The organism is Pseudonocardia sp. DR1-2 (assembly GCF_023717215.1).
GTDB lineage: Bacteria > Actinomycetota > Actinomycetes > Mycobacteriales > Pseudonocardiaceae > Pseudonocardia > Pseudonocardia alni.
This window is the reverse complement of record NZ_JAMQOF010000005.1, coordinates 110,187-224,075: the sequence shown is the minus strand read 5'-3', so window position 1 is coordinate 224,075 and position 113,889 is coordinate 110,187. Positions and strand designations below refer to the sequence as shown.

Genomic DNA, 113,889 nt, shown 5'->3' with positions numbered 1-113,889 from the left:
CCCAGCACTACGCCGTCGGCGACTACCACCCGCACACCCGGGTCGCCGAGCGTGTCGCGATCGCGGGCGACCGACCCTTCTGAGGCTCGGCCACCCGAGTTCGAGTTGCCGAACACGGGGGCCCCTCGATACTGGGAGGAGGCGGTCCACCAGAGCGGCCGCCACCGCGAACCGGTCGGTCCGGCGTGTCCACACGCAGCAGGATCGGCGCCTCCCACGAGCGTCCGTACGCGCATCCCGCCCCGCCGCCGCCACCCGCGGCGGGGCGTGCGTCGGCATGCTCCGACTCGAAGGAGCACCCCCGTGCCCGCGATCCTGTTCGGCTCCATCTCCACCCTCGTCGACACCTCCGAGCTGCAGCGCGAGGCGTTCAACGAGGCCTTCTCCCAGCACGGCCTCGACTGGCACTGGGACCGCGACGACTACCTCGCCATGCTGGAGTCCAACGGCGGCGCCCAGCGCATCGCCGAGCACGCCGCGTCCACCGGTGAGACCGTCGACGCCGACGCCGTGCACGCCACCAAGTCCGAGGTCTTCCGGACGAAGCTGCGGGAGTCCGGCGCGACCCCGCGCCCCGGTGTCCGCGAGACCATCAAGGCCGCGCACGGCCGCGGGGTCACCGTCGGGCTGGTCACGACGACCTCCCGCGACAACGTCGACGCGGTCCTCGACGCGCTCGGACCGGATGTGACGCGCGCGGACTTCGCGCTGCTCATCGACCGCGCGATCGTGTCCGCACCCAAGCCCGACCCGGCGGCGTACACGCACGCGATCGCCGCGCTCGGCGAGACCGCCGACAGCGTGGTCGCCATCGAGGACAACGTCGGTGGCGTCGCCTCGGCGACCGGTGCGGGTGTGCGCGTCGTCGCCTTCCCGAACGCCAACACCGCGGGTCACGACTTCTCCCAGGCCACCGAACGCGTCGAGTCGCTCGACGACGGTGCGCTGCTCGCCGACGTCACCCGCTGACGCCCGGCCGCACCCCTCCCGCACGGCCCGACGGGCCCGGTCGTACCGACCGGGCCCGGCACGGGCGTGCCCACGAGTCCCATGCCCCGCCCCGGATCGACCTGATCGGAGACAAGAGGACATGAGCAATCCCCAGGCAGCGCAGACCCTGCCGCCGAGCCCGACACTGACCACGACCGACACCGCGTTCCGGGTCGAGAGCTGGGAACGGATCGAGTTCACCCTCTCCTACGTCGACGGCGCCTTCGCCCCGGAGAACACGCACGTCGCGGACCTGTACCGGGACCGGGGCCGCTGCCTGATGGTCGTCGACGAAGCGGTGCACGAGCTCTACGGCGACCGCATCCGCGCCTACTTCGACCACCACGGCATCGCACTGACCACGGTCCCGCTCACGATCGCCGAGACCGCGAAGAGCCTGCGGACCCTGGAGCGGATCGTCGACGCGTTCGCCGAGTTCGGGCTGAACCGCACCGAGCCGCCGCTCGTCGTCGGGGGTGGGCTGACCACCGACGTCGCCGGGTTCGCCTGCGCGTCGTACAAGCGGGGAACGCCCTACATCCGCATCCCCACCACGCTGATCGGCCTGATCGACGCCAGCGTCGCGATGAAGGTCGCGGTCAACCACGGGAAGCACAAGAACCGGCTCGGTGCCTTCCACGCCTCGCACGACGTGCTGCTGGACTTCTCGTTCCTGGCGACGCTGCCCGAGGCGCAGGTCCGCAACGGTGTCGCCGAGATGATCAAGATCGCCACGGTGGCGAACGCCGACCTGTTCGACCTGCTGGAGAAGTACGGCGAGGACCTGCTGGCCACCGGGTTCGGGCACCGGGACGGCACGCCGGAGCTGCGCGAGATCTCCCACCGCGCCACCTACGACGCCGTCCGCACCATGCTCGAGCTGGAGCACCGCAATCTGCACGAGCTCGACCTCGACCGGGTCATCGCCTTCGGCCACACCTGGAGCCCCACCCTGGAGCTGGCGCCGGAGACGCCGATGCTGCACGGGCACGCGATCAGCGTCGACATGGCGTTCTCCGCGACCCTCGCCGAGCGGCGCGGCTACATCTCCACCGGCGAGCGGGACCGCGTCCACCGCCTGTTCAGCGGGCTCGGGCTCACCGTCGACAGCCCGTACCTCACCCCGGAGCTGCTGACCGAGGCCACCGAGTCGATCACCCAGACCCGGGCCGGGCTGCTGCGCGCGGCGGTGCCGAAGCCCATCGGCACCTGCCACTTCGTCAACGACGCCACCCCCGCGGAGCTGACCGCGGCCCTGGCCGCGCACAAGGAGGTCGTCGCCGACCTGCCGACGGCGGCCGGCGGGGTGGACATGTGGTCGCTGAAGTGACCGGCGCACCGACCCGGCCCGCCCGCCCGGTCACACCGACGACGATCCTCGCCGAGCTGCTCGACGACCTCGTCACCCGCGCCGGGGCGGGCGCCGACCCCGACCTCGTCCGGGCCCGGGACCTGGCCGCGGGCCTCGACCCTTACCTCGACGAGCACACCTCGCCGGCGTCGTCGGCGCTGGTCGAGCTGGAGGCGCGCACCCGGTCCGCGGCGTGGACCGGGACCCTGGAGCAGGAGATGCTGTCCGGTCACGTCGAGGGCCGGTTCCTCGCGTTCCTCGTCGCCATGACCGGCGCCCGGCGGGTCCTCGAGGTCGGCATGTTCACCGGCTACTCGGCGCTCGCGATGGCCGAGGCCCTGCCCGACGACGGCGAACTGGTCGCCTGCGAGCTCGACGCCGACGTGGCGGCGTTCGCGCGGGACCGCTTCGCCGCGTCCCCGGCGGGACGCCGGATCCGGGTCGAGGTCGGCCCGGCCGCGGACACCCTGGAACGGCTGCGGGGCACCGCGTTCGACCTGGTGTTCGTCGACGCCGACAAGGCCGGATACGCCGGGTACCTCGACACCGTCCTCGACGGCGGCCTGCTCGCCCCGGGCGGTGTGGTCTGCGTCGACAACACCCTGATGCAGGGCCTGCCCTGGACCGGGGACCGGACGGCGAACGGCGACGCCATCGCCGCGTTCAACCGCCGGGTCACCGACGACCCCCGCGTGGAGCAGGTGCTGGTGCCGCTGCGCGACGGGCTGACCCTGATCCGACGGTCCGCATGAGCCGCACCACCGCCCTGAGGGGCCGGGCCCGTTCGTCGGGCCCGGCCCCGGCGCGGCTCGCCTCGGGCGTCGTCGCGCTCGCCGCCGCCGGGCTCGCCGGACGTGCGCTGGGCACCGGCCGCGACGGCGCCCCGCGCGAGGGCACGGCGGCGACCCGGGTCCGTACCGCGGGCACCCTCGCCCTGCTCACCGCCGCCCTGCCCGCCGACCTGGCGATCACCGGCGTCGCCGCGCTGGCCGGGCTCCTGCGCCGTCGTGAGCGGGCCCGGCCGCACCGGCCGCTGACCGTGCTGCTCAGCGGCGGGAAGATGACCAAGGCGCTGGAGCTGGCACGGGCCTTCCACCGTGCCGGGCACCGGGTCGTGCTCGTCGAGCAGGCCCGCTACCGCTTCACCGGGCACCGGTTCTCCCGGGCGGTCGACGCGTTCCACGTCGTCCCCGCCCCGGACGCGCCGGGCTACGCCCACGCGCTCGCCGACATCGCCCGCCGGGAGGGCGCCGACGTGTACGTGCCGGTGTGCAGCCCCGTCGCGAGCTGGTACGACGCCGACGCCAAGCGGCTGCTCGAACCGTTCTGCGCGGTCGTGCACCCCGACGCCGACGTCGTCGCGATGCTCGACGACAAGCACCGGTTCACCGCGACCGCCGCCGGGTTCGGCCTGACGGTGCCCGCGGCGCGGCGCATCACCGACCCGGCGCAGGTCGTCGACCACGACTTCGCCGCCACCCCGGGGCGCACCTGGATCCTCAAGTCGCTGCGCTACGACCCGGTGCGCCGCCGCGACCTGACCCGGCTTCCGCTCCCGACCCGCGCCGAGACCGCGGCGTTCGTGGCGACCCTGCCGATCTCACCGGACAACCCCTGGATCCTGCAGGAGTTCGTCGAGGGCACGGAGTACTGCACCCACGCCACCGTCCGCGACGGCGACGTCCGCCTGTACTGCTGCTGTCCGTCGTCGAGCTTCCTGCTCAACTACGACCACGTCGACCACCCGGCGATCGAGGACTGGGTGCGGCGGTTCTGCGGCGAGCTGGGGGTGACCGGGCAGCTGTCGTTCGACTTCATCGAGGCACCCGACGGCCGGGTCCTGGCCATCGAGTGCAACCCGCGCACCCACTCCGCGATCACCCTGTTCCACGACCACCCGGGCGTCGCCGCGGCCTACCTCGACGCCGGTGCCGGCACGCTCGTGCCGGCACCGGCCACCCGGCCGACCTACTGGCTGCACCACGAGCTGGGCCGGCTCCTCGGCGACCCCGGGTCGTGGCGGGAGCGGCTGCGGATCGTGCGCGACGGACGGGAGGCACTGCTCGACGTGCACGACCCGTTGCCGTTCCTGCTGGTCCCGCACCTGCAGATCGCCTCGCTGCTGCTGGGCAACCTCCTGCGTGGACGGCCGTGGGTGACCGTCGACGTGAACATCGGCAAGCTCGTCGAACCGGCGGGGGACTGAACCGTGCTGCGTGTCCTGCACCTCGTCGGCTCGGGCGTCGACGAGTTCTTCTGCGACCTGTCCCGGCTCTACGCCGCGGACTGCCTCGCCGCGACCGCCGACCCGGCGCGCTACGAGTTCGTCGTCGCGTACGTGACGCCGCAGGGCTGGCGGTTCCCGGCCGGGCTCGACCCGGAGCAGATCGCCGCCGCACCACTGCGGACCCTCCCCGAGGCGGTCGCCGAGATCGCCCGGGCGGGTGTGGACGTGATGGTGCCGCAGATGTTCTGCCGGCCCGGGATGACCCACCACCGGGCGCTGTTCGAGCTGCTCGGGATCGGCTACGTCGGCAACACCCCCGAGGTCATGGCGCTGGGCGCGGACAAGGCCCTGGCCCGCGCGGTCGTCGCCGAGGGCGGGGTCGCCGTCCCGGCGGGGGAGACGGTGCGCGCCGGGCAGGTGCCGACGGTCCGGCCGCCCGCCGTCGTCAAGCCGGTGGACACCGACAACTCGGTCGGCGTCACCCTCGTCCACGACCCGGACGGGTTCGGGGTGGCCGTGAAGGCCGCCCTGGTCCACGGCGACCGAGCCCTGGTCGAGGAGTTCGTGCCGCTGGGCCGCGAGGTCCGGTGCGCGGTGGTGGAGCGCGACGGCCACCTGGTCGGCCTGCCGCTGGAGGAGTACCGGATGGACGCGGTCGACAAGCCGGTCCGCCTCGCCGACGACAAGCTCGCCCGCACCGGCGACGGCGATCTGCGCCTGGTCGCGAAGGACGCCCGGTCCTGGATCGTCGACGCAGGCGACCCGGTCACCGGGCCGGTGCAGGACGCCGCCCGCGCGGCGTTCCGCGCCCTGGGCTGCCGCGACTACGGGCTGTTCGACTTCCGCATCGACCCCGACGGCCGGCCCTGGTTCCTGGAGGCCGGGCTGTACTGCTCGTTCGCCCGCACCTCGGTGGTCGTCACGATGGCCGAGGCCGCGGGGATCGGCGTCGCCGACCTGTTCGCCGACGCCGTCACCCGCGCCGCCGCCCGCACCACCGCCCCACCCGGCTCCGACCGCTGATCCGGCTCCCGCCGCCGGTGGGGCGCGCCGTCGCACCCCGCAGGTGGCCCGCGCACCCTCCGCGGCGGGTGCGGCGACCGCGTCCGGGGTGCGCGGCGGGAGCTCAGTGGGCGGCGCGGGGCCGGACGTGCTCGCGCACCATGCCGCGGTGCATGACCCGGTCCCCGACGACGCCGGAGTGGTCGGCGCGGTGCAGCACGCAGGCGTTGTCCCAGATCACGACGTCGCCCGGTGCCCACCGGTGGTCCAGCACGTTGTCCGGCCGCGTCGAGTGTTCGATCAGCTCCCGCACGGTCGCCGCGGACTCCTCGGTGTCCATCCCGCCGACCTCGGCGCAGCGGGCCGCGGTCGAGAGGTAGAGCGCGGTCCGGCCGGTGCGGGGGTGCGGGCGGAACACCGGGTGCCAGGCCTCGGTCTCGGTACCGGCGTCGTCGGGGGACAGCCCGGTGACGACGTGGCGGATGCTGCGGCCGTCGAGCCGGGTCCGCAGCGGCTCCGGGAGCGTCTCGTAGGCGCGGTACTGGTTGGAGAACTGCGTCGCGCCGCCCCGGGCGGGGACGGTCACCGCCCGCAGCGCGGTGTAGGCGGGCGGGGCCGCGACGTAGCTGGTGTCGACGTGGAACGAGCTGCGCGGCGGGGTGTCGCGGCCGACGTTGGAGATCACGTTGAGGTCCGGGTGGGTCTCCAGCGGCGTCTCACCGGTGGTGAACGCCAGCGGGCCGAGACCGCGGAGGAACGCGAGGAAGCCGTCGTCGCCGACGTCGTCCTGACCGGGCAGGACGAGGACGCCGTGCTCGGCGAGCAGCGCCCCGAGCGCGCCCGGGTCGAGGTCGGGCAGGGACGTCCCGGTGACGCGGGCGCCGACCGGGTGCAGGGCCTCGATGTCCATCACCCGAGTGTGCGGGCGCCCGCGGTCACCCGCGCGCCGGACGCGGGGGCGGCCCCGGGGCGGACGCGGGGGCCGGACGCCGGGGTCAGGACGCCGTACGGCCCCACCGGCGGCGACGCGGGCGGTCGGCGGGCTCGTCCTCCATCGGGGCGGCGATCGCGAGCCGCCCGACCTGCTCGTTGAGGACCTTGAGGTGCACCCGGACGTCGTCGTGGGTCGGGTCCAGCACCGCCTGCTCGGCGATCTCCGCGGCCTGGTCGACCGACTGCTTCAGCGACGCCTTCGCCTTGTTCAGCCGGGCGGCGATCCGCTTCGCGGGCGGCTCGGTGAGCCGGAACCGTGCCGGCTCGATCGAGTCGCCGACGGCGGCCAGGCGCTGCACCGCCTCCAGCTCGGAGTCCAGCCGCTTGCCGATCTCGGTGAGCCACGTCCGCACCTGCATCGCCGAGATCACCGTGGTGATCCGGTGGAAGCGCTGCACCTGCTCGGTGCACTCGGCCACGTAGGTCCGCCAGTACCGCGAGAGCGGTGCGGGTGACGGCTCGGATCCGGGTCGCAGGAGTGACACGTGCGCAGGCTACCGGTGATCACGACGAGGTCGCCGTGGGTCACGGGATGCGCCCGTCCGTCGCCAGCACCGGCGCGTCGGCGGTCACGGTGTCGGGGTAGATCAGGCCGCTGCCGGTGTTCAGCACGACGACCGTCTCCGACCCGTCGAGCCACCCCGACTCCCGCAGCCGGCCCGCCGCGGCGACGCAGGCCGCGCCCTCCGGGCAGATCCAGGTGCCCTCGTCGCGGGCGAGGGCGTGCTCGGCGGCGAGCAGCTCGTCGTCGGAGACGGCGACGGCGGTCCCGCCGGTGTCGTACACGGCGTCGAGGACGAGGAAGTCGCCCAGCGCCTTGGGCACGGTGATCCCGAACGCGACCGTGTGCGGGTCGGCCGGGGCCGTCGACTCGCGCAGCCCGGCCTCGAACGCGTCGACGATCGGCGCGCAGCCGGTGGCCTGCACCGCGACCAGCCGGGGCAGAGGGCCGGAGATCCAGCCGAGCTCCCGCATCTCCGCCAGGGCCTTGTGGATCGCGATGATCCCGACGCCGCCGCCGGTGGGGTAGAGGATGACGTCCGGGCAGCGCCAGCCGAGCTGCTCGACGATCTCGTAGCCCATCGTCTTCTTGCCCTCGATGCGGTAGGGCTCGCGCAGCGTCGAGGTGTCCTGGTACCCCGCCCCGGCGGAGTTGCGGCGGGCGACGGCGTCGGCCACGAGCCTCCCGGCGTCGCCGATCAGGCCGTCGACCAGGTACAGCTCCCCGCCGGAGACGACCACCTCACGCCGGGTGATCTCCGGGGCGTCGACCGGCATCGCGATCAGCGCACCGAGCCCGGCGCGCGCGGCGTAACAGGCCCAGGCGGCACCGGCGTTGCCGTTGGTGGGCATCGCGACCGCCCGGACTCCGAGCTCGGCGGCCCGGGACACCCCGACGGCGGCGCCGCGCGCCTTGAACGCCCCGGTCGGGACCAGCCCCTCGTCCTTCATCCGCAGGCCGGGCAGCCCGAGGCGGGCACCGGCTCGGGGGAGCGGGAGCAGCGGGGTCATGCCCTCGCCCATCGTCACCACGTGCGCGGGGTCCCGCACGGGCAGCACCTCGTGGTAGCGCCACAGGTCCGGCGGGCGGGCGGCGATCTCGGCCGGGGTCACCAGCGTGCGGGCCCGGTCGAGGTCGTAGCGGGCGAGCAGCGGGGCACCGGAGGCCGAGGTGCCCTGCACCGTGTCGGCGTCGAGGACCTCGCCGGTACGGGAGCACTCCAGGTGGGTCAGCGTCGAGAAGTCGGGCACGGCTCCAGCTGATCTCCCGCCGTGCCGTGGCGCAACCGGAGGGGTGACGGCGGCGCGGGCAGGAGCAGGCCGCCACGACTACGCCGTTGCGACGATCCTGTTAGCCTCGGGAGCGCAAGCGTGAAAGTTCAACAATCGAGAGGAACCCATGCGACCGCTCCCCGCGCCGCTCTCCGACATCGCACTCCTGCTCGTCCGGCTGCTCGTCGGCGTCGTCCTCGTCGCCCACGGCCTGCAGAAGCTCTCGGGTGGCGTCGGCGGGGTCGCGTCGAGCTTCGCCGGCATGGGCATCCCGCTGCCCACGGTCTCCGCGCTGTTCGTCATCGCGGCCGAGCTCGGAGGCGGTCTGCTGCTGATCGCCGGTGCCGCGACGACCGTGGCGGGGCTGGTCGTCGTCGTCGCGATGGCGGGGGCCTACCTCTTCGCGCACGTGGGCCTGAACCCGTTCGTCGACTCGGGCGGCTGGGAGCTGGTCGGCGTGATCGCCGCCGGTGGACTCGCGCTGGCCGCGACCGGACCGGGCCGGTTCTCCGTCGACGCGCTCGTCGCCGGACGCCGTCGCACGCCCGCCCGGCACGCGGTGGGTGTGTCCGCGGGGGAGTAGTACCCGCCCGCACGGGGGATCCCTCCGCATGCCCGAGGGACACACCGTGCACCGGCTCGCGCGGCTGCAGCGCCGCCGCTACGCCGGACGGCCGGTGGCCGTCTCCAGCCCGCAGCGCCGCTTCACCACCGGCGCCGAGATCGTCGACGGGCGGGTGCTGGTCGACGTGCAGGCCCACGGCAAGCACCTGTTCCAGCACTACGGGCCGGACACCACCGTGCACGTCCACCTCGGGCTGTGGGGCCGGTTCCCGAACCGGAGGCTCCCCGAGGAGCCGCCCCGCGGCCAGGTCAGGATGCGGATGGTCGGTGAGACGCACTACGCCGACCTGCGCGGCCCGGCCGCCTGCGAGCTGCTCGACGACGTGGGTGTGAAGGAGCTGCGGGCCCGCCTCGGCGAGGACCCGTTGCGCGACGACGCGGATCCGGCGCGGGTCCGGGAGCGGTTCGCCCGCTCCCGGGTCCCGCTGGCCGCCCTGCTCATGGACCAGTCGGTGATCGCGGGCATCGGCAACGTCTTCCGCGCCGAGACGCTGTTCCGCACCGGACTGGACCCGATGACCCCGGCCCGCGACCTCGACGACCGGTCCTTCGCCCTGCTCTGGGACGACCTGACCGAGATGCTCCGCGACGGCGAGCGGCGCGGCCGGATCGAGACGCTGCGCCCCGAGCACGACCCGGCCCTGCTGGCGCCCCCCGACCGCGGCGCGGTCTGCGCCAGCGTCGTCTACGCCTACCGCCGCACCGGACAGCCCTGCCTGGTCTGCGGCGCCCCGATCGCGCACGCCGAGGTCCGCACGCGGAACCTGTTCTGGTGTCCCGGGTGCCAGGCCGGAGGCACCGCCCGGCCGCTCACCGAACGGTGACGATGGATGTCCGATCTGTCCTGTACCGGGCGGTAGCGGTACCGTTGACGTCATGCTGTCGACCGGTCCCGCTCGTCCGGAAGCGGGGCGTCGGCCGATCGTCCGCTGGGACGCCGCGCTGTCCGGGGCCGCGCTGGCCGTGACCGGCATGCTGGTCGCCCTGGGCGTGTTCGGCGCCGTCTTCCTCGTCGCGTTCCTCGACTACTGCCCGCCGCGGACGTGCAGCTCCTCGGCCGTGCTCGTCTCGGTCGGCGGGTCGCTGGTGGTCGCGGCCGCCGCCGGGATCGCCGGTCTCGCCATGACCGTGCTGCGGGTCGTCGAACGCCGCCCGGCCTGGCCGTTCGCGCTGGCCACCCTCGCCGTGACCGGCTCCGCCGTCGTCTTCGGGGCGGTCCACTACGCGAGTGCGATCGGGTACTGACGCATTCACGGGTCGATTCCCAGAATGCGTGCGCCGAGCCGGATCTCGCGGCCGGAACCGTTGCACGCGCCGCAGTGCCGCCACGATTTCGTGGCCAGTGCGCCGTACTGCCGCGGGGTGCCCTTGCAGCGCCCGCACCGGGTGAAGGGGTGCAGGTAGAGTGAACCGATGTACAGGAACAGGGCCACCGCACCGATGATCACCAGAATCGTCGTGCCGCTCGCCCCGCTCTGTTCCTCGGCTGCGGACAGCAGAAACTCCGTCATTCTCGTCGCCCCCCGATGAATGGAGCGCGACCCCCTGTCGCCGCCCCCGGTCACCGAGGTTACGTCGCCGTTTACGGAATCCTTGACCGGTTAATCACTGTTGACGATCGCCGGTCGGCTCGGCTGCGTCCGCCGCCGCAGCCCGCTGCGCCGTCCGGCGGAAACCGACCGCGATCGCCGCCGACATCAGCATCATCACCGCGACCACCCACATCCCGGCGCGGGAGTCGCCGGTCAGGTCCTTGAGCCACCCCGCGACGAACGGCCCGGCGAACCCGGACAAGTTGCCGAAGGAGTTGATCAACCCGATCCCGGCGGCGGCCCCGGCCCCGGTGAGGAACGCGTTCGGCAGCGCCCAGAACGGCGGGATGGCGGCGAAGACCCCGATCGCGCAGACGGTCACGCATGCCATGACCAGCAGCGGTGAGTCCATGTACAGCGCGCCCGCGATCGCGACCGCCCCGACGACGGCGGGGACGGCCACGTGCAGCCCCCGCTCCCCGCTGCGGTCGGAGTGCCGGGCCCACAGCACCATCGTCACCGACGCGATCGCGTACGGCACCGCGGTGATCAGACCGACCTCGACCAGCGAGTAGTCGGCGCCGAACTGCTGCTCGAAACCCGCGACGATCTGGGGCAGGAAGAACGCCAGTACGTAGAGCCCGAACACGATCCCGAAGTAGACGACCGAGAGGGCCACCACCCGGCCGTCGCGCAGGGCGGCGGCGACGCCGCGGTCCTGCCCGGCCGCCGCAGCGTCCTCGGCGGCGATCCGTTCCTCCAGTGCGACCGCCTGGTCGGCGGGCAGCCACCGGGCCCGGGTCGGGCGGTCCGGCAGCAGCCACAGCACCGCGATCCCCAGCAGCACCGCCGGGATGCCCTCGACGAAGAACATGAAGCGCCAGCCGGCGTCGAAGCCGAGGGCGCCGTCGCCGACCGAGATCAGCCACGTCGACAGCGGCCCGCCGACCACCGAGGACAGCGGCACGGCCAGGAAGAACAACGCGACGATCCGCGCCCGCTCCACCCGCGGGAACCAGTAGGTCAGATACAGGATGATGCCGGGGAAGAAGCCGGCCTCGGCGATACCGAGCAGCACCCGCACGACGTAGAAGCCGATCTCGCCCTGGATGAACGCCGTCGACGACGCGACGATGCCCCAGGTCACCATGATCCGGGCGATCCAGATCCGGGCGCCGACCCGGTGCAGGATCACGTTGGACGGGACCTCGAAGAAGAAGTACCCGATGAAGAACAGCCCGGCGCCCAGGCCGTAGGCGGCCGCGGACAGGCCCAGGTCGGCGTTCATCGTCAGCGACGCGAACCCGACGTTGACCCGGTCGATGTAGTTCAGCAGATAGGCCAGGGCGAGCAGCGGGATGAGCCGCTTCGTCGCCGTCCGTACGGCCGTCGAGACCAGCACGCCTTCCCCCTCCGTTGCGGTGCGCACGCCCGCGCAGTCTCTCCGCCGGAGGGTCAGTCCTTCAACCAGGCGTAGGCGGTGTGCCGGGAGACACCGAGCGCCGCCGCCATCGCGCTGACCTCGCAGCCGGCCTCGCGCCCGGCGCGCAGCAGCGCGCGGCGACGCTCGCGCGGCGCGTCCGCCGCCGCCCGCAGCTCCTCCAGCACGGCCGCGGACTCGGCGGATCCCCGGCGGCGGCCCACCCCGGGCCGGGAGAACGCGCGGACGGCGTCGGCGTCCCAGACCTTGCGGCCGCCCGGGCCGGGGTCGGGCAGCGGGGCCGGCGCCTGGCCGCGGGAGACGTAGGAGTTCCAGGTGCCCACCTGCACGCCCCAGTGGGCGGCGCACTCGTCGCTGGTCCAGGTCGTCACGAGGGTTGAGCCTGTCACGGGGCGCCGGATGCGTCGCCGTCGGACGATGTGCCGATCTCGGTAAGCCGTTGTCGACGAACCGCCGGGGTCATCGCACCTGATGATCAGGTCGTCACCGTCGACGCCGGTCGAGCCGGACGAGGTGTACGGGGCGCGCGCGATTCTGCACGCCCCTACGGTCGCAGTGCGGTGACCACCCAGCGCAGCGACGTCCGGTCGGTGCAGGTGGCGAGCAGCTCGGCCTGCTCGGCGCTCTCGGCGTCGCGGCGACGGGCGTCGAATAGGTCCTCGACCAGGCCGGGCACGTCGCGGTGCTCCCCGGGCAGCGGCTCGTCGCCACCGGGCAGCCCGAGGCGGGCGACGACCAGGCGCAGCGTGCGGTGCCCGATCAGTCGCATACCCGGGGACAGCAGCGCGGAGTTCCGCGGGGGAGTGGTGCCGGCGGCGGGCTCCTGCCCGGGCAGCGGCACCGCACCGGGCGGCGTGCCGGGCAGACTCACCGCGGACACGGCGATCACGCCGCCGTCGAGCAGGGCCCAGGCGTCGATCGCGGGGCGGTGCGTCTCGCGTCCCGACGCGGTGGCCAGCCCCTGGTCGGCCAGCCACCGGCGCAACCGCGGCCGCAGGTCCCACCGCACGTCGAACACGCCCTCGGCCAGGTCGGACGGGGTGAACACCTCGTCCCACCGCGGGCCGCCGGACGCCCCGTTCCCGACACCCGTCTCGGGCTGGATCGCCATCTTCGTCCCCCGACCCGGGGCACGCGCGTTCCCGGGGAACCAGGATAGGACGGTCCGGACGGGCGCACAGGCTGGTGCACACGGCCGTACCCACAGGTGTGATGACACGACCGACGCGGCGGTGAGCGGCGTCCCCGGCACGCCGATCAGCAGGCGATGTCACACTGTGTGAGCGATTATGCCGGTGTCTGCGTGACAGATGACACGATCGAGCGAGTCCGCCGCAGGCGGTAACGAGGCAGGATGAGTCGAGCGATCCACAAGTGACGGCGACGTGGAGGCGACATGGACGGGCAGTTCGACAGGGTTCCGGCGGTGCACCCGGGGATGATCCCCGCGGCACGGCGCTCGGTGGAGAACCTGCCGTCCGGACGAGGTGTGGTCGACGGCGAGCGGGGCCGCGTGCTGGCCCGCTACGCGCGGCTGATGCGGTCCGGCCGGCCGGAGGTCTGCCTGCCCGGGCGGCGCGAGATCGAGGACCGCGAGCGGTTCGGCGCCTCCGCGACCGGCAGCGACGGCAAGGTCATCTACCCGGACCGGGACGCGGCCGAGTGTGCCGCCCGTGAGCTGGAGGCCCTCGGCGGGCGCCCGCAGCGGGCCTATCTGTGCCGGCGGTCCCGCCGCGGGCACTACCACCTGACCACCGACGCCGTCGCCCAGCGCCGTCGCGGCCCGGCGGAGCTCATCCCGCAGCCGCGCCGCGGCGACTGACCCGACCCGACGTCCGACGACCCCCGGTGCCCGCGGCGCCGGGGGTCGTCGCGCGTCCGGGGCCGGTTCCTCACGGATGTCACACCGATGTGATGCGCGGCACACGCTGATCGTCTAGCGTGGGATGTGGCGGCGGTCACGTCACCGCCGAGCCGACGTTCCCACCACCACGCATCGGAGGGCCCCGTGAACCCGCACCTGCTGGAGGAGCGCGTCGCCACCGTCAACGGCGGCCGCGATCTCGCCGACCCCGCCCGTGCCCGCCTGCGCGCCCACAAGGCCACCGCCGACGCCTGCCGTCGGCGCGCCGCCGAGCGCCGTGCCGAGCTGGAGCGCGTCCTCTCCGGAGGCACCACCGGTGACGCCCTGGACCTCATGCTGGAGCTCGACGCGCTGGAGCGGGTGCAGGACCGCATCGACAACCGGCTCTCCGAGCTGTGCGACGCGCTCACCGAGCCGCGCACCCCGCGCTACGGCGACGCCCAGCCCGTGTAGCGGCGCCCCGCGGCCCGTGTGGATCACCCGCGCGCGTGGTTCGATGACCGGCGGACACCGCCGTCGGACCACGAGGGAGAGCACACGTGCGTGCAGTGCAGGTCAGCGAGCTGGACGGGCCGTCCGCGGTCCGCGTCGCCCAGGTCGAGCCGCCGGTCCGCGGTGACGGCGAGGTTCTGATCGACGTCGCCGCGGCCGGGGTGAACTTCCCGGACGTCCTGCTGACCAAGGGGATGTACCAGTACAAGCCGGAGCCGCCGTTCACCCTCGGCTCCGAGTGCGCCGGCACGGTGCGCGAGGCGGGCCCGGACAGCCGGTTCGCCGCCGGGGACCGGGTCGTCGCGTTCACCATGTCCGGGGTGTTCGCCGAGACCGTCTCCGCTCCGGAGCAGCACGTCTTCCCGCTGCCCGACGAGGTGGAGTTCGCGGCGGGCGCCTGCCTGCCGATGAACTACCTGACCGCGCACTTCACCCTCGACACCCGCGGTGGCCTGCGGGCGGGGGAGACGGTGCTCGTCCAGGGCGCGGCCGGGGGCATCGGGACCGCGGTGATCCAGCTGGCGGCCGCGATGGGGGCCACCGTCATCGGCGTCACCTCCACCGAGGCCAAGGCCGAGGTCGCCCGGCGCGCGGGTGCCGCGCACACCGTCGGCGTCGACGGGTTCAAGGACGTCGTGAAGGAGTTGACCGGCGGTGCGGGCGTCGACATGGTCGTCGACCCGGTCGGCGGGGACCGCTTCACCGACTCGGTGCGCTGCCTCGGCCCGCTCGGCCGTCTCATGGTCGTCGGATTCACCGCGGGGGATATCCCGACGGTGAAGGTGAACCGGCTGCTGCTGAACAACGTCGACGTCCGCGGGGTCGGCTGGGGTGCCTACGCGCTGGGACGCCCGGACTTCATCCGCTCGGAGTGGGACGCCCTGCTCCCGCACCTGCGTTCCGGCGCGCTCGACCCGCTGATCAGCGAGCGCTTCGGCCTCGACGACGCCGCGACCGCCCTGTCACGCATCGACGACCGCACCGTCACCGGCAAGGTCGTCCTGCTGACCTGATCCGGGTCAGCCGGCCGGCTCGAGGTTGTGCCGGACCGCGGTGCGCGGCAGCGGCGCCGTGGTCTCGGCGGCCGCCGCGCGGGGCGCCGGGGTGGGGCCGACGTGGCGGTGCGGCGCCGGCACCACCACGGGCTCGGCGACGTGCAACCGGTGGCGGGCGGCGACCGCCCGCCCGGCCGGGCCGGTCGCGGTCAGCGCGTGCAGCGCGAGGGCCCGGTGCGCCGGGACCTCGCAGCGGCGCAGGAAGCGGTCCAGCTCGCGCACGGCGTCCCCGGGGTGGCGGGCGAGCGCCCACGCGGCGAGCTCGGCCTCGGCGACGTCGGCCCGCACCCCGCTCATCCGCACGCACACGTACTCGACGTCCTCGTCGGCTAGCTCTCCCGGCGCGGGCAGGTGCATGCCCTGCTCGGTCAGGTACTCGTGCACCGCCCACAGCCCCATCGGGGTCAGCGCGACGACCGTGGGGTCCGGGTCGTCGCGGTGCGCGACCCGGGACAGCTCGTCGAGCTCGTCGGCATCGAGGGTCTCGGTCAGCTCGATCGCGCCGAGCAGCTCGCAGGCGTCCAGCAGGGCCGTGACGTCGCGGCGCCACAGCCGCTGCTCGACGTCGCCGGCGAGGTCGTCGACCACGCAGCCGGCCTCGTCGTTGACGGCGTCGCGGACCTGGCGGTGGAAGTGCTCGAGCGGGACCTGCCCGCCGCCGGTGGCGTAGAGGCCGACCCACAGCATCGGGAACGCCTGTGACATCGACATCCCGAACAGCGACGGTGCGCCGAACACGTCGGTCCCGCCCAGGCTGTCGCCGAGGCGTCCGACCGACTCGAACACCCGGCGCCACAGCTCGATCGGCCGGTTCAGCAGCGGGCCCGCGCTCTTGACCGGCAGCAGCCGGCCGCGCACCACGCGGACCAGGCGCGCCGAGCGGGCCCAGCGCAGCAGCAGCGACACCTCGGGCAGGTCGTCGCTGGTACGGGCGGTCTCGCGGTAGATGTGGTCGAGCTGCAGGTGCGCGGCGAGGTCGAGCGCGTCGGTGCGGTCGAGGCGGCCGTCGGAGGTGAGCCGGCGACCCGCCCGCACCCACAGGGTCAGCTTGCGGAGCAGCTCGAGGGCCTCGGAGCGCTCCGCGGCGTCGACGAGCGCCGCGGCGCCGGGCATCGGTACCGGCGGCAGCTCGGGGTTCCACTCGGTGCGGGTCGGACGCTGCGCCTCGCGCCGCATGATCTCGGCGAGCGCGTGCCGGTCGACGTCGGTCTGCCCGGCGCCGGCCCGGTCGAGGAACCGCTGCACGGCGGCCGGGTCCGCGGGGTCGACGCCGTGGCGGTGCAGCTGCACGCCCCAGAACTTGCCGAGGTCGTAGTTGCGCTCGTCGGCGAGGCCGTCGTGCAGGGCGGGGGTGGAGTCGAGGACCTGTCGGTGCAGCGCGTCCGCCGGGTGCGACTGCGGGTCGAACCAGTCGTGCTCGTCGACGAAGTCGATGAGTGCGTGGAAGGCGGGGGCGACGTCGTCGGGCTCGAGCACGGTCACCTTGCGCGGGAACCACATGCCCAGCGCGTCGGCGATGTGCGAGCGCGTCCAGCGGCCCAGCCTGCGGTCGCGCGCGTACTTGTAGTCCAGCACGGCGGCGACGAGCGCGGTGTCCACCTCGACGCGACGGCGGCGGGCCCAGAGGGAGAACTGCTCCAGCAGGCGGCTGCGGGCCTCGGCGTACCCCTGGTCGTCCCCCGGGGTGAAGACGAGACGCATCCGGCCCACTGTGTCAGGTCCCTCCCATCCGCTCCGGCTGCGGCGCAGCACTTTCCGATGATCGTCGGTGCGCGCGGGGGCCGCGCACCGGGTGGTCGCAGGAGGTCCAACGAGCGCGGTCGGCCCGGGTCACTCCCGACCGCTCACCGTCGGTGGGCGGTCGGTCACGGGCCGTCCGATCGTCCGGCCGTCCCCGCGACCGTGAGCCCTCGACCCTGCCACGGACGACGACGGCCGGACACCCCGGGAGGGTGTCCGGCCGCCGTCGTGTGCGACGAGAGGTGGTCAGTCGCCGCCGACCGGGCTGTCGCGCCGTTCGGCGGTCGCCCGCGTCGACTCGTCGCCGGTCCGCCCCTCCGGCCCGTCGGACCCGGCCGCGACGGAACCGTGGCCGTTGCCGGAGCTGCCGTTGCCGTCGGCGGGTGCGTTCGGGTCGGTCGAGTCGAACGCACCGACCTTGACGTAGAAGTTCTCGCCGTGGTTGTCGGTGGCCCAGTCGACGGCCTGCTCCAGCACCTGCGCGCCCTTCTCGTCCCGCAGCACGACCTTGTCGCGGCGCAGGTCCTTGAACAGCGCGAAGCACAGCAGCACCATGATCACGACGAACGGCGCCGCGACCAGGATGGTCAGGTTCTGGATGCCGTCCAGGGCGTTCTCGCCGCCGGTGACGAGCATCAGCACGGCGACCGCGCCCATGACCGAGCCCCAGAAGACCACGACCCACTTGCTGGGCTCGATGGTGCCGCGCTGGGACAGCGTGCCCATGACGATCGACGCGGCGTCGGCGCCGGACACGAAGAAGATCGCGACCAGGAGCATGACCAGCAGGCCGGTGAAGGTCGCCCACGGGTAGGCGGCCAGCATCTGGAACAGCTGGACGTTGGAGTCGTCGGAGAACTGCGCACCCTGCTGGGCCTGGGTGATGGCGGTGCCGCCGAAGATGCAGAACCAGACCAGCGAGACCAGGCTCGGCGCGAGGATGACGCCGCCGACGAACTCACGGATGGTGCGCCCGCGCGAGATCCGCGCCAGGAACATGCCGACGAACGGCGTCCACGAGATCCACCACGCCCAGTAGAAGATCGTCCAGCCGGAGAGCCACTCGAGCATCGGCTCGCCGCCGACGGCCTCGGTGCGCCCGACCATCTCGAAGAACTGGGAGAAGTACGCGCCGATCGACGTCGGGATCAGGTCCAGGATGATCACCGTCGGGCCGACGACGAACACGAAGAACGCCAGCACCGCCGCCAGCACCATGTTGGTGTTGGACAGCCACTGGATGCCCTTCTCGACGCCGGAGACGGCGGAGAGGATGAACGCGGCGGTCAGCACGATGATGATCGCGGCGAGCACCCAGGGGCTCACCTGGCCGTCCACCCAGCCGACGGTCTGCATGCCGCCGCCGATCTGGAACGCGCCCAGACCCAGCGAGGCCGCGGAGCCGAACAGCGTCGCGAAGATCGCGAGGATGTCGATGCCCCGGCCGATGGAGCCCTCGGCGGCCTTGCGCCCGATCAGCGGGATGAAGGCCTGGCTGATCAGCTGCCGGCGGCCCTTGCGGAAGGTGGAGTAGGCGATGGCGAGGCCGACGACGGCGTAGATCGCCCACGGGTGCAGCGTCCAGTGGAACAGCGAGGTCGCCATCGAGGTCTGCAGCGCGTCGATGGTGCCGGGCTCGGCGGCGCCGGGCGGCGGCGACTGGAAGAAGGTCAGCGGCTCGTTCACGCCGAAGAACATCAGCCCGATGCCCATCCCGGCGGAGAACATCATCGCGATCCAGGAGACCGTGCGGAACTCGGGCTCCTCGTCGTCGGCGCCGAGCTTGATGCGCCCGAAGCGGCTGAAGGCCAGGAACAGCGCGAAGGCCACGAAGGCGGTCGCGGCGAGGATGAAGCCCCAGCCGCCGCCGCGCATCAGCCCGCCGAGCATCGCCTCGGCGGTGGCGCCGAGGGTGTCGGCGCTGAGCAGCCCCCACAGCACGAACAGCAGCGCGAGCGCGGCGCCGACGCCGAACACGATCCAGTCGGTGCGGGGCCGGTCGTCCCCGGTCGTGTCCGGACGGCCGTCCGGTGGTGATTGGGCCTGTGTCATACGTGGTCACGCCCGTGTGCCGGGCGCATCCCCCCTCCGCTCTCGTTCGTGCAGAAATGGTGCACAAGTCGTTTGTGTGCCGAAAGTGTAGGTACTGGGCCGTCCCGTGTCGCTGTGCAGGCCGAACCGTGATGTCAGGAGGTGGTCCAGCCCTCGTCGGAGACGCCGCCGGGGACCGGTGCGGCCGGGTCGTAGGGGGTGCGGGTGAAGACGAACGTGGCCAGCCACAGGTGGTCGCGGGCGATCCGCAGGGTCTCCCCGGCGAAGTAGCCGTCCAGGCCGACCCAGGTGCCGTCCGGGCCGGGCCGGAACCGCGACGCGCGTCCGGGACGTCCGAGGCCGCCGAGGTGCAGCAGCCCGCCGCCGACCGAGCGCAGCGCGTAGGGGGAGGGACCCCAGAACCACGGTCCGAGCAGCTCGGGGTCGACCGGGCAGGGCTGCGGGGTCCACGGCGCGACGATGCGGGGCTCGGCGACGCGCAGGTCGTTCAGCAGCCCGGCGGCCAGCCCGCTGTCCATCCCGGAGGTGGTGTTGCCCATCGCCAGGGCGCCGGCGCCCTCCTCGCGGTCCACCCAGAGCCCGGCGAGGAATCCGGGCATGGATCCGCCGTGCCCGACCAGCGTCGTCGTGCCGCCGCCCTCGGGCCGCTCGAGCCGCAGGACCTGCACGCCCAGGCCGTAGCCTGCCCAGACCGGCGACGTCGGGTCGACGCCCGCGGGCAGCGTCATCTCCTCGACCGTCGCCGGGGAGAGCACGTCGCCGGTGTCGCCGAGCAGCAGGGCGCCGAGCCGGGCCAGGTCCGCCGCGGTGCACCACAGCTGCCCGGCGGCGGCCATCACCCCGGCGTCGTGCTCGGGCTCGGCCAGCACGAGGTCGGCCCACGGGTGCACCGCCCGTCCCGCCGCGGCGGGCTGCTGCGGTCGGGTGGAGGTACGGGTCATGCCCAGCGGGAGCAGCACCTCGTCGCGGGCGACGTCGGCCCAGGCGCGGCCGCGGAGGCGGGCGACGACCTCACCGAGCAGCCCGAACCCGAGGTTGGAGTAGTGGAAGCGGCGCGCGGCGGGCAGCACCCGGTCGGCGTCGCCGAGGCCCAGCTCCTCGAGGGTGCCGCCGGGGGTGCGCTCCCACCACCGGCCGGGGCTCTCCGAGCCGGCCCCGGCCAGGTGGGACAGCAGCTGGCCCAGGGTGCGGTCGCCGAGCGGGGTGCCGGGGAGGTGCCGGTCCAGCGGGTCGTCGAGGTCGAGCAGTCCCTCGTCGCGCAGCCGCAGGACGGTGACCGCGCAGACGGTCTTGGAGATGGAGCCGATCCGGTACTGGACGTCGTCCTCGGCGGCCCCGTCCGGCAGCGCTCCGCGCCCGGCGTGCCAGACGAGGGCGCCGTCGCGGACCACCCCGGCGACGAGGGAGGGGACGCGGCCGTCGCGCTGGGCGCGGGCGACGCGGGCGAGCAGGGTGCGCTGGGTGCTGGGGAGCAGCTCGGTCACGGGGCGACCCTAGATCCCCGGCGTGCTCACAGTCCGCGGATGTCGGCGAACGAGCGCAGCCGCACGGCCCGCTCCGACAGCGCGGCGGGCACCGGCTCGGGTACCGGCATCCGGTCCGCCGCGGTCAGCGGGCCCAGGTCGAGCCCGGTCAGCTCGCCGATCCGGGCCACCGGCACCTGGAAGGTGCGGTACGGGCCCAGCGGCGGCGGGTCCCCCGGCGCCGGCTCGGCGAGGTCGCCGAGCAGGGGCGTCTGGTCCAGCAGGTACGCGGTGGTGCCGAGCGCGCCGCCGACGACGAAGGCGCCGATCTTCCAGAACAGCCGCGGGATGCGCACGCCGCGGTACTCCGGGTCGTCGTCGGCCAGCACCGGGCCGGTGAACACCACGAGCCGCCGGTCGTTGTCGCCCGCGTTGTCGAGCAGGTAGTCCTCCAGCCCGCCCCAGGTCTGCTTGTCCTGGTTGAACGCGGCGGCCTGCGGGGCGGCGTTGGTGTAGTGGAACGTGTCGGACTCCGCCGTCGCAGCCTCGGCGGCCCCGCCCCACACCGGGTCCTGGCGGCGGACCAGGTGGCCGCGGTCGAGGTCGTTGTCGGCGTAGAGCTCGGCGCCGGCCTGCTGCCCGGCGGGCAGCCGGTCGTCGAGGCGCCAGTCGTCGGAACGTTCGAGCTGCCGCAGGGTCGCCCCGTCGATCGCGACGGCGGTGGCCGCGGCCAGGCGCCGGTCGGGCCGGTGCAGCGTGGCGAAGTGGGTGTAGGGGAGCAGCAGGGTGTCGGTCCCGGGCAGCGTCGGCATCGGCGTCGCGACGCCGAGGAAGTCCGGGTCGAAACCGGGGGCGGCGGGGGCGCTCATCGGCGTGACGGTAGCGGTGCCGGGTGAACGACGGGTGCGCCTGCGCCGCCGTCGGTCAGGCGGTGCAGCAGCGGGGCGGTGCGGAACCCGACCAGCGAGCGCATGACCAGCGACGTCGACGTGCGCTCCACCCCGTCGATCGCGAGGAGGTGGCCGGCGATCCGGTAGAGGTCGTCGGCGTCGCGGGCGACCAGGTGCACCAGCAGGTCCTCCGGTCCGGAGACGCCGTGCACCTCCAGCACCTCCGGTACCCGGTCCAGTGCGTCGGCGACGGTGGCGAGCTCGCGCTGCACCACCCGCACCGTCACGAACGCGGTCAGCGGATAGCCGAGCGCCGCCGGGTCGACCCGGCGCTCGAAGGTGTCCAGTGCGCCGAGCCGGTCCAGCTTGGCCAGCCGGGCCTGCACGGTGTTGCGGGACAGGCCGACCTGTTCGGCGAGGGCGAGCACCGTCGCGCGCGGGTCCTGCGCCAGGGCCAGCAGCAGCCGGGCGTCGTGGCCGTCGAGCGCGGCCCGCCCGTCGCCGGTCGTTCCCGTCACGTGGTGCCCCCTCCTCGTGTCCGCGGGTGCGCATTATGCCGCCCCGGCGGGCGTCCCGCCCGGCCCGGCGCGTGCACTCTGCTCAGTCATGCGGGCTGTGGTTGTGCACTCGTCGATGTGATGGTGGGCTGGCTGGGCAGGCTGCATGAGCGACGAGGCTGGAGTGGTGGGCGATGGGCACGCAGACGGTGACGACGGACACGCTCGTCGAGATCGAGAAGCGGGTGCTGTGGCTGTCCACCGCGATCGTCGACGCGGCCAACCGGCGCGGCGACCCCAGCGGGCTGAAGGTGGGCGGGCACCAGGCGTCGTCGGCGTCGATGACGACGATCATGACCTCGTTGTGGTTCGAGCACCTGCGGGCCGGGGACCGGGTCTCGGTCAAGCCGCACGCCTCGCCGGTGCTGCACGCGATCAACTACCTGCTCGGCGAGCTCGACGAGCGCTACCTGAGCACGCTGCGCGCCTTCGGCGGGCTGCAGTCCTACCCGTCGCGGTCCAAGGACCCCGACCCGGTCGACTACTCGACCGGCTCGGTGGGGATCGGCGCGACCGCCCCGATCTGGGGTGCGCTGGCCCGCCGCTACGTCGACACCCACTTCGGCGGCGCCGGACAGGGCAGGCAGTACTCCCTGGTCGGCGACGCCGAGCTCGACGAGGGCGCCGTCTGGGAGGCCATCCTCGACCCGATGGTCGGTGAGCTGGGCGAGGTCGTGTGGATCGTCGACCTGAACCGGCAGTCCCTGGACCGGGTCGTCCCCGCGATCGGCGCGCCGCGGATCGAGGGCATGTTCTCCGCGGCCGGCTGGCAGGTCCTCACCGTCAAGTACGGCAGGCTGCTGCACGAGCTGTTCGACCGCCCCGGCGGCGACGCGCTGCGCGCCCGGATCGACACCATGCAGAACGCGGAGTACCAGCGGCTGCTGCGCTGCGACGCCGACGAGGTCCGCACCCGGCTCCCCGACGGGCACGCCGGCCTGGAGGAGCTCGTCGCCGGCCTCGACGACGACACCCTGCTCGCCGCGGTGCGCAACCTCGGCGGGCACGACACCGCCGCGCTGCGCGACGCGTTCTCCGCGATCGACGACACCCGGCCCACGGTGGTCCTCGCCTACACGGTCAAGGGCCACGGCCTCGCGACCGCGGGCCACCCGCAGAACCACGGCTCGATCCTGAGCGCCGACCAGGTCCGCGAGCTGGCCGACGCCGTCGGCGCCGACCCCGACGACCCCTGGCGGCGCTTCGACCCGGAGTCCCCGGCGGGCGAGGTGGTGGCCGCCGCGGCGCAGCGGCTGCACCGCGACCCGGTCGACGAGCAGCCGGTCCCGCCGCTGCCGACCGACATCGGACGCACCCCGACCGGGCGGGCCACCACCCAGGCCGCGCTCGGCCGGGCGCTGCTCGACCTCACCCGGGAGGCCCCCGAGGCGGCCGGCCGGGTGGTCACGCTCTGTCCGGACGTGTCGTCGTCGACGAACCTGGGCGGCTGGGTGAACAAGGTCGGCGTCTGGTCCACCGCGGAGCGCAAGGACTGGTTCGACGACGATCCCGAGACGATCCTGCACTGGCGCGAGCGGCCCACCGGCCAGCACCTGGAGCTGGGCATCGCCGAGGGGAACCTCGTCGGGGCGCTCGGGGAGCTGGGGGCGACCTGGTCGCGCTGGGGCCGTCCGGTGCTGCCGATCGGGGTGCTCTACGACCCGTTCGTCGAGCGCGCGCTGGAGCCGTGGTCGTTCGGCATCTACGCGGGTGGACAGTCGATCCTCGTCGGCACGCCCTCCGGGGTGTCGCTGGCCCCCGAGGGCGGTGCCCACCAGTCGGTGACGACACCGTCCGTCGGGCTGGAGCAGCCCGGCTGCGTCACCTACGAGCCGGCGTTCGCCATCGACACCGAGTGGACGCTGCTCGCCTCGCTGGCCCGGCTCGGCCGCCCGGACGGCACGAGTGCCTACCTGCGCCTGTCGACCCGGCCGGTGGACCAGACCCTCGCGGCGGTCCCGGCCGACCCGGCCGCGCGCGAGCGGCGCCGGCGCCAGGTGGTCGCCGGGGCCTACCCGCTCCGCCGCGCCGCGGGTACACCGGCGCTGACCATCGCGGTCGCCGGTGCGCCGACGACCGAGGCACTCGCCGCGGCGGACCGGCTCGCCGAGCTCGGCCACGACGTCGACGTCGTCGTGGTGACCAGCCCGGGGCTGCTGTTCGACGCCCTGCAGGCCCGCGCCGGACGCCCCGCCCGGCCGCAGACCGAGCCGTGGATCCTGGAGTCGGCGTTCCCCGCGCGCCGGGCCGCACCGCTGGTCACCCTGCTCGACGGGCACCCGCACACCCTCGCGTTCCTCGCCGGGGTCAACCGGGTCCCCGCGACGCACCTGGGCGTGCACCGCTTCGGTCAGTCCGGCGACCTCGCCTCGGTCTACGCCCACCACGGGCTCGACGCGGACACGGTCGTGGCGGCCGGACTCGACCTGCTCTAGGCGGAACCGGACATCGGGTGACGTACGTCGCTGGATCGCGCAATCGATAATGACTACGGTTACCGACCATGCTGCTTCTGGGGTTGGCCTCGGTCACCTTCCGTGAGAGGTCCGTTCCGGACGTCGTGCGCCTGGCGGTCGACGCCGGGTCCGAGGTCGTCGAGTGGGCCGGGGACCGGCACGTCCGCCCCGGGGACCGGTCGGCGGCGTCGGCGGCCCGCGGTGCCTGCGCGGGCGCAGGGCTGCGGATCGGCACCTACGGCAGCTACCACAAGGCCGGTGCGTCCGACCCCGGCGAGTTCGACGCCGTCGTCGCGACGGCGGCCGAGCTCGGCGCCCCGCGGGTACGGGTCTGGGCCGGGACGGCGGCCTCGGCCGACGTGTCGCCCGCCGGGCGCGCCGCCACCGTGGACGCGCTGCGGCGCTGCGCCGACGCCGTCGCCGAGCGGGGGATGGGGCTGCTCGTCGAGCACCACGTCGAGTCCCTCACCGACGGCCTCGACACCGCGCTGAGGCTGCGCGCCGAGGTCGGCCACCCCGCCCTGGTCACCCACTGGCAGCCGCGCGAGCTGCCCGACACCGACGTCTGCCTGGCCGAGGTCCGCGCGCTGCGCCCGGCCACCGTGCACGCGTTCTCCTGGGGCGCCGACGGATACACCGAGCGGCTGCCGCTCGGCGACCGCGCCGACCTGTGGGCCCCGGTGCTCGCCGAGCTCACCGCGCAGTCCCGCGACGACGGCACCGACACCGAGGTGCTGCTGGAGTTCGTCCCCGGCGACACCGCCGCCTCGCTGCGCCGCGACGCCGCCGCGCTGCGCGACCTGCGGGCCGGGCGCGACCTGGCCGGTGCGCGATGAGCGCCCGTCGCCTGCCCGCCGATGCCGTCGCCGGCTCCGCCGCCGCCGCCGCTCGCACCGTCGCCGCCGCCCGGTCCCGTGCCCCCCGGATCGCCGCCCTGCTGCCGGTCGCGCTGGTCGCCCTGCTGCTCGCCGGGTGCGGTGGGACGGCCGCGCCCGCGCCGGAGGCGGCCGCCGAGCGGCCCGCCGTCAGCCGGGACGTCGCACCGCTGGAGCCGGCACTCTCGGTCACCGACCCGCGCGGCACCGCCGTCACCGTGCCGGCCCCGCCGACGCGCATCGTCTGCCTGACCGGCCTGTGCGACGACATGGTCGTCGAGCTGGGGCTCACCCCGGCCGGCACCTCCACCCCGGCCCTGCTGAAGAACCCCGTCCTGCTCGGCGAGCGCGCCGCGCAGGTCCCGACCGTCGCCGGCAGCTTCGGCAGCGAGGACGTCGAGTCCATCGCCGCGCTGCGCCCCGACCTGGTGATCGGGCTCGGCGGAGTGCACGAGCCGCTGCGTGCGGCGATCGAGCGGTTCGCCCCGCTGTGGCTGGTGCAGCCGACGACCTGGGAGGAGTCGGTCGGCTACCTGCGGGACCTGGGGTCGCTCACCGGACGCACCGCCGAGGCCACCGCGGGCGAGCGGCGCTTCCGCACGACGCTGGCCGACGGCGTCGAGCGGGCGCGCGCCACCGGCCAGGCCGACCGGAAGGTCCTGCTGATGTACGGCAGCGCCGACACGATCGGCGTCGACACCACCGACACGGTCAACGGGAACCTGCTCGCGACGCTCTACGACTACCCGTTCGTCCCGCGCGGCGCCGACGTCGAGACCGCGAGCACCTACAGCGTCGAGGAGATCCTCGCGCAGGCCCCGGACGTGGTGTTCGCGTTCTCGCTGCTGTTCTCCTCCGCCGACCGCACCCTGACCGACCAGCTCGCCGCGAACCCGGTGTGGGCCCAGGTCCCCGCGGTGCAGCAGGGGAACGTGCACGAGATGGACCCGCGGCTGTGGGGCAGCGGGCGCGGCACGCGCAGCCTGGGCGCGATCGTCACCCAGTCGCTCGCGGTGGTCCCCGGCCGGTGAGACGGGCCCTGCTGCTGCTCGCCGTCGCGGCCGGGGCGGTGCTGCTCGCCGCGCTGGTCCTCGGGACCGGCACCCCGGCCGTCGCGCCGCACCGGCTGCCCGCCGTGCTGGGCGCGGCGGGCGGGATCGAGCACGTCGTCGTCACCGAGCTGCGGGTACCGCGGCTGCTGCTCGGTGTACTCACCGGCGCCGCGCTCGGGCTGGCCGGGTTGCTGCTGCAGGACGGTCTGCGCAACCCGCTCGCCGTCCCCGAGCTGCTCGGGGTGTCCTCCGGTGCGGCGGCCGCGGTGGCGGTCACGGTCGTCACCGGGGCCGCGGTCCCGTTCGCGCCGCTGCTGCCCGCCGTGGTCGGCGCGGTGACCGGGGGAGCGCTCACCCTGCTCGCCGTCCGCGGCGCCGTCGGCCCGGCCGCGGTCCTGCTGATCGGAGCCGGGGTGGGTGCGGCGCTGCAGGCGCTGCTGCTCGCGGCGGTCGCCATGACCGGCTCCTCGGAGCAGGGCGTGCTGGTGCGCTATCTGCTGGGCTCGCTGACCGGCACGACGTGGGCGACGGTGACGCCGGTGCTGCCCGCGCTGGCGGTCGCGTTCGTCGCGGGGGTCGCGGTGCTGCCGCTGCTGGGACCGCTGCGTCTCGGCGACGACGCCGCCTCCGCGCTGGGCCTGCGCACCGGGGCGGCCCGGGCGGCGGTGCTGGGCGTGGCCTGCCTGCTCGTCGCGGCCGTCGTCGGCCCGGCGGGGCCGGTCGCCTGGGTCGGGTTCCTCGCCCCGCAGCTGGTGCGGGTGCTGCTCCCCGCGGCCCGGCCGCTTCCCCGCGCCGCGGCCTGCGCCGGGGCGGGTGCGGCCGTGGTCGTCGTCGCGGACCTGCTGGCCCGCACCGTGCTCTACCCGGTGGAGCTGCCGGTCGGCGGCTTCACCGCGGGGGTCGCGATCGTCGCGGGCGGGCTGCTGCTGGTGTGGCGACGCCCGCGGGCCGCCCGCACGGCCGGTCCCGCCCGCACGGCCGTTCCCGTCCGCACCGACGGTCCCGCCGCGGCGGTGGACCGGTGAACCGCCCGGTGGGCCGGGGCGCGCCGCTCGCGGCCCGGTTCGGGCTGCTCGGACTGTGCGTGGCGGTCGCCGCCCTGGCCGGGCTCCTGGTCGGCACCGCCGTCGGGCCCGGCACCGCGCTCGCGGCGCTGGCCGGGGTCGCGGACCCGTTGTCCACCGACCTCGTCCGGGAGCTGCGGGCACCGCGGGTCCTGGTCGGGCTCGCGGCCGGTGCCTGCCTCGGCGTCGCCGGGACGGTGCTGCAGGCGGTGCTGCGCAACCCGCTCGCCTCCCCGGAGGTGACCGGCGTCGGCTCCGGCGCGGTGCTCGGCGCGGTGCTGGGGACCGTGCTCGGCGGACCGGTCGGCACCCCGCTCGGCGTGCTCGGCGTGGCCCTGCTCGGTGGGACGCTCGGCGGCGGGGTGCTGTGGCTGCTCGCCGGTCGGGCCGCGGGGCCGGGCACCGCGGACCCGCTGCGGCTGGCCGTCGTCGGGGTGCTGGTGTCGGCGGTGCTCGGCGGGACGACGTTGCTGCTGCTCACCGCCCGCCCGCAGCTGGCCGGGTCGATGGTCCGGTGGCTGGTCGGCTCGCTCAACGGGCGTGGCTGGGAGCACTGGGACGCGCTCTGGCCCGTCGCGCTGACCGCGGTGGTCCTCGCGGTGCTGCTCGGCCCGGTGCTCGCCGTACTCGGCGTCGACGACGACCACGCCCGCGGCGTCGGCCTCGCCGTGTCCGGGTGGCGCTCGGCCGCGGTGCTGCTGGCCGTGCTCGCCACCGGCGGGGCGGTCGCGGCGGTCGGGGCGCTCGCGTTCGTCGGGCTGCTCGCCCCGCACCTGGCCCGTGCGGTGCTCGGGCTGCGGGGCGCGGCCGACCCGCGGCTGCTCGTGCCCGCGTCGGCGGCGGCCGGGGCGGGCACGGTCGTCGCGGCCGACGTCGTCGCCCAGGTGCTGACGGCGCTCGCCCCGGCCGGGGACCGGCCGATCGGGGTGCCCGCGGGAGCGGTGACGGCGGTCGCCGGCGCGGTGGTGCTCATCGGGATCGTCCGCCGACGGTCCCGTACGACGGTGGGAGGTGCGCTGTGACGGTGCTCAGGGCCGAGGGGGTGACGGTGCGCTTCGACGGGCGCACCGTGCTCGACGGCGTCGACCTGGCGGTCGACCGCGGGCAGTGGCTGTCGCTGGTGGGACGCAACGGCTGCGGGAAGACCACGCTGCTGCGGGTGCTCGCCGGGCTGCACCGGCCCGACGCGGGCGCGGTGCACCTGACCGACCGGCCGCTGGCAGGGACCCCGCGCCGGGAGGTCGCGAAGCGGGTCGCGGTGCTGCCCCAGGCCCTGCCGCCACTGGGCGGGGTGACCGTGCGGGCGCTCGTCGCACAGGGCCGCTACGCCGTCCGCGGGCCGCTGGGCATGCTCGGCGGCGGCGCCGACGCGGCGGTCTCCGACGCGCTGGCGGCCACCGGCACGCAGGCATGGGCCGACACCCCGGTCGAGCTGCTGTCGGGCGGGGAACGCCAGCGGGTGCGGATCGCGCTCGCCCTGGCCCAGGACGCCCCGGTGCTCCTGCTCGACGAGCCCACCACCTACCTCGACGTCCGCCACCAGCTGGAGGTGCTCGACCTGGTCCGGGAGCTGCAGGAGCAGCGCGGCCTGACCGTCGTCGCGGTGCTGCACGACCTCGCCCAGGCCGCGCGGTGCGCGGACCGGATCGTCGCGCTGCGCGACGGGCGGGTGCACGCCGACGGCGCACCCGGCGACGTCGTCGACGACCGGCTGCTGGCCGAGGTGTTCGGCGTGCGCGGGGTCGTCTCGACCCACGAGGGGCGGCTGACCTGCAGCTACCTCGACGCCGACCCGGTCCGCAGCGTCAGCGCCTGAGCCCGGCGTCGGCGCCCTGGTCCGGAGTCGGCGCGCCGACCCCGGCAGCTGCGTCCGACCCCGGCCGCGGCGCCCGCGTCGCCGGGCGTCGCGTTGTCGTGGTTCCGGCCACCGTGTCGTCACCGCCGGCGGCCGGCCGACGATCGAGATGCACGTTCCGGCCCTCTCCGGGGCGGAAACGTGCATCTCGCGGGACCCGCGACGGGCCCTACCCGCGGGCGGCCCGGCGCAGCGGCGGGGTGAGCCACGCCAGCGCGACCCCGGCGGCCAGCACCGCGGCCCCGGCCGCCAGACCGCCGCGCGGGCCCGCCGGTGTCGTCGCCACGACGCCGGCCAGGGCCGCCCCGGCGGGGGTGCCGAGGCCCCAGGACAGCATCCGTGCGGTCGTCGAGACCCGGGCGCGGGCGTGCTCGGGCGTGACCTGCAGCCGGTAGGTGACGGCGTTGAGCACGACCGTCGAGTACGCCGCCCCGAACGCCGTCGCGGTGAGGAGTGCGGGGACCCAGTGCGTCGCCGACACCACCGCGACCGCGCAGGCCAGCGACACCGGCAGCCCGGCCAGCGCGAGCCGCGCCCCGCCCCAGCGCTCCGACAGCCGCGGGACCAGCCGGGCCGCGGCCAGCCCGCCCACACCCCAGCAGGCGAACAGGAGGCCGAGCCGGGCGTCGCCGTCGGCGCGGATGCCGAGCACCCGGTCCGCCCACGGCACGGTCATCGCGAGCCAGGCACCGCCCGCGACGGCCTGGGTGGTGCCGACCAGCGTCAGCGTGCGGACCACCGGATGGCCCATGAGCAGTGCCAGGCCTTCGCGCACGTCGGCGAGGATCCGGGTCGGCGCGCGGGTGCCGGGCCCGGGGGACAGGCTCCCGGCGACCGACCGGATCAGCAGTGCCGACGCGACCGCGGTGAGCGCGGTGACCGACAGCAGCCCGGCCGGGGCCAGGGTCGCGACGGCCAGCCCGGCGAGCGGCGGCACGACGAGCTCGACGACGGTCGTCGCGCCGTAGAGGGTGGAGAACGCCGCGGTGATCCGGTCGGGCCCGACCAGCGTGGGCAGGGCGCCGAAGTTCGCGGCGTCGAAGAAGACGAAACCGGTCTGCACCGCGACCGCCGTGCCGAGCACCTGCCACGGGGTGAGTACCCCGGCCCACCAGGCGAGCGGGATCCCCGCGAGCACCGCGCCGCACGCCAGGTCGACGCCGACCATGAGCCGCCTGCGGTCGACCCGATCGGCCAGCGCTCCCGCGACCAGCCCGAACAGCAGGTAGGGGAGTGCCTCCGCGGTCGCGATCGCCGCCGTCCACGCGGGCGAGCCGGTCAGCCGGTAGACGAGCACGGGCAGGGCGACCGCGGCGACCAGGGAGCCGGCGACCGAGACGACCCGGGCGGCGAGGTAGCGGCGCAGGTCGGCGCGTTCCTGCTCGGGGGCGGTCGGGGCCGTCTCGCTCACGGGGTCCTTCCGTCGGGGATGCGGGAACCATAGTGTGAAACGACAGTCATCACCAATAGTGGGTAACGAGACGTTGACCACTGTTGAAAATCGATGTCGTTTGTGATCACGATGGAGTGGTCCGGAACCGGACGATGTCACCCACTGGAGGAGAAAACGATGAAGGACATCTTCACCGAGCTCGAGGCCGAGCGCGCCCTGCCGCACAACTCCGCGAGCCACTCCAACGCCCTCGTCGAGAACCCGTTCGCGACCGAGCAGGCCGCCGAGCAGGAGTGACACCCGCCGCGGGCCCGGCACCGGTGACGGTGCCGGGCCCGCGGTCTGCCGTGACCGACCGACGGACCAGGGAGTGCCAGTGGAACGACTGCGACCGGGCGTGAGCGTGTTCGAGGTCCCCGGGCGGGGCTCGGCGCTGCGGGAGGCCTCCGGCCGGTTGCGTGGGGTCGAGCTGCCCCGCGGCACGGTCGAGGCGCTGACCCGCTGGTTCGACGGCGCCGACCCCACACCTCCGCCGGGACTCGACCCGGAGCGCGGCGCGTTCGCCGCGGCCGGGTACCTCGACGACACCCGCCCGGCCCGGACGGCCACCGTGACCGTCGCCGGTGACGGCGCGCTGGCCGACGCCGTCGCCACCGCGCTCGCCGGGCCCACCGTGCGGGTGCTGCGCGGGACGGTCGGAGAGCTCGCGGCCGTCCCGGCCCGCCCGGACCCCACGCGCCCGGCGACCGGCGTCGACGCCACGGGGAGCGCGGATGCGTCCACGACGCCGACCGCGGTCTGCGTCGTCGCCGACGGGCCGGCACCCGCCTCCTGGACCGCGCTGGACCGGCTGCCCGACCGCGGGACGGCCGTGTTCCGGCTCGCCGTCGAGGGCCGGCACGGGATCCTGGAACCTCCCGCCGTACACCCCGGCGACGCCGGGCACGCCGACGTCCGCGCCCGCCGTCTCGCCGCGGCCGGATCCGGGCACCCGCATCTGCTCGCGTACTGGGAGGCCGCCCCGGCCGCCCCGACCGGGCCCGGCGACCACGCCCTGCTGGCCGCGCTGCTCGCCGCCGACGTGCGCGCCTGGGCCGCCGGCCACGACGTCCCGGCGGTCGGTGACCTCGTCCCGTCCGCCCTGCCGGCCCGGCGCCGCCTGCGGGTGGTCGACCTCGACACCGCCGCCATCGCCGACCACCCACTCCTGCCGGTCCCCGACAGCGCGCCGTGACCGACCCCGCCCGGCCCGGCCCGGCAGTCCAGGGCACCGACGACCTCGACCTGACCGCGCCCGACGGGGTGCGGCTCGCCGCCACCCTCGTCCGCCCCGCCGCAGCGACCTGGCCCGCGGTGCTCATCCGCACCCCCTACGGCCGCGGGCGGCTGCTGCCCGAGGCCCGCGGCTGGGCCGCGCACGGGTTCGGCTGCCTCGTCGTCGACGTCCGGGGGCGCGGCGGCTCGACGGGGGAGTTCCGGCCCTACGCCCACGAGACCGGCGACGGCGTCGCCGCGCTCGCCGCGCTGCGCGCGACCCCCGGGTGCGACGGCCGGGTCGTGCTGGCCGGCGCCAGCTACGGGGCGCACTGCGCGGTCGCCGGTGCCCTCGCCGACCCCGGCGTGTGCGGGGTGCTCGCCGCGGTACCGGCACTCGGGCCCGGCGAGACCGCCCGCGAACCCGGCGGCGCCGCCCGGCTGGCCTGCCGGATCGGCTGGTGGTCCGAGCACGGTGCGGGCGCGCGTCCCGCCGCCCCGTCGGCGGCCGCGACCCTGCCGGTCTCCGGTGCCCTGACACCCGCCCCGGACGGGTGGGCCGACCTGTGGGACGCACCCGAGGAGACCCCGTGGCTGTGGTCGGGGATCGCGCGGGCCGCGATGCCGCTGCTCGCCGTCGGGGGCACCGCGGACCCGTTCGCCGCCCGGACCCAGGAGCTCGCCCGGCGCTGGGGCGGGCCGTCGCGGCTCGTCCTGGGGCCGTGGGGGCACGAGCTCGACGCCCCCGCACCCGGCGCGGTCCTGGCCGGACGACGGATCGGCGCGGTCTACGCCGCCTGGGCCCGCGCCGCGGTGCAGGGCCGGCCGCGGGGGCGCGGGGCACTCGTCGCGGTGGGGGAGACGGGGCGCTGGGTGCGGGCCGGGGACGGGCCGGTACTCACGGTCGCCGCGGCGCCGCCGGACGGGTTCCCCGCCGGCTTCGTCGCCGACCCCGAGCGGCCCGTCCGGTCCCGCCCGCCCGGCGCACCCACGCCGGCTCTCGCGCCGACCGACGGCGCCGCTCCCGCCGCTACGCCCCCTGCGGCGATCCCTGCCACCAGCACCGGGACGACCGCCGCAACCACCAGCGCGACCACCGCCGCAACCACCAGCGCGACCACCGCCGCAACCACCAGCGCGACCACCGCCGCAACCACCAGCGCGACCACCGCCGCAACCACCGAGTCGGCCGCCGCGGGCCGTCCTGCCGACCGGGTCGTCGCCCACACTCCGCCCCTGCCGGCCGGGGTGCTCGCCGGGCCCCTGGTCGTCACCGTCACCGGCGACACCGACGCCCCCGACGCCGACTGGGTCGTCCGGGTCGGGCTCCGCGGCCACGACCTCGTCACCGCGGTCCACCGCCGGCGCGGACCGGCGTCGCCGGAGGTCGTCGTCACCACCCCGCCGGTCGGTGCCGCGCTCGCCGAGGGCGACCGGCTGCGCATCGAGATCGCCGGGCACCACTGGCCCGCACACGCCCGCAACCCGCACACCGGACGGGACCCGGCGCACGCGACCGAGCTGCGCGCCGACCGCCGCACCGTCCACGCGCTGCGCCTGGACCTGCCGCACGTCCGACCCGGCCGCGACGAGGTCGCCGCGGCCGCCATCCCCGAGGAGGTCACCCTGTGACGGCACCGACCGTTCCCGTACTGCCGGTGGAGGTGCTGGTCGACCCGCTGGGCGGGATCGTCCGCCGGCTGGTCGACGTCGCCCCCGTGCCGGGGCTGCCCGCCGCCTACACCGCCGTCACCGCGGAGGTGTCCGACGCGCGCCGGCTCGGCGCCTGGCCCGCGGACCGGGTCAGCCTCGGCACCACCTTCGGCGACCGCGACGGCGCCCGCACCGCCGCACTCGGCGAGGCGGTCGAGCGCTACTGCGGCAACCGCGTCCCGCGCGACCTGCCGCTGACCACGGCCGCGGAGCTGCGCGCCGCGGGACACCGGTGCTGGGGACCCGAGGAGCTGCCGCTGCTCGCGCACTGGCAGGACGGCCGTCCCTACCAGCGCTTCACCGAGGACCTGCCGATCCGCTGGATCGCCGGCGTCGAGGCCGACGAGGAGCCGACCTGGCTGCCCGCCTCCTGGGCGCTGCTCAACCACCACAGCGGGGCCCGTCGCGACGAGCCCCGCTTCCACCACCTCAACTACGCCGGCATCGCCACCGGCGACGGCGCCGTCGACGCCCACCGGCGCGGCCTGCTCGAGCTCGTCGAACGCGACGCGCTGGAACGCTGGTGGCACCTCGGGCTGCCCTCGCACGGCATCGACCGGGCGTCGGTCCCCGGCCTCGACGCCGCGCTGGCCGGGGCCGCGTTCGACGTCCATCTCGTCGAGCTGCCCACCGAGTACCCGGCGGCCGTGGTCGGTGCCGTCGTCGTCGACCCGGAGACCGGGATCGTCGCCGGGGGTGGCGCCGCCCGTTTCGACGCCGCCGAGGCCGCCACCAAGGCGGTGCTGGAGGCCGTCCACACCTGGGTGTTCACCCGCGGACTGCTCGACCCCGACGGCTGGGTGTACGCCTCGATCGACGCCGGTGTCCTCGCCCGCGGCCTCTACCTCGACCACCGCACCGACCGCCGTTACCGCGACGACGCCGGCGGGCGCTACGCCGCCGTGCGCGACCTCGGCGCCCAGGTGCAGGTGTGGCTCGACCCGCGCGTGCAGGAGGAGCATCTGCCCCGGTTCACCGCGCCCGCGACCCGCGGCCCGCTGCGCACCGGGCCGGCCGGGGACCTCGCGTCGCTGACCGCCGCGCTGCTCGCCGACGGGCACCGCATCGCCCGCGTGGACCTCACCACGCCCGACGTCGCCGAGACCCCCTGGCGGGTGGTCCGCACCTGCGCCACCGGGCTCGTCCCCAACGCGCCCGCCGCGTTCCGGTACTGGGGGCTGCCCCGCTGGCGCGACACCGCCCGCGCCCACGGGCTCGACCTCGACCCGGCCGCCGGTCCCGACGGGCTCGTGCACTGCCCGCCGCCGTTCCTGTGACGGTGCCGCCCCCGGGCCGGGCCGCACCGCCCCCGGGCCGGGCCGCACCGGGGCCCGGACCGGAGGGGCAGCGGCACCGGACCGGCGGCGCCGAGGAGGCCCGGACCGCCGCGGCGTTCCGGCTCGCCTGGTCCGGCGCCGACCCGGGCCCCACCGACCACACCGCCCGCCCCGCCGAGGCGACCACGGCGGCCCGGCCGGTGCCCCTGCCCCGCGACGGCACGGGGACCGGTGCACTGCTGGCGCTGTCGCTGGCCGCCGACCCGGACCGGGTGGTCGGCGGGGTGCGGCTGCGCCGGGTGCCGTCGGCGGGCGGCCGCTACCCGGTCGACGCCCGCGTCCACGACCCGACCACGGGCGGCCGCGACGGCGGTCGCGTCTACGACCCGCTCGCCCACGCCCTCGACGGCGGGCCCGCCGACCCGGGTCCCGACGACCACGCGGACCTCGTCCTCCACCTCGCACCGGAGCGGACCACGTGGCGCTACGGCCCCCGCTCGCTGCCGGTGCTGCTGCTCGACCTCGGCCACGCGGCCGCCGCCGTCCTCGCCGCCGCGGCGACGCTGCGCCGACCCCGCACGGCCCACCTCGTCCCCGACGGCGACCGCTCCCGTGTCGTGCTCACGACCGGACCTGGCCCCGACGGCGCCGTCCCGCTCGGTGCGAGCGCGGACCCGCACCCGGCGGCCGTGCTCCGCGCACGCCGCTCGGCACCGTTCGCGAGCCTCCGTCCGCTGGTCGCGGACCCCGGGCTCGACCGGGTCGCCCGGACCCGGCTCGGCGCGGGACAGCAGGCGGCCCTGCTCGACGCGGGCCACCCGCTCGCGGCCGCGCTGACCCGGCGGGCCTGCGGCCTGCCCGACCTCACCGGCGTCGGCGGGCTGCTCGTCGTCACCGGGGACGTCGACCCCGGCCCGGACACCGTCGCCCAGCACGTCCGGGCCGGCCTCGCCGTCCACGACGCCTGGCTGACCGCCACCGCGGCCGGGCTCACGGCCCGGCCGGTCGGCTGCTGGGTCGAGGCGGTGCTGCACGGACCCGGCGGCCGGGGCCGGGTGCACCACGCCCTCGCGCTCGGCGCCTGACCCGCCGGGGGAGGACCGGTCAGGTCGCGGGCGGCAGCGGGGGAGCGGGCGGCTCGTGCGGCGGCTCGTCGCCGGACTTCCCGCCCGGCTTGTCGTCGCCACCGCCGGCGAGGAAACGCTCGAACTCCGCGGCCAGCTCGTCGCCGCTGGGCAGCTCGCCGCCCTCCAGGCCGTCCCGCAGGTCACCGGACTCCCGGGCCGCGACGACCTGGTCGTACTGCTCCTCCAGCGCCGAGACGACCTGGCCGACCTCCTCCGACGCCGCCATCTGCTCGGCGATCTCGGACTCGGCCTGTTCGGCGGCACGGGTCAGCGTCTCGGTCGGCAGGTAGAGCCCCGCCGACAGCCCCGCGTGGTCCAGCAGCACCCGCGCGGCCTGCGGGTACGCCGAGCGCGACAGGTAGTGCGGCACGTGCACGGCGTAGCCCACGACGTCCTGCCCGGCCTGCCCGAGGCGGTACTCCAGCAACGCCGCGGCACTGCCCGGGACGTCCGCGGTCGCGAACCACGGGGTGTGACCCTCCACCAGCTCCGGGCGGGTGCCGTGCGCGGTCACCCCGATCGGACGCGTGTGCGGCACGGCCATCGGGATGCCCTGCAACGTGATCACCAGCCGGATCCCGAGCTGCTCGACCAGCAGCCCGACCGCGGCGACGAACCGCTCCCACTGCATGTCCGGCTCCGGACCGGCGAGCAGCAGGTACTGCGTGTCCCCGGTGTCGGTCAGCGCGACGACGTCGAGCTCCGGCGGGTCGTAGTCGGCCCAGCGGTCGGTCTCGAACCGCAGCGGCGGGCGTCGCGACCGATAGTCCACGAGCTGGTCGACGTCGAACCGGGCCACCCGGACCGCCTCGCGTTCGTCGGTCAGCGCGCCGACCGCGAGCGCACCCGCGTTGCCGGCGTCGACGAAACCGTCCAGCACAACGATCAGGACCGGCTCGTCGAGCGCCGGCGCGGCCGGATCGACCTGGTACAGCTGAGCGGGATCGAGCACCGGCGTCCTCCGAGTCGTGGCGTGCACCGCGACCCTATCCGGAGCCCGCTACGGCCTGCCCGGTCGCGGTGTGACCACCGACCCCGTGTGACACGCCCCCGCCGGTACACCCCGCCCGTCCGGGATGGACCAGAATGGTCGTTCGTCATGCACACGTCACGTCGCGCTTACCTCGTCTGGTCCGCCGGTCTGTTCGCCTACGTCGTGGCGGTGCTGCAACGCAGCTCGTTCGGCGTCTCCGGGCTGGAGGCGGCGGAGCGGTTCGGCGCGTCCCCGACCGTGCTCGCCGGGTTCCTCGTCCTGCAGCTGCTGGTCTACGCCGCCCTCCAGGTGCCGGTCGGGCTGCTGCTCGACCGGTTCGGCGCCCGCACCATGGTGCTCGCCGGCGCCGTCACCATGACCGCGGCGCAGGTGCTCGTCGCACTCGCCACCTCGCTGCCGCTGGCCATCGCCGCCCGCGTGCTCGTCGGCGTCGGCGACGCCCTGACCTTCATCTCGGTGCTGTCGGTGCTGGCCACCTGGTTCGCGCCGCGCCGGGTGCCGCTGATGACGCAGATCACGGCGCTGCTCGGCCAGTTCGGCCAGGTGCTCTCCGCGATCCCGCTCGCCACCGTCCTGCACGCCTACGGCTGGACGACCGCGTTCCTGTCCGCCGCCGGGATCGGCGTCGTCGCCACGGTCGCGGTGCTCGCCGTGTTCCGCGACCGCCCGCCCGGCAGCCCGGCCCCGGCCCCGGCGAGCAGCCCCCGCGAGGTCGTCGACGGCCTCAAGGGCGCCTGGGCGCACCCGGGCACCCGCCTCGGGCTCTGGTCGCACGCCGGCACCCAGTTCTCCGGCCTGGTGTTCGCGCTGCTGTGGGGCGTGCCCTACCTCGTCGCCGGGCAGGGGATGACACCCACCGGCGCCTCGGTGATGCTGACCGTGCTCGTCCTCGCCGGCGCCGTCGTCGGCCCGGTGTTCGGCGAGTTCACCGCCCGCCACCCGCTGCGCCGCTCCTGGCTCGTGCTGTCGGTCATCGGCGCGACCGCGCTCGTGTGGACGGTCGTGCTGCTCGTCCCGCCGCCCGCGCCGCTGTGGCTGCTCGTGCTGCTCGTGGTGGTGCTCGCCGCGAACGGCCCCTGCTCCGCCGTCGGCTTCGACTACGCCCGCACCTTCAACCCCGCCCACCGGCGCGGCACCGCCGTCGGGATCGTCAACGTCGGCGGGTTCACCGCCTCGCTCACCACCACACTGCTGGTCGGGCTCGTGCTCAGCGTGTCCGGCGGCTACACCCCCGAGGCGTTCCGGCTGGCCTGGCTCGTGCAGTTCCCGATCTGGGCGCTCACCGCCGTCGCGGTCGTCCTCGCGCGGCGCAAGGCCCGCCGGGTGATGGCCGCCGAGGGCACCGTCGTCCCGCCGCTGCGGGAGGCGCTGCGCCGCAACCGGCGCCGGCGACAGACCCGGTAGACGACGACGGGGGCGGGACCATCGCGGTCCCGCCCCCGTCGCACACGGAGCGGTCTGCCCGTCCGGCGGGCCCCACCCGGTCTCGCCCGCACCTTCGGCGGGCCTCACCCGGTGTCGCCCGCTCGTCCGGCGGGCCTCACCCGGTGTCGCCCGCTCGCTCGGCGGGCCTCACTCGGCCAGCAGCCGGTACAGCGCCTTGCGGGCCTCGGTCAGCGCCTCGGTCGCCGACGCCACCTGCGTCTCGGAGCCGGCCTCGGCGACCTGCCGCGCGGCGGCGGCGAGCCGGCCGAGCTCGGTGACCAGGCCGGTCGCCGGGTCCGACTCGGCGGCCTCGGCGTCCTCGGCGAACGGCGCCCACACCGCGTCGAGTTCGGCGCGGTGCTCCTCGACGTGCCGGGTGCCCTCCTCGGTCAGGTGGACGACCCGACGGCCCTCGGTCTGCTCGGACCGGACCAGGCCCTCGTCCTCCAGCTGGGACAGCATCGGGTACACCGAGCCGGGGCTCGGCTTCCACTGCCCGCCGGAGCGGCCGGTGATCTCCTGGATGATCTCGTAGCCGTGCCGCGGGCCGTCGGCGACGACCGCGAGCACCGCGGTGCGCACGTCGCCGCGGGCACGCTTGCCGCGCCGGCCGCGGGGCCCGCCGGGGCCGAACCCGCCCGGGCCGAAGCCTCCGGGACCGAACCCGCCCGGGCCGAAGCCTCCGGGGCCGAACGGGCCTCCGGGACCGAACGGGCCGCCGGGGCCGAACCCGCGGCCGGGACCGAAGCCCCGCCCGCCGGGCCCGCGTCCGTGGCGGTGGGCGCGACCGCGGCGGTGGCCGGGTCCGCCCTCGTCGCGGGGATCGTCACTGTCGTCGCCGTGGACGTCGGGGGTGTCGTGCATGGCTGCCTCCTCCGGGCCGCAGGGGAACCCGGCGCCGCGGTGGCCCCGGGGGTGTCGGTGGGTGCGGGGCCCGAAGGGGCTCCGGAACATGTCGCGCGTGGTCATGACGCGTGGTCCTCTCGTCGTGAGCCTCCTCGTCGATCGGCTCGTGTGCCATCACGATATATCGCGACTGCTCTACGTTGCAACGGTGACGGTCTGAGAATGTCCTGAGGGTGCGCGGAGCGGCCCGTGGCGGGTTGACTGTCCCGGCGGGCCGGCGGGCGGTCCGCCGGATGTGAGGGGGAGTCGTGGGGCGTCACGACGCAGGAGCCGGCCCGGCCGGCGAGGCACCGGAGGACACGGCCGAGGAGCTCGACCTCAGCGATGTCTCCGCGGCGCAGCTGCGGGACCGGCTCTCCGCGCGGTCCGACGGCCGCGACGACCAGGTCGTCGACGCCGCGCGCGAGCTGCGGGCGAGCCTGGACCGGCTCGGCGCGGGGCTCGCGGCGCGGCGTGCGGCGCTCGTCGGACGGGCGGGGGAGATCGCCCGGGCCGCCGTGCCCTACGTCGGCGGCGCCGTCGTGACCGGGGTGGGGGCGGTGCTGGTGGCGCGCCGGGCCCGCCGTCCGCGCCGCTCCCGGTACCCCGGGGCGGTCTGACCCGGGCCGGTCGGGGTCAGTGGCTCCCGAGCCCGGCGCGCACCCGCATCAGGGCGAAGCCCAGCAGGTTCCGGCCGGGCCAGCGGTCCGGCGCGCCGAGGTCGGGGTCGTCGGCGGCCAGGCCGATGCCCCAGATCCGGTCGACGGGGGAGGCCTCGACGAGCACCGCGTCGCCGGTACCCAGCAGGGCCGCGGTGAGCCGCTCGGCGGAGCGGAACTTGGCCCGGTTGCCCGCGACGACGACCTCGACCCGGTGCGCGGCCCACACCTTCGAGTCGAAGCCCCGGACCTCGCGCCCGGCCCGCTTGGCGGTGTCCGGGTCGTCGTCGGACAGGACGCGGGCGAGCGCGTCGTCGTCGCCGAAGGTGCGGGCCTTGGCCGCCATCATCCAGTGCTCGGCGGTGGCGTAGCGGACCCCGTCGACGACGAACGGCGACGGATGCCACTGGCTCAGCACGTGCACGTCGCCCGGCGCGGGCTCGGAGCCCCAGAACGGGACGAACCGCGGGCGCGCCCCCGCCGCGACGGCGGCCCGCAGGGAGGCGACGTCGGTCGGGGCGTCCTCGCTCACACCCTCCGATCCTAGGGCGTCGGCGGGGCCGCCGCGTCGGCCAGCGCGGACAGCAGCTCGGCCGCACCCACCCGTCGCTCGGGCGGTACCCGGCCCAGCAGGTCGGCGACCGCGGCGCGACGGTGGGCGTCGACCTCGCCGATCAGCTCCCGTCCGGCCGGGGTCAGCTCGACGAGCAGGTGCCGCCGGTCGTCCGGGTCGGGGCGGCGTTCGACCAGGCCGGCCCGCCCGAGGCGCACGAGCACCCGGGTGGCGTTCGACGGGTGGACGTCGAGTTCACGCCCGACCGCGGTGACGTTGGTGCGTCCCGCGTCCGCGATCAGCATGAGGACCCGCAGCTGGGGCACGGTCACGGCGTCCCCGGCCGCCGCCACCGCGCGCACGCTGATGCCGGTGAACGCGCGCGCGAGCGCCAGGCCCGCCTCCACCGTCGCGCCGTCCGGGTGATCCCGATCTCGGCCGTGTGCGTCGGTCATCCCCGTCCACCTCCCTCACCAGCGATCTTTACTCCGCGCTGACCGTTGCGTCGACCAATCTTTGCCATTGCACAACTACTGCGCAAGCGCAACAATAGGGACGTCGAAGGGAGAGTTCCATGAAGGTGTCGGACATCCTGCGGATCAAGGGCGACACGGTGCACACCGTGTTGTCGTGGAACACCATCGCCGAGGCCGCGACCCGGCTCGCCGGTCCGCCGGCGATCGGCGCGCTCGTCGTCTCCGACGACGGCCGTCGCGAACGCGTCGACGGCATCGTCTCCGAACGCGACATCGTGCGCCGGCTCGCCACCGACGGCGCGGGCCTGCTGGATCTCACCGTCGCCGACGTCATGACCCGCCACGTCGTGACCTGTTCGCCGGAGGACTCGCTCACCGAGGCCATGGGTCTGATGAACCGCTGGCGCCACCGCCACCTGCCCGTCGTCGACGACGGACGGCTCGTCGGGATGATCAGCATCGGTGACGTCGTCAAGCAGCGGCTGGCCGAGATGAGCACCGAGGCCGGGGTGCTGCGCGACATCTACCTCGCCTCGCACTGACCCCGCCCCCGGTCGTCCCCGGTGTGACGTGACCGTTTCGCCGGGAACGACCGGGGTGCGCCGTGCGTTGGACCGGACATGACTGCAGCGAGTGCCACCGCAGGTCGCCCCGCCGGCCGCACGGCCGCGTTCGCGACACTGTTCCGTGCCCTCACCCGTCGCGGCCGCCCCGGCGAGCCCGGCCCCGTCGAACGGTTCCGGGCACTGCCCGCCATGGCCGGCGATGCCTGGCGCGGCACCTACCCGCACCTCGGCAAGGGCCGGGTCGCGCTGTTCCTGATGGCCCTGGCCTACCTGGTGTCGCCGGTCGACCTGGTGCCCGAGGCGTTCCTGACCGTGTTCGGCCTCGGCGACGACGCGGTCGTCGCGATGTGGCTGGGCGGAGCCCTGCTGGTCGAGGCCGACCGCTACCTGGGGTGGCGGCGTACCGCACCGGTCGTCGTCGACGGTCAGGTGCAGGTCGACCGCACGTAGTCCCGGATCCGCTGCGACGCGGCCTGGTACTCCGGGTCCGCCCGGTCCTGCGCGATCCCCGGGTCACGGGCGACGGCGAGGGTGTCCCCGCCGTTGGCCTCCAGCAGGGCGAGCTGACGCTCGACGAGCTGGTCCACCCGCTCGAAGTCCGCGCGGATCTCCTGCGGTGCGAGCGAGGTGACCTGCTGGTTCGCCTGCCGGACGTTCGCGGTGACCTCGCCGACGTCGGAGATCGAGCGGCCGATGCCCACCCCGTTGAACGGCTGGGTGGCGGTCCGGCTCGCCTCGACGGCGTCGCAGAAGGGGCTGGAGGGGCGGTTCTGGGTCGTGACGACCGTGCGGGACGACGAACCCGGCTGGGTCGCCAGCGAGCTGCCGCAGCCCCCCACCAGGAGCAGGGCCAGTGCCGCCGGGACGAGCAGTCCTGGCCGCCGTACAGCCGTCATCCCCGATCCTCCGCTCACCGGCGGGGAAGGTGCCCGCGCCGCGAGGAGAAGTCTAGGGCGCGTGGTGTGAGGTGGATGTCGGCGGTGGGTCGGCGGCGCGGACGCGGATCGGGTCAGCCCGCGAGGACCGTCCGCAGCACCGCGGGCCGGTCGGTGATGATCCGGTCCACCCCGGTGTCCGCGATCCGCCGCATGTCGCCGGGGGCGTCGACCGTGTACGTCCCGGTCTGCATCCCGCGCGCCGCGACCTCGGCGACCAGCGCCGCGTCGACGACCTCGAACGACGGGTTGATCTGGGTGACCCCGTGGGCGGCGGCGTCGTCGAGCTGCGCCGCGGTCGGGCGCCCGTCGAACAGCCATCCGGCCGGGACGTCCGGGGCGGCCTCGGCGAAGCTGCGCATCACGTCGTGGTCGAAGGACTGCACGACGACCCCGCGCCGGCCGTCGACCTCGTAGGCGACCTCCTTCTCCACTCCCGGGTACCGCGCCGGGTCCTTCAGCTCGACCAGCAGGTCCGCGCGGCCGCGGAGCCGGTCGGCGAACTCCCCGAGGGTCGGGATGCGTTCCCCGGCGGAGGCGGGGGAGAACCACGACCCGGCGTCGAGACGGCGCAGCTCGGCGAGGGTGAACGCACCGACCGGTGCCAGGGCGCGGGTGGGGAAGACCCGTGCGACGTCGGTGGTGCGGGTCAGCGTGGCGTCGTGGACGAGCACGAGGTGGCCGTCCGCGGTGCGCTGGACGTCGACCTCGACGGCGTCGGCCCGCTGGGCCAGTGCCTCGTCGGCGGCGGCGAGGGTGTTCTCCGGGGCGTCGGCGGAGGCGCCGCGGTGCGCGACGACCTCCGGACCGGACCGGGGACGGTCGGTGTCGGCGAGGCCGGACGTGGCCGTCGCGAGGAGGGCGGCTGGGACGAGGAGGGTGCCGAGCAGGCGTCGCACGAGGTGGGTCCTCAGGATCGGGGGCGGTGCCTGGGAACCATCGTGGCGTGGCCGGTCCGGCCGGTGTCGAGCGGCTGTCCGCCGGGGGACGAGCGGGCGAGGACCTGGTAGTCAGGGGAGGGTGACGGCCGCCTCGAGCGCAGGCAGGTAGCCGTCGCGGTAGCCCTGGGCGGTCGGGTGGTAGACCGCCGGGGCCGACGCGGGCGGGGGAGTGATCCACGGGTCGGCGGAGCAGACCCCGTGCCCGGCGAGGGCGGCGCGGACGTCGACGAACCGGCCCCGGAACCGCCCTGCCGCGTCGGCGAGGGCGGCGTCGAGGGTGTCCGCCGCCCGGTTCAGCGCCTCGCGGCGGACGGCGTTCGGGACGCCGGGGACGTCGCAGTCGGCGCCCGGCTCGAACAGCCGCGGGTAGCCCAGGACCAGGATCGTCGCGCCGGGGGCCTGCAGCCGGACCCCGACGATGGTCGAGATCAGCCCGCCGGGCGCGACCCAGCGGGCGGCACGCTCCCCGCCCCGGACGGCGCGCAGGCAGGTCTCGTCGTCGCGGGCGGTGCTGCAGGCGGCCAGGACCGGACCGAACCCGGTGTCGTTGCCGCCGACGGTGATCGTCACCAGGGTGGTGTCCGCGGAGACGGTGCGCACCTGCCGGGCGATCACCTCGCCGCTGGTGGCGCCGCTGCACGCGACGCTGACGAACGACGCCGGGTCGTGCCGGGCCGCCCACAGTGCCGGGTAGGACGCGGTGCTGCGCCGGCAGTCGCCGGTGGCCGGGTCCGGCCGGGCCCCGACGCCCGCGGCGTAGGAGTCACCGAGCGCGACGTACCGGACGGGGGCGGCGGCCGCGGTGGCCGGTGCCGGGTCGGCGAGGGCCGCCGGCGCCAGGACGACCAGCAACGCGCACGTCAGCAGGGGGACCAGGAGGCGGCGCACCCGTCCAGACAACCCGCGCGACACCGTGACGGCAATCCGGGCACCGGGTGAGCGGGTGCACGCGCCGTCGACGACGAGGTGCGCCGAACGGGTCCCGGGCCGGCCGCCTGCGCGGAGCGCGCGTCGCGGAGCCACCGCGCACGAGTTCTCACCGTGGGTGAGGGCGTGGACCGCGACGCCCCCGGCCACGACCACTCGGCCGTCGCGCGCGGCCGACGGAAAGCCCAGCTCAGGGCCCTGTCCGAGGTGGACCGGCCGGGCCGGCGCCACGGTGAACGGCAGGTGGCCGGGGTGAGTGGCCGGCGGCGTCCGCTCACCGCCCGCAACGTCCCGTCGGTCTCGTGATCACCCGATCGGGTTCTTCCGTCCGTTGCGTCCGGCTAGCGTCGGAGTCAGATCACGGAACGGTCACGAACCGGACGCGGCTCCTCCCCAGGGGGCCGCCCGCTCCCCACGGGTTGTCCGCCGTTCCGGGATCCGGAAGGAAGGGTCGTGGCACGGCATCGCTCCCCCCGGAGCCGTCAGGCGAGCCTCGCGCTCCTGGCCCCGCAGTTCGCGGTGGCCGGGATCGGGGTCCCGGTCGGCTCGTTCCCCGCAGGTCCGCACGTCCGGCGCGCCCGTGACGCCGGGGCCGAGGACGGCTCACGCTGGTCGGCCTCGACCCGGATCACCGCCGCCGTCGTCGCGGTGGGCGGCATCGCCGCCACCGCCCACGCGGGTGTCGGCTCCGGCGACCTGTCCGCGACCGTGACGTCCTGGTTCGACACGGCGGGATCGTCGTCGGTGTCGAGCCAGGACGCCGCGCTCCCCGCCGCCGTGCCCGCCCCGCGGGCCGCCGCGGACGACGCCGCCTCGCCGATCGCGGACCCGGCCACCATCGCCTCGCTGGCCGCCCCGGCCGCCGCCCCGTCGGCGGCCGCGCGCACCGTCGCCGTCGCCGACACCGGCCGCGCCAGGGCCGCCTCCGCGGTCCAGGCCGCCACCGCCTCGGTCGACCAGGTCCGCAAGGCCGCCGAGGAGCGCGCCCGGGCGGCCGAGGCCGCCCGCGCCGCGGGTGCCACCGGCGCGCTGCAGTCCGCCTCCGCGGGCGGTGCGGTGTCGATCGTGACCGGCCGGGTCACCTCGGGCTTCGGTTCCCGCTGGGGCACGAAGCACATGGGCCTCGACATCGCCGCCCCGATCGGTACCCCGATCCACGTACCGATCGCCGGCACCGTCATCAGCTCCGGCCCCGCCAGCGGGTTCGGGATGTGGGTCCGGGTCCGGCACGCCGACGGCACGGTCACCGTCTACGGCCACATCAACCGCTCGCTGGTCTCGGTCGGCCAGAAGGTGGCGGCAGGCCAGCAGATCGCCGAGGTCGGCAACCGCGGCCAGTCCACCGGCCCGCACCTGCACATCGAGGTCGTCGACCCGAGCGGAACCAAGATCAACCCGAAGCCGTGGCTCGACGCGAACGGGTTCCGCTACACCTGAGTCAGGAGTTCTGGACCGACTCCAGCGCACGGATCTTGTTCGTGGCGTCCAGCGCGGCGACCTTGTACGCCTCCGACAGCGTCGGATAGTTCAGGACGGTGTCGACGAGGTAGTCCACCGTCCCGCCACAGCCCATGATGGCCTGCCCGATGTGCACGAGGTCGGTGGCGTTCGTGCCGAACACGTGCACCCCGAGCAGCCGGTGGTCCTCGGGCGACACCAGCAGCTTCAGCATGCCGTAGGAGTCGCCGACGATCGCGCCGCGCGCGAGCTCGCGGTAGCGCGACAGCCCGGTCTCGTACGGGATCGACGCCGCCGTCAGCTCGGCCTCGGTCCGCCCGCAGAACGAGATCTCCGGGATCGTGTAGATGCCGATCGGCTGCAGCTCGTGCAGCTCGCGGACGGGCTCGCCGAACAGGTGGTAGGCGGCGAGCCTGCCCTGGTCCATGCTCGTCGACGCCAGCGCCGGGAACCCGATCACGTCGCCGACCGCCGCGATGTGCTCGACCGAGGTCCGGTACTGCTTGTCGACCTCGATGCGCCCCCGGTCGTCGGCCCGGACACCGGCCGCGTCCAGGCCCAGCTCCTCGGTCATGCCCTGGCGGCCCGCCGAGTACATGACCATGTCGGCCGGGATCTTCTTCCCGCTGGCCAGGCTGGTCACCGTGCCGCGGCCGTTCACCTCGACCGAGGACACCTCCTCGCCGAACCGGAACGTGACCGCCGAGTCGCGCAGGTGGAACTTCAGTGACTCCACGACCTCCGGGTCGCAGAACCCGAGCATCGAGTCCCGCTTCTCCACCACGGTCACCCGCGTGCCGAGCGCGGCGAACATCGAGGCGTACTCGATGCCGATCACCCCCGCGCCGACGACGACCATCGAGCCCGGCACCCGGCCCAGCTGCAGCACCTGGTCGGAGTCGACGACCCGCTCGCCGTCGAACGCGACGGTGTCCGGGCGGGCCGGGCGGGTCCCGGTCGCGACGACGAAGTTCGAGGCGGTGACCTGGTTGTGGTCACCCCGCCCCGTCCCCTCGACGACGACGGTGTGCGGGTCGGTGAAGCGCGCCGTCCCGGTCAGGATGTCGACGTGGTTGCGCAGCAGCTGGCTGCGCACGATCTCGGTCTCGCGGCCGATCACGTGCCGGGTGCGGGCCAGCAGGTCGTCGATGGTGATCTCGGACTTGACCCGGTAGCTGGCGCCGTACATCTCGCGCTGGCTGAACCCGGACAGGTACAGCACCGCCTCGCGCAGCGTCTTCGACGGGATGGTGCCGGTGTTGACGCAGACCCCGCCCATCATGTGGCCGCGGTCGGCGATCGCCACCCGCTTCCCGAGCTTCGCCGCGGCGATCGCGGCCTTCTGCCCCCCGGGACCGGAGCCGATCACCAGCAGGTCGTAGTCGTGGGCGGGTGACTCGTCGGCACTCACCCGCCCAGCGTGGTGGCCGCCGCGCCGCGCGGCAACCACACCGGTGTGAACAGCGTGTCACGCGCGGTAGGAGCGTCTCCGTTCGTCGGCGAGGAAGTGCGCGGTCTCCCGGGTGGCGGTGTAGAGCGAGCGGTAGTGCGGGTGGAAGCGGTCGTAGACCTCGCGGGCCGCCGGGTCCGGCTCGACCGTGCGGGCGACCGGGTTCCAGTCGCGCAGCCGCGGCTCGGCCCCGGTCGCGACGGCGGCCAGCCACGCGTCGCCGAGCGCGGCGCCGACGGTCTGCTCCGGCACGTCCTGCGGGACCCCGGTCACGTCGGTGACGATCCGGGTCCACAGCCCGCCCTGCACCCCGCCGCCGACGGCGACCAGGCGCTTCGTGCCGCCGCCCGCGGACCGCATGACCTCCAGGTTGTGCCGGACGCCGTGCGCGATGCCCTCCAGCGCGGCCCGGTAGACCTCGCCGCGGGTGTGCCCGGTGGTCAGCCCGGCGAGCACGCCGCGGGCGTCCGGGTCGAACAGCGGGGTCCGCTCCCCGGCGAAGTAGGGGAGCAGCAGCAGCCCGCCGCTGCCCGGCGGCACCTCCGCGGCCTCGGCGACGAGCCCGGTGAAGCCCTCCCCGGTGAGGTCGCGCAGCCAGTTCGTGATGGCCCCGGAGGTCGCCATCCCCGCGGCCAGGGTGAACGACCCCGGTACGACGCCGCGGGTCGTCCACATCGCCGGGTGCGGGTGCGGGCGGTCGATGACCTCGATGAGGAACATCGTCGTCCCGTACATGACCATGACCTCCCCGGCGCCGGTGACGCCGGCGCTGGTGGCCTCGGCCCAGGCGTCGACGGTGCCGGCGGTGACCGGCAGCCCCTCCGGCAGCCCGGTCGCGGCGGCCGCCGCCGCGCTCACCCGCCCGGCGACCTCGGTCGGCCACAGCAGCCGGGGCAGCGTGATGCCCGGGGCGGTGCGCTCGGCCCAGTCGGGCGCCCAGTCCGCGGCGGCCAGGTCGTACATCGGGTCGCACTGGCTGGCCGAGTGGTGGTCGAGCACGTACTCGCCGGTGAGCCGGTGCACCAGGTAGGACGAGCACATCAGGAACATCTCGGTGCGGGCGAACACCTCCGGCTCGTGCCGGGCCAGCCACCGCCACTTCGGCCCCACCGCCTGCGAGGACAGCGGTGTCCCGGCCCGGGCCAGGATCGCGTCCTCGCCCAGCTCCGCGTTCAGCTCGTCGATCTCGGTGCCGGCGCGGGTGTCGACGCCGTAGAGGATCGCCGGGCGCAGCGGGCGGCCGTCGCCGTCGGCGGGGAGCAGGGTCGGCCCGATCCCCGACACCCCCAGCCCGGCGAGCTCGGTGCCGTCGTCGAGGGCGGGCAGCAGCTCCCGCACGACCGCGACGAAGTCGCCCCACCAGACGGCCTCGGCGTCGTGCTCCACGTGGCCGGGCAGCGGCTGTGCGGTCTCGTGCGCCCGGTCGGCCCGGGCCAGTACCCGGCCGCGGGCGTCGACGAGGACGCCCTTCGAACCCGACGTACCGATGTCGACGCCCAGATACACGTGCATGGGACGTTCCTACCGTCCCCCGCCCGCGGTGCACACAGAACGGGCGCAGAACATTCGTGCAGGTCGACGCGCGCGGTGGGCCGGGGCGCCGCAGACTTCTCCGGTGCAGCTGCCCACACCCCACCCGGACACCGCGACCGACTGGGTGCGCGAGCACCTCGGTGACCTCTGCCGCGACGAGCCCGTCGCCTCCGGAGCGTTCCGGGGCGGGCAGACCGCGGCCGACGCCGCCGTCGCGGCACTGGACCTGACCGGCTATGCGAAGCGGCGCAACGAGGTGCTGCCGGTGTCGCGGCGCGGTGCGACGGCGCTGTCGCCGTGGATCCGGCACGGGCTGGTCGACCTGCCGACCGCCTGGGACGCCGCCGCCGACGCCCCGCCGCGCGACCGCGCCAAGTTCCGCGACGAGCTGTGCTGGCAGGAGTACGCCCGCCACCTCTACGCCCGGCTCGGCACCCGCACCCGCTCCGCCCTGCGCGCGGCCCCCGCCCGCGCCGAACAGGGATGGGACGAGCCGTGGCCCGCCGAGATGGCCTGCGTCGACGCCTGCCTCACCGAGCTGCACACCGACGGCTGGCTGGTGAACCAGACCCGCATGTGGCTGTCCTCGCAGTGGACCGTGCGCGCCGGGCACGAGTGGGCGGGCGGGGAGAGCGAGTTCTTCGCGCACCTGCTCGACGGCTCCCGCGCGGCGAACCGGCTCGGCTGGCAGTGGACCGTCGGCGCCGGCACCGGCAAGCCCTACGGCTTCTCCCGCTGGCAGGTCCGCAAGCGCGCCCCGCAGCTGTGCGGGAGCTGCGCGCTGTCCGACGCCTGCCCGATCGAGCACTGGCCCGCCGATCCGCCCTCGCGCCCGGCCCCCGAGCACGACCCGCGGCTGCGCTCGGACCCCGACCCGGAGACGACCGGGGGGCCGGCCGCCCCGGTCTCCACCGGCGCCGCGCCGGAGGCGGTGTGGCTGACGGCGGAGTCGCTCGGCGACGCCGACCCCGCCCTCGACGCCCACCCGGACCTGCCCGCGGTGTTCGTGTTCGACGAGCCGCTGCTGCGCCGGCTGCGGCTGTCCGGCAAACGGCTGGTGTTCCTCGCGCAGACCCTCGCCGACCTGGGTGAACGCCGTGCCGTGCTGGTGCACCGCGGCGTCGTCGCCGACGAGCTCGACGGCACGCCCGTCGCGGTCACCCACGCCCCGGTCCCCGGGTTCACCACGCGCTCGGCCGCCGTCCGCCCGGTCGTGGTGCACCCCTGGCCGTGGCTGTACCGCCCGCACGCCGGTCCGGTCACCTCGTTCACCGCGTGGCGCAGGCGACTGCCCCGGCGCGGGGGGAAACCATCCACGACACCCCCTCGGCAAGGGGTGTGAGGCGGGACCGTCCACAGCCGGTCGGGTGACGGCGTTCCGCACGTCCCGGCCCGCGACGACCGTGGCGGCATGACCGCCTGCCCCCAGCCCGACCCCCTCCCCGGCCCCGGCCCCGGCCCGTCGCCGGGGTCGGAGGACCTGCCCGCCACCGGACGGCCCCCCGGCACCGCGTCCGGTCCCGGTCTGCGGCTCGACCGGCCCGCCGAGCTGATCGCCGCGGTCCCGGTGCTGCTCGGCTTCCACCCCCGGGACTCGCTGGTGCTCGTCTCGGTCACCGGGCCGCACCTCCACGACCGGCTGGGGCTCACCGTGCGGGTCGACCTGCCGCGCTCGTCGGCGTCGGCCCGCCGGGTGTGCCGGGAGGCGGTCGGGGTGCTCGCCGGGGAACGGCCCGCCCGGGCACTGGCGCTCGTCGTGCGCGACCCGGGCCCCGCCGGGCCGGGTCCCCGCCGGAGCCGCCGGGACGTGGGGGCCGCCGCGCGGCGGGAGCTGCTCGACGCCGGGATCGAGCCGATCGCGGCACTCTGGGCGACCGGTACCCGGGAGGGGGACCGGTGGGGCTGCTTCGACCTGCCCTGCACCTGCGGCGGGCTGCTTCCCGACGCTGCGTCGACCACGCTCGGGGTCACGGCCGCGGTTCGCGACGGCCGGGCCGTCCTGCCCGACCGCGCCGCGGTGCTCGCCCCGCTCGACTCCGACGCCGGCACCCGTCGCCGCCGGGCCCGGTTGCGCGACACCGGCGCCGCACCGGCCCGGGTAGGTGCCGCGACCGGCACCGCCCTGCTCGACGCCTGCCTGGACGAGGCCGCGGCGAGCCGGCTCGTCGTGGACGACCGGCTGGCGCTGGCCCTGTGCGGCGCCCTCGACGTCGGCGACGTGCGCGACGAGGCGCTGCGCCGCTGCCTGGGCCCCCGCGCGGCGGACGCCGAGCAGATGTGGGCGGTGCTGGTCGCGGCCCTGCCGTCACCGCAGCGGGCGCACCCGCTGGCCCTGCTCGCGGTGTGCGCCCTGCTGCGCGGCGACGGCGCGCTCGCGACCGGGGCGACGGAGCGGGCGCTGGCCGAACGGCCCGACCACGTCCTCGCCGGGGTGGTGGCGGCGAGCCTGCACGGCACCCGCGACCCGCGCTCACCCGCCGCACGGTGGGCGGGCCCGGGCGGGCTGCGGCGGCTGCTCACCGCGATGCTCGACCCGGACGCGCCCGACGACACGGCCGCCCGGTGAGCCGGCCCCGGGCCGCGCAGGTTCAGCGGGACCGGGCGAACTCCCAGGCATCGCCGACGATCTCGGCGATCGCGGTCCGCGACGGCTTCCAGCCCAGATGCTGCGCGGCCTGCTCGCTCGAGGCCACCAGCACCGCGGGGTCACCGGCGCGGCGCGGCGCGACGACGGCCGGGATCGGGTGCCCGGTCACCGCGCGGCAGGCCTCGACCACCTCGAGCACGGAGAACCCGTGACCGCTGCCGAGGTTGTAGATGTCGTGCCGCCCCGCGACGGCGTGGGTCAGCGCGAGCAGGTGGGCCTCGGCGAGGTCGTCGACGTGGATGTAGTCGCGCACGCAGGAGCCGTCGGGGGTGGGCCAGTCGTCGCCGTAGACCGAGATCGACTCGCGGGTGCCCGCGGCGACCTGCAGGACCAGCGGGATCAGGTGGGTCTCGACCGCGTGCCGCTCCCCGAGCGGGGTGTCGCCGGACAGGTGCGCCCCGGCCACGTTGAAGTACCGCAGGCTCGTCGCGGCCAGGCCGTGCGCCGTCGCGTAGGAGGTGATCATGTGGTCGATCGCGAGCTTGCTCGCCCCGTAGGGGTTGGTCGGCCGGGTCGGCGCGGTCTCCGGGATCGGGACCTGCTCCGGCTCGCCGTACGTGGCGGCGGTGGAGGAGAACACCAGCCGCGGTACCGCGTGCTCCCGGACGGCCTCGAGCAGCCGGAACGAGGCCACGACATTGCCGTCCCAGTACTTCTCGGGCTTCTCGACGGACTCCCCGACCAGCGAGCGGGCGGCGTAGTGCAGCACGCCGTCGAACCCGCCGCGGCCCAGGACCTCCCCGGCGCGGGTCCCGAGCTCACCCTCGACGAACTCCGCACCCGCGGGCACGGCGTCGCGGTGGCCGGTGGACAGGTCGTCGAGCACGACGACCTCGTGGCCGGCGTCGAGCAGGTGCGCGGCGCACACGCTGCCCACGTAGCCCGCGCCGCCGGTGACGAGCAGCTTCACGTGTGCGGATCCTCCTCAGACGGCGCGGACGAGCACGGCGTGCGCGACCGGCGGAGCGACGGTCGACTTCTCGTCGTCCGAGCTCACCGGCACCGGGTCGCCGAATCGGGAGATCGGGCCGACGTCGATCGCGTTGCCGGGCACGATCCCCGCGAGCTTCAGCTCGCCCATGAGGTCGGAGTCCAGCTGCACGTGCTCGGCGATCCGCCGGATCTCGACGCGACCGCCACCGCGGCGGGCCAGCTCGTCGAGCCGCTGCAGGCCGACCTCGAGCGTGGGCGGCACCGACGACGACGTCGACGCGTCGTCCCCGCGCTCCAGCTCCTCCAGACCCGGGATCGGGTTGCCGTAGGGCGACACGGTCGGCTTGTCGAGCAGGCGGAGCAGCTTCCGCTCGACGTCCTCGCTCATCACGTGCTCCCAGCGGCACGCCTCGGCGTGGACGAGCTCCCACTCGAGCCCGATCACGTCGATCAGCAGCCGCTCGGCGAGGCGGTGCTTGCGCATGACGGCGACGGCACGGCCGCGGCCCTCGTCGGTCAGCTCGAGGTGGCGGTCCCCGGCCACGACGACGAGTCCGTCGCGTTCCATACGGGCCACCGTCTGGCTGACGGTCGGCCCGCTCTGTCCGAGGCGTTCGGCGATCCGCGCGCGCAGCGGGACGACGCCTTCCTCCTCGAGTTCGTAGATGGTGCGGAGGTACATCTCCGTGGTGTCGATGAGGTCGTTCACGTGGGGCCCCTTCGTTCGACGTCCAGTCTACCCAGCGCGGCTCCCGCGCACGGCGAGCCCGTCCGGGGCAGGATGGGCCGCGTGTCCGGATCCATGATCCCCCCTGCCGAACTCGCCGGCCTGCTGGGACCCGCCCCGGCCGCCGGCACGGTGCGGCCCGTGGTGCTCGACGTCCGGTGGCGTCTGGTCGGCCCGCCCGGACGCGAGGACCACGATGCCCACCGGATCCCCGGTGCGGTGTTCGTCGACCTCGACACCGAGCTGTCCGCGGGCCCCGCGCGCCCCGGCCCCGGCGGGCGCCACCCGCTGCCGGAACCCGCTGCGCTGCAGGAGGTCCTGCGCCGGGCCGGGATCCGGGACGATGCCGGCGACCAGCTCGTCGTCGCCTACGACGACCTCGACGGCTCGGTCGCCGCGCGCGCCTGGTGGCTGCTGCGCTGGGCCGGCGTCGCGCCCGGCCGGGTCCGGGTGCTCGACGGCGGGTTCGCCGGCTGGCAGGCCGCGCGGCTGCCGATCGCCGGCACCGGCCCGGGTGCCGGGGCGCCGGAACCGGAGCCCCTGCCGCCCGGCGATCTGGTGGTCCGGCCGGGCGGGATGCCCGTCGTCGACGCCGACGGGGCCGCCGCGCTGGCCCGCGACGGCGTGCTCCTCGACGCCCGCGCCGCCGCCCGCTTCCGCGGTGAGACCGAGCCGGTCGACCCGCGCGCCGGGCACGTCCCCGGTGCCCGCAGCACCCCGGCCGCGGCGAACACCGGCCCGGACGGGCGCTGGCAGCCCGCCGGCACGCTGGCCGAGCGCTTCCGCGCCGCCGGCGTCGCACCCGGTGTCGCGACCGGCGCCTACTGCGGGTCCGGCGTCAACGCCTGCGCGCTGGTGCTCGCGCTGGAGGAGTCCGGCCTCACCACCCCGGACGCCCCGGCCGCGCTGTACCCCGGGTCGTGGTCGGAGTGGAGCGCCGACCCGGACCGCCCGGCCGAGACCGGGGACCGGCCGTGGGCCGCGCGGGAGTGACCGCGCCCGCCGGCCTGGCATACGGTTCCGGCCCATGAGCGCTCGCACGTCGGTGGTGTGGACTCCGGAGTTCCTGACCTACCAGCTGTCGGACGACCACCCCCTCAACCCGGTGCGGCTGGAGCTGATGATGGAGCTGTCCCGCGGGCTGGGGGTGCTCGACGGCGTCGACCCGGTCGTGCCGGACCCGGCGGGCGAGGTGGATCTGACCCGGGTGCACACCCCCGGTTTCCAGACGGCGGTGAAGTCCGCGCCGGAGGCGCCGTTCGGCGTCGGCCACGGGCTGGGCACCGCCGACAACCCGATCTTCTTCGGCATGCACGAGGCGTCCGCGCTGATCGCGGGCGGCTCGGTCGCCGCCGCCCGGGAGATCGCCGAGGGCCGCGCGGACCGCGCGGTGAACATGGCGGGCGGGCTGCACCACGCGATGCGCGACCGCGCCGCGGGCTTCTGCGTCTACAACGACTGCTCGGTCGCGATCGCCTGGCTGCTGGAGCAGGGCTACGAGCGCATCGCCTACGTCGACGTCGACGTCCACCACGGCGACGGCGTGCAGGACTGCTTCTACGACGACCCCCGGGTGCTGACGATCTCGCTGCACCAGCACCCGCTCACGCTGTGGCCGGGCACCGGCTGGGCGGGGGAGATCGGCCGCGGTGCCGGCGAGGGCTACGCCGTCAACGTCTCGCTGCCCCCCGGCACCGGCGACGCGGGCTGGCTGCGGGCCTTCCACGGCGTCGTCCCGTCGCTGCTGGAGTCGTTCCGTCCGCAGGTGCTGGTCACCGAGTGCGGCGCGGACACCCACTCCGAGGACCCGCTGGCGAACCTGGAGCTGTCCGTCGACGGCCACCGGGCCATCTACCACGCGTTGCGCGAGATGGCCGAGACCACCGCGGGCGGCAAGTGGCTCGTGCTCGGCGGCGGCGGGTACGCGCTCTACCGGGTGGTCCCGCGCTCGTGGACGCACCTGATGGCCGTCGCCCTGGACCGCGACCTGGACCCGGACACCTCCATCCCCGCGGACTGGACCGCGCTCGCGGCGACCCGGACCCGTTCGCCGCTGCCGGTCTCGATGTCCGACGGTGCCGACCCGGCCTTCGAGCGGTGGGGCGGCTCGTTCGGCGAGCGCGTCGACTCCGCGATCCTGGAGACCCGTCGTGCGGTGTTCCCGCTGCACGGCCTCGACCCCGACGACCCGCGGGACTGAGACCGACCATGACCGAGAAGACCGACGAGACCCCGGCCGACGCCCCCGGGCACCCCTACCCGCGGCACTGGGAGGCCGACGTCGTCGCCTCCGACGGCGGGATCGTGCACCTGCGCCCGATCCTGCCCGGCGACGCCGACGCGCTGCTCGCCTTCCACGCCAAGCTGTCCGACCGCACCCGCTACCTGCGCTACTTCGGCCCGTACCCGCGGATCTCGGCGCGGGACCTGGAGCGGTTCACCGTCGTCGACCACCGGACCCGGGTCGCGTTCCTGGCGCTGCTCGGCGACGAGATCATCGCGGTCGGCCGCTACGAGGGGCTGACCCCCGGCGGCGGGGCGGCCGCCCAGGAGGGAGCGGGCACCGACAAGCCGGTCACCTCCGCGGAGGTCGCGTTCGTCGTCCGCGACGACCACCAGTCCCGCGGCCTCGGCTCGATCCTGCTCGAGCACCTCGCCGCCGCGGCCCGGGAGAACGGGCTGTCCCGGTTCGAGGCCGAGGTGCTGGTGGAAAACCACGCCATGGTGCGGGTGTTCCGCGAGGCCGGCTACGGCGTCACGCGGGCCTTCGCCGAGGGCGTCCTGCACCTCGAGTTCGACATCGACCCCACCGAGAAGTCGATCGCGGTCCGCTACGCGCGCGAGCAGGCCGCCGAGGCCCGCAGCGTCGCGAACCTGCTGCACCCGACCTCGGTGGCGGTCATCGGCGCGTCGGCGGACGAGACCAAGATCGGCCACGCCGTCCTGCTGAACCTGCTGCGCGCCGGCTTCACCGGCCCCGTCTACCCGGTCAACCCCGACGCCCGCTCGGTGCGGGGCGTGCGCGCCTACCCGTCGGTGATCGACATCCCGGACGAGGTGGACCTCGCGGTCGTCGCCGTCCCGGCCGCGAACATCGACGAGGTCATGGACTCCTGCCTGGCCAAGGGCGTGAAGGTGCTGGTCGTGATCAGCTCCGGCTTCGCCGACGCCGGCGACGACGGCGGCACCGTCGCCGAGCGCAGGCTGGTCGCCGAGGCGCGGGCGCACGGGATGCGGGTGGTCGGGCCGAACGCACTCGGCGTCGCCAACCCCGACCCGTCGGTGCGGCTCAACGCGACCCTCGCCCCGCGGATGCCCGGGTACGGGCGCACCGGGTTCTTCTGCCAGTCCGGCGCGCTCGGCAGCGCCATCCTCGCCAACGCCCGCACCCGCGGGCTCGGCCTGTCGTCGTTCGTGTCGGCGGGCAACCGCGCCGACGTGTCCGGCAACGACCTGATGCAGTACTGGCAGACCGACCCGAACACCGAGCAGGTGCTGCTCTACCTGGAGACCTTCGGCAACCCGCGCAAGTTCGCCCGGGTCGCCCGCAGGCTGGCCCGCACCAAGCCGGTGATCGCGGTGAAGTCCGGCCGGCACACCGGGACGCTGCCGTCGCTGGCCTCGGTCGGGGCGCCGATCGACGAGTCCAGCGTGCAGGCGCTGTTCGAGCAGTCCGGGGTCATCCGGGTGCAGACACTGCCGCAGATGTTCGACACCGCCCTGCTCATCGCCCACCAGCCGCTGCCGAAGGGCCGCCGGGTCGCGGTCGTCGGCAACTCCACCGCGGTGAACCTGCTGGTCCTCGACGGGCTGCTCGACGAGGGTCTGGAGCTGGCGGGGGACCCGGTCGACGTCGGCACCCAGGCCTCCCCGGAGGCGTTCGCCGGCGCGGTCCGCGCGACCCTCGACGGCGACGCCCGCCCGGACGCGCTCATCGCGGTGTTCGTCCCGCCGGTCGCGGTGGCCGGCCGGGACCACGCGCACGCCCTGCGCGACGCCGCGGGCGGTGCCGGGGTCCCGGTCATCGCGGTGTTCCTCGCCGCCGAGGGCATCCCGGCGGAGCTGTCGGTCGCCGGCGCCGACGGCACGCCCGGCCGCGGGTCGGTGCCGAGCTTCGCCAGCCCCGAGCGGGCCACGTCGGCGCTGGGCCGGGTCAGCCGCTACGCGCAGTGGCGTGACACCCCGGTCGGGGAGTTCGTCGTGCCCGAGGGCATCGACGCCGACCGCGCGCGGGAGCTCGTGGCGTCGTTCGGGCCGGACACCCGGCACCCCCTCACCGACGACGAGGCCGTCGACCTGCTCGCCTGCTACGGCCTGGAGGTGATCACCTTCCGCCGGGCGAAGGGCGCCGACGACGCCGTCGCCGCCGCCGAGCAGCTCGGCTACCCGGTGGTCATCAAGGCGACCGCGGACCAGTGGCGGCACCGCGGCGACTTCGTCGGGGTGCGCCTGGACCTGGTCTCGGAGGAGGCCCTGCGCGTCGCGCACGCGGAGCTGTCGCGGGTGACCGGATCCGACGAGGTCTACGTGCAGCGGATGGCCCCGAAGGGCACGTCGTGCACGGTGGAGGTCGTCGACGACCCGTCGTTCGGGTCGCTGGTCGCGTTCGGGCTGTCCGGGATGGCGACCGAGCTGCTCGACGACCGCGCCTACCGGGTCCTGCCGGTGTCGACCGAGGACGCGGCCCGGCTGGTGCGGGCCCCGCGGGCGGCGCCGCTGCTCACCGGCTACCGCGGCACGGACCCGGTCGACCTCGCCGCGCTGGAGGACGTCGTGCTGCGGATCGGGCGGCTCGTCGAGGACCTGCCGCAGGTCCGCTCGCTCGCCCTCGACCCGGTGTTGGCCTCGCCGCAGGGGGCGTTCGTGGCCGGGGCCCGGATGACGATCGGCCCGGTGCCCGACCGGCGCGACGCGGGCCCCCGCCGCCTGCGCTGACCCGCCCGCCCACCCCCGGGAGGCCCCGGTGCCGTCGCCGGGCACCCGCCGGGTGGCCCCCAGGGGAACCTTCGTGGCTTAGAGCGCTACGAGGGTTCCCCTGGGTGCACGGCGTGCCGTGCACGGGGGCCGCGGGCACACCCCCCGGGGGGGGGCGTCGCAGCGGTCAGGTGCGGAAGGTGACCTGCAGGGTCGGGGCGCTGGTGTCGGCGAAGAAGTCGTTGCCCTTGTCGTCCATCACGACGAACGCCGGGAAGTCCTCGACCTCGATCTTCCAGACCGCCTCCATGCCGAGCTCGGGGTACTCGAGCACGTCGACCTTGCGGATGCAGTCCTGGGCCAGGCGGGCGGCCGGGCCGCCGATGGAGCCCAGGTAGAAGCCGCCGTTCGCGGCGCAGGAGTCCACGACCTGCTTCGACCGGTTCCCCTTCGCCAGCATCACCAGGGACCCGCCGGCCTCCTGGAACTGCTGGACGTAGGAGTCCATCCGGCCGGCCGTCGTCGGACCGAAGGAGCCCGAGGCGTAGCCCTCGGGGGTCTTGGCCGGTCCGGCGTAGTAGACGGCGTGGTCCTTGAGGTACTGCGGCATCGGCTCGCCGGCGTCGAGCCGCTCGGCGATCTTGGCGTGCGCGATGTCGCGGGCGACGACCAGCGGCCCGGTCAGCGACAGCCGGGTCTTCACCGGCAGCTGCGACAGCTGCGCGCGGATCTCGTCCATCGGCCGGTTCAGGTCGACCCGCACGACCTCGTCGGACAGGTCGGCGTCGGTGGCCTCGGGCAGGTACTGGGCCGGGTCGCGCTCCAGCTGCTCCAGGTAGACCCCGGACGGGGTGATCTTCGCCTTGGCCTGGCGGTCCGCCGAGCAGGACACCGCGACGCCGACCGGCAGCGAGGCGCCGTGCCGGGGCAGCCGGATGACGCGCACGTCGTGGCAGAAGTACTTGCCGCCGAACTGGGCGCCGATCCCGAAGTTGCGGGTCAGCTCGAGGACCTGCTGCTCCAGATCGGTGTCGCGGATGGCGTGCCCGAGCGGCGAGCCCTCGGTCGGCAGGTTGTCCAGGTAGCGGGCCGAGGCCAGCTTGGCGACCTTCAGGTTGAACTCCGCCGACATGCCGCCGACGACGATCGCCAGGTGGTACGGCGGGCAGGCCGCGGTACCGAGGCTGCGCAGCTTCTCGTCCAGGAACGCCGCGAGCCGCTTCGGGTTCAGCAGTGCCTTCGTCTCCTGGTAGAGGAAGGTCTTGTTGGCCGAGCCGCCGCCCTTGGCCATGACCAGGAACTCGTAGTACGGGTCCCGGCCCGGCTTGGCGTACAGCTCGACCTGCGCCGGCAGGTTGGTGCCGGTGTTCTTCTCGTCCCAGAAGCTGATCGGCGCCATCTGGCTGTAGCGCAGGTTCAGCTCCTGGTAGGCCTCGAAGACCCCGCGCGACACCGCGGCCTCGTCGTCGCCGCCGGTCAGCACGGTCTCGGTCTTCTTGCCGACGACGATCGCGGTGCCGGTGTCCTGGCACATCGGCAGCACCCCGCCCGCGGACACGCAGGCGTTGCGCAGCAGGTCGGTGGCGACGAACCGGTCGTTGCCGGAGGCCTCGGGGTCGTCGATGATGGCGCGCAGCTGCTTCAGGTGCGAGGGTCGCAGCAGGTGCTGGATGTCGGTGACGGCCGCGCGGACCAGTCCGGTGATCGTCTCCGGAGGGACCTCGAGGAAGGTGCGGCCCGCGGCCTCGGTCACGGTTCCCGCGGGCAGGTCGAGCTCGCGGTACTCGGTGTCGTCCGGGCCGAGCGGGAGCACGTCGGTGTGGTGGAACTCGGGCATGGCGGGGACGCTACCGGCCGTCGCCGGGCGGGCACCGCAGGTGGAGACGCAGACGACGTGTGAGGCGCACTAACCGGACGACCCTCCGGTTAGTGCTGTAGTGTGGACCACATGCCTGGCTCGATCCTGGGAACCTCCGTCCGCCGCGTCGAGGACGCCGACCTGATCACCGGTGCGAGCACCTTCGTCGGCAACCTGGTCCACGGTGCCGACGCACCGGCGGGCCTGGCCCACGTGGCGTTCGTCCGCTCGCCGGTGGCGCACGCGCTGCTCACCGGCATCGACACCTCCGAGGCCGCGGCCGCGCCCGGCGTCCTCGCCGTGTACACCGCGGCCGACCTCGACCTGCCCGCCCACCACGGCCTGATGGTCCTCAACCCCGCGCTGCCGCGCCCGCCGCTGGCGACCGACCGGGTGCGGTTCGTCGGCGAGGCGGTGGCGCTGGTCGTCGCCGAGAGCCGCGCCGCCGCCGTCGACGCCACCGAGCTCGTCGAGGTCGACTACGACCCGCTGCCCGCGGTCACCGACATCGAGGCCGCGCTCGCCGACGACGCCCCGCTGCAGTTCCCCGACCAGGGCAGCAACCTGGCCGCGGGCGAGCGGGGGACCGGCGACCCGCTCGACGGCGCCGAGGTCGTCGTCCGCGCGCGGATGGTGAACCAGCGCGTCGCGGCCGTCCCGATGGAGGGCAACGCGATCGTCGCCGACCCCACCACCACCGACTTCCCGCTCACCGTGCACGTCTCCACCCAGATGCCGCACGGCTTCCGCACCCAGCTCGCCGGACTGGCCGGGCTGGAGGCCGACCAGGTCCGGGTGATCGCCCCGCACGTCGGCGGCGGGTTCGGCGCGAAGGCCGGTGTGCTCGCCGAGCACACCGCGACCGTCGCCGCCGCCCGGGCGCTGGGGCGGCCGCTGGCCTGGGTCGAGACCCGCTCGGAGAACCTCGTCTCGATGCCGCACGGCCGCGGCCAGGTCGGCTACTACGAGCTCGGCCTCACCCGTGACGGCCGGATGACCGGCCTGCGCGTGCGGGTCGTCGGGGACGCCGGGGCCTACGCCGGCTTCGGCGGCGCGCTCCCGCTGCGCACCACCTACCTCATGGCGACCGGCGTCTACGACGTCACGAACCTGCGCTACGACGCCGTCTCCGCGCTGACCAACACCACCCCGATGGGCGCCTTCCGCGGCGCGGGGCGCCCGGAGGCCGCCGCCCACCTGGAGCGCCTGGTCGACGTCGCGGCCGCCGAGCTGGGCATCGACCCGGTCGAGCTGCGCCGGCGCAACCTGCTCGCGCCCGACGTCTTCCCGTACACCACCCCGACCGGCGCCCGCTACGACGTCGGCGACTACGACCTGCCGCTGCGCGAGGCCCTGCGCATCGCCGGCTACGACGAGCTGCGCGCCGAGCAGGCCCGCCGCCGCGAGGCGGGCGACCCGGTGCGCCTGGGTATCGGCATCGCGGTCTACGTCGAGGTCACCGCCGGGGGCGGGGGCGGCGAGTACGGCTCGGTGACCGTGCACGACGACGGCTCGGCGACGGTGTCGGCCGGCACCTCGGCGCACGGTCAGGGGCACGCGACGTCGTTCGCGATGCTGGTGTCGGACCGGCTCGGCATCCCGATGGACCGGATCCGCTACGTCCAGTCCGACACCGCGCTCGTCCCGCGCGGCGCCGGGACCGGCGGCTCGCGGTCGCTGCAGCTCGGCGGCACCGCGGTGTCCGAGGCCGCGCACGAGCTGTACGAGCGGGCCCGCAAGCTCGCCGCGCACCTGCTGGAGGCCGCCGCGGAGGACGTCGAGATCACCGACGAGGGCACCTTCGGCGTCGCCGGGGTGCCCGGCGGCCCGACCGCGACCTGGAGCGACGTGCACCGCCAGGCCGCCGCCACGGGGGAGGAGCTGCACGTCGGGCTCGACTCCGCGCAGGACGGGGCGACCTTCCCGTTCGGGGCGCACCTGTCGGTGGTCGAGGTCGACACCGACACCGGCCGGGTCACCCCGCGCCGGCACGTCGCCGTCGACGACTGCGGGCGGATCCTGAACCCGCTGCTCGTCGAGGGCCAGCAGCACGGCGGGCTCGCCCAGGGCGTCGCCCAGGCGCTGCACGAGGAGGTCCTGTTCGACGACGAGGGCCAGCCGCTGACCTCCAGCCTCGCCGCGTACACGATCCCGACCGCGGCCGACCTGTTCTCCTTCGAGACCGCGACGACCGAGACCCCGACCCCGCTGAACTCGCTGGGGGCCAAGGGGATCGGCGAGTCCGCGACGATCGGGTCGACCCCGGCGGTGCAGAACGCCGTGGTCGACGCGCTGTCGGACCTGGGGGTGCGTCACATCGACCTGCCCTGCACCCCCGAGCGGGTGTGGCGGGCCGTCGCCGCGGCCCGGGCCGGGGCACCGGAGGACGCCTGGCGGGAGCCGCCCGCGGTGTTCGACGACCTGCCGGTGCGCGGCGGTGGCGCCGAGGACGACGCCGCGATCTGACCCGGCCTGCGGGCCCCGGCCCGGGTCGGGCCCCGCCGGGCCGTGGGAGTGCCGTGGCGGATCCACACCCGGTGTCCGGCATCCACACCTGCTGCAACGGGTGTGGGCACCGGACAGCGGGTGTGGTTGCGCCGCGCCGCGCCGGCGGGGCGTTCCCGGACGGGGGCGTCCCCGTCGCCGTGCCGGCGGAGCGGCGGTCGCGGTCCGTCGCGGCGTCGCCCGTACGGGTGAGTTCGGGCGGTCCACCGGCCGGGACACGCGATAACCCACCCCCTGTCTGTTCCGCGCGTCCCCGGTGGCGCAGACTCTCCGCCGGACGGCAACCGATACCGGGAGGCACCCGCACGATGAGGCTCGCGACGATCCGGACCGCGACCGGGCACCGGGCGGTGCGCGTCGACGGCGACACCGCCGTCGAGACGGGGGAGGCCGACGTGCGGGCGCTGCTGGAGCGCCCCGACTGGGCCGAGCACGCCGCGGGCGCGGCGGGCCCGGTCCACGAGACCGCCGGCCTGGACTACGCGCCGCTGGTGCCGTCGCCCGAGAAGATCATCTGCATCGGGCTGAACTACCGCGACCACGTGCTCGAGATGGGCAACGAGCTGCCCGAGTACCCCACGGTCTTCGGCAAGTTCGCGCCCGCCCTGGTCGGCGCCCACGACGAGATCGAGCTGCCCGAGCAGTCCGACCGCGTGGACTACGAGGCCGAGCTGGCCGTCGTCATCGGGCGTTCGGTCCGGCGCGCCGACCGCGAGGCGGCGACGGCCGCCATCGCCGGGTACACCGTGCTCAACGACGTGTCGATGCGCGACTACCAGCGGCGCACCAAGCAGTTCCTGCAGGGCAAGACCTGGGAGCACTCGACGCCGCTCGGGCCGGTGCTGGTCACCCCCGACGAGCTGCCCGCCGACCCGGCCGCCGGTGGCGCGCTGCGGATCTTCTCGGAGCTGTCCGGGGAGACCATGCAGGACTCCACGACCGACCAGCTCGTGTTCGGCGCGGTGGACCTGGTCGTTTACCTGTCGGAGATCCTCACGCTCAACCCGGGCGACGTCATCGCCACCGGCACCCCCGGCGGCGTCGGCGACGCGCGCACGCCCCCGCGCTACCTCACCGACGGCGCCGAGATCGTCACCGCCGTGGAGGGGATCGGCGAGTGCCGCAACGTGTGCCGGGCGGTGCGGTGACCCCCGCGCGCACCCCCGGCGACGGCCGCGCCCTCGTCCCGCCACCGGTGGGCGACGCGCTGGCCTGGGCCGGCGACGGCCAGGCCCACCTGCGCGGGCTGATGACCCGGATGGCGGGCGAGGCGTTCCGCGCCCCGTCGGCGCTGCCGGGCTGGACCCGCGCGCACGTGCTCACCCACCTCGCCCGCAACGCCGACGCCATGGTGAACCTGCTGACCTGGGCGCGGACCGGCGTCGAGACCCCGGCCTACCCCGATCCCGCGTCCCGCGACGCCGACATCGAGGCCGGGGCCGGGCGCAGCTCCGACGAGATCCGCGCCGACGTCGTCGCCGCCTCCGACCGGCTCGCCGACGCGGTCCGGGCGATGCCCGAGAAGGCCTGGTCGGCGACCGTGCGCAACCCGCAGGGCGTCGAGATGCCGGTGACGGCGGTGCCCTGGAACCGGGCCCGCGAGGTGTGGATCCACGCCGTCGACCTCGACGTCGGCGCCTCGTTCAAGGACCTGCCGATCCCGATGCGGGAGGTGCTGGTCGCCGACGTGGTCGCGCGGCTGGAGCGCAAGCCCGGCTGCCCGCACGTGCGCCTGGAGGAGGTCCGCACCGGCGCGACGCTGGAGTTCGGGCCGGGGCCCGCCGGGCCGGACGGCGCCGAGCCGCGCGACCTCGGCACGGTCCGCGGCAAGGCGCACGACATCATCGCCTGGCTGCTCGGCCGCCCGTTCGACAAGGGCCTGCGCGACGCCGACGGGAAGCTCCCGCCGCCGCTACCGGTCTGGCTCTGACCCCGGCTCCGCCGCGGGCCGGTCGCGGCCCTCGAGCGCGTCCAGGCGTGCGGTCGCCCGGCCGAGCTGGCGGGCCATCTCGTCGAGCCGGGCCTGCAGCAGCGCCATCTCCGCGGTGAGCACGGCGACCGCGCCCGCCGCGGCGACCGGGTCGCCGATCAGCCCGTCGGCCGCCTCGGTGCCGTGCGGGTCGGGGTGCTCGGCGAACCCCGCCGCGTCGTCGGGCGTGGTCAGCGGGCCCGTCGCGACGTCGTCGGGCAGCAGGGTGAGTTCGGCCAGCTCGGCGAAGCGCTGCGCCGACAGCACCGGGCGCGCCCCGGCGCACCGCAGGCACACCGGTTCCAGCCGGCGCCAGCCGTGCTGCCCGGAGCCGGTGTCGGCGAGCACCGCGACCCGCGCCCCGCAGCGGCAGGGCCGCATCCGGATCGTGCGCACCCGCTGCCGGGCGTAGCGCAGGCCCAGCTCGTAGCGACGGAACCGGCCGGAGACGGCCACCTCGAGCAGGATCGCGCCCTGGTGCTCGGGCGCACACGCCAGCTCGCGGGCGTCGTCGGCGGTGTGGAAGCAGTAGAACCCGCAGTCGCACCACCGCGACGGGCAGGCGTGCCGGCAACCGTGCGCGCACACCGCGTCGTCGACCGTGCGGTAGACGTGCGCCCGCCCGAGCGTCACACCGCTGAAGCCCACCGTCGTGCCGTCCGCGGACAGCATCGGGAACGCCAGCTTGTGGCCCTCCAGCGGGCCGGTCGGGTACTCCAGCGGGGTCCGGCGGAACAGCCCGCGCACCCGGTCAGTTCTCGTGGGACCCCGAGTGCGCCGGCTGCGGGGCGGCCGGCGTCCACTCGGTGAACTCGGGCTCGACGGTGCGCGCCGGGCGCGGGCGCTCCTGGGCGTCGGCCACCCGGTCGGCCTCGTGGTCCACGGCGAATCCCTCGGAGATCTTGCGGCCCAGCCTCATGACGCCTCCCGTGTGCTCCGGGTCCCGGCCACCTGGTGGACATGGCCGCCGTCACCAGGCTGACCGTTCGTCGCGGGGTTGTCCAGGGCGGAACGGGTGAGGAGGGTGCGGGGACGGATCACAGCCGGCGCCGGGCCCGGCCTCGGTAACGTCCTGTGCCAGGACGGGGACCGGGGGTGGTCGATGCGGGGCGAGGCGCGCTACGGGCTCGAGCACGAGCTCGCGCTGCTGCGGGACGACGGGACGGTGGCCGACCACCGGTCGCTGACCCACGCGCAGGTCGCGGCGGTCGTCGACGAGCTGCCGGAGCTGCCCGGGGACCAGACCGACCTGCGGATCGGCGACGCCGGCATCCGCCGCAAGCGCTGGTACGCCGAGGGCTACGAGCGCCTCGACGAGAGCGGCGGGCTGCTCCGGTTCGACCCCAAGGGCATCGAGATCCGGACCCGCGTGCACGACTCGGTCGAGGCCGCCGCCGACGCGCTGGCCGCCGACGCGGTCACCCTGGCCGCGGTGGCCGCCCGGCACGGACTGCGCCCCGTCGCGTTCGCCCACCACCCGCAGCTGTCGGCCTACCGGCTGGACCCCCCGCCGAACGCCCACGAGCGGGCGCTGATGGCGGCCTCGCCGGAGGAGCGGACCTCGCACCTGCACATGGTGACCTGGGGGCCGGACCTGAACCTGTCGTTCCCCGAGTCCGGCACCGACCCCGCCGTGCTGGCCGACGCGGCGGCGAAGCTGACCTTCTACAGCCCCTACCTGGTGCCGTGGTCGTTCTCCTCGCCGTTCCGCGACGGCCGGGTCTGGGGCGGGCTGTCGGCGCGCACCGCGCGTCGCACCGGGGCGCGCCCGGCGGCGCTGGCCTACCTGCCGCCCGACGCCCCGCTGCTGGTGACCGACCCCAGCCTGGTGCGGCACGCGGGCATCCCCGGGGAGGTGGGGCGGATCGAGTTCAAGGCGTTCGACGCCGTCCCGGCGGTCGCGGGGGAGGAGCCCGCCGACGGCGTGGGCACCGACCTGCCCGCGGCGCTGCTGAGCCTGCTGACCGGCCTGCTGCGCGACGACACGCTGCCCGGCCGGCGCCGGACCCCGGACACGGCGGCGCACCGCCGCTCGGCGCTGCGGGGCTGGGCCGACCCGGCGGTGCGGGCGGGGTCGCAGGCCGTCCTCGACGCCGCGACCGCCGCGCTGGCCGGCGACGACGCCCACGGCGCGCGGCTGGCGTCGCTGGCCCGGCGGCTGGCGCGCCGCGAGACCCCCGCGGACCGGATGCTGGCCCGCCACCGCGCGGGCGGCGGCATCCCGGGGCTGGGGCACCCGGCGACGCACGGCGCAGGCTGAACCGGTCCCGCCCGGCCGACCGGGCCCCGGCGACGCGCGCCGGGGCCCCGGTCCGGCTCAGCTGTAGCTGTGCTCCTCGGCGGGGTACTCGCCGTGCGCCACGTCGGCGGCGAACGCGGCCGCCGCGTCGTGCAGGGCCGAGCCGAGCTCCGCGTACTTCTTGACGAAGCGCGGCACCTTCCCGCGGTTCATCCCGGCCATGTCCGACCAGACGAGGACCTGGGCGTCGCAGTCGGGCCCGGCGCCGATGCCGACGGTCGGGATGCGCAGCTCCCCGGTCACCCGCTTGGCGACGTCGGCGGGCACCATCTCCAGCACGACGGCGAACGCGCCCGCCTCCTGCACGGCCAGCGCGTCCTCGACGAGACGGTCGGCGGCGTCGCCGCGGCCCTGGATGCGGAACCCGCCCAGCGCGTGCTCGCTCTGCGGGGTGAACCCGAGGTGGCCCATCACCGGCACGCCGGACGCGGTGAGCGCCTCGACCTGCGGCGCGAAGCGCGCACCGCCCTCGAGCTTGACCGCGTGCGCCCCACCCTCCTTCATGAACCGGAACGCCGTCTCCTGTGCCTGCGCGGGGGAGATCTGGTAGCTGCCGAACGGCAGGTCGGCGACGACGAGCGCGCTGCGGGCGCCGCGCACCACGGCGCGGGTCAGCGGGACCAGGTCGTCGACCGTGACCGGGATGGTGTTGTCGTGGCCGAACACGTTGTTGCCCGCGGAGTCGCCGACGAGCAGCACCGGGATGCCGGCGTCGTCGAAGATCTCGGCGGAGTAGACGTCGTAGGCGGTCAGCATGGGCCAGCGCCGGCCCTCCTGCTTCCACTGCAGCAGGTGGTGGACGCGGGTCCGCTTCGGCGGGGTCGCGGGCGCCCGGTACGGGGCCGCCACCTCTCCGCTCTCCTGTGTGCTCACCGGTGAGCTCCTTCCGTGCCTCGAGGCCCACGCTGGTCGTGGGTCCCCGGGTTCGCCGTCGATGGCGGACGCCAGGGTGGCAGCGCACGGGCCCCGACCGCCCCGTGGTGTGGGCACCCTCACCCGGGCCGTGACCCGCGACCCCTCACCGCCGGGGGTCGGTGGCATGCTCACGGTCATGCTCCCTCGGCTGTTGCGACGACGTGCCCACCGACGAGAGACACCGGCCCCGGCCCGCCGGCGGACGCGTCCGGCCGCGCTCGCCGTGCTCGGTGCGGCGACCCTCGTCCTGGTCGGCGCGTGCGCCGACGCGGGCACCGGCGACCAGCCGCAGGCCGCGCAGAACCCGCCGGACCTCGCGCAGTTCTACGACCAGCAGCTGCAGTGGGGCCCCTGCGCGGACTACGCCCCCACCGCGGACGACGCGCAGACCTACGCCGACCCGCAGTTCGACTGCACCCGGGTGACCGTCCCGCAGGACTACGCCCGGCCCGGCGACGGGAAGACGATGCAGATCGCGCTGCTGCGCAAGAAGGCGACCGGAGCGAAGATCGGCTCGCTGTTCGCCGACCCGGGCGGCCCCGGCGCCTCGGGCACCTCGTTCGTCGCTCGCCAGGCCGCCACCTGGGCCACCAACGGCCTGGGGGACCGGTTCGACCTGGTCGGGTTCGACCCCCGTGGCACCGGCGCGAGCCTGCCGAAGATCCAATGTCTCACCGACGCGGAGAACGACGAGGAGCGCACGAAGACCTTCGCCGACCCCTCGCCCGCCGGGGTCGCCGCCGCCGAGGCCGACAGCCGCCAGTTCGCCGAGCGCTGCACCCAGCGCACCGGGGCCGACGTGCTGGCCAACGTCGGCACCCGTGACGTGGCGAAGGACATGGACGTCATGCGGGCCACCGTCGGCGACCAGAAGATGACCTACGCCGGTTTCTCCTACGGCACCGAGCTCGGTACCGCCTACGCCGAGGCGTTCCCGCAGAACGTCCGCGCGCTGCTGCTCGACGGCGCGATCGACCCGACGCAGTCGACCATCGACTCCACGGTCAAGCAGAACGCCGGGTTCCAGCTCGCGTTCGACAACTTCGCCAAGGACTGCACCAGCCGCCCCGGCTGCCCGCTGGGCACCGACCCGGCGAAGGCGACCCAGGCGTTCCAGACGGTGATGCGGCCACTGATCGACACGCCCGCGAAGGTCGGCGACGGGCGCGTCCTGAGCTTCTCCGACGCCCAGACCGGCGTCAGCCAGGCGCTCTACGTCTCCCAGCTGTGGCCCGCGCTGCAGCGCGGGATCTCGCAGGTCGCGAACGGCAACGGCGACCTGCTGATGCGCCTGGCCGACCTCTACTACGAGCGCGACGACCAGGGCCGCTACTCGAACATGCTGCAGGCCTTCCAGTCGATCAGCTGTGTGAACCAGCCGGCGCTGAAGGAGCCGTCGGAGGCCCTGGAGCTGGCGACGCGGGCCGACGAGGCCGCCCCGTTCCGCTCCACCGGCCGCGGCCCGGTCGGTGCCCGCGACGCGTGCGCGTTCTGGCCGGTCCCGCCCACCAGCGAGCCGCACACGCCGAAGGTCGACGGGCTCCCGCCGGTCGTCGTGGTGTCGGTCACCGGTGACCCGGCCACGCCGTACCAGGCCGGGGTGGACCTGGCCCAGCAGCTGAACGGCAGCCTGATCAAGGTCAACGGCAACCAGCACACCGCGTCGCTGCAGGGTGACGCGTGCACCGACAAGCTCGCGATCGACTATCTGGTGAACCTCACGCTCCCGCCGCAGGGTGCGGAGTGCACGCTCGCGCCGAGCTGAGGGCCGTCGTCGGGGGTGTGCGGGCGACCACGACCGGGTCGCCCGCACACCCCGGTAACTTCCGCGTAACACGGGGTTCCTAGGCTCCGCCGCATGGACCGCCAGCAGGAGTTCGTGCTCCGCACGCTCGAGGAACGCGACATCCGTTTCGTCCGTCTCTGGTTCACGGACGTGCTCGGATACCTCAAGTCGGTGGCGGTGGCCCCGGCCGAGCTGGAGGGCGCCTTCGCCGAGGGCATCGGCTTCGACGGCTCGGCCATCGAGGGCTTCGCCCGCGTCTACGAGTCCGACATGGTCGCCAAGCCCGACCCGTCGACGTTCCAGGTGCTGCCCTGGGAGACCGCCTCGGGCGAGCACTACTCCGCGCGGATGTTCTGCGACATCGCCATGCCCGACGGGTCGCCGTCCTGGGCCGACCCGCGGCACGTGCTGACCCGCGCGCTGAACAAGGCGGGCGAGGCCGGGTTCACCTGCTACGTGCACCCGGAGATCGAGTTCTACCTGCTGCGCGACCTGCCCGGCGACGGCACCCGGCCCGTCCCGGCGGACTCCGGCGGCTACTTCGACCAGGCCAGCCACGACGTCGCCCCGCACTTCCGGCGCAACACCATCGAGACGCTGGAGTCGATGGGCATCTCGGTGGAGTTCTCCCACCACGAGGGCGGCCCCGGCCAGCAGGAGATCGACCTGCGCTACGCCGACGCCCTGACCATGGCCGACAACCTCATGACGTTCCGCTACGTCGTGAAGGAGGTCGCGCTCACCCAGGGCGTGCGGGCCTCGTTCATGCCCAAGCCGTTCTCCGAGCACCCCGGCTCGGCCATGCACACGCACTTCTCGCTGTTCGAGGGCGACCACAACGCCTTCCACGACCCGGACGACCCCTACGAGCTGTCCGCGACCGGCAAGGCGTTCGTCGCCGGCGTGCTCAAGCACGCCCGGGAGATCACCGCGGTCACCAACCAGTGGGTCAACTCCTACAAGCGCCTCATCACCGGCGGCGAGGCCCCGACCGCGGTGTCCTGGGGCCACGCGAACCGCTCCGCGCTGGTCCGGGTCCCGATGTACTCGCCGGGCAAGTCCTCGTCGCGGCGGGTGGAGGTCCGCACGCTGGACTCCTCGTGCAACCCCTATCTCGCCTACGCGGTCATCCTGGGCGCCGGCCTCACCGGCATCCAGAAGGGCTACGAGCTGCCCCCGCCCACCGAGGACGACGTGTGGGCCCTGACCGACACCGAGCGCCGGGCGCTGGGCTACGAGCTGCTCCCGCAGAACCTCACCGAGGCCCTCGACGTCATGGAGAAGAGCGAGCTCGTCGCCGAGTACCTCGGCGAGCACGTGTTCGACTTCTTCCTGCGGAACAAGCGGGCCGAGTGGGACGCCTACCGCCGGAACGTGACGCCGCACGAGCTCGCGACGTATCTTCCCGTGCTGTGACCGACTTCTCGGACGAGATCATCCTGGGCCCGCTGCCCAAGGGCATCACGCGGGCCGGTGAGGGCCAGTACAAGCGGGTGTGGAACGTGCTGGGCCACACCTACTGGGCGAAGGCCGTCAGCGAGACCAGCTTCGCCTTCGAGACCCTCGACCCGCCCGGCACGGGCGTCCCGCCGCACGTGCACCCGACCCAGGACGAGCACATCCACGTCCTCGACGGCGTGTTCACGCTCTACCTGGACGGGCAGTGGGAGAAGGCCGGGCCGGGCGACACCGTCCTCATGCCCAAGGGCCTGCCGCACGCCTACTACAACAAGGAGCAGGGCAACGCCCGCGCGCTGTTCTGGGTCAGCCCGGCCGGCCGGCTGGCGTCGCTGTTCGACCGGCTGCACGACCTGACCGACCCGGCCGAGGTCGTGCGGCAGTCGGCGCTGCACGACGTCGACTTCCTGCCGCCGGGCAGCGTCCCCGGCGCCGACTAGCGGGTGTTGCCCGACGCGCGGTGGTAGCCGGCGAAGATCTCCTCGAGCTCCCCGCCGGTGATCACCGCGTCGAGGTCGTCGAAGCCGTCGGGCGCGCGGCGCTCGACCTCGTCGATGACCCGTTCCGGGCCACCCACGCGGTTGCGGAGCACGACGTCGGCGGTCATCGGCAGCCGTTCGGCCTCGTACGCGGCCAGCGCCGCCGCCGGGTCGCCGCCGCCCGCGGCCAGGTGCCGGGCGAGCGACTCGGCGTCGAGGATCGCCTGCCCGGCGCCGTTGGAGCCCATCGGGACCATCGGGTGCGCGGCGTCTCCGAGCAGGGTGACCCGCCCGTGCGACCAGCGCGGCAGCGGGTCCCGGTCGCACATCGGGAACTCGAAGATCTCCGGTGTCGCGGCGACCAGCGCGAGGTGGTCGACGTCGTCGAGGTGGAAGCGGCGGGCGTGGGCGAGGGTCTCGTCGCGGTCGGCGGGCCGTGACCAGTCCTGTCGCTGCGGGGCGGGGTCGCCGTCGGCGCCGGTCGCGATGCACACCGCCCAGTTCGTGAGGACCGTGCCCGGCGCGCTGCCGGCGCCGACCGGGTAGACCACCAGCTTGGCCGCGTTCCCGCCCGCGACGACCATCGAGCGGCCCCCGCGGAACGCCGGCCAGTCCGTCGCACCGCGCCACATCGACACCCCGTTCCAGCGCGGCGGTCCCTCGCCCGGGAACAGGCCCGCCCGCACCGCGGAGTGGATGCCGTCCGCGCCGACCAGCACGTCGCCGGTCGCCTCCGGCAGGGCGTCGTCGGCGAAGCGGACCCGGACACCTCCGTCGGAGTGCTCGACGCCGGCGACCCGGTGCCGGGTGCGGATCGCGTCGGACCCCAGCCGTGCGCGCACGGCGTCGGTGAGCATCCGGTGCACCCGGCCGCGGTGCCCGGCGACCTGCGGGAACGCGAAGCCGGCCGCCACCCCGCAGGGTCTGCGCAGGATCGGTTGCCCGAGCCGGTGGGCGTAGGTGAGGTCGGTGGTCGCGATGCCGACGTCGGCCAGCTCCGCGGACAGGCCGAGCCCGTCGAGCACCCGCACGGCGTGCGGCAGCAGGTTGAACCCGACACCGAGCTCGCCCGCGCCGGACCCCTGCTCCAGGACCGTGGACCCGATCCCGGCCCGCTCCAGGGCCAGGGCCGTGGTCAGTCCTCCGACACCCCCACCGACGATCACGACGTGCATGCCCCCGAGCCTGACCGCTGGACGCCCCTGAGGGAAGGGCGGCCCGCGATGGGGCAGGATCACCGGTCATGGACCGTCGCACGGGGACCTCGCTCGCCCGGCTCGGCCTCACCGGTGAGGACGCGGCCACGACCCTGCGCGGTCTGGGCTGGTGGGCGACCGACGGGCCGGCGCCCGGCTGCGAGGAGATCATGTGGGCGCTGGCCCGCAGCCCCGACCAGTCCCTCGCCCTGCGAGCGGTCGAGCGGCTGGCGCAGACCGCCCCGTGGCCCGCGATCGACCGGGCGCTGCGCACCGACCGCGGGCTGCGGGGGCGGCTGCTGGCGACCCTGGGGTCGTCGACGGCGCTGGGCGACCACCTCGTCGGCCACCCGGACCGCTGGCCGCTGCTGGCCGACACCGCCGAGCGCGGGAACCCGCCGCCGGACCTGGCCCGGCGCACCGCGAACCTGCTGTGCGCGGTCGGGGCCGACCCGGCCGCGCCGCCGCCGGGGACGGCCGGCGGAGCGCGGGCGTCGCTGACCGGCGCCGAGGCCGTCGCCGCGCTGCGCACGGCCTACCGCGACGAGCTGCTCGGCCTCGCCTCGGCCGACCTGGCCGCCGTCGGGGACCCGGGTCTGCCGGTGATGGAGGTCGACGACGTCGCCGCCCAGCTCGCCGACCTCGCCGAGGCCGCGCTGTCGGCGTCGCTGGCGGTGGCCGCGGCCGAGCAGGACCCGCCCGAGGAGCTGCGGCTCGCGGTCATCGGGCTCGGCAAGTGCGGTGGCCGGGAGCTCAACTACGTCTCCGACGTCGACGTCGTGTTCGTCGCCGAACCCGGCGGGGAGCTCACCCAGGCCGCGACGAAGCTCGCGTCGCGGGTCATGCGCATCGCGGGGGAGGCCTGTTTCGAGGTCGACGCGAACCTGCGCCCCGAGGGCCGCCAGGGCGCACTCGTGCGGACCCTGGACGGGCACGTGGCCTACTACAAGCGGTGGGCGAAGACCTGGGAGTTCCAGGCGCTGCTCAAGGCCCGGCCGATCGCCGGGGACCGCGAGCTCGGCGCCGCCTACGTCGAGGCGCTGTCGCCGATGGTGTGGCAGGCCTCCACCCGCGACGACTTCGTCACCGACGTGCAGGCCATGCGGGCCCGGGTCATCGAGAACATCCCCTCCGAGCAGCGCGAACGCGAGCTGAAGCTCGGCCGCGGCGGGCTGCGCGACGTCGAGTTCGCCGTCCAGCTGCTGCAGCTGGTGCACGGCCGGGGCGACGACTCGCTGCACTCGGGCAACACCCTGGTCGCGCTGGCCGCGCTGTCGGAGAGCGGCTACGTCGGCCGCGACGACGGCGCCAACCTCGCCGCGTCCTACCGGTTCCTGCGCCTGCTGGAGCACCGGCTGCAGCTGCAGAAGCTGCGCCGCACCCACCTGCTCCCGGCCGCCGACGACATCGACGGACTGCGCTGGCTCGCCCGGGCCGCGCGGATCCGCCCGGACGGGCGCCGCGACGTCGTCGGGGTGCTGGTCGACGAGTGGCAGCGCAACGCGCGCCGCGTCACCCGGCTGCACGAGAAGCTGTTCTACCGGCCGCTGCTGTCGGCAGTGTCCCGGCTGGCCGCCGACGGCGCCGACGCCGTGCTGTCCCCGGAGGCGGCGAAGGCACGGATGAAGGCGCTGGGCTGGGCGTCGCCGGAGGGGGCGCTCGGGCACCTGCGGGCGCTCACCGGCGGGGTGTCGCGGGCCGCGTCGATCCAGCGGGCGCTGCTGCCGGTGCTGCTGGACTCGCTGTCGCGCAGCCCCGACCCCGACCGCGGCCTGCTCGCCTACCGGCGGGTGTCCGAGGCGCTCGCCGACACCCCCTGGTACCTGCGGCTGCTGCGCGACGAGGGCGCGGTCGCGCAGCGGCTGATGACGCTGCTGGGGACGTCGGCCCTGGTCCCGGACCTGCTGGCCCGCGCGCCGGAGGTGCTGCGGATGCTGGCGACCTCCTCGGGAGTGCAGAGCCCGGAGCTGACCCGGGACCCGGCCGAGGTGTCGATGGCGCTGCGCACCACCGTCGCCCGGCAGAGCACGCCGGAGGCCGCGGTGGCGTCGGCGCGGTCCTACCGCCGCCACGAGATGCTGCGGATCGCCTGCGCCGACCTGCTCGGCCTGCTGCCCGTCGACGCGGTGTGCACGGCGCTGAACTCGGTCAACGAGGCGGTGCTGGCCGCGACCCTGGACGCGGTGCTGCGCGCGGAGCCCGAGCGCCCGGCCGTCCTGTCGGTGATCGGGATGGGCCGCCTCGGCGGCGGCGAGTCCAGCTACGGCAGCGACGCCGACGTGATGTTCGTCTGCAGGCCCGCCGAGGGCGTCGACGACCACACCGCGGTGAGGTGGGCGACCCGGGTGGTGGAACGCGTGCGGCGGCTGCTCGGCTCCCCCAGCCCGGATCCGGAGCTGTCGGTCGACGCGGACCTGCGCCCGGAGGGCCGGTCCGGGCCGATGGTGCGCACCCTGGCCTCCTACCGCGAGTACTACGCCCGCTGGGGTGAGGTGTGGGAGGCCCAGGCGCTGCTGCGGGCCCGCCCGATCGCGGGGGACCGGACGCTGGGCCGGGAGTTCACCGCGCTGGTCGACCCGATCCGCTACCCGGCCGACGGCGTGTCGGCGGCCGCGGTGTCGGAGATCCGCCGGATCAAGGCCCGGGTCGACGCCGAGCGGCTGCCCCGCGGCGCGGACCGCACCACCCACACCAAGCTCGGCCTGGGCGGGCTGGCCGACGTCGAGTGGACGGTGCAGCTGCTGCAGCTCCAGCACGCGGGCGACGTCCCCGAGCTGCGCACCCCGTCGACGCTGCACGGGCTGCACGAGGCCGCGGAGGCCGGGCTGATCAGCGCCGGGGACGCCGCCGAGCTGGAGGAGGGCTGGCGCACCGCGACCGCGGCCCGCAACGCGATCATGCTGGTCAAGGGCAAGCCCGGCGACCAGCTCCCGCGTTCGGGGCGGGAGCTGGCCGCCGTCGCCGTCGCGCTCGGGTACCCGGCGGGCGGCGACCCGGGGGAGTTCCTCGACGACTACAAACGCGTCACGCGGCGGGCCCGCGCGGTCGTCGAGCGGGTGTTCTACGGCTGGTCCGAGGACTGACCGGCCGGTGCCGAGCGCAGCGCCGCGGCGAACCACTCGAACGCCGGAACCGCGGGCTCGCGGGCCGGCCAGCCGTTGAGCACCCCGAGCAGCGTCCAGTAGCGCTCGACGCGGCGGTCGGCGAACAGCTCGACGCTGTCCGCGGTCCGGGCGCGGGCCGCCGCGTCCTGCCCCTCGACGCCGGGGATGCGGGCGAGGACCCGGGCCGCCTCCGGGCTCGCCGGGTCGACGCCCGCGGCGAGCGCGGCCCCGGCGTGCTCGGCCACCGCGGCGGGGTCGGCCCCCCGCTCGTGGTGCTCGGGGGCGGTGGCACCGGCGACGGCCATCTCCCGGCACCGGGCCCGGAACCCCGGGTCGGCGACGAGCTCGGCCAGCTCCACCCAGGCCCCCACCTGCTCGGGGGTCGGGTCGTCGGGCAGTTCGGCGGGCATCGACCGCATGCCGGTGGCGATGCCCGCACCGGGCGCGTCGTCGTCGATGCCGGCGAAGGTCTCGGTCACGAAGTCGTCGATCAGGTGCTGGCGCTGGGCCGCGGACAGCCGGGCGAGGTCGTTCATCAGGGTCACGCTCCGTTCGTCGGGTGGGGTGTCACCGGCTCCGGTGCGGGCGAGCAGGGCGCACACCGCGCGCTGCGCCCGCAGCTCCCGGATCCGGTCGTCCAGGGCCCGGACGTGTGCCGCCGCGATCTCGCCGACCCCCCGTCGGCGGGACAGCACGGCGCGCACGTCGTCCAGACCCAGGCCGAGCTCGCGCAGGGTGCGCACGAGGTCGAGCCGTGCGACCGCGGCCGGTCCGTAGACCCGGTGGCCCGCACCGTTGCGGTCGGCGGGGACGAGCCCCTCGTCCGACCAGAAACGGAGCGTGCGCACGGGGACCTCGCTGCGCCGGGCGAGCTGCCCGATCGTCAGCGTGACAGGGTGATCATCGGTAGGTGGTGCGGTCACGGGTACAGCGTCGGGTGTTCCAGCGGCTGGAGGTCAAGTGCGAATCGGTTTCGGGATCCCGCAGTTCGGTGCGTCCGCGGCCCACGTGGACGGGACGATGCGGTTCGCGGCGGGCGCCGAGGAGCGCGGCGCGGCGAGCCTGTGGACGGGCGACCGGCTGCTGGTGGCCGTCGACCCGACGGTCGGCTACGGCGGCGGGCCCGGCGGCCCGGGCAGCGTGCCCGAGCAGTTCACCGCCGCGCACGACCCGCTGGCGCTGCTGACCGCGGCGGCCGCCGTCACCGCGCGGGTGCAGCTCGGCACCAGCACGCTCAACGCGCCCTGGTACCCGGCGGCGCTGCTGGCCCGGCAGGCGGCGACGATCGACAACCTGTCGGGCGGACGGCTGCTGCTGGGCCTCGGCATCGGCTGGTCGCCCGAGGAGTACGACGCGGTCGGGGTCCCGATGGGTGAGCGCGGCGCCCGGCTCGACGAGACCCTCGACCTGTTCGACACCTGGTGGCACGACGACCCGGTGGAGTTCACCGGGCGGTTCGCGAGCGTCGCGCCGTCGTACGTGCACGCCCGGCCGCAGCACGTGCCGGTCTACCTGGGCGGCTTCAGCCCCCGGGCGCGCCGGAGGATCGCGGAACGGGCCGACGGCTTCCTGCCGGTCGTCACCTCCGACGTCACCGACCTCGACGCCGCGGTCTCCGCGCCCTGGGCGGACCTGCGTGCCGCCGCGGCCGAGGCGGGCCGCCCCGCCGACGCGGTCGGCGCGGTGCTGCGGGTGAACCCGAAGCCGGGGGAGACCGCCGCCGACGCCGCCGCGCTGGTGCGCCGGGCGGCCACCGACACCGACGTCGACCACACCTTCGTCGACCTCATGTACCTGGCGGACGACACCGACTCGGCGCTGGAGGCGGTCGAGGAGATCCTCGGCGCGGCGTGACCGGACCCCGCTGGTTCACTGGGGTCCGTGGCAGACCTCGACGTGATCACCCGCGGGTACGAGCTCGTCGCGGCCCGGCCGGCGTCGCTGCTGGCCGCGCTGCTGGCCCTGACGGTCGTCGCGTGGCGGCCGACCTGGCGGCTGACGCGCACCGCGGTCACGATCGCCCACGAGGGCGGGCACGCACTCGTCGCGGTCCTGGTCGGGCGGGGCCTGGCCGGGATCCGGCTGCACGCCGACTCCTCCGGCGTCACGCACTCCACCGGCGCGGGGCGCGGGCCCGGGGTGGTCGCGATGTTCTTCGCCGGCTACGTCTTCCCGCCGCTGCTCGGCCTCGGCGGTGCGGTGCTGGTCGCGGCGGACGAGGCGCAGGCGATGCTGTGGATCGCGGTGGTGCTGCTGGCCGCGACGCTGCTGCAGATCCGCAACCTCTACGGCGGGCTGGCCGTCGTCGCGACCGGGGCGGTGCTCGTGCTCGTCGCGCTGCGTGCCCCGGCCGACCTGCGGACCGGGTTCGCCGCCGCGCTGACCTGGTTCCTGCTGTTCGGCGGGGTGAAGGCATGTCTGGAGCTGCGCCGCGGCCGTCGCGGGGGCCGGCTGCGCCACTCCGACGCCGACCGGCTCGCCGAGCTCACCCCGCTCGGCGGCGGGGCGTGGGCAGCGGTGTTCGTCCTCGTCGCGTTCGCCGCGACGCTCGCCGCCTGCTGGGTCGTGTTCGCCCCCGGCGGGGCGCCCGCCTGACAGCATGGGGCCATGGCAGAGGACTTCAACACCAGGGTGATCCGCGAGTTCCGCGAGAACGACGGCCGGGTCGGCGAGCCGTTCACCGGCCTGCCGATGATCCTGGTCCACCACGTCGGCGCGAAGAGCGGCGCCGAGCGGATCGCGCCGCTGCGCTGGTTCGCCGACGGTGACCGCTGGGTCGTCGTCGCCTCCGCGGCCGGCGCGCCGCGCCACCCCGCGTGGTTCCACAACCTGATGGCGAACCCGGACGTCACCGCCGAGATCGCCGACGGCGAGGGCGGGGTCGAGACCGTGCCGGTGCACGCGGCCGAGCTCGACGAGGCCGACCGCGACCGCGTCTGGACCTGGATCAAGGAGAACAACGGCGGCTTCGCCGACTACGAGCGCAGGACCGACCGGACGATCCCGCTCGTGGGCCTCACCCGGCGCTGACCGCCGCCCACCCGCCGTGTGAGGCCGGGGTGGGCGTGCGCGGCGCGGTGATGGCAGGGTTCGCGGTATGACGATCTCCCTCGAGCAGGCCCAGACCATCGCCGCCGCTGCCCTGGCCCACGGCACCGAGCAGGGCTTCAACCCGCTCACGGTCGCGGTGCTCGACCCGGGCGGCGCGATCGTCGCCCTGGCCCGCCAGGACGGCTCGGGCTTCCTGCGGCCCGACCTCGCCGTCGCCAAGGCCAGCGGTGTGCTCGCCCTCGGCATGACCAACCGCGCGATCGCCGCCCGCGCCGCGGACTCCCCGGAGTTCTTCACCTCGGTGGCCAACCTCGCCGGCGGCAAGATCCTCTCCGTGCCCGGCGGGGTCTTCGTCAAGGACGCGGCCGGCGCGCTGCTCGGCGCCGTCGGGGTGACCGGCGACGCGTCGCTCAACGACGAGGCCGCCGCCCTCGCGGGGATCGAGGCCGCCGGTCTGGTGGCGGTCACCGGCGCCGAGTAGTCCCGCCGTCCCGGAATGTGCCGCACCCCCGGGCGACGAGGTCAGCCCGGGGGCGCGGAGGGGACACGATCCTGCCGCCGAGGAAGGACCGTGCACGTTCGTGGTCGCGCCGAGGGCGCAGGGTGACGCAGGGGGTCGCGCGTTGCCGGTGCCGTTCCTTGGACACCCGGGCGGTGTCACCGAGCGGAGTGGACGGGCCGGTGCGGCCCTCACTCCGTGTGACCTGGAACACGGTAGCTCCGAGTCAAGCATTCGCGTCCCGCCCTTGTCAACGAATCCGCGGACGCGGGCGACGAGATGATCTCTGCACCGATTCCGCGTGCGGGATGCTCCGGGCGGACCTGACCCCGAGCGGGGGTCGCATCCGTCCGCGGTGACCGCCTCGTGACGCGTCCGCATCCGGGAAGACCCCGACCGTGCGAACTCCGGCACCTGATGGTGGGGCAGGGGTGTTCTGCGATGTTTCCGTGACCGGCAGTGGTTAGCGTCGGCGACGTCCTACACGACATCGGGAACCGCGTGGTGCCGACGGCCGTACACCGGTCGGCGGACGGGCGTCTCCACGGTGCCGTTCGGAGCAGCCGGAGCGGGCCGACGTCCTCCCGTCTCCTGATCGCATCCGAACGGTGACCACCGGGGACGTTTCGCCACGACCCCCACGGGTCACTCGGTGCCGACCGGTCAGATTCGGTTCGTCACGAACGGACCGTAAGCGAGGGAGACAGACATGGGCATCATCGCGTGGATCGTGCTGGGGCTGATCGCGGGCGCCATCGCCAAGGCCATCATGCCGGGCAAGGACCCGGGCGGAATCATCGTCACCCTGATCCTGGGTGTCGTCGGCGCGCTGCTCGGCGGCTGGATCGGCAGCGCGGTGTTCGGCGTCGGCCTCGGCGGGTTCTTCAACCTGTCGACCTGGCTGCTCGCCATCGTCGGATCGCTGATCCTGCTCGCGATCTACCGCGTGATCGTGGGCCGCAAGGTCCGCGCCTGACACGCGCGTAACACCCTCGTCGGCGCCCGCCCGGAGACTCTCCGGGCGGGCGCCGACGTATGTCCGGACCCGTCCGCCGGCGGCCGCGCGGCGGGTGGCCGGGGGAGCACCCGGACCGCCGGCCCGCCCCGCACCGCAGGCCCGTGGGCCCGGCCCGACGGACCGCGAGGTCCGTCGGGGAGACTGGGACCAGTACCCGACCACCGATCTGGAGTTCTCGATGCCGCAAGGGACCGTCCGCTGGTTCGACGCCGAACGGGGTTTCGGCTTCCTCGCACCCGAGGACGGCTCGCCGGACGTGTTCGTGCACGCCTCCGAGATCGTCGGGGGCGGCGGCGCGCCGGTGCTCCGGGAGGGCCAGGTCGTCGAGTTCGAGGTCGGCGAGAACGACCGCGGTCCCCAGGCGCTGCGGGTGCGCATCACGGCCGAGGCGGCCGACAGCGCGGTGGGCCTGCTCGGCACCGTCACCTGGTACGAGCCGGGGAAGGGGTACGGCTTCGCGACCCCGGACGGCGGCGGCGCCGACATCTTCGTGCACAGCTCCGCCATCGTGACCGGCGGCGTGGTCACCGAGGGTCAGCGGGTGGCCTTCCTGGTGGTGGAGGGCGAGCGTGGCCCGCAGGCCGGGCACGTGGTCCCGCTGGCAGCGGGGGCCGGCCTGCCCGCCACCGACGACACCGCGGACGACGCCGACGGCACGGTGGCCTGGTACGACGAGGACAAGGGCTTCGGTTTCGTCACCCCCGACTCCGGCGGCGACGACGTGTTCGTCCACGCCCGGGCCCTGGCCGAGGGGCTGACCTGGCTCGCGGAGGGCGACCGCATCGCCTTCGAGGTGGCCCAGGCGGAGAAGGGCCCCCAGGCCCGTGACGTGCACCTTGTCCGGGCCGGCGAGCCCTCGACGGCGCCGAAGCGGTCGGCACCCGCCGCGGGGCCGGCGGCGGGCGAGGTCCCCGCGCGGGGCGGTGAGGGCGTCGTCGTGCGCTACGACGAGGACCGCGGCTTCGGGTTCATCTCCCCGGATGCCGGCGGGGACGACCTGTTCGTCCACGTGTCCGTGATCCGGGACGCGGAGCCGCTGCAGAAGGGCGACCGCGTCCGCTACGCGGTGCGTCAGAGCGACCGTGGCCCGCAGGCCGACCGCGTCGAGCGCCTCTGACGGGGCGGCCGACGACCCGCCGGACGCGCCGAGGCCCGGCTCCCTGACAGGGGCCGGGCCTCGGTGTGACGTGGGTCAGGTGCGGATCACACGTCGTAGTACAGGGCGAACTCGTACGGGTGCGGGCGCAGCCGCAGCGGGTCGATCTCGTTCTCCCGCTTGTAGGAGATCCACGTCTCGATCAGGTCCGGGGTGAACACGCCACCCTCGAGCAGGTAGTCGTGGTCCTCCTCGAGGCGGTCGATGACCGCGCCCAGCGAGGACGGGACCTGCGCGATGTCCTTGAGCTCCTCGGGCGGCAGCTCGTAGAGGTCCTTGTCGACCGGGGCCGGCGGCTCGATCTTGTTCTTGATGCCGTCGAGACCGGCCATCAGCATCGCCGAGAAGGCGAGGTAGGGGTTGCCGGACGAGTCGGGGCAGCGGAACTCGATGCGCTTGGCCTTCGGGCTGTCGCCGGAGAGCGGGATCCGGATGCAGGCCGAGCGGTTGCGCGCGGAGTAGACCAGGTTGACCGGGGCCTCGAAGCCCGGGACCAGGCGGTGGTAGGAGTTCACCGTCGGGTTGGTGAACGCCAGCAGCGACGGCGCGTGGTGCAGCAGGCCGCCGATGTAGTAGCGGGCGGTGTCGGACAGCCCGCCGTAGCCGGACTCGTCGTGGAACAGCGGCTGGCCGTCCTTCCACAGCGACTGGTGCACGTGCATGCCCGAGCCGTTGTCACCGAACAGCGGCTTCGGCATGAAGGTGGCGGTCTTGCCGTTCTGCCACGCCACGTTCTTCACCAGGTACTTGAAGAGCATGACGTCGTCGGCCGCACGCAGCAGCGTGTCGAACTTGTAGTTGATCTCGGCCTGGCCCGCGGTGCCGACCTCGTGGTGCTCGCGCTCCACCTCGAAGCCCGACGCCTGCATCGTGCTGACGATGTCGGCGCGCAGGTCGGCGTAGTGGTCGACCGGCGGGACGGGGAAGTAGCCGCCCTTGTAGTTGACCTTGTAGCCCAGGTTGCCCCCGACCTCCTCGCGGCCGGTGTTCCACCAGCCCTCCGAGGAGTCGATGTGGTGGTAGGCCTGGTGCGGGTCGGTGCCGAACCGGATCGAGTCGAAGACGTAGAACTCGGCCTCGGGCGCCATGAACGCGGTGTCGGCGATGCCGGAGGCGGTCAGGTACTCCTGCGCCTTGCGGGCGACGTTCCGCGGGTCCCGGGAGTAGGGCTCACCGGTGATCGGGTCGTGCACGAAGAAGTTGATGTTCAGCGTCTTGTGCTTGCGGAACGGGTCGACGCGCGCGGTGGACGGGTCCGGGTGCAGCGCCATGTCGGACTCGTTGATCGCCTGGAAACCGCGGACGGAGGAGCCGTCGAAGGCGGCACCGTTCTCCAGGAGGTCGCCGGCCGTCTTGGCGGGGACGGTGAGGTGCTGCATGACGCCGGGCAGGTCGCAGAACCTGATGTCGACGTACTCGACCTTCTCGTCCGAGATGTACTTGAGTACCTCTTCGGCGTTGCTGAACACTCTCTGGGCTCCTTCATTCGCTGGTGGAGATCGTGGGTGACGGTAGGAGTGGCGTGTTGCTCACCCATCACTCACCTGTTTCACCGACGTTAACTGACCCGACCGCGACATCGATCACGTTCGTCATCGGTGTCCGGTCCGGTCCCGCTCGGTGGTGCGGCTACGGCGCCTACGCTAGAGAGCATGGCCCGTTGGATCGAGTCCTGGCTCCCCGGTTCATCCGCCGGAGGTTCCGCCCCGGCCGGACACCCCGGTGAGCGTTTCGGGCTGCCGGCGACCGGCCACTACTCCGTCGCCGGGTTCGGCCGCCGGGTCGCCGGCGTCTGCCTGGACTGGTTCCTGTCCTACCTGCTGGTGCTGCTGGTCGCCGGGGTCGACGCGCTCGGCACCCCGGGGTTCAGCTGGTGGGTCCTCGGGACCTGGTTCGTGATCACCGCGCTGTCCGTGTCGGTGCTCGGCACGGCACCGGGGCACCTCGCGCTGGGGATGCGGGTCGCGCGCACCGACATGGCGACCCACGTCGGTGTCCCGCGGGCGCTGCTGCGCACCGCGATGATCGCGGTGGTGCTGCCGCCGTTCCTGCGCGACACCGACGGGCGCGGCTGGCACGACCGCGCGAGCCGCACGGTCGTGGTGCGGGTGCTGCGGGGCTGAGGCCCGGTGACTCAGGCGCTCGCCGGGGGAGCGCCCAGCACCGACGCCCGGGTGCCCGCCAGGTGCACCCGGAGCACGGCCACCGCGCCCTGGCGGTCCCGGGCGCGCAGCCCGGCGAGCAGCTGCCGGTGCTCGGCGACCAGGCGCTCGGCCCGGCCGGGGAAGCGGCCGCCCAGGGCACCCATGTTCATCCGCAGCTGCCGGTCGCGCAGCGTCCCGTAGACCTCCAGCAGGATGCTGCGGCACCCGGCCCGCACCAGCACGGTGTGGAACTGGCGGTCGGCCTCGACGAAGGCGAGCTCGTCGCGCGCGGCCACGGCGGCGAGCTGGTCGTCGATCGCGGCGTCCATCGCGGTGGCGATGTGCTCCAGGGTCTCGTCGTCGACCCCCACGACGGTGGCGATCGCGTGCGACTCGATGACGTCGCGGGCCTCGACGACGGCGTCCACCTCACCGGGGGAGACCGGCACCACGAGCGCGCCGCGCTTGGGGTAGAGCTTCAGCAGACCCTCGGCCTGCAGCTGCAGGAACGCCTCGCGGACCGGCGTGCGGCTCAGCGCCAGCGGCCGCGCGACCTGACCCTCGCTGATCAGCTCGCCCGCGGGCAGGGAGCCGTCGAGGATCCCGGCCTTGGCGAACCGGTACGCCCGTTCGGTGGCGCTGCCGCTCGCCCGTGACCCGTCGTCCACGCCCGAAATGATGCCCGAACACGTCCGGCCCGGGTTCGCGAGGCTTGCCCACCCCGGTCGGCATCCCTACCGTTCCCCTCCAGGAATGCGGCATAGATGCAAGATGGATACCGGGAGGACCGGGTGATCCTCGCTCACGGTGCGGCGCAGGACCGGGGTGTGGCGTCGCTGCTCGACGACCTCGTCCGGCGCACGACCAGCAGGCTGGGCGGTGGTGGCGGCACCGTCGCGTTGCTGGGCGACCCGGCACCGGTCGTGCACCGCGATCCCCTGCCCCCGGTCGAGGACGTCCTGGCCCGCCTGGTCCGGGAGCCCCGCACCCTCCTTGTGGAGGGGGACGGCCCTGGCGCACCGGACGTGCTCGGAACTCCCCTCTGGTGGGACGACGAGTTGCTCGGAGCCTGTGCTTTCGGTGGGGGTGGGAGCTTCCGCGATTCCGACGTCGCCGCGGTCGAGGGGTTCGCCGAGCAGGCGGCCGTCGCGGTGATGGCGGCCCGGCTGCTCACCGACGTCCCGGCGGTCGCGACCGCCCCCGCCGCGGCGCGGCTGCTGCCGGAGCTGCGGGCCGAGCTGGACCGCGCGCTGCGTGCGCTCGGTGCCCGCGGCGGCGTGGTCACCCTGGGTACCGAGCGGGTGCCGGCCCCGGTCGTCGCGACGGGGGTGCACGAGGTCGCGCGGCTGCTGCTCGACAACGCGGTGCTGCACTCCGGTGCGTGCACGCTGCGGGTGGGGCTGGCGTTCGAGACGGGAACGGTCCGCCTGCTCGTCGAGGACGACGGCCGCGGTTTCGACCCCGGCACCGCGCCCCGGTCCGGGCTGCACCGGGTCGAGTCCACCGTGCGTGCCGCAGGCGGCCGGCTGGAGATCGACAGCGTCCCCGGGTGGGGGACGCGCGTGCGGGCCTGCTGGCCCGACCCGCCCACCCCCTGCACGGCGGGTCCGCCCGTCGCGCCGCCCGCCGGCCTCCAGCCGGCCCGCGGCCAGCACACGCTGACCCTGCGGGAGCGGGAGGTCCGCGCACTCGTCGAGCAGGGGCTGGCCGACAAGCAGATCGCCACCCGGCTGGCCATCTCGGTCAAGACGGTGGAGAAGCACGTCGGAGCGGTGCTGCGGAAGACCGGTGCCCGCAACAGGACCATGCTCGCCCGCTTCGGCGCGGGCAACTGAGCGAGGGCCGCCCCCGGGCCGCACGCAGGACGGCGTGGCCGCCGTCGCTGCGGCCGGCGGGGCCACCCGGTCGACGCCGCGTCGGCGACCGGCCCAGTCGACGCCGCCGCACCGGCGCCGACTGGGCCGTACGGCCCTCTCCGGAGGGTGTGGGGGTGGGGGTGAGGTAGGGAGAGTCCTCATATCTGCGCGGGTGACCGCGCTCATAGCGTCCTCGTCGTGGCCCGGTACGGACCCGGGCAGCTCGACTCGACGAGGAGTGAGGCCCGGATGCAGCGACTGACCCTCCAGGACGCAGAGAAGGCGCTGGCCGCCGGACTGGCGAAGGCGACCGAGATCGGCCAGCCGATGAACGTGGCAATCGTGGACGACGGCGGTCACCTGCTCGCCTTCGCCCGCCAGGACGGCGCGATCCGCGCGAGCATCGACATCGCCCAGCGCAAGGCGCGCACCTCGATCCTGATGAACCTGCCGACCGCGGCGCTGACCCCGCTGGTACAGCCCGGTGCCGAGCTCTACGGCCTGGAGCACACCGCCGGTGGCATGGTCATCTTCGGCGGCGGCATCCCGATCCACCGCGACGGTGAGCTCGTCGGCGCGGTCGGGGTCAGCGCCGGCTCGGTGGAGCAGGACGTGACGGTGGCCGAGGCCGCCGTCGCGGCACTCGCGTGAGCCGCGGGGACGCCGGCGAGCTCGCAGCCGAGTTCGCCGGGACCTTCGTCCTGATCCTCATCGGCTGCGGCACCGTCGCCCAGGTCGTGACCTCCGAGGGCGCCAACGGCGACTGGGGCACCCTGGTCTGGGGCTGGGGCGTCGCGGTCACCATGGGCGTCTACATCGCCGGCCGCGTGAGCGGGGCCCACCTCAACCCGGCCGTCACCCTGGCGCTGGCCGTGTTCAAGGGCTTCGCCTGGCGCAAGGTCGTGCCCTACTGGCTGGCCCAGACGGTCGGCGCCTTCCTCGCCGCCCTCGTCGTGCGGGCCGTCTACGCCGGCCCGATCGCGGCGGTCGACCCCGGCCACACCGTCGCCACGCAGACCATCTTCTCGACCCTGCCCGGCGAGCACGTCACGATCTTCGCCGCGTTCGGCGACCAGATCGTCGGCACCGCCCTGCTCGTCTTCGTGATCTTCGCGCTGACCAACGCGCTCAACAACCCGCCCGGCGCCAACATGGCGCCCTTCATGATCGGTTTCCTGGTCGTCGGCATCGGCATCGCGTTCGGCGCCAACGCCGGCTACGCGATCAACCCGGCCCGTGACCTGGGCCCCCGACTCGCCTCGTTCGTCACCGGCTACGACACCGCGTTCGTCACCGCCGCCGGCGTCCCGTACTGGTGGCTCCCGATCGTCGCCCCGCTGCTCGGTGGCCTGATCGGAGGCGGCGCCTTCGTCCTGCTGGTCGAGCGCTTCCTCACCCCGGCCGAGCTGGAGGCCGCCGCGACCGGCGAGACCCCCGTCGGCCGCGTCCCGCACCCGCAGGCCCCGGTCGAGCAGCCCGTGGCGTCCCGCCTGGAGGAGACCCGATGAGCACCACCCTCGGCCCCACCGACTACCCGCTGTCCGTGCAGCGGCCCGACCTGCTCCGCACCCCGACCGGCCGCCCGCTGGCGGAGGTCACCATGGCCGCCGTCGTGTCCGGGGAGATCCGCAACGAGGACCTCCGCATCTCGCCCGAGACCCTGAAGCTCCAGGGCGAGATCTCCGACTCGGTCGGCCGCCGCCAGCTCGCCGAGAACATGCGGCGCGCCGCCGAGCTCACCGCCGTCCCCGACGAGGAGGTCCTCGCGATCTACAACGCGCTGCGGCCCCGCGCCTCGTCGGCCGCCCGGCTCGCGGAGATCGCCGACCGGCTGGAGAACGACTACGCCGCCGCCACCTGCGCCGCGCTCGTCCGCGAGGCCGCGCAGGTCTACGCCGCCCGCGACCTGCTCGCCCGCGAAGGAGACTGACCGATGACCAGCACCCTCCCCGAGGCGGGCACCCCGGCGACCGGGGCCCGGACCTCCAAGCGCACCGACATGCTCGAGTCCCGCCCGGTCAACCTCGACGGCTTCGTCGAGGAATGGCCGGAGAAGGGTCTCGTCGCCATGGAGAGCGACTTCGACCCGCAGCCGAGCGTCCGCGTCGAGAACGGCGTGATCGTGGAGATGGACGGGCGCGAGCGCTCCGAGTTCGACTTCATGGACACCTTCATCGCCGACCACGCGATCGACGTCGAGGTCGCCGAGCGGGCCACCGCGATCCCCTCGACCGACATCGCGCGGATGCTCGTCGACCCGGGCGTGACCCGGGCCGATCTGCTCGACATCACGCGCGGCCTCACCCCGGCCAAGCTGCTCGACGTCGTCAAGCTGCTCAACGTCGTCGAGATCATGATGTCGATGCAGAAGATGCGGGCCCGTCGCAGCCCGGCCAACCAGGCGCACTCCACCAGTGCCCGGGACAACCCCATCCAGGTCGCGGCCGACGCCGCCGAGGCCGCGCTGCGCGGCTTCGCCGAGATGGAGACGACCCTCGGCGTCCTGCGCTACGCCCCGCTCGTCGCCATCGGCCTGCAGGTCGGTGCCCAGTCCGGGCGCGGCGGTGTCATCACCCAGTGCGCGCTGGAGGAGGCCACCGAGCTCGACCTGGGCATGCGCGGCATCACCGGCTACGCCGAGACGATCTCGGTCTACGGCACCGAGTCGGTCTTCGTCGACGGCGACGACACCCCGTGGTCGAAGTCGTTCCTCGCCAGCGCCTACGCCTCGCGCGGCATCAAGATGCGTTTCACCTCGGGCACCGGGTCGGAGGTGCAGATGGGCAACGCCGAGGGCCGCTCCATGCTGTTCCTCGAGATCCGCTGCATCCTGATGGCCAAGGGCGCCGGCGTCCAGGGCCTGCAGAACGGCTCGATCAGCTGCATCGGCGTCCCGGGCGCGGTCCCCGGCGGCATCCGGGCCGTCGCCGCCGAGAACCTGGTCTGCAACATGGTCGACCTGGAGTGCGCGGCCGGCAACGACCAGTCGTTCTCGCACTCGGCGATGCGCCGCACCAGCCGGCTCATGCCGCAGCTGCTGTCCGGCCAGGACCTGGTGTGCTCCGGCTTCTCCGGCGTGCCGAACTCGGACAACATGTTCGCCGGGTCGAACCTCGACGTCGAGGACTACGACGACTGGAACACCATCCAGCGCGACCTGCAGATCGACGGCGGCCTGCGCCACGTCCGCGAGCCGGAGATCCTCGCGGTGCGCGAGAAGGCGGCCCGCGCGATGCAGGCCGTGTTCGCCGAGCTGGACCTGCCGCGGATCACCGACGAGGAGATCGAGGCGGCCACCTACGCCAACTCCAGCGCCGACTACCCGCTGCGCGAGGTCCTCGAGGACCTCAAGGGCGCCCAGTCGGTCATGGACCGCGGCATCACCGGCCTCGACCTGGTGAAGATCCTGGAGCGCACCGGCTTCCACGACGTCGCGGAGAACCTGCTGCAGGTCCTGCGCCAGCGCGTGTCCGGCGACCTGCTCCAGACCTCGGCGATCCTCGACGAGAACTTCGTCCCGCAGGCCGCCATCAACGACGCCAACGACTACGCCGGTCCCGGCACCGGCTACCGCCTGACCGGCGACCGGTGGAACGCCCTGAAGAAGCTGCGCCACGTCACCAGCGCCGAGAACCCCGAGGAGGAGGTCTCGTGAGCACCGCTACCGAGAACCCGTTGTCGCTCACCGAGATCGGGCCCGCCGAGCGCGGCACCCGGCCCGACGAGGTCGTCATCGCGGTGTCCCCGGCGTTCGCCGGGTTCTTCACCCGCACGATCGTCGACGTCCCGCACGCCGAGGTGCTGCGCCAGCTCATGGCGGGCATCGAGGAGCAGGGCGTGACGTCGCGGCTGATCCGGGTGTGGGACACCGCCGACCTGGCGGCCATCGCCCACACCGGCGCGAAGCTGTCCGGCTCCGGGATCTGCGTGGGCCTGCTGTCGCGGGGCACCACGATGATCCATCAGAAGGACCTCGCCCGGCTGTCGAACCTGGAGCTGTTCCCGCAGTCCCCGCTGCTCGACGCCGAGGTGTTCCGCGGCATCGGTTCCAACGCCGCGCAGTACGCCAAGGGCGAGTCGCCGCAGCCGGTGCCGACCCGCAACGACCAGATGGCCCGCCCCCGCTGGCAGGCCAAGGCGGCGCTGCTGCACCTCAAGGAGTTCGAGCAGATCCGCAACGGGGTGCGTCCGGTCGAGGTCGCCCTCGGCGCACCGGTCGCAGGCTGAAGGAGACACAGGTGCACGGGACGGACGGCTCGCGGCTGGTCGTGGGCGTGGACATCGGCAACTCGACGACCGAGGCCTGCGTGGCCTCGATCGACGCCGGCGGCCGGGTCACCTACCTCGGGACCGCCCTGACCCGCACCACCGGGGTCAAGGGGACCCCGGACAACACCGACGGCGCGGTGACGGCGGTCCGCCGGGCCCTGGAAGGGGCCCGGCGCTCCGCCGACGAGCTGGACGAGGTGCTGCTCAACGAGGCGACACCGGTGATCAGTGGCCTCGCCATGGAGACGATCACCGAGACGATCATCACCGAGTCCACGATGATCGGGCACAACCCGGCGACGCCGGGCGGCAGCGGGATCGGGGTCGGCGTCACCGTCGCGGTGGAGGAGCTCACCGGCCCCGGTCCGGTCCCCGGGGGACCGGTGATCGCCGTCGTCGGGCGCGGGTGGGACTTCGACCGCGTCGCGCGGGTGCTGAACGACGCGCTCGGACGCGGCCTGGAGCTGGTCGCGGCGGTGCTGGCGCAGGACGATGCGGTGCTCGTCGCGAACCGGATCGACGTCTCGATCCCGATCGTCGACGAGGTCGGCGCCGTCGAGCGGGTGCCGCTCGGCATGTCCGCGGCGGTGGAGGTCGCCCTGCCGGGGCGCACCATCCGGACCCTGTCGGACTCCTACGGCCTGGCCACGGTGTTCGGGCTCGACCCCGACCAGACCCGGCAGGTCGCGCCGGTGGCGCGGGCGCTGACCGGGAACCGCTCGGCCGTCGTCGTCCGGACCCCGGCCGGGGACGTGACCGACCGCCGCGTCCCGGTGGGGGAGCTGGTCCTGACCGGGGCCGGCAAGACCCTGCGGGTCGACGTCGACGCCGGCGCCGGCGAGATCATGGAGACCCTAGCCCGGGTGCAGCCCCTCGACGACGCGACCGGCCAGCCCGGCACGCACGTCGGCGGGATGCTCGCCCAGGTCCGGGACACGATGACCGACGTGACCGGGCAGCCGGCCGGGGAGATCCGGATCCGCGACGTGCTGGCCATCGACACGTTCGTCCCGCGCGAGGTGCGGGGCGGGCTGGCCGGTGAGGTGTCGCTGGAGAACGCCGTCGCGCTCGCCGCGATGGTGCGCACCAGCCGCAGCCGGATGCAGGTCGTCGCCGACCGGGTCGCCGAGACGCTCGGCTGCTCGGCCCGGATCGGCGGCGTCGAGGGCGAGATGGCGGTCCGCGGGGCGCTGACCACCCCGGGCACCGACACGCCGATCGCGATCCTCGACATGGGCGGCGGCTCCACCGACGCGGCGCTGCTGCTGCGGGACGGCACGTGCACCGCGGTGCACGTCGCCGGCGCGGGCGAGCTGGTCACCAAGCTGATCGACTCCGAGCTGGCGCTCGACGACCGTGAGACCGCCGAGCAGGTCAAGTGGTTCCCGCTGGCGAAGGTGGAGAGCTTCTTCCACATCCGCCACGAGGACGGCTCGGTGCAGTTCTTCACCGAGCCGCTGCCCTCGCACGTGTTCGCCCGGGTCGTCGTCATGACCCCGGACGGGCCCGTCCCGGTGACGACGCGGCACTCCATCGACCACGTCGTGCGGGTGCGCCGGGAGGCGAAGCGCCGGGTGTTCGTGGTGAACGCGCTGCGGGCGCTGCGCCAGGTCGCCCCGAGCGGGTCGCTGCGCATGCTCGACTTCGTCGTGCTGCTCGGCGGGTCCGCGCTGGACTTCGAGATCCCGCAGATGATCGCCGACGCGCTCGCCGGGTCGGGCGTGGTCTGCGGTACCGGCAACGTGCACGGCACCGAGGGCCCGCGCAACGCCGTCGCCTCCGGTCTGGTCGACGCGCACGCGAGCTCGCTGGTCAGCAGCGGGGAGCCGGCGGCATGAGCCACCCGGGCCCGGCGTCGGCCCCGGAGCCGCCGTCGGTCGTCGTCGGGCACCACCCGGACATCCCGGACCCGGTGCTGCGCGAGGTGCTGGCCGGCGCCGAGGAGGAGGGCGTCCCGGTCACGACCTGGCCGGACCCGGACGCCGTCGGGGGCACCGACGGCGTCGTGGCGCTGGCCCACCGGGCGGCGCAGCGGTCCCGGCTCGACGTCGGCGTCGGGATCGACGCCGAGGGCTCCGTGGTCGTGCACCACACCAAGCTGCCCGCCGACCGGCCCGCCTTCACCGAACCCGGTCCGGGGCCGGCCGTGCCGGCCGGCCCGGAGGGGGCCGGGGACCGGCCGCACGGGCGCCGCGCGGGCGCGGCGGCGGCCCGGATCGTGACCGGGCTGCCGCTGCCCGGGCCGGCCGGTGCCCGGCCGTGACGCGCCTCCCGGCCGCGGCGACGGCGACGGGACGGGCGACCGCGCGGAGCCTCCTCTGGCTGACGGTGCTCGCCGCGCTGGTGGCGTCGTCGACGGCGGCGCAGGCGCTCGCCGTCGTCGCTGCTGCGGGGGTGGTGCTGTGGGTCGGACCGGTCGCCGGGACCCTCACGAACGGCTCGACCGGGACGATCCGGGATGCGAGGCTTCCCCGGTGACCACGGAGCACACCGACATCGCGCGTCCGGCCACCACCCCGCCGGTGAGCGACGTGCTGGCCGGGCTCGCGGCGGTCGGGCCGTTCTTCGAGCTCCTCGACGTCACCGAGGAGCGGGCCGGCGGAAGGTCGGTCCGCCCGTTCGCCGCCGTCCTCGCCCCCGACGCGCTGCTGGACCGGGTCGAACGGACCCGGGTGGCGCTCGGGGCCGAGCCGCCGCTGGGCCGGCGGATCGCCGCGTCGATCGCGGTGCAGGGGCTCGCGGCGAAGCTGCTGTCCGGGCCGGTCGCGGCGCTGGCCCTGCACGGTGTCCTGGTCGACCTGCGGCCGGAGACGCTGTGGTGGTCGGCCACGCCGCTGGGCGACGTCGTCGCGCTCGACCCGCCCCGGGTGGTGCGCTGTCCGTTCCCCGGGCCGGACGCGCTGGCCCCGCTGGTCGACGACGTCCTCACCCCGCTCGTGGAGATCGCGGGCGAGCGCTTCGGGGTGTCCGGGACGGTGCTGTGGGGCAACGTCGCGTCGTCGGTCGCGGGGGCCAAGCGGGTGCTCGACATCCAGCGCCCCGACGCCGCGGACGCCGTCGCCGCCGTCGCCGCGGACCTGCTGGAGCACCCCCGGCTGACCGGTACGGGGGAGCGGCGGGCCCCGGTGGCGCCGGACCACGCCTGGACGTTCCGGCGGCGGTCCTGCTGCCTGTACTACCGGGTGCCCGGCGGCAGCACCTGCGCGGACTGCGTCCTGGCGGACCTGCGCGGCGAGCCGGCGTCCGGCGACCCGACCGACTGACCCGGCGGGCCGGCCGGCGGCGGGGTCAGCGGCGGCGGACGGTGCGCTGGATGCTGCGCATCTTGGCGCCCTGGGGCATCGGCCCCTTGGGCATCGCGGCCGAGCGGCTGCCGAGGGCGTTGAGCTTGCCCTCCAGGGAGTCCATCTCGGCGGCGGAGATGTTGCGGGGCAGCTTCATGAGGTGGCGCTGCAGGCCCTTGAGCGGGACCTGCCCCTCCTCGTTGCCCACGATCACGTCGTAGATCGGGGTGCTGCCGGCGACCCGCGCGGTGCGCTTCTTCTCCTGTGCGAGCAGGGTCTTCACCCGGTGCGGGGCCCCCTCGGCGACAAAGATGATCCCGGGCCGCCCGATGACCCGGTGCACCGCGTCGAGGTGGGTGGTGCCCGCGATGCCCTGGGTGATCCGCCACTGGCCGCGCATGTTGTCCAGCGCCCAGCCTGCGGCGCCCGGCTGCCCGTCGGCCTTCACGTAGATCGACTTCTGGACGCGGCGCCCGAAGATGCTGAACGCGGCCAGCGCGCCGATCAGGATGCCGAAGGGCACGAAGAACCAGACCAGGCCCAGCAGCCACCCGATGAGCGTGACGACCACGATCGACCCGACGAACACGCCGATCATGATCGGGAGGAGCTTGGAGTCCTCCTTGCGCTGCATCTGGAACGCCTGCCAGATCTGCTGGCGACGCTGCTTCGACGCGGCCTTCTTCTGGGCCTTGAGCGCCTTCTTCTCTTCGGGCGAGGGCTTACGGGGCTTGCCGGGCATGTGACCAGCCTACTTCCGACCGGTGATCGACGGTGCGAGGAGGTCTCAGCCGCGTGCCAGCAGGGAGCTGGCCTCCTGCGCGGCCGGGCCGGAGTCGGCCAGGTGCGCCAGGGCGGGGGAGAGCTCCTCGCCGCGGTGGGCCACGGTCTGGGCGTAGAGCCGGCCGGCCCGGTAGGACGAGCGCACCAGCGGCCCGGCCATCACGCCGGCGAAACCGATCTGCTCGGCGGCCGTCGAGTGCTCGACGAACTCCTCGGGCTTGACCCAGCGCTCCACCGGGTGGTGGCGCTTGGTCGGGCGCAGGTACTGGGTGATCGTGATGATCTCGCAGCCCGCGTCGTGCAGGTCCTGCAGCGCGGAGGTGACCTCGTCGGGGGTCTCGCCCATGCCGAGGATCAGGTTCGACTTGGTGACCAGACCGAACTCGCGGGCCTTGGTGATGACCTCGAGCGACCGGTCGTAGCGGAACGCCGGGCGGATCCGCTTGAAGATCCGCGGGACGGTCTCGAGGTTGTGCGCGAACACCTCGGGGCGCGACTCGAAGACCGGGGTCAGCTGGTCGTCGATCGAGTTGAAGTCCGGGGCGAGCAGCTCGACGCCGGTGCCCGGGTTCAGCTCGTGGATCTTGCGGACGGTCTCGGCGTAGAGCCAGGAGCCGCCGTCGTCGAGGTCGTCGCGCGCGACGCCGGTGACGGTGGAGTAGCGCAGCCCCATCTGCTGCACCGACTCCGCCACCCGGCGCGGCTCGTCGGTGTCCAGGTCGGCCGGCTTGCCGGTGTCGATCTGGCAGAAGTCGCAGCGACGGGTGCACTGCTCCCCGCCGATGAGGAACGTCGCCTCCCGGTCCTCCCAGCACTCGTAGATGTTGGGGCAGCCGGCCTCCTCGCACACCGTGTGCAGGCCGCCCGACCGGACGAGACCCTTCAGCTCGGTGTACTGCGGACCGGTCTTGGCGCGGGTGCGGATCCAGGACGGCTTGCGCTCGATCGGGGTCTCGCTGTTGCGGACCTCGAGGCGGAGGAGCTTGCGGCCTTCGGGTGCGATGGTCACGCGCCCAGCCTACGCCCGGGGTCCGGTGTGATGCCGGTCGCGGCGGCCGTGACCTGCCACAACCTGCCCGCGAGCACCGGGTCCTGCGCGGCCGCCGAGCGCCGTGCCGGACCGGCCGGGCCGCGGGCCTCCCCGAGCCCGGTGGGGCCCAGGTAGTCGCCGCCGTGGACCGGCCCCGTCACCGCGGCGAGCTGCGGCCCGACACCCTCGGACACCGGGGAGGTGAGCCAGCGCTCCCACGGTGCGAACAGCCGCGCCTGCAGCGTCGCGCCCCGCCGGAAGGAGTTCGCGAGCAGCGACGACTCGGTCATCCCCGGGTGCGCGGCCACCGAGAGCACCGGGTCCCCGGACAGCCGCAGCCGCCGGTCCAGCTCCGCGGCGAACAGCAGGTTCGCCAGCTTCGACGCGCCGTAGGCCGCGTTCGGGGACCACCGCCGGCGCCGCCACCCCAGGTCGTCGGGGTCGAGCCGGCCGGTGCGGTGGCCCAGGCTGGACGTCGTGACGACCCGCGACGGCCGCTCCGGGTCGCCGGCGGCCCGCAGCGCGGGCATCAGCAGCCAGGTCAGTGCGGCCGGCCCGAGGTGGTTGGTGCCGATCTGCAGCTCGAAACCGTCCGCGGTGTCCGCACGCGGCCCCATCGCGACGCCCGCGTTGTTGACGAGCACGTCCACCCGGTCCCCGGTGCGTTCCCGGATCTCCGCCGCCGCGGCCCGCACCGAGCCGAGGTCGGCGAGGTCCAGCAGCACCAGCTCACCACCGGCCCCGCGCGCCGCGGCGCGGCCGCGGGTCACGTCGCGGGCGGTCATCAGCACCCGGGCCCCGGCCCGGGCCAACGCGGTGGACAGCGCGAGACCGAGCCCGGAGGTCGTGCCGGTGACGACGACGGTCCGGCCGGTCTGGTCGGGGATCGGGTGCACGACGCGACCGTAGCGAGCGGGCCCCCGCGGCCGCCGCCGGTGGTCGGGCGGCGCGGGCGGGCCGGTGCGGCTAGCGTCGCGCCCCGTGGACTTCCGGATCTTCACCGAGCCCCAGCAGGGCGCCCGCTACACCGACCTCCTGCGGGTCGCCCGCACCACGCAGGACGCCGGCTACGACGCGTTCTTCCGCTCCGACCACTTCCTCGCGATGGGCGACGGCAGCGGTCTCCCCGGCCCGACCGACGCCTGGGTGACCCTCGCCGCGCTCGGCCGCGAGACCGAGCGCATCCGGCTCGGCACCCTGGTCACCAGCGCGACGTTCCGGCTGCCCGGGCCGCTCGCCGTCGCCGTCGCGCAGGCCGACGAGATGTCCGGTGGCCGCGTCGAGGTCGGGCTCGGCTCGGGCTGGTTCGAGGCCGAGCACCGGGCGCTGGGCATCCCGTTCCCGCCGCTGGCCGAGCGCTTCGAGATCCTCACCGAGCAGCTGGAGATCCTCACCGGGCTGTGGGCGACCCCGCTGGGCGGTCGCTTCACCCACCAGGGACGGCACTACACCGTCACCGACTCCCCGGCGCTGCCGCGCCCGGTGCAGGACGCGCCGCCGGTGATCGTCGGCGGGATGGGGAGGAGGAAGACCCCGGCGCTGGCCGCCCGGTTCGCCACCGAGTTCAACGTCCCGTTCCAGCAGCCCGAGGCCGTCGCCGCGCAGTTCGGCCGGGTCCGCGACGCGTGCACCGCCGCCGGGCGCGACCCGGGCTCGCTCACCTACTCGGTGGCGCAGATGCTGTGCCTGGGCAAGGACGACTCGGAGGTCGACCGCCGCGCGGCCGCGGCGGGCCGCGACGCCGCCGAGATCCGCGCGAGCAGCCTCGCCGGCACCCCCGGCGAGATCGTCGACCGGCTCGGCCGCTGGGCCGAGATCACCGGGACGACCCGGGTCTACCTGCAGGTCCTCGACCTGTCCGACCTCGCCCACATCGAGGACTTCGCCGCGACGGTGGTGCCCCAGCTCGCCTGAGGCACCGGGGCCGGGGGATCAGCCCAGGCCGGACATCAGGTCGACCTGGCGGACGACCGGGTGCTCGGCCACCGGCAGCCGGCCGTCGAGCGCGTCCAGCACGGCGGCGGCCGCCGGGCCGGCGACCTCGTCGACGGTCACCTCCCGGTCCAGCTCCGCGGTCAGGGTGGTGACGCCGGCGTCGGCGATCCCGCACGGCACGATCTTCCCGAAGTCGCCCAGGTCGGCGTCGCAGTTGATCGCGAATCCGTGCTGGGTGACCCCGCCGGCGATCCGGACGCCGATCGCGGCGACCTTCCGCTCGGGGGTGAAGCCCTGCGCGGGCAGCCAGACGCCGGAGCGCCCCTCGACCCGGCCGGCGCTCGTCACGCCGAGGTCGTGGCAGACCCGGATGAGGGCCTCCTCCAGGCGGCGGACGTAGTCCACGACGTCCATCGGCTCACCGAGGGCGACGATCGGGTAGCCGACGAGCTGCCCCGGCCCGTGCCAGGTGATGCGCCCGCCGCGGTCGACGTCGACGACCGGGGTGCCGTCGGTGGGCCGGTCCTCCGGCCGGGTGCGCCGCCCCGCGGTGTAGACGGGCGGGTGCTCGAGCAGCATCAGCACGTCCGGCCCGCCGTTCTTGCGGGCCTCGGCGTGCGCCTTCTGGGTGTCCCACGCCGCCTGGTACTCCACGCGCCCGAGCCGGTCGACCCGGACGTCGTCGGTTCCGGCGCGGCAGGACAGATGCGGTGCGGGCATGGCGGCGAGCTTACGCCGCGCCCAGCCGGGCGAGGACGGCCTGCGCGGCCCGGCGGCCGCTGACCAGTGCCCCCTGGGTGGACGGGGTGTCGCGGTGGTCGCCCGCGACGAACAGGTTCTCCCCGAGGTCGACGTCGCGGCGCACCGGGCGCCCCGCCTCGAACAGCGGCAGCGCCTCGTCGACCTGCGCGGTGTGCAGGTGCGCCCAGTCGTCGGTGCCGACACCCCAGATCCGGGCCAGCTCGCGGCGCACCGCGGGCTCGTCGACCCCGGTGGACCCCGGGGTCCCGACGATCGAGGACGCCACCAGCGGGCGCCCGTCGGCGGAGTAGCCCGGCGCGGCCGCGGTCATCACCATCGTGTTGACGACCGGCCCGCCGGTGCCGTCCAGGTGCAGCAGCGGGGAGGCCGTCGGGGCCTGCGGCGGGACGTGGAAGAACGTGGTCAGCGCGTTCATCCGCGGCTCGGCGACCCCGGGCAGCAGCGCGGCGGCCGTCCTCGGGTCCGCCGCGACGACGACCGCCCGCGCGGACAGTGTGCCGTCGTCGGTGTCCAGGGCGGGTGCGGGCCCGCCGCGCACGGCGTGCACCCGGGTCCCGAGCGTCACGGTGCCCTCGGGCAGGGCCGCGGCCAGCCGCCGGGGCAGCGCCTCCATGCCGTCGTCGGGCACGACGATCGTGCCGAGGGCGAAGCTGCGCCACACCAGCCGCACGAACGCGGCCGAGGTCTCCAGCGCGGTCTCGGCGAGCACCCCGGACAGGAAGGGGCGCAGGAACCGGTCGGTGACCGCGCCGCCGAGCCCGGCGGCGTCGAGGTCCCGGGCGGCGGAGGAGTCGACCAGCGTCGCGGTCCGCGACGGCGGCGAGGCCAGCACCTTCGCCGTCCACGCGACGAGCTTGGCCTTCTCGATCGGGCCGAACAGGTCGTCCAGCGCGGTGGCCGGGGCGGACGCCGGGCGGCGCAGCGGGTTGACGAAGCGGTGCAGCTCGCCGTCGCCGGCCCGGATGGCGGCACCGGGCTCGAAGGGCCGCGCGGCCAGGGTGTCGAGCCCGTGCGGGGCGAGCGCGGCGTGCAGCGCCGGGTAGGAGGTGTTGAGCACCTGGAAACCGCGGTCGCAGCGGAACCCGTCGACGACGTCGGTCGCCATCCGCCCGCCGACCCGGTCGGCGGACTCCAGCACGCGCACGGTCAGCCCGTGCCGGTGCAGCACGGTGGCCGCGCGCAGGCCGGACAGGCCCGCCCCGACCACCAGGACGTCGACGTCGGACGGGGTCATGACCCGACCGCGGCCGAGAGCGCGTCGCCGACGGTGTGGTGGCGGAACTGGAACCCGGCCTCGAGCAGGGCCGCAGGCACCGCCCGCTGGCCGCCGAGCAGCATCTCGCGGCCCATCTCGCCGAGCACGGTGGAGACCACCGGGCCGGGCACCGGGAACGGCGCGGGCCGCCCGACCGCCGCGGCCATCTCCTTGGTGAACTCGGCGTTGGTGACCGGCACCGGGCCGGTCACGTTCGCCGGGCCGGACAGGGCCTCGGTCTCGACGGCGAACCGGATCGCCGCGACCTGGTCGTCGAGGGAGACCCACGGCATGAACTGGGTGCCCTTGCCGATGCGCCCGCCGAGGAACCCCTTGAACAGCGGGCGCAGCATGGCGAGCAGCCCGCCGGAGGGGGACAGGACCAGGCCGGTGCGGACGAGCACCACCCGGGCGCCGGCGTCCACGGCGGGGGCCGCGGCGGCCTCCCAGTCCCGGCACACGTCGGCGAGGAACCCCGAGCCCGACGGCGCGGACTCGTCGACGACGACCTGGCCGGTGTCGCCGTAGTAGCCGACGGCCGAGCCGCTGACCAGAACCGGGACCCTGTGCCGGGCCACGGCCTCGGCGAGGACGTCGGTGGGGACGTTGCGCGAGTCGCGGATCAGCTGCTTGCGGGCGCCGGTCCACGGCCGGTCGGCGATGCCGGCGCCGTTGAGGTTCACGACCGCGTCGGCGCCGTCGAGGGTGCCGTCCTGGACGGTGCCGGCGGGCGGGTCCCAGCCGCGCTCGTCGGGGGCGGCGGGGGTGCGCCGCACCAGGCGCAGCACCTCGTGCCCCGCGCCCCTCAGGTGGGCGACCAGGGCTGTTCCGATCAGTCCGGACGAACCGGCCACGACGACTCGCACGGCCGCGATCCTTCCCGGTCCCGGGCGGACGCGCGAGCCGGACATGCCGCGACCATCGTCACCCGTTCACCCGGACCGGTGACGACGGCGGCCCGCCCCGGGTGGACCGGGACGGGCCGCCGTGTGTCGCGGGGGTGCCTACAGGCCGAGCTCGGCCTCGAAGGCGCCCTCCTCCAGCCGGGCCTTGACCGCGGACAGGAAGCGGCCGGCGTCGGCGCCGTCGACCAGGCGGTGGTCGTAGGTCATCGGCAGGAAGCAGACCGAGCGGACGGCGATGACGTCGTCGCCCTCGGGGCCGGTGACGACCTTCGGCTCCTTCGAGATCGCGCCGGTGCCCAGGATGGCGACCTGGGGCTGGTTGATGATCGGCGTGTCGAACAGCGCGCCCGCGGACCCGATGTTCGTGATCGTGAAGGTGCCGCCCGACAGCTCGTCCGGACCGATCTTGGAGTCGCGGGTGCGGGCCGCGACGTCGGCGATCTTCTTGGCGATCCCGGCCAGCGACAGGTCGTCGGCGTCCTTGATCACCGGCACGAGCAGGCCGCGCGGGGTGTCCACGGCGATGCCCATGTGCACCGAGCCGTGGTAGGTGACCTGCTTGTTGTCCTCGGAGATCGAGGCGTTCAGCGACGGGAACGCCTTGAGCGCCTCGATGGTGGCCTTGGCGATGAACGCCAGGAAGGTGAGGTTGGCGCCCTCACGCTTCTTGAAGTCCTCCTTGACCCGGTTCCGCAGCTTGACGATGCGGGTGAGGTCGACCTCCTGGACGGTGGTCAGCTGCGCCGAGGTCGCGAGCGACTCGTTCATCCGCTGCGCGATGACCTGGCGCAGGCGCGGGAGCTTGACCGTGGTGCCCGGCTCCGGCGCGTTGTCCGCGCGGGTCGGGACGGCCTTCGGCTCCTGGGGCGCGCCACCGGAGGCGGGCTGCGCCGCCGGGGCGGACGGCTTCTCCTGCGCCGGGGCCTTCGCCTGCTCGGCGGCGGCGAGGACGTCCTGCTTGCGGATGCGGCCGCCGACGCCGGAGCCGGTGACCGAGTCGAGGTCGACGCCGTGCTCCTGGGCCAGCTTGCGCACCAGCGGGGTCACGTAGGGCTTCTCGCCCGAACCCGAGCCCGAGCCGTTCGAGGAGGGCTCGATCCTCCCGGCGGGGGAGTCCTCGGAGCCGGCCGGGGCCTTCTCCTGCTTCTCCTCGGCCTTGGGGTGCTCGGCCTTCGGCTCCGGCTTCGGCTCGGCCTTCGGAGCCTCCTTCTTCGGCTCCTCCTTCTTCTCCGGAGCCTTCTCCTGCTTCGGCGCCTCGTCCTGCGCCGGGGCGGCGGAGCCGTCGCCGACCAGCGCGAGCTGCGCGCCGACCTCGACGGTCTCGTCCTCGGCGACGGTGTGCTCGAGCACGGTGCCCGCGACCGGCGAGGGGATCTCGGTGTCGACCTTGTCGGTGGAGACCTCGAGCAGCGGCTCGTCGACCTCGACGGCGTCGCCGACCTGCTTGAGCCAGCGGGTCACGGTGCCCTCGGTGACCGACTCGCCGAGCTCGGGCATCGTGACCGGGGTGCCGGAGCCCCCACCGGACGACGAACCACCGGAGGACGGCTCCGGGGCCTCCTCCTCGGCCTGCTCCGGCTCGGGCTCGGGCTCCGCCTCGGTCTCCGCGGGCTCCTCGGCCTTCCCGGAGGAGCCGGAGTCGGACGAACCGGCGTCGTCGGCCTCGTCGGCGTCGCCGATGACGGCGAGCTCGCCGCCGACCTCGACCGTGTCGTCCTCGCCCGCGATGATGCGCTTCAGGACGCCCGCGGCGGGCGACGGGATCTCCGTGTCGACCTTGTCGGTCGAGACCTCGAGCAACGGCTCGTCGACCTCGACGGTGTCGCCCTCGGCCTTGAGCCAGCGGGTGACGGTGCCCTCGGTGACACTCTCGCCCAGGGCGGGCATCTCAACGGTGACGGCCATGTCGGGTGGAGCTCCTCTTGTTCCGCGTGGGTGTTCGGGTTGTGGGGCCGGGATCAGCCGTGGGTGTGCAGCGGTCTCCCGGCCAGCGCGAGGTGGGCCTCTCCGAGGGCCTCGCTCTGTGTGGGATGGGCGTGGATCAGGGCGGCGACGTCGGTGGGCAGAGCCTCCCAGTTGTAGACCAGTTGCGCCTCTCCGACGAGCTCCCCGATCCGGGAGCCCACCATGTGCACGCCGAGGACGCGTCCGCCCTGTCCGGCGGGCCCCTGGGCGACGAGCTTGACCGCCCCGGAGGTCTGCAGGATCTGCGACTTCCCGTTGCCGGCCAGGTCGTAGGTCAGGGTGTGCACCTCGCCGTGGAGGTCCCGCGCGGCCTGCTCGGTCAGCCCGACCGAGGCGACCTCGGGGTCGCAGTAGGTGACGCGCGGGATGCCGTCGTCGGTGACGGGGCGGGGCGCGAGCCCCGCGACGTCCTCGGCGACGAAGATCCCGTGGGCGAAGCCGCGGTGGGCGAGCTGCAGGCCGGGGGTGACGTCCCCGACGGCGTACACGCCGTCGAGGTTCGTGCGCAGCCGCTCGTCGACGGTCACGAAGCCGCCGTCCATCGCGACGCCGGCCTCGGCGAAGCCGTGACCGGTGGTGTTGGGGCCGCGGCCGACCGCGACCAGCAGCAGGTCGGCCTCGATCTCCTCACCGGACTCCAGCGACACGGTGACGGTGTCGCCGCTGCGGGTCGCCTTCGCGAACCGCACCCCGGTGCGGGCGGTGATCCGGCGCCGCCGGAACGCCCGGGCCAGCTGGGTGGAGCAGAACTCGTCCTCGTTCGGCACGAGCCGCGGCAGCGCCTCGACGATCGTGACCTCGGCCCCGAACGAGCGCCACACACTGGCGAACTCGACGCCGATCACGCCGCCGCCGAGCACGACGACCCGGCGCGGGGCCTCGTCGAGGGAGATCGCGGCGTCGGAGGTGACGATGCGGTCGTCCAGCTCCAGGCCGGGCAGCGACCGGGCGTAGGAGCCGGTGGCGAGCACGACGTGGCGGCCGGTGATGCGCTCGTCGCCGACCCGGACGGTGCCGGGGCCCTCCAGGATGCCCGCACCGGGCACCACGGTGATCCCGCGCGAGGCGACCAGGCCCTGCAGGCCCTTGTACAGCCGGGAGACCACGCCGTCCTTGTAGGCGTTCACCCCGGCCATGTCGACGCCGTCGAACGTGGAGCGGATGCCGACCTGCGCGCCGTCGCGGGCCTGGTCGGCCACCTCGGCCGCGTGCAGCAGCGCCTTGGTGGGGATGCAGCCGCGGTGCAGACAGGTGCCGCCGAGCTTGTCCTTCTCGACCAGGACCACCGACAGGCCCAGCTCCGCGGCCCGCAGCGCGCAGGCGTAGCCACCGGAGCCGCCGCCCAGGATCACCAGGTCGGCGGAACGAGCGCCCGGGTCGGACACCGATCAGCTCCCTCCGGGGGTCACCGCCGGTGGACCGGCTCCGCCGGACGGGACCCCGCTACGCGGCGCCCATCTTGTCATCCGGCCGCGACTGCGCCAGTGGGGTGTCGGGAGCAAATCCGTGATCCCGTTCGTTGGGCCCTCGGAGCTACCGTGTCCGGTTCGTAGGGGTGCGACCGGATCGACGAGAGGAAGACGCGCATGGGTCTGCTCGACCTGTTCCGGTCACGTGGACCGTCGGGCCCCAGGTCCGGCCGGGGATCCGGCTCCGGCGGGAGGCGTGGCGCGTACGCGGAGGGGGAGGCCCACCTGCGTGAGTGGTCGGCCGCCCGGATCGGGGTCGAGGCCTTCGTCGAACCGCGCACGACCGTGACGGAGACGACGGTGGTCTTCGTCGCCCACGACGGCGAGTGGACCCGCAGGCGGGTCGCGAACCCGAACGCGGCGAAGAAGCTGGCCCGGTCGCTGCAGATGCCGATCTACGACGTGCAGCTCGTCGGGTACCCGAACCGGATGCGCGAGCACGACGCCCGCGACCGCGCCCTGCGCAAGCGCGAGCGCCGGGAGCGGATGCTGCGCGAGCTGCGGGCCAAGGACCGCGACGCCTGACCCGCCGGGTCAGGGGCGCAGCGAGCGGGCGCGCCGCTCGCCGAGCGCGCGCATCGCGGGCTCCAGGCGCAGTGCGGGCCCGGGGGCGAGCGCGGTGAGGCGCAGCAGCGCGCCCCGCCAGGCGGGCAGCGTCCGGTAGACCCGGCCGGTGCCGAACATCCCGACCAGCGCCGTCGCGACCTGCTCGGGGGTGACCAGCACCCCGGACCGCACGAGCGCCTGGCCCTGGCCGCCGGGCGTCATCGAGCGCAGCAGCTCGGTGTTCACCCCGTCCGGGCAGACCGCATGCACCCCGATGCCCTCCCGGCGCACCTCCGAGGCCAGCGCGGACACCACGGACAGCGCGCCCGCCTTCGACGCCGCGTACACCGACAGGCCCGGAACCGGGCCGAGGCCGGACAGCGACACGGTCACGCCGATCTCGCCGCCGCGGGCCGTCCCCGCCGCCGCCTGCTCGCGGAACGCCGTCACCGCGGCCCGGGCACCCCAGATCGGGCCCAGCAGGTTGACCTCGACCAGCGCGCGGGCGCGGGCCTCGGCGATGTCGGTGACGGTGCCGTCGAAGCCGACGCCGGCGTTGCTCACCCAGGCGCCCAGCGGCGCGAGCTCGCGGGCCCGGGCCACCGCCGCCGCGGACGCGGCCGGGTCGGTGACGTCGCAGGCGGTGCCGGCGGCCGCCCCGATCCGGGTCGCGGTGGCCTGCGCCGCGGCCTCGTCGAGGTCGGTGACCAGCACCCGGTAGCCGCGCCCGACGAGCTCGCGGGCGATCTGCTCGCCGATGCCGCGGGCCGCGCCGGTGACCACCGCGGAACGGGGGGAGTGCGCGGGGACCTCGTGTCGACGACGCTGCCGGCTCATGGGCGGCAGTATGCCCTACCCGTGGGTAACCCCCGGTCCGGTGTCGCCGCCCGGATCCGGTCCGGCCAGACTCGGGCCCCGTGACGGCCGCGATGCACCTGCCCCGCTTCCTCGTCCGCCAGCGGATCACCCTCGGCGTGAACCGCTACGACGTGCACGCCGCGAACCCCGACGGCAGCGCGGGCGCGCTCATGGCGTTCGCGCAGCAGAAGCGGTTCGCCTTCAAGGAGCAGGTGACCTTCTGGTCCGACGACAGCCGCTCCCGCGCGGTGTTCTCCTTCCGCGCCCGCCAGCGTCTCGACGTCCGCGCCGAGCACGACGTCCTCGACGAGCACGGCCGGGTGATCGGCACCTTCGGCAAGCGGTTCGGGGCGAGCCTGCTGCGCTCGACCTGGACGCTGACCGCGCCGGGCGTCGCCGCGACCGGGCGCGAGCGCAGCCTCGGCGTCGCCCTGCTGCGCCGGGTGGCCGAGAACCTGCCGCTGCCGTACCACTTCGACGTCACCGAGGACTCCGGCGGCACGCTGCTGATGAGCAGCGACCGGCGGTGGTCGCTGCGCGACTCCTACGACGTCTCCGTCCCGGACCCGCGCATCGACTTCCGCCTGGCCGCCGCCTTCGCCGTCGCGCTGGACGCGTTGCAGGACCGCTGATCCGGGGTCAGCCGTTCGCGGCCACGTCCTCCAGGAACGCCAGCAGGGTGCGCACCGGCACCCCCGTGCCGCCCTTGGTGGTGTAGCCGCGCGGCCCGCCGGTGTTGAACGACGGCCCCGCGATGTCGATGTGCGCCCACGGCAGCCCGGCGGGCACGAACTCCTTGAGGAACACCCCGGCCAGCAGCATCCCGGCGAACCGCTGCCCGCTGACGTTGCTGATGTCGGCCACCCGCGAGTCCAGCTCGCCGCGCAGGTACTCCGGCAGCGGCATCGCCCAGGCGTCCTCGCCGGCGGCGGTGCCGTGCGCGGCGACCCGGTCGCGCAGCTCGTCCGACCCCATCACCCCGGCGGTGCGCATGCCGAGCGCGACGAGCTGGGCGCCGGTCAGCGTCGAGGTCTCCACCAGGTAGTCGGGGTCGTCCTGGGCGGCGCGGACGATCGCGTCGGCGAGGATCAGCCGTCCCTCGGCGTCGGTGTTGAGCACCTCGACGGTGGTCCCGCCGAACATGGTCAGCACGTCGCCGGGCTTGTACGCCGTCGACGACGGCATGTTCTCCGCCATCGGCACGGTCGCGGTCACCGTGACCGGCAGCTCCAGCTTCGCGGCGAGCACCACGGTCGCGACGACCGCGGCCGCCCCGCCCATGTCCGAGGTCATGTCGGCCATGCCGGCGTTGGGCTTGAGCGAGATGCCGCCGGTGTCGAAGGTGATGCCCTTGCCGACGAGCGCGACCCGCTTCGACGCGGCCGGGCCGCCGTTCCAGGTCAGGCGCACCAGCCGGGGCGGGTTCGCCGACCCCTTCCCGACGCCGGTGACGCCGCCGTAGCCGTTCTCCCGCAGCGCGGCGTCGTCGAGGACCTCGGTGACCAGCCCGGCACGCTCGCCCAGCGCCACCGCGTGCGCCGCGAAGGTCTCGGGGACCAGCACGTTCGGCGCGGTGTTGACCAGGTCCCGGGCGGTGACGACGGCCTCGGCGACGAGCGTCGCCCGCCGCACGGCCGCGTCGTCGGCGCCGGTGAACGACCAGCTGCCGACCGGGGCGGCCGTGGCGTCGGTGGAGGTCCGGTGCCGGTCGAAGCGGTAGCCGCCCAGGACGGCGCCGACGACCGCGGCCTCGGCATCGACCGCGGACAGCGTGCTCAGCACCGAGCCGGTCCCGGCCAGCGTGCGGGCGGCGGCACCGGCGGCGCGGCGGACCGCCTCGGACGCCTTCGGCCCCTCGGCCGGGCGGCCCAGACCGACCGCGACCAGACGCGGCGCGGACAGCGCGCCGCGGGTCGGCAGCGACACGACCTGCTCGGCCTTCCCGGTCGCGCCGACGGTGGTGAGCAGCTCCAGCAGCTCCCCGGAGAACGCGGCGTCGACGCCGGCGGCGCCCGCGGCCAGCGCCGGGCCGGTCCCGTCGGCGGCGTCGGCCGCGGGGGCGTGCAGACCGACCACGACGGCGTCGACGACCGCCTCCGGCTCGGCACCGCGGTGTGCGGCGGTCTGCGGGAGGGTCGGGACGTCGATCGGCACGGGTGGCACTCCTCGGGGTCGGACGGGAACGGTGGGTATCGGACGAGTGGTTCCGGGTCGCCCGATCTCACCCTGCGTGGCCGGTGCACACGTCCCGTGCGCCGGGTGGGTGGGGAGCCGGGTGGCGGGCGGGACGACGAGACCGGACCGAGATGGTAATGACACCCCCGCGGCGCCGCGCGGCACAGGGGTGGATGGGAAGGTGAACGGGTGCCTCGCCCCCCGTACCGGATCCCGACCGTGACCGCGGTCGTCGTCGCCCTCTCGGCGACGTTCGGTACCGGGCTGTACGCGGCGCTCGGCCCCGCGGCCGCGTCGGCGGGCACCTGGTTCCCGCTCGGGGTGCTCCTCGCCGCGCTGCTCGCGCTCGGCGTGGTCGGGTCGACCGCGCACCTGTCGCTCGCCCGCCCGGCCGGTCCGGAGCTGGCCCGCGGTGACCTGCCCGCCCCCGCACTACGGCTCGGGGCGGTCGCGCGGGTGACCTCGCGGGCCGCCGCCGGGTCGGCCGCGGCGCTGGTGTTCGGCGCCTACGTGCTGCCCACCCAGCCGGTGACCATCGCGGTGGTGGCGGTGCTCGCCGTCGTCGCGGTGAACGCCTTCGGGGTGCGGATCTCGCCCGGTGCGGCGCGCGGGCTGGTGGTGGGCACGCTGCTCGCCCTGACCGTCGCGATCGTGGTGGGGCTGCGGGCGGACGGCCCGCACGCGGTGCTGTCCTCGGCGATGCCCGCCGCGGCCACCGGAGCCGGCATCGCCGGCGACGGCGCCGGGACGCCCGACGACCCGGCCGTCGCCACGCTGCAGGCCGCGATCGAGCCGGGCCCGCTCGGCGTGCTCACCGCCGCCGGGTTCGTGTTCCTCGCCTTCACCGGGCTGTCCCGCGTCGCCGAGCTCGGGGGCAGCCTGCGGGACCCGGTGCGGGCGATCCGCCGGGCCCCCGCACTCGCCGTCGTGATCACGACGGTGCTGCTGCTCCTGCTGTCGGCGGCCCTGCTGCGCGGGCTCGGTGCGTCCGGGCTGGCGTCGGCGTCGGCCCCGCTGGCCGCGCTGATGGACACCAGCAGCAGCGCCCAGGTGGGGGTGCTGGTGCGGGTCGGTGCCGCCGCCGCGACGGTCGCCGCACTGCTCGGGGCGCTGTCGCGGGCCGCGGCCGGAGCCGCCCGGCTGTCCCGGGAGGGGGAGCTGCCCGCGTTCCTGGGCCGGGGCGGGTCGCGTGGCACGCCGTGGGTGGCCGACCTGACGCTGGGGGTGCTGACCCTGGCGATGACCCTGCTGCTGTCCGCGACGACCGCGATCGTCGTCACCGTCGTCGCGGCCCTGGTCCACCACGCCGTGCTGCACGCCGCGGTGCTCCGCCTGCCGGGACGCCCGGTGCGGGCGGCGGTCGTCGCCGTCGCCGGTGGGGTGGGGTGCCTGGCCGTCGCCGCGTCGATGCCGCCGTGGCCGCTGGTCGCGACGGCCGGGGCGCTCGCCGCGGGCTGGGTGCTGTGCGCCGTCACGGCGCGCTCGCGCGCCGGCACGGCGGCCGAGGAACCCGTGCGCCACAGCGATCCCGAGGAACAGGCGGCCTGAGGCCGATAGGGTCGCGGGCGTGACCGACGAGCTCCTGCCCAGCCCGCTGCACGACCGGCACGTCGCCCTCGACGCCACCCTCGGCGAGTTCGGGGGGTGGTCGATGCCGATCTCCTACCCGGGCGGCACCGTCGCCGAGCACACGTCGGTCCGCGAGACGGCGGGCTTGTTCGACGTCAGCCACCTGGGCACCGTCCCGATCTCCGGGCCGGGCGCGGCCGCGCACCTGAACGCCTGCCTCACCAACGACCTCGGCCGGATCGGCCCGGGCCGCGCCCAGTACACCCTGGCCTGCGACGAACGCGGCGGCGTCGAGGACGACATGATCGTCTACCTGGCCGCCGACGACGACCTGCTGCTCGTCCCGAACGCCGCGAACTCCACCCGGATCGTGTCCGCGCTCGCCGCCGGCGCCCCGCCCGGCGTCACGATCACCGACCGGCACCGCGAGCTCGCCGTGCTCGCCGTCCAGGGGCCCCGCTCCGCCGAGGCGCTGAGCGCGGCGCTCGGTGCCGCGGGGGAGGGCGTCGCGGACCTGGACTACATGGCGTTCACCGACATCGAGGGCGGTCTGAACGACGGCGGTGTGCGGATCTGTCGCACCGGCTACACCGGCGAGCTCGGCTACGAGGTCGTCCTCGCCGCCCAGGCCGCCCCGGCGATGTGGGACGCCCTGCTCGACGCCGTCCGCACCGTCGGCGGCGGCCCCTGCGGTCTCGCGGCGCGCGACACCCTGCGCACCGAGATGGGCTACCCGCTGCACGGCCACGAGCTGTCCACCGAGATCAGCCCGGTCCAGGCCGGGAGCAGCTGGGCGGTCGGCTGGGACAAGCCGGCGTTCTGGGGCCGCGACGCCCTGCTCGCCGAGCGCGCGGCGGGCCCGGCGCGGCGCCTGCGTGCGCTGCGGGCGACGGGGCGGGGTGTGCCGCGGGCGGGGATGACCGTCCTCGACGGCGAGGGGGGCAGCCCCGTCGGCGTCGTCACCTCGGGGACGTTCTCCCCGACGCTGCGCACCGGCGTCGCGCTGGCCCTGGTCGACACCGCGGGCGGGGTGGCCGTCGGTGACGCGTTGGTGATCGACGTCCGGGGACGTGCGCTGCCGGTGGAGGTCGTGAAGCCGCCGCTGGTGCCCTCGCACGTCCGCTGAGCGGGCCCACCGGCTCCCGTTCCTCGGGAATCCGACTGTTTGCCCCGTGGACAGCGGGGATACCGTTTGGGCCATGAGCGCGCCGAAGTTCTCCGTGACCCGCAACCCCGCCCCGGCGTCCCCGCAGCGGCGCGCCGACGTACTGGCCGCCCCCGGCTTCGGGCGGTACATGACCGACCACATGGTGACGATCCGGTGGACCGCCGGGACCGGCTGGCACGACCCGGCGGTCGTGCCCTACGGCCCGATGACACTGGACCCGTCCTCGATGGTCCTGCACTACGGGCAGGAGATCTTCGAGGGGCTCAAGGCCTACCGCCAGCCCGACGGTTCGATCGCGTCGTTCCGGCCCGACGCCAACGCCGCCCGGTTCGCCGGCTCCGCGCGCCGGCTCGCGATGGCCGAGCTCCCCGAGGACCTCTTCCTCGCCTCGCTGTCCGAGCTCCTCGCGGTCGACTCCGAGTGGGTGCCCGAGGCCGGCGGTGAGGACTCGCTCTACCTGCGGCCCTTCATGATCGCGACGGAGGTCGGGCTGGGGGTGCGGCCGTCGTCGGAGTACCTGTACTCGGTCATCGCGTCGCCGGCCGGGCCGTACTTCGCCGGCGGGGTCAAGCCGATGGACGTGTGGCTGGAGACCGAGTACACGCGCGCCGCGCTCGGCGGCACCGGCACCGCCAAGTGCGGCGGGAACTACGCGGCGTCGCTGCTGCCGCAGTCGGTCGGTGCCCAGCACGGCTGCGCCCAGGTCGCCTACCTCGACGCCGAGGAGCGCCAGTGGATCGACGAGATGGGCTCGAACAACCTGTTCTTCGTCTTCCGCTCCGACGACGGCTCGGTCGAGGTCACGACGCCGGACCTGCGCGGCTCGGTGCTCGCCGGCATCACCCGGGACTCGCTGATCACGGTGGCGAAGGACCTCGGGATCTCCGTGGTCGAGCGCCGCATCTCCGGCCAGGAGTGGCTCGGTGGCGCCGCGAGCGGCGTGCTGACCGAGGTGTTCGGCTGCGGCACCGCCGCGGTGATCACCCCGATCGGGACGGTCAAGCACAGCGGCGGCGAGGTGACCGTCGGCAACGGTGAGCCCGGCCCGGTCACCCTGCAGCTGCGCGAGGCGCTGACCGCGATCCAGCGCGGCGCGGCCCCGGACCCGCACGGCTGGATGCACACCCTGGTGCCGGCCCCCGCGTCGGTCTGAGCCGTCCCGGGACCGTCCACCGGTCCCGGGCCGGCCGTGCCGCTCCGACGCATGGTCACCGGTCGTGTAGTTCCGCGCCCGTCCCACGGACGCGTCGCTCCACGACCGGTGGTCACCGGCGCAGGGCCCGCCGGATCGCGGCGACGGTGCGCTCCGGTGCGTCGTGCACGTCGTGCCAGGTGAAGCGCAACAGCGTCCACCCCCGGGTGACCAGTGCGTTCCCCTTCGCCCGGTCGGCCCGGAACCGGTCGGGGTCGGTGTGCCAGGCCCACCCGTCCAGCTCGATCGCCACCCGCTCGGCGGGGAAGGCCAGATCGATCTCGCGCCCGCCGCCCATGGGCAGCCCGCGGACGGCGCCGCCGATCCCGGCGGCGCGCAGCAGCCGCAGCAGCATCCGTTCCAGCTCCGAGTCCGCGCGGTCGAGCGCGGCCACCAGCAACCGGTGCGCCGCGGCCATGCCGTGCGCGCCCGCGTTGCGGCAGTAGGCCTCGTGCAGCAGCGCCGGGTGCACGACGCGACGCTGCAGGACCCGGTCGAGGAACGCGGCCCCGTCGGGCAGCACGGCGCAGGTCTCCAGCACGGTCAAGTGCTCGGTGGTGACGGCGACGCCCCGGATCCAGGTCCGGTCGGGACCGGGCACGTCGCGCCGCCGCAGCGCGATGCCGCCGGGCGCGAGCCGCCGGGTGCCGCGGGGGAGCGTCACCCCGACGTCGCGGGGGCACCGGTCGGTCATCCCGCTCCAGCATGCGGCGGCCGGCCCGTGGACCAGCCCGGAGGGCCCGGCCCAGAGCGCCGCGGCACGGACACGCATCGCCGCGGTCGGGACGCGGGTCGCCTCGGCGAGGACGCCCGGGTGCAGATCGACCCACTCGCCGCGGGCCACCCGTCGCCGGACGGCCTGCCGGGACAGCCCGGTGGTCCGGGCCTGGGCCGCGGACAGGACCCCGTCCTGGGCGAGCAGCAGGTCACGCAGCGAGGTCGACGGAGCGGAGAGCGGGGCAGGGGGCACCGGCGCAGGATGGCGGCGCCCCGCACGGCCCGGCCCCGATCCCGCCGAACCCGTCGCAGCTGCGAATCCCGTCCATGATCACTGGTTGTGGAGTCCTGCGCCCGTCTCGCGAACGACGTGCTCCACAACCGGTGATCATGGGGCCGCCTGCCGCGTGGACCGGCTCGATCACGCCCCGGGTCACCCGGTGAGCGCGGCCGCCAGGACGACGAGGACCGCGGTGCCGCCGAGCTCGCAGGCCGCACCCAGGACGTCGCCGCTCATCCCGCCGAAGCGTCGCCGGGTGTGCCGGGCCAGGCCCACCACGAGCACCGCCGCGAGCAGTACCGCCCCGGCGACGGCGAGCACCACCCCGGCTGCGCCGAGCGTCCCGGCCCCGGCCGTGCCCGCCGCCAGGACGGCGGTGTCCTGCTGCGGCTCGACGGTGACGACCAGCGCGGTGGCCGCGGCCGCCGCCAGCCCGGCCCACCACAGCGGCGCGACCCACACCGGCTGCGACCCGGCGACCGTCGCGCCCAGACCACCCGGGCGCGCGGCGGGCGTCCCGCGCCGCGCGACCCAGCAGAACCCGGCCCGCCCGGCCGCCGCGGCCAGCGCGCAGACGACGAGCACGACCGTGGGCGGCGCGGACGCCAGCTGCGCGAGGGCGGCGGCGCGGGCGCCCAGCACCACCAGCAGCGTGACGACGGCGAACGGTCCGGCCCCGCCGTCGGCCATGATCCGCAGCGCCCGCTCCGGCGGGCCGTAGCTGCCCAGGCCGTCGGCGGTGTCGGCGATGCCGTCGACGTGCATCCCGCGCGTCGCGAGCGCGCCCGCCCCGACCGTCAGCAGGCCCGCGACCAGCGGGGACACCCCGACGGCGACCAGCCCGGTGAGCAGTGCCCCGCCCGCGACGCCGAGCCCGGCGCCGACCAGCGGCGCCCAGCGCAGGGCGGCCGCGGCGACGCCGTCGGGCAGCGCGCCGTCGTCGGAGGTGCGGACCCGGGCGGGCACGACGGTCAGCCAGCTGACCGCCAGCGCGAGCCCCGCGAGGGGACCGGGCCGGGGTCCGCTCACCGGCCGGCGCCTGCCGGCACCGTCACGTCACCCGGGACGACGCCCGTGTCCTGCGCGGTCCCGGTCTCGGCGAGCAGCCGCGCCGCGGTGACCAGCAGCGGCAGCGCCGTCACCGCGGCGGTGCCGTCCTCGGTGCGCACCGCCAGGTCCAGCAGCGGCACCAGCGACAGGTGCTCCAGGACGAGCGTCGCGGCCGGTTCGGTCGACGGCTGCGCGGCGACCCACCAGTCCTTCGCCCCGGGGGCCAGCTCGTCGGCGAGCAGGGCCGCCGCGCCGACGGCCAGACCGTCGAGCACCGCGGGCACCTTGCGCTCCGCGGCCCGGGCGAGGAACCCGGCGAGCACGATCAGGTCCGTGCCGCCGACGGTGCGCAGCAGCGCCAGCGGGTCGCGCAGGTGCGGACGGGCCCGGCGCAGCGCGTCGCGGATCGCGACGGCCTTGCGCATCCAGGCGCGGTCGTCGATCCCCGAGGCCCGCCCCACGACGGCGACGGGCTCGGCCCCGGTCACGGCCGCGACGAGCGTCGCGGCGGGGGTCGTCACGCCGACGGCGAGCGTCGCCGGGATCAGCAGGTCCGCGCCGGCGTCGATCTCGGCGTCGGCCAGCCGCCGCCCGGTCAGCCACGCCGCGGTGGCGCGGTCACCGTCCAGGGCGTCCTCGCGGTCGATCCGGCCGGTGCCGTGCGCGACGAGCCAGCCCGGCTCGGCGCCCTCGGCCCCGGACACGAGACCGACGTCGACGACCCGCACGGTCGCCCCGGCGGCCCGCGCGGCGACGGTGACCGGCAGCCGTCCGGCCGCGGCGGCGGTGGCGCGCACCGCGGACACCTGCGGCGGGTAGGCCGAGACGCCGTTCCCGGCGATGCCGTGGTCGGCGGCGAGCAGCACCACCCGGGCGCGCACGGGCGCCTGCGGGGGACAGGTGCCCTGGCAGGACGCCAGCCACACGCCCAGCTCGCCGAGCCTGCCGAGCCCGCCCGTGGGCATCGCGAGCCCCTCGACCAGGGCGACGGCCGCGCGGCGGCTGCGGGAGTCCGGCCGCCCGACGGTGACCGGGACGATCTCCACGTCGGACTCGGTGACCGAGGCGGGGGTCGTCGCGGCTCCCGCGACGGCGCCCGCGGCCGCCCCGGTCGCGGGGAGGACCGCACCCGGGACCCCGGCGGGGGTGCCCGCGACGTCGCCGTCGGGGTCGGCGACGTCGGTGCCGACGGGCCCGCCGGCTCCGGCAGCCGGGACACCGGTCCCCTCGGGAGCCGCGGACCCGGTGG

The 113,889-nt window shown here is 75.1% G+C and carries 109 protein-coding genes and 1 pseudogene (2 of these 110 running past the window's edge); 65 read left to right on the top strand and 45 right to left on the bottom strand.

Annotated features, from left to right (window positions below; genetic code table 11):
• From ND486_RS16830 to ND486_RS16805, 6 genes are all read left to right on the top strand, one after another.
• A protein-coding gene (locus ND486_RS16830; RefSeq protein WP_374231432.1) for a TauD/TfdA dioxygenase family protein crosses the window boundary here: on the top strand, positions 1-83 show its 3' end. 844 nt of this gene lie to the left of the window's left edge; the window shows 83 of its 927 coding nt (coding positions 845-927); its start codon lies beyond the left edge, outside the window; it ends in the stop codon at positions 81-83.
• Positions 84-303: 220 nt separating this feature from the next.
• Positions 304-969 (top strand): HAD-IA family hydrolase, encoded by a 666-nt coding sequence (locus ND486_RS16825; protein WP_251785076.1) that lies wholly within the window; start codon positions 304-306, stop codon positions 967-969.
• A 121-nt stretch (positions 970-1,090) separates the two neighbouring features.
• Positions 1,091-2,320, top strand: a complete 1,230-nt coding sequence (locus tag ND486_RS16820) for a sedoheptulose 7-phosphate cyclase (protein ID WP_251785075.1) — start codon at positions 1,091-1,093, stop codon at positions 2,318-2,320.
• Entirely contained in the window at positions 2,317-3,093 is a 777-nt protein-coding gene (locus ND486_RS16815) for an O-methyltransferase (protein WP_251785074.1), read from the top strand. The genes ND486_RS16820 and ND486_RS16815 overlap by 4 nt, the downstream gene beginning before the upstream one ends.
• Complete coding sequence (locus ND486_RS16810) at positions 3,090-4,547, top strand: ATP-grasp enzyme (protein ID WP_251785073.1); 1,458 nt, start codon at positions 3,090-3,092, stop codon at positions 4,545-4,547. The genes ND486_RS16815 and ND486_RS16810 overlap by 4 nt, the downstream gene beginning before the upstream one ends.
• Positions 4,548-4,550: 3 nt before the next feature.
• The gene (locus ND486_RS16805; RefSeq protein ID WP_251785072.1) at positions 4,551-5,591 is read left to right on the top strand and encodes a D-alanine--D-alanine ligase; all 1,041 of its coding nucleotides are present in this window, start codon (positions 4,551-4,553) and stop codon (positions 5,589-5,591) included.
• 103 nt (positions 5,592-5,694) lie between these two features.
• Here the strand turns inward: ND486_RS16805 and ND486_RS16800 are convergent, their stop codons facing one another.
• From ND486_RS16800 to ND486_RS16790, 3 genes are all read right to left on the bottom strand, one after another.
• Positions 5,695-6,480: a TauD/TfdA family dioxygenase gene (locus tag ND486_RS16800; protein ID WP_251785071.1), complete on the bottom strand. Its 786-nt coding sequence runs from the start codon at positions 6,478-6,480 to the stop codon at positions 5,695-5,697.
• Between the two features lie 85 nt (positions 6,481-6,565).
• A complete protein-coding gene (locus ND486_RS16795) occupies positions 6,566-7,048 on the bottom strand; it encodes a hypothetical protein (RefSeq protein WP_062396040.1) in 483 nt (160 codons plus the stop codon).
• 40 nt (positions 7,049-7,088) lie between these two features.
• Positions 7,089-8,315 (bottom strand): threonine synthase, encoded by a 1,227-nt coding sequence (locus ND486_RS16790; protein ID WP_251785070.1) that lies wholly within the window; start codon positions 8,313-8,315, stop codon positions 7,089-7,091.
• Between the two features lie 148 nt (positions 8,316-8,463).
• On the opposite strand from ND486_RS16790, the gene ND486_RS16785 reads away from it, so the two are divergent.
• The 3 genes from ND486_RS16785 to ND486_RS16775 are packed head-to-tail and all read left to right on the top strand — an operon-like array spanning position 8,464 to position 10,205.
• Positions 8,464-8,919, top strand: coding sequence for a DoxX family protein (locus ND486_RS16785; protein ID WP_251785069.1), 456 nt, complete (start codon positions 8,464-8,466; stop codon positions 8,917-8,919).
• A 28-nt stretch (positions 8,920-8,947) separates the two neighbouring features.
• Positions 8,948-9,784 carry an Fpg/Nei family DNA glycosylase gene (locus ND486_RS16780; RefSeq protein WP_251785068.1) on the top strand — a complete coding sequence of 279 codons (837 nt, stop codon included), beginning with the start codon at positions 8,948-8,950 and terminating at the stop codon, positions 9,782-9,784.
• Positions 9,785-9,836: 52 nt separating this feature from the next.
• Positions 9,837-10,205: a hypothetical protein gene (locus ND486_RS16775; protein ID WP_208824207.1), complete on the top strand. Its 369-nt coding sequence runs from the start codon at positions 9,837-9,839 to the stop codon at positions 10,203-10,205.
• Positions 10,206-10,210: 5 nt separating this feature from the next.
• Here ND486_RS16775 and ND486_RS16770 read toward each other — a convergent pair whose 3' ends face one another.
• The 4 genes from ND486_RS16770 to ND486_RS16755 form a co-directional block, all read right to left on the bottom strand.
• Positions 10,211-10,471, bottom strand: a complete 261-nt coding sequence (locus ND486_RS16770) for a hypothetical protein (protein ID WP_224402085.1) — start codon at positions 10,469-10,471, stop codon at positions 10,211-10,213.
• A gap of 94 nt (positions 10,472-10,565) precedes the next feature.
• Positions 10,566-11,921: an MFS transporter gene (locus tag ND486_RS16765; protein WP_251785067.1), complete on the bottom strand. Its 1,356-nt coding sequence runs from the start codon at positions 11,919-11,921 to the stop codon at positions 10,566-10,568.
• Positions 11,922-11,947: 26 nt separating this feature from the next.
• The gene (locus ND486_RS16760; protein WP_073574423.1) at positions 11,948-12,304 is read right to left on the bottom strand and encodes a hypothetical protein; all 357 of its coding nucleotides are present in this window, start codon (positions 12,302-12,304) and stop codon (positions 11,948-11,950) included.
• A 173-nt stretch (positions 12,305-12,477) separates the two neighbouring features.
• The gene (locus ND486_RS16755; protein WP_251785066.1) at positions 12,478-13,044 is read right to left on the bottom strand and encodes a hypothetical protein; all 567 of its coding nucleotides are present in this window, start codon (positions 13,042-13,044) and stop codon (positions 12,478-12,480) included.
• Positions 13,045-13,329: 285 nt separating this feature from the next.
• Between ND486_RS16755 and ND486_RS16750 the strand changes: the two genes are divergently transcribed.
• The 3 genes from ND486_RS16750 to ND486_RS16740 all read left to right on the top strand — a co-directional run bounded on the left by ND486_RS16750 (position 13,330) and on the right by ND486_RS16740 (position 15,302).
• Entirely contained in the window at positions 13,330-13,755 is a 426-nt protein-coding gene (locus ND486_RS16750) for a hypothetical protein (RefSeq protein WP_062396034.1), read from the top strand.
• 186 nt (positions 13,756-13,941) lie between these two features.
• The gene (locus ND486_RS16745) at positions 13,942-14,250 is read left to right on the top strand and encodes a hypothetical protein (protein ID WP_073574211.1); all 309 of its coding nucleotides are present in this window, start codon (positions 13,942-13,944) and stop codon (positions 14,248-14,250) included.
• Positions 14,251-14,336: 86 nt separating this feature from the next.
• The gene (locus ND486_RS16740; protein WP_251785065.1) at positions 14,337-15,302 is read left to right on the top strand and encodes an NADPH:quinone oxidoreductase family protein; all 966 of its coding nucleotides are present in this window, start codon (positions 14,337-14,339) and stop codon (positions 15,300-15,302) included.
• 6 nt (positions 15,303-15,308) lie between these two features.
• Here ND486_RS16740 and ND486_RS16735 read toward each other — a convergent pair whose 3' ends face one another.
• The 5 genes from ND486_RS16735 to ND486_RS16715 all read right to left on the bottom strand — a co-directional run bounded on the left by ND486_RS16735 (position 15,309) and on the right by ND486_RS16715 (position 22,007).
• Positions 15,309-17,045: a hypothetical protein gene (locus ND486_RS16735; RefSeq protein ID WP_062396031.1), complete on the bottom strand. Its 1,737-nt coding sequence runs from the start codon at positions 17,043-17,045 to the stop codon at positions 15,309-15,311.
• A gap of 285 nt (positions 17,046-17,330) precedes the next feature.
• Positions 17,331-19,136, bottom strand: a complete 1,806-nt coding sequence (locus ND486_RS16730) for a BCCT family transporter (RefSeq protein ID WP_251785064.1) — start codon at positions 19,134-19,136, stop codon at positions 17,331-17,333.
• Between the two features lie 134 nt (positions 19,137-19,270).
• Positions 19,271-20,620 carry a serine hydrolase domain-containing protein gene (locus ND486_RS16725; RefSeq protein ID WP_251785063.1) on the bottom strand — a complete coding sequence of 450 codons (1,350 nt, stop codon included), beginning with the start codon at positions 20,618-20,620 and terminating at the stop codon, positions 19,271-19,273.
• A gap of 26 nt (positions 20,621-20,646) precedes the next feature.
• Positions 20,647-21,468: a DNA/RNA non-specific endonuclease gene (locus ND486_RS16720; protein WP_251785062.1), complete on the bottom strand. Its 822-nt coding sequence runs from the start codon at positions 21,466-21,468 to the stop codon at positions 20,647-20,649.
• A complete protein-coding gene (locus ND486_RS16715; RefSeq protein WP_251785061.1) occupies positions 21,465-22,007 on the bottom strand; it encodes an Lrp/AsnC family transcriptional regulator in 543 nt (180 codons plus the stop codon). The genes ND486_RS16720 and ND486_RS16715 overlap by 4 nt, the downstream gene beginning before the upstream one ends.
• A gap of 173 nt (positions 22,008-22,180) precedes the next feature.
• Between ND486_RS16715 and ND486_RS16710 the strand changes: the two genes are divergently transcribed.
• The 6 genes from ND486_RS16710 to ND486_RS16685 all read left to right on the top strand — a co-directional run bounded on the left by ND486_RS16710 (position 22,181) and on the right by ND486_RS16685 (position 29,309).
• Positions 22,181-24,481, top strand: coding sequence for a pyruvate dehydrogenase (locus ND486_RS16710; protein ID WP_251785060.1), 2,301 nt, complete (start codon positions 22,181-22,183; stop codon positions 24,479-24,481).
• A gap of 68 nt (positions 24,482-24,549) precedes the next feature.
• Positions 24,550-25,338 (top strand): sugar phosphate isomerase/epimerase, encoded by a 789-nt coding sequence (locus ND486_RS16705; RefSeq protein ID WP_251785059.1) that lies wholly within the window; start codon positions 24,550-24,552, stop codon positions 25,336-25,338.
• Positions 25,335-26,408, top strand: a complete 1,074-nt coding sequence (locus ND486_RS16700) for an ABC transporter substrate-binding protein (protein WP_251785058.1) — start codon at positions 25,335-25,337, stop codon at positions 26,406-26,408. The genes ND486_RS16705 and ND486_RS16700 overlap by 4 nt, the downstream gene beginning before the upstream one ends.
• Positions 26,405-27,454 (top strand): iron chelate uptake ABC transporter family permease subunit, encoded by a 1,050-nt coding sequence (locus ND486_RS16695; protein ID WP_251785057.1) that lies wholly within the window; start codon positions 26,405-26,407, stop codon positions 27,452-27,454. The genes ND486_RS16700 and ND486_RS16695 overlap by 4 nt, the downstream gene beginning before the upstream one ends.
• Positions 27,451-28,515, top strand: a complete 1,065-nt coding sequence (locus tag ND486_RS16690; RefSeq protein WP_251785056.1) for an iron ABC transporter permease — start codon at positions 27,451-27,453, stop codon at positions 28,513-28,515. Before ND486_RS16695 ends, ND486_RS16690 begins: the two co-directional genes overlap by 4 nt.
• The gene (locus ND486_RS16685) at positions 28,512-29,309 is read left to right on the top strand and encodes an ABC transporter ATP-binding protein (protein ID WP_251785055.1); all 798 of its coding nucleotides are present in this window, start codon (positions 28,512-28,514) and stop codon (positions 29,307-29,309) included. Before ND486_RS16690 ends, ND486_RS16685 begins: the two co-directional genes overlap by 4 nt.
• Positions 29,310-29,517: 208 nt before the next feature.
• Here ND486_RS16685 and ND486_RS16680 read toward each other — a convergent pair whose 3' ends face one another.
• Positions 29,518-30,759, bottom strand: a complete 1,242-nt coding sequence (locus ND486_RS16680) for an MFS transporter (protein ID WP_251785054.1) — start codon at positions 30,757-30,759, stop codon at positions 29,518-29,520.
• Between the two features lie 159 nt (positions 30,760-30,918).
• On the opposite strand from ND486_RS16680, the gene amiA reads away from it, so the two are divergent.
• The 5 genes from amiA to ND486_RS16655 all read left to right on the top strand — a co-directional run bounded on the left by amiA (position 30,919) and on the right by ND486_RS16655 (position 36,070).
• Positions 30,919-31,038: a streptamidine family RiPP gene (gene amiA, locus ND486_RS16675; RefSeq protein ID WP_020625778.1), complete on the top strand. Its 120-nt coding sequence runs from the start codon at positions 30,919-30,921 to the stop codon at positions 31,036-31,038.
• 100 nt (positions 31,039-31,138) lie between these two features.
• Positions 31,139-31,975, top strand: a complete 837-nt coding sequence (locus ND486_RS16670) for a hypothetical protein (RefSeq protein ID WP_251785053.1) — start codon at positions 31,139-31,141, stop codon at positions 31,973-31,975.
• Positions 31,972-33,627 carry a CocE/NonD family hydrolase gene (locus ND486_RS16665; protein ID WP_251785052.1) on the top strand — a complete coding sequence of 552 codons (1,656 nt, stop codon included), beginning with the start codon at positions 31,972-31,974 and terminating at the stop codon, positions 33,625-33,627. The genes ND486_RS16670 and ND486_RS16665 overlap by 4 nt, the downstream gene beginning before the upstream one ends.
• The gene (locus ND486_RS16660; protein ID WP_251785051.1) at positions 33,624-34,985 is read left to right on the top strand and encodes a YcaO-like family protein; all 1,362 of its coding nucleotides are present in this window, start codon (positions 33,624-33,626) and stop codon (positions 34,983-34,985) included. The genes ND486_RS16665 and ND486_RS16660 overlap by 4 nt, the downstream gene beginning before the upstream one ends.
• 2 nt (positions 34,986-34,987) lie before the next feature.
• Positions 34,988-36,070, top strand: a complete 1,083-nt coding sequence (locus ND486_RS16655) for a hypothetical protein (protein ID WP_251785050.1) — start codon at positions 34,988-34,990, stop codon at positions 36,068-36,070.
• 19 nt (positions 36,071-36,089) lie between these two features.
• Here ND486_RS16655 and ND486_RS16650 read toward each other — a convergent pair whose 3' ends face one another.
• Complete coding sequence (locus ND486_RS16650; protein WP_062396020.1) at positions 36,090-37,064, bottom strand: proteasome assembly chaperone family protein; 975 nt, start codon at positions 37,062-37,064, stop codon at positions 36,090-36,092.
• A 147-nt stretch (positions 37,065-37,211) separates the two neighbouring features.
• On the opposite strand from ND486_RS16650, the gene ND486_RS16645 reads away from it, so the two are divergent.
• Complete coding sequence (locus tag ND486_RS16645; protein ID WP_251785049.1) at positions 37,212-38,510, top strand: nitrate/nitrite transporter; 1,299 nt, start codon at positions 37,212-37,214, stop codon at positions 38,508-38,510.
• A 168-nt stretch (positions 38,511-38,678) separates the two neighbouring features.
• On the opposite strand, the gene ND486_RS29205 is transcribed toward ND486_RS16645, so the two are convergent.
• Positions 38,679-39,395, bottom strand: coding sequence for a PadR family transcriptional regulator (locus ND486_RS29205; protein ID WP_285898831.1), 717 nt, complete (start codon positions 39,393-39,395; stop codon positions 38,679-38,681).
• A gap of 290 nt (positions 39,396-39,685) precedes the next feature.
• Here ND486_RS29205 and ND486_RS16635 point away from each other — a divergent pair, with 290 nt between their 5' ends.
• The gene (locus tag ND486_RS16635) at positions 39,686-40,036 is read left to right on the top strand and encodes a hypothetical protein (RefSeq protein WP_251785048.1); all 351 of its coding nucleotides are present in this window, start codon (positions 39,686-39,688) and stop codon (positions 40,034-40,036) included.
• A gap of 16 nt (positions 40,037-40,052) precedes the next feature.
• Here the strand turns inward: ND486_RS16635 and ND486_RS16630 are convergent, their stop codons facing one another.
• Both ND486_RS16630 and ND486_RS16625 read right to left on the bottom strand, forming a co-directional pair.
• The gene (locus ND486_RS16630; RefSeq protein WP_251785047.1) at positions 40,053-40,607 is read right to left on the bottom strand and encodes an NADAR family protein; all 555 of its coding nucleotides are present in this window, start codon (positions 40,605-40,607) and stop codon (positions 40,053-40,055) included.
• Between the two features lie 11 nt (positions 40,608-40,618).
• The gene (locus tag ND486_RS16625) at positions 40,619-41,083 is read right to left on the bottom strand and encodes a MarR family transcriptional regulator (protein ID WP_251785046.1); all 465 of its coding nucleotides are present in this window, start codon (positions 41,081-41,083) and stop codon (positions 40,619-40,621) included.
• A 119-nt stretch (positions 41,084-41,202) separates the two neighbouring features.
• Between ND486_RS16625 and ND486_RS16620 the strand changes: the two genes are divergently transcribed.
• Both ND486_RS16620 and ND486_RS16615 read left to right on the top strand, forming a co-directional pair.
• The gene (locus tag ND486_RS16620) at positions 41,203-41,646 is read left to right on the top strand and encodes a CBS domain-containing protein (protein ID WP_251785045.1); all 444 of its coding nucleotides are present in this window, start codon (positions 41,203-41,205) and stop codon (positions 41,644-41,646) included.
• Between the two features lie 78 nt (positions 41,647-41,724).
• Positions 41,725-42,120: a YkvA family protein gene (locus ND486_RS16615; protein ID WP_251785044.1), complete on the top strand. Its 396-nt coding sequence runs from the start codon at positions 41,725-41,727 to the stop codon at positions 42,118-42,120.
• Here ND486_RS16615 and ND486_RS16610 read toward each other — a convergent pair.
• The 3 genes from ND486_RS16610 to ND486_RS16600 form a co-directional block, all read right to left on the bottom strand.
• Positions 42,096-42,566, bottom strand: a complete 471-nt coding sequence (locus ND486_RS16610) for a hypothetical protein (protein WP_145983027.1) — start codon at positions 42,564-42,566, stop codon at positions 42,096-42,098. The genes ND486_RS16615 and ND486_RS16610 overlap by 25 nt on opposite strands.
• Positions 42,567-42,679: 113 nt before the next feature.
• On the bottom strand, positions 42,680-43,504 hold the full coding sequence (locus ND486_RS16605; protein ID WP_251785043.1) for a glycerophosphodiester phosphodiesterase family protein: 825 nt from the start codon (positions 43,502-43,504) through the stop codon (positions 42,680-42,682).
• Positions 43,505-43,615: 111 nt separating this feature from the next.
• Positions 43,616-44,434: an SGNH/GDSL hydrolase family protein gene (locus ND486_RS16600; protein ID WP_251785042.1), complete on the bottom strand. Its 819-nt coding sequence runs from the start codon at positions 44,432-44,434 to the stop codon at positions 43,616-43,618.
• 492 nt (positions 44,435-44,926) lie between these two features.
• Here ND486_RS16600 and ND486_RS16595 point away from each other — a divergent pair, with 492 nt between their 5' ends.
• Positions 44,927-45,910, top strand: a complete 984-nt coding sequence (locus ND486_RS16595) for a M23 family metallopeptidase (RefSeq protein ID WP_251785041.1) — start codon at positions 44,927-44,929, stop codon at positions 45,908-45,910.
• A gap of 1 nt (position 45,911) precedes the next feature.
• Here the strand turns inward: ND486_RS16595 and sthA are convergent, their stop codons facing one another.
• A complete protein-coding gene (gene sthA, locus ND486_RS16590; protein WP_062396008.1) occupies positions 45,912-47,342 on the bottom strand; it encodes a Si-specific NAD(P)(+) transhydrogenase in 1,431 nt (476 codons plus the stop codon).
• 57 nt (positions 47,343-47,399) lie between these two features.
• Complete coding sequence (locus ND486_RS16585; protein ID WP_251785040.1) at positions 47,400-48,893, bottom strand: FGGY-family carbohydrate kinase; 1,494 nt, start codon at positions 48,891-48,893, stop codon at positions 47,400-47,402.
• 103 nt (positions 48,894-48,996) lie between these two features.
• Between ND486_RS16585 and ND486_RS16580 the strand changes: the two genes are divergently transcribed.
• Positions 48,997-50,256 carry an FAD-binding domain-containing protein gene (locus ND486_RS16580; RefSeq protein WP_251785039.1) on the top strand — a complete coding sequence of 420 codons (1,260 nt, stop codon included), beginning with the start codon at positions 48,997-48,999 and terminating at the stop codon, positions 50,254-50,256.
• A 69-nt stretch (positions 50,257-50,325) separates the two neighbouring features.
• Complete coding sequence (locus ND486_RS16575; RefSeq protein WP_251785038.1) at positions 50,326-51,480, top strand: DUF4192 domain-containing protein; 1,155 nt, start codon at positions 50,326-50,328, stop codon at positions 51,478-51,480.
• A gap of 22 nt (positions 51,481-51,502) precedes the next feature.
• Here ND486_RS16575 and galE read toward each other — a convergent pair whose 3' ends face one another.
• Positions 51,503-52,471, bottom strand: a complete 969-nt coding sequence (galE, locus tag ND486_RS16570; protein ID WP_062396005.1) for a UDP-glucose 4-epimerase GalE — start codon at positions 52,469-52,471, stop codon at positions 51,503-51,505.
• Positions 52,472-52,486: 15 nt separating this feature from the next.
• Entirely contained in the window at positions 52,487-53,203 is a 717-nt protein-coding gene (locus ND486_RS16565) for a metal-dependent transcriptional regulator (protein WP_062396004.1), read from the bottom strand.
• A gap of 72 nt (positions 53,204-53,275) precedes the next feature.
• Between ND486_RS16565 and ND486_RS16560 the strand changes: the two genes are divergently transcribed.
• The 3 genes from ND486_RS16560 to ND486_RS16550 are packed head-to-tail and all read left to right on the top strand — an operon-like array spanning position 53,276 to position 58,156.
• Positions 53,276-54,214, top strand: coding sequence for a sulfurtransferase (locus tag ND486_RS16560; protein ID WP_374231424.1), 939 nt, complete (start codon positions 53,276-53,278; stop codon positions 54,212-54,214).
• A 34-nt stretch (positions 54,215-54,248) separates the two neighbouring features.
• Positions 54,249-55,421, top strand: coding sequence for an acetoin utilization protein AcuC (locus tag ND486_RS16555; RefSeq protein ID WP_208826907.1), 1,173 nt, complete (start codon positions 54,249-54,251; stop codon positions 55,419-55,421).
• Positions 55,422-55,429: 8 nt separating this feature from the next.
• A complete protein-coding gene (locus tag ND486_RS16550) occupies positions 55,430-58,156 on the top strand; it encodes a bifunctional GNAT family N-acetyltransferase/acetate--CoA ligase family protein (protein ID WP_251785037.1) in 2,727 nt (908 codons plus the stop codon).
• Positions 58,157-58,322: 166 nt separating this feature from the next.
• Here the strand turns inward: ND486_RS16550 and ND486_RS16545 are convergent, their stop codons facing one another.
• Positions 58,323-59,972 (bottom strand): fumarate hydratase, encoded by a 1,650-nt coding sequence (locus ND486_RS16545; RefSeq protein WP_073574184.1) that lies wholly within the window; start codon positions 59,970-59,972, stop codon positions 58,323-58,325.
• A gap of 111 nt (positions 59,973-60,083) precedes the next feature.
• Here ND486_RS16545 and ND486_RS16540 point away from each other — a divergent pair, with 111 nt between their 5' ends.
• From ND486_RS16540 to ND486_RS16530, 3 genes are all read left to right on the top strand, one after another.
• On the top strand, positions 60,084-62,459 hold the full coding sequence (locus ND486_RS16540; protein WP_251785036.1) for a xanthine dehydrogenase family protein molybdopterin-binding subunit: 2,376 nt from the start codon (positions 60,084-60,086) through the stop codon (positions 62,457-62,459).
• A 347-nt stretch (positions 62,460-62,806) separates the two neighbouring features.
• A complete protein-coding gene (locus ND486_RS16535) occupies positions 62,807-63,646 on the top strand; it encodes a fumarylacetoacetate hydrolase family protein (RefSeq protein WP_251785035.1) in 840 nt (279 codons plus the stop codon).
• The gene (locus ND486_RS16530; RefSeq protein WP_251785034.1) at positions 63,643-64,428 is read left to right on the top strand and encodes a maleylpyruvate isomerase family mycothiol-dependent enzyme; all 786 of its coding nucleotides are present in this window, start codon (positions 63,643-63,645) and stop codon (positions 64,426-64,428) included. Before ND486_RS16535 ends, ND486_RS16530 begins: the two co-directional genes overlap by 4 nt.
• Here ND486_RS16530 and ND486_RS16525 read toward each other — a convergent pair.
• Entirely contained in the window at positions 64,411-65,214 is an 804-nt protein-coding gene (locus tag ND486_RS16525) for a hypothetical protein (protein WP_062395999.1), read from the bottom strand. The genes ND486_RS16530 and ND486_RS16525 overlap by 18 nt on opposite strands.
• Positions 65,215-65,218: 4 nt before the next feature.
• Complete coding sequence (locus ND486_RS16520; protein WP_251785033.1) at positions 65,219-65,386, bottom strand: hypothetical protein; 168 nt, start codon at positions 65,384-65,386, stop codon at positions 65,219-65,221.
• Positions 65,387-65,569: 183 nt separating this feature from the next.
• On the opposite strand from ND486_RS16520, the gene ND486_RS16515 reads away from it, so the two are divergent.
• Positions 65,570-66,727, top strand: a complete 1,158-nt coding sequence (locus ND486_RS16515) for a glutamate-cysteine ligase family protein (protein WP_251785032.1) — start codon at positions 65,570-65,572, stop codon at positions 66,725-66,727.
• Between the two features lie 57 nt (positions 66,728-66,784).
• On the opposite strand, the gene panB is transcribed toward ND486_RS16515, so the two are convergent.
• Positions 66,785-67,639, bottom strand: a complete 855-nt coding sequence (gene panB / locus ND486_RS16510) for a 3-methyl-2-oxobutanoate hydroxymethyltransferase (RefSeq protein WP_251785031.1) — start codon at positions 67,637-67,639, stop codon at positions 66,785-66,787.
• Between the two features lie 178 nt (positions 67,640-67,817).
• Between panB and ND486_RS16505 the strand changes: the two genes are divergently transcribed.
• The 3 genes from ND486_RS16505 to ND486_RS16495 all read left to right on the top strand — a co-directional run bounded on the left by ND486_RS16505 (position 67,818) and on the right by ND486_RS16495 (position 71,365).
• The gene (locus tag ND486_RS16505) at positions 67,818-69,446 is read left to right on the top strand and encodes an alpha/beta hydrolase (protein ID WP_251785030.1); all 1,629 of its coding nucleotides are present in this window, start codon (positions 67,818-67,820) and stop codon (positions 69,444-69,446) included.
• A gap of 93 nt (positions 69,447-69,539) precedes the next feature.
• Positions 69,540-70,883, top strand: coding sequence for a type I glutamate--ammonia ligase (gene glnA, locus ND486_RS16500; RefSeq protein WP_062395995.1), 1,344 nt, complete (start codon positions 69,540-69,542; stop codon positions 70,881-70,883).
• Positions 70,880-71,365: a cupin domain-containing protein gene (locus ND486_RS16495; RefSeq protein WP_226357711.1), complete on the top strand. Its 486-nt coding sequence runs from the start codon at positions 70,880-70,882 to the stop codon at positions 71,363-71,365. Before glnA (ND486_RS16500) ends, ND486_RS16495 begins: the two co-directional genes overlap by 4 nt.
• On the opposite strand, the gene ND486_RS16490 is transcribed toward ND486_RS16495, so the two are convergent.
• Positions 71,362-72,579 carry an FAD-dependent monooxygenase gene (locus tag ND486_RS16490; RefSeq protein WP_251785029.1) on the bottom strand — a complete coding sequence of 406 codons (1,218 nt, stop codon included), beginning with the start codon at positions 72,577-72,579 and terminating at the stop codon, positions 71,362-71,364. The genes ND486_RS16495 and ND486_RS16490 overlap by 4 nt on opposite strands.
• A gap of 68 nt (positions 72,580-72,647) precedes the next feature.
• On the opposite strand from ND486_RS16490, the gene ND486_RS16485 reads away from it, so the two are divergent.
• Positions 72,648-75,683 carry a bifunctional [glutamine synthetase] adenylyltransferase/[glutamine synthetase]-adenylyl-L-tyrosine phosphorylase gene (locus ND486_RS16485; protein ID WP_251785028.1) on the top strand — a complete coding sequence of 1,012 codons (3,036 nt, stop codon included), beginning with the start codon at positions 72,648-72,650 and terminating at the stop codon, positions 75,681-75,683.
• On the opposite strand, the gene ND486_RS16480 is transcribed toward ND486_RS16485, so the two are convergent.
• On the bottom strand, positions 75,662-76,627 hold the full coding sequence (locus tag ND486_RS16480) for a MerR family transcriptional regulator (protein WP_251785027.1): 966 nt from the start codon (positions 76,625-76,627) through the stop codon (positions 75,662-75,664). The genes ND486_RS16485 and ND486_RS16480 overlap by 22 nt on opposite strands.
• A gap of 37 nt (positions 76,628-76,664) precedes the next feature.
• On the opposite strand from ND486_RS16480, the gene ND486_RS16475 reads away from it, so the two are divergent.
• From ND486_RS16475 to ND486_RS16440, 7 genes and pseudogenes are all read left to right on the top strand, one after another.
• The gene (locus ND486_RS16475; RefSeq protein WP_251785026.1) at positions 76,665-77,558 is read left to right on the top strand and encodes a TIGR03619 family F420-dependent LLM class oxidoreductase; all 894 of its coding nucleotides are present in this window, start codon (positions 76,665-76,667) and stop codon (positions 77,556-77,558) included.
• A gap of 27 nt (positions 77,559-77,585) precedes the next feature.
• On the top strand, positions 77,586-78,299 hold the full coding sequence (locus ND486_RS16470; protein ID WP_083474181.1) for a M50 family metallopeptidase: 714 nt from the start codon (positions 77,586-77,588) through the stop codon (positions 78,297-78,299).
• 12 nt (positions 78,300-78,311) lie between these two features.
• Positions 78,312-78,734: a nitroreductase/quinone reductase family protein gene (locus ND486_RS16465; RefSeq protein ID WP_224402117.1), complete on the top strand. Its 423-nt coding sequence runs from the start codon at positions 78,312-78,314 to the stop codon at positions 78,732-78,734.
• 67 nt (positions 78,735-78,801) lie between these two features.
• Positions 78,802-79,236, top strand: coding sequence for a heme-binding protein (locus ND486_RS16460; RefSeq protein ID WP_073574172.1), 435 nt, complete (start codon positions 78,802-78,804; stop codon positions 79,234-79,236).
• Positions 79,237-79,963: 727 nt separating this feature from the next.
• Entirely contained in the window at positions 79,964-80,230 is a 267-nt protein-coding gene (locus ND486_RS16455; RefSeq protein WP_062395991.1) for a GlsB/YeaQ/YmgE family stress response membrane protein, read from the top strand.
• 220 nt (positions 80,231-80,450) lie between these two features.
• Positions 80,451-80,648, top strand: a pseudogene (locus ND486_RS16450) (cold-shock protein); the annotation flags it as partial.
• Positions 80,643-81,389 (top strand): cold-shock protein, encoded by a 747-nt coding sequence (locus ND486_RS16440; protein ID WP_374231431.1) that lies wholly within the window; start codon positions 80,643-80,645, stop codon positions 81,387-81,389. The pseudogene ND486_RS16450 and the gene ND486_RS16440, both read left to right, overlap by 6 nt.
• Before the next feature lie 86 nt (positions 81,390-81,475).
• On the opposite strand, the gene glnA (ND486_RS16435) is transcribed toward ND486_RS16440, so the two are convergent.
• Complete coding sequence (gene glnA, locus ND486_RS16435; protein ID WP_251785025.1) at positions 81,476-82,897, bottom strand: type I glutamate--ammonia ligase; 1,422 nt, start codon at positions 82,895-82,897, stop codon at positions 81,476-81,478.
• Positions 82,898-83,080: 183 nt separating this feature from the next.
• Here glnA (ND486_RS16435) and ND486_RS16430 point away from each other — a divergent pair, with 183 nt between their 5' ends.
• The gene (locus ND486_RS16430) at positions 83,081-83,551 is read left to right on the top strand and encodes an RDD family protein (RefSeq protein WP_224402119.1); all 471 of its coding nucleotides are present in this window, start codon (positions 83,081-83,083) and stop codon (positions 83,549-83,551) included.
• 11 nt (positions 83,552-83,562) lie between these two features.
• Here the strand turns inward: ND486_RS16430 and ND486_RS16425 are convergent, their stop codons facing one another.
• On the bottom strand, positions 83,563-84,240 hold the full coding sequence (locus ND486_RS16425; protein ID WP_224402120.1) for a GntR family transcriptional regulator: 678 nt from the start codon (positions 84,238-84,240) through the stop codon (positions 83,563-83,565).
• Between the two features lie 123 nt (positions 84,241-84,363).
• Between ND486_RS16425 and ND486_RS16420 the strand changes: the two genes are divergently transcribed.
• The 10 genes from ND486_RS16420 to ND486_RS16375 all read left to right on the top strand — a co-directional run bounded on the left by ND486_RS16420 (position 84,364) and on the right by ND486_RS16375 (position 92,960).
• Positions 84,364-85,407, top strand: coding sequence for a LuxR C-terminal-related transcriptional regulator (locus tag ND486_RS16420; RefSeq protein WP_251785024.1), 1,044 nt, complete (start codon positions 84,364-84,366; stop codon positions 85,405-85,407).
• Positions 85,408-85,626: 219 nt separating this feature from the next.
• Positions 85,627-86,079: a heme-binding protein gene (locus ND486_RS16415; RefSeq protein WP_224402122.1), complete on the top strand. Its 453-nt coding sequence runs from the start codon at positions 85,627-85,629 to the stop codon at positions 86,077-86,079.
• Positions 86,076-86,936: an MIP/aquaporin family protein gene (locus tag ND486_RS16410; RefSeq protein WP_224402123.1), complete on the top strand. Its 861-nt coding sequence runs from the start codon at positions 86,076-86,078 to the stop codon at positions 86,934-86,936. The genes ND486_RS16415 and ND486_RS16410 overlap by 4 nt, the downstream gene beginning before the upstream one ends.
• Complete coding sequence (locus tag ND486_RS16405) at positions 86,933-87,358, top strand: diol dehydratase small subunit (RefSeq protein WP_062395983.1); 426 nt, start codon at positions 86,933-86,935, stop codon at positions 87,356-87,358. The genes ND486_RS16410 and ND486_RS16405 overlap by 4 nt, the downstream gene beginning before the upstream one ends.
• 3 nt (positions 87,359-87,361) lie before the next feature.
• Entirely contained in the window at positions 87,362-89,083 is a 1,722-nt protein-coding gene (locus ND486_RS16400; protein WP_208822371.1) for a propanediol/glycerol family dehydratase large subunit, read from the top strand.
• Positions 89,080-89,655, top strand: coding sequence for a propanediol/glycerol family dehydratase medium subunit (locus ND486_RS16395; protein WP_208822368.1), 576 nt, complete (start codon positions 89,080-89,082; stop codon positions 89,653-89,655). Before ND486_RS16400 ends, ND486_RS16395 begins: the two co-directional genes overlap by 4 nt.
• A gap of 11 nt (positions 89,656-89,666) precedes the next feature.
• Positions 89,667-91,535 (top strand): diol dehydratase reactivase subunit alpha, encoded by a 1,869-nt coding sequence (locus ND486_RS16390; RefSeq protein WP_251785023.1) that lies wholly within the window; start codon positions 89,667-89,669, stop codon positions 91,533-91,535.
• Positions 91,532-91,960 (top strand): glycerol dehydratase reactivase beta/small subunit family protein, encoded by a 429-nt coding sequence (locus ND486_RS16385; protein WP_251785022.1) that lies wholly within the window; start codon positions 91,532-91,534, stop codon positions 91,958-91,960. The genes ND486_RS16390 and ND486_RS16385 overlap by 4 nt, the downstream gene beginning before the upstream one ends.
• Complete coding sequence (locus ND486_RS16380; protein WP_208822362.1) at positions 91,957-92,175, top strand: hypothetical protein; 219 nt, start codon at positions 91,957-91,959, stop codon at positions 92,173-92,175. The genes ND486_RS16385 and ND486_RS16380 overlap by 4 nt, the downstream gene beginning before the upstream one ends.
• The gene (locus tag ND486_RS16375) at positions 92,172-92,960 is read left to right on the top strand and encodes a (2Fe-2S)-binding protein (protein ID WP_208822360.1); all 789 of its coding nucleotides are present in this window, start codon (positions 92,172-92,174) and stop codon (positions 92,958-92,960) included. Before ND486_RS16380 ends, ND486_RS16375 begins: the two co-directional genes overlap by 4 nt.
• 25 nt (positions 92,961-92,985) lie before the next feature.
• Here ND486_RS16375 and ND486_RS16370 read toward each other — a convergent pair whose 3' ends face one another.
• Genes ND486_RS16370 through ND486_RS16360 form a run of 3 tightly spaced genes read right to left on the bottom strand, consistent with a single transcriptional unit; the run spans position 92,986 to position 95,690 of the window.
• Positions 92,986-93,723: a DUF4191 domain-containing protein gene (locus ND486_RS16370; RefSeq protein WP_062395977.1), complete on the bottom strand. Its 738-nt coding sequence runs from the start codon at positions 93,721-93,723 to the stop codon at positions 92,986-92,988.
• A 45-nt stretch (positions 93,724-93,768) separates the two neighbouring features.
• Positions 93,769-94,773 carry a lipoyl synthase gene (lipA, locus tag ND486_RS16365; RefSeq protein WP_062395976.1) on the bottom strand — a complete coding sequence of 335 codons (1,005 nt, stop codon included), beginning with the start codon at positions 94,771-94,773 and terminating at the stop codon, positions 93,769-93,771.
• On the bottom strand, positions 94,770-95,690 hold the full coding sequence (locus ND486_RS16360; RefSeq protein ID WP_251785021.1) for an SDR family NAD(P)-dependent oxidoreductase: 921 nt from the start codon (positions 95,688-95,690) through the stop codon (positions 94,770-94,772). The genes lipA and ND486_RS16360 overlap by 4 nt, the downstream gene beginning before the upstream one ends.
• Before the next feature lie 85 nt (positions 95,691-95,775).
• On the opposite strand from ND486_RS16360, the gene ND486_RS16355 reads away from it, so the two are divergent.
• On the top strand, positions 95,776-96,708 hold the full coding sequence (locus ND486_RS16355; protein WP_251785020.1) for an LLM class F420-dependent oxidoreductase: 933 nt from the start codon (positions 95,776-95,778) through the stop codon (positions 96,706-96,708).
• 18 nt (positions 96,709-96,726) lie between these two features.
• Here the strand turns inward: ND486_RS16355 and lipB are convergent, their stop codons facing one another.
• From lipB to lpdA, 5 genes are all read right to left on the bottom strand, one after another.
• Positions 96,727-97,449, bottom strand: a complete 723-nt coding sequence (gene lipB / locus ND486_RS16350) for a lipoyl(octanoyl) transferase LipB (protein WP_208822353.1) — start codon at positions 97,447-97,449, stop codon at positions 96,727-96,729.
• Positions 97,450-97,459: 10 nt separating this feature from the next.
• Positions 97,460-98,725 carry an NAD(P)/FAD-dependent oxidoreductase gene (locus tag ND486_RS16345; RefSeq protein ID WP_178373448.1) on the bottom strand — a complete coding sequence of 422 codons (1,266 nt, stop codon included), beginning with the start codon at positions 98,723-98,725 and terminating at the stop codon, positions 97,460-97,462.
• A complete protein-coding gene (locus tag ND486_RS16340; protein WP_062403285.1) occupies positions 98,722-99,612 on the bottom strand; it encodes a TIGR01777 family oxidoreductase in 891 nt (296 codons plus the stop codon). The genes ND486_RS16345 and ND486_RS16340 overlap by 4 nt, the downstream gene beginning before the upstream one ends.
• A 138-nt stretch (positions 99,613-99,750) precedes the next feature.
• A complete protein-coding gene (gene sucB / locus ND486_RS16335; RefSeq protein ID WP_251785019.1) occupies positions 99,751-101,556 on the bottom strand; it encodes a 2-oxoglutarate dehydrogenase, E2 component, dihydrolipoamide succinyltransferase in 1,806 nt (601 codons plus the stop codon).
• Between the two features lie 53 nt (positions 101,557-101,609).
• Positions 101,610-103,001 (bottom strand): dihydrolipoyl dehydrogenase, encoded by a 1,392-nt coding sequence (gene lpdA / locus ND486_RS16330; protein ID WP_251785018.1) that lies wholly within the window; start codon positions 102,999-103,001, stop codon positions 101,610-101,612.
• 201 nt (positions 103,002-103,202) lie between these two features.
• On the opposite strand from lpdA, the gene ND486_RS16325 reads away from it, so the two are divergent.
• A complete protein-coding gene (locus ND486_RS16325) occupies positions 103,203-103,610 on the top strand; it encodes an oxidoreductase (protein ID WP_251785017.1) in 408 nt (135 codons plus the stop codon).
• 9 nt (positions 103,611-103,619) lie between these two features.
• On the opposite strand, the gene ND486_RS16320 is transcribed toward ND486_RS16325, so the two are convergent.
• Positions 103,620-104,468 carry an SDR family oxidoreductase gene (locus tag ND486_RS16320; protein WP_251785016.1) on the bottom strand — a complete coding sequence of 283 codons (849 nt, stop codon included), beginning with the start codon at positions 104,466-104,468 and terminating at the stop codon, positions 103,620-103,622.
• A gap of 80 nt (positions 104,469-104,548) precedes the next feature.
• Between ND486_RS16320 and ND486_RS16315 the strand changes: the two genes are divergently transcribed.
• Complete coding sequence (locus tag ND486_RS16315; RefSeq protein WP_202968194.1) at positions 104,549-105,121, top strand: hypothetical protein; 573 nt, start codon at positions 104,549-104,551, stop codon at positions 105,119-105,121.
• Positions 105,122-105,128: 7 nt separating this feature from the next.
• Here ND486_RS16315 and ND486_RS16310 read toward each other — a convergent pair whose 3' ends face one another.
• Entirely contained in the window at positions 105,129-106,637 is a 1,509-nt protein-coding gene (locus tag ND486_RS16310) for a leucyl aminopeptidase (RefSeq protein WP_374231430.1), read from the bottom strand.
• Positions 106,638-106,853: 216 nt separating this feature from the next.
• Here ND486_RS16310 and ND486_RS16305 point away from each other — a divergent pair, with 216 nt between their 5' ends.
• The 3 genes from ND486_RS16305 to ND486_RS16295 all read left to right on the top strand — a co-directional run bounded on the left by ND486_RS16305 (position 106,854) and on the right by ND486_RS16295 (position 110,554).
• Positions 106,854-108,212 carry a hypothetical protein gene (locus ND486_RS16305; protein ID WP_251785015.1) on the top strand — a complete coding sequence of 453 codons (1,359 nt, stop codon included), beginning with the start codon at positions 106,854-106,856 and terminating at the stop codon, positions 108,210-108,212.
• Positions 108,213-108,231: 19 nt separating this feature from the next.
• A complete protein-coding gene (gcvT, locus tag ND486_RS16300; protein WP_251785014.1) occupies positions 108,232-109,359 on the top strand; it encodes a glycine cleavage system aminomethyltransferase GcvT in 1,128 nt (375 codons plus the stop codon).
• A gap of 73 nt (positions 109,360-109,432) precedes the next feature.
• Positions 109,433-110,554, top strand: a complete 1,122-nt coding sequence (locus ND486_RS16295) for a branched-chain amino acid aminotransferase (RefSeq protein ID WP_251785013.1) — start codon at positions 109,433-109,435, stop codon at positions 110,552-110,554.
• 112 nt (positions 110,555-110,666) lie between these two features.
• Here the strand turns inward: ND486_RS16295 and ND486_RS29810 are convergent, their stop codons facing one another.
• The 3 genes from ND486_RS29810 to ND486_RS16280 form a co-directional block, all read right to left on the bottom strand.
• Positions 110,667-111,563 carry an endonuclease domain-containing protein gene (locus tag ND486_RS29810; RefSeq protein ID WP_251785012.1) on the bottom strand — a complete coding sequence of 299 codons (897 nt, stop codon included), beginning with the start codon at positions 111,561-111,563 and terminating at the stop codon, positions 110,667-110,669.
• Positions 111,564-111,743: 180 nt separating this feature from the next.
• Positions 111,744-112,619, bottom strand: a complete 876-nt coding sequence (locus ND486_RS16285; RefSeq protein ID WP_251785011.1) for an adenosylcobinamide-GDP ribazoletransferase — start codon at positions 112,617-112,619, stop codon at positions 111,744-111,746.
• On the bottom strand, positions 112,616-113,889 hold the 3' portion of the coding sequence (locus ND486_RS16280; protein WP_308215851.1) for a bifunctional adenosylcobinamide kinase/adenosylcobinamide-phosphate guanylyltransferase. The gene runs 682 nt beyond the window's last position; the window shows 1,274 of its 1,956 coding nt (coding positions 683-1,956); the start codon falls outside the window, past its right edge; the stop codon is at positions 112,616-112,618. Before ND486_RS16280 ends, ND486_RS16285 begins: the two co-directional genes overlap by 4 nt.

Bases quoted from the DNA above. Each gene is read 5' to 3' on its own strand.
- ND486_RS16820 (WP_251785075.1), top strand. From the start codon at position 1,091: ATGAGCAATCCCCAGGCAGCGCAGACCCTGCCGCCGAGCCCGACACTG.
- ND486_RS16810 (WP_251785073.1), top strand. From the start codon at position 3,090: ATGAGCCGCACCACCGCCCTGAGGGGCCGGGCCCGTTCGTCGGGCCCG.
- ND486_RS16800 (WP_251785071.1), bottom strand. From the start codon at position 6,480: ATGGACATCGAGGCCCTGCACCCGGTCGGCGCCCGCGTCACCGGGACG.
- ND486_RS16785 (WP_251785069.1), top strand. From the start codon at position 8,464: ATGCGACCGCTCCCCGCGCCGCTCTCCGACATCGCACTCCTGCTCGTC.
- ND486_RS16780 (WP_251785068.1), top strand. From the start codon at position 8,948: ATGCCCGAGGGACACACCGTGCACCGGCTCGCGCGGCTGCAGCGCCGC.
- ND486_RS16775 (WP_208824207.1), top strand. From the start codon at position 9,837: ATGCTGTCGACCGGTCCCGCTCGTCCGGAAGCGGGGCGTCGGCCGATC.
- ND486_RS16770 (WP_224402085.1), bottom strand. From the start codon at position 10,471: ATGACGGAGTTTCTGCTGTCCGCAGCCGAGGAACAGAGCGGGGCGAGC.
- ND486_RS16755 (WP_251785066.1), bottom strand. From the start codon at position 13,044: ATGGCGATCCAGCCCGAGACGGGTGTCGGGAACGGGGCGTCCGGCGGC.
- ND486_RS16750 (WP_062396034.1), top strand. From the start codon at position 13,330: ATGGACGGGCAGTTCGACAGGGTTCCGGCGGTGCACCCGGGGATGATC.
- ND486_RS16735 (WP_062396031.1), bottom strand. From the start codon at position 17,045: ATGCGTCTCGTCTTCACCCCGGGGGACGACCAGGGGTACGCCGAGGCC.
- ND486_RS16730 (WP_251785064.1), bottom strand. From the start codon at position 19,136: ATGACACAGGCCCAATCACCACCGGACGGCCGTCCGGACACGACCGGG.
- ND486_RS16720 (WP_251785062.1), bottom strand. From the start codon at position 21,468: ATGAGCGCCCCCGCCGCCCCCGGTTTCGACCCGGACTTCCTCGGCGTC.
- ND486_RS16710 (WP_251785060.1), top strand. From the start codon at position 22,181: ATGGGCACGCAGACGGTGACGACGGACACGCTCGTCGAGATCGAGAAG.
- ND486_RS16705 (WP_251785059.1), top strand. From the start codon at position 24,550: ATGCTGCTTCTGGGGTTGGCCTCGGTCACCTTCCGTGAGAGGTCCGTT.
- ND486_RS16700 (WP_251785058.1), top strand. From the start codon at position 25,335: ATGAGCGCCCGTCGCCTGCCCGCCGATGCCGTCGCCGGCTCCGCCGCC.
- amiA (WP_020625778.1), top strand. From the start codon at position 30,919: ATGAAGGACATCTTCACCGAGCTCGAGGCCGAGCGCGCCCTGCCGCAC.
- ND486_RS16645 (WP_251785049.1), top strand. From the start codon at position 37,212: ATGCACACGTCACGTCGCGCTTACCTCGTCTGGTCCGCCGGTCTGTTC.
- ND486_RS29205 (WP_285898831.1), bottom strand. From the start codon at position 39,395: ATGCACGACACCCCCGACGTCCACGGCGACGACAGTGACGATCCCCGC.
- ND486_RS16625 (WP_251785046.1), bottom strand. From the start codon at position 41,083: ATGACCGACGCACACGGCCGAGATCGGGATCACCCGGACGGCGCGACG.
- ND486_RS16620 (WP_251785045.1), top strand. From the start codon at position 41,203: ATGAAGGTGTCGGACATCCTGCGGATCAAGGGCGACACGGTGCACACC.
- ND486_RS16615 (WP_251785044.1), top strand. From the start codon at position 41,725: ATGACTGCAGCGAGTGCCACCGCAGGTCGCCCCGCCGGCCGCACGGCC.
- ND486_RS16610 (WP_145983027.1), bottom strand. From the start codon at position 42,566: ATGACGGCTGTACGGCGGCCAGGACTGCTCGTCCCGGCGGCACTGGCC.
- ND486_RS16585 (WP_251785040.1), bottom strand. From the start codon at position 48,893: ATGCACGTGTATCTGGGCGTCGACATCGGTACGTCGGGTTCGAAGGGC.
- ND486_RS16575 (WP_251785038.1), top strand. From the start codon at position 50,326: ATGACCGCCTGCCCCCAGCCCGACCCCCTCCCCGGCCCCGGCCCCGGC.
- ND486_RS16560 (WP_374231424.1), top strand. From the start codon at position 53,276: ATGGGCCGCGTGTCCGGATCCATGATCCCCCCTGCCGAACTCGCCGGC.
- ND486_RS16555 (WP_208826907.1), top strand. From the start codon at position 54,249: ATGAGCGCTCGCACGTCGGTGGTGTGGACTCCGGAGTTCCTGACCTAC.
- ND486_RS16550 (WP_251785037.1), top strand. From the start codon at position 55,430: ATGACCGAGAAGACCGACGAGACCCCGGCCGACGCCCCCGGGCACCCC.
- ND486_RS16545 (WP_073574184.1), bottom strand. From the start codon at position 59,972: ATGCCCGAGTTCCACCACACCGACGTGCTCCCGCTCGGCCCGGACGAC.
- ND486_RS16540 (WP_251785036.1), top strand. From the start codon at position 60,084: ATGCCTGGCTCGATCCTGGGAACCTCCGTCCGCCGCGTCGAGGACGCC.
- ND486_RS16535 (WP_251785035.1), top strand. From the start codon at position 62,807: ATGAGGCTCGCGACGATCCGGACCGCGACCGGGCACCGGGCGGTGCGC.
- ND486_RS16520 (WP_251785033.1), bottom strand. From the start codon at position 65,386: ATGAGGCTGGGCCGCAAGATCTCCGAGGGATTCGCCGTGGACCACGAG.
- ND486_RS16515 (WP_251785032.1), top strand. From the start codon at position 65,570: ATGCGGGGCGAGGCGCGCTACGGGCTCGAGCACGAGCTCGCGCTGCTG.
- ND486_RS16505 (WP_251785030.1), top strand. From the start codon at position 67,818: ATGCTCCCTCGGCTGTTGCGACGACGTGCCCACCGACGAGAGACACCG.
- glnA (WP_062395995.1), top strand. From the start codon at position 69,540: ATGGACCGCCAGCAGGAGTTCGTGCTCCGCACGCTCGAGGAACGCGAC.
- ND486_RS16490 (WP_251785029.1), bottom strand. From the start codon at position 72,579: ATGCACGTCGTGATCGTCGGTGGGGGTGTCGGAGGACTGACCACGGCC.
- ND486_RS16485 (WP_251785028.1), top strand. From the start codon at position 72,648: ATGGACCGTCGCACGGGGACCTCGCTCGCCCGGCTCGGCCTCACCGGT.
- ND486_RS16465 (WP_224402117.1), top strand. From the start codon at position 78,312: ATGGCAGAGGACTTCAACACCAGGGTGATCCGCGAGTTCCGCGAGAAC.
- ND486_RS16460 (WP_073574172.1), top strand. From the start codon at position 78,802: ATGACGATCTCCCTCGAGCAGGCCCAGACCATCGCCGCCGCTGCCCTG.
- ND486_RS16455 (WP_062395991.1), top strand. From the start codon at position 79,964: ATGGGCATCATCGCGTGGATCGTGCTGGGGCTGATCGCGGGCGCCATC.
- ND486_RS16430 (WP_224402119.1), top strand. From the start codon at position 83,081: ATGGCCCGTTGGATCGAGTCCTGGCTCCCCGGTTCATCCGCCGGAGGT.
- ND486_RS16405 (WP_062395983.1), top strand. From the start codon at position 86,933: ATGAGCACCACCCTCGGCCCCACCGACTACCCGCTGTCCGTGCAGCGG.
- ND486_RS16400 (WP_208822371.1), top strand. From the start codon at position 87,362: ATGACCAGCACCCTCCCCGAGGCGGGCACCCCGGCGACCGGGGCCCGG.
- ND486_RS16385 (WP_251785022.1), top strand. From the start codon at position 91,532: ATGAGCCACCCGGGCCCGGCGTCGGCCCCGGAGCCGCCGTCGGTCGTC.
- ND486_RS16370 (WP_062395977.1), bottom strand. From the start codon at position 93,723: ATGCCCGGCAAGCCCCGTAAGCCCTCGCCCGAAGAGAAGAAGGCGCTC.
- lipB (WP_208822353.1), bottom strand. From the start codon at position 97,449: ATGCCCGCACCGCATCTGTCCTGCCGCGCCGGAACCGACGACGTCCGG.
- ND486_RS16345 (WP_178373448.1), bottom strand. From the start codon at position 98,725: ATGACCCCGTCCGACGTCGACGTCCTGGTGGTCGGGGCGGGCCTGTCC.
- sucB (WP_251785019.1), bottom strand. From the start codon at position 101,556: ATGGCCGTCACCGTTGAGATGCCCGCCCTGGGCGAGAGTGTCACCGAG.
- ND486_RS16325 (WP_251785017.1), top strand. From the start codon at position 103,203: ATGGGTCTGCTCGACCTGTTCCGGTCACGTGGACCGTCGGGCCCCAGG.
- ND486_RS16320 (WP_251785016.1), bottom strand. From the start codon at position 104,468: ATGAGCCGGCAGCGTCGTCGACACGAGGTCCCCGCGCACTCCCCCCGT.
- ND486_RS16295 (WP_251785013.1), top strand. From the start codon at position 109,433: ATGAGCGCGCCGAAGTTCTCCGTGACCCGCAACCCCGCCCCGGCGTCC.